Genomic DNA, 115343 nt, shown 5'->3' with positions numbered 1-115343 from the left:
ATAGATTATATGAAGGAAGTATATGTTCAATATAATCTTAAAAAGAGAATCAACCTATATTACATGTCAGAATTTCTGAAGACATATGAACCTTATTGTGGATTCGCTACATTAGGAGGTATTATATCTAATGCAGATGAAAGAGGTATTGTTATTAAAAAAGGATGTAATACTGCAATAACACTTATTCATGAATTTGGCCATTTCTTTAGTCTGCTTCATACTTTTGATAAAGACAATGGCATAGAAAGAGTCAGCAGGAAAAACTGTCTTGAAACAGGGGACCTCGTTTGCGATACACCCGCTGACCCTTATGTTGAAAACGTTCCCGGATATTGCATTGAACAAACCTGCGAATTTATTTACGAAGGCAAAGATCAAGACGGCCAATATTATGACCCAGACCTTTCAAACCCTATGAGTTACTATGGTAGCTGCAGGTGCCCTAAATTTACCAATGGACAGTTGAAAAAAATGGCTGACTTTTATACAAATTATATTGAATTTCATCCAGGTGAATCAGTCGCCTGGTAAGTACACATTTTAAGAACTTTTCAATAATGAGATTTTTATCTTTATTAGTTATCCTAGTCGCAACCGCTAAAATAAGCTTAGCACAGGATATTCACCTGACACAATATTACACCAACAATCAGTTATTGAATCCGGCTTATACCGGAAACTATACCGGAGATTACAGAGCCATAATCAATTACAGAAGCCAGTGGGCACAGGTAAATTCTGCCATCAAAACTTCTGTATTTTCAATTGAAAAAAACCTCACAAAATTTAACAAAGGATTTGCGGCAGGCATAATAGTTAACAAAGACTATGTTTCTTCTTACCACCTTAATACCAACAGATTTTATCTGTCCGGAAGTTACACAACCGAAATCAAAAAGAATATTGTAAGAGTGGGACTTCAAGCTGGTGGACTTTACAGAAGCATCAACTATAGCGACCAGACCTTTCCAGATCAGTGGGACTATAACTCCGGAAATTTTGACAAATCAATAGAATCAGGCGAACCAAACACCAACAATTCAAAAGCATTTGCTGATGTAAATGCTGGTGTTGCTTACATCAGAAAGTTCGGTAACAAAAAAATCAGTGCAGGTTATGGTGCTTTCCATATCAACCGACCTAAGTATGGCTTTATCAATAACGATGAAAAACTTGCCATGCGTCACGTTGGAAATGCAGCGTTAACTTTTTACATGAAAAATGGATACTCATTAGTACCAAATATTCTTTATATGAGATCTGCAAAAGCTACGGATTTTATTGTCGCAACAAATGCTTACAAAAAAATTAACAATGATTTAATATTAATGTTGGGTGCCGGATACAGAGGCTCAACAAACAGTGATGCCTTCCTTGCGATTCTAGGTCTTCAGTACAAGAGGTTTGAGTTTGGTTTCAGCACAGACTTTAATGTTTCTGAGCTGAGTAAAGAAGCTAAAAACAAAAATGCATTCGAATTTTCTCTGACCTATACAACACCGTCAAGATTTGGAAGTAAAGCGACCATTCCTTGCGATAGATATTAATTATTAAAAACTAAGTTACCCTTCAATGGTTGCCTTTAATACTTTCAGACCCGGCATAAGCAAAATATTTTTATCATTTATGCTTTGTGCATTTTTTCACCTTTCCATTTTCGCTCAGGTGGATAAGGACCTCAGTCAGAAAAAGAAAAAAGACCGTGCAAAATATGCAATGGAAACAGGTGATGTTTATACAGCACTGTTTTACTACGAAGATATCACTAAACAGGACCCTAAAGATATTGAATCCAGATTTAAGCTGGCTGAAGCTTACAGACTTGCAAGAAACTACAAGATGGCAGCCGAATCTTATGCCATGGTTTGCGACCAAGCCGGAACTTCCTACCCGACAGCTCTCTATTACAAAGGCCTGATGCTTAAAATGCAGGGAAAATATGAAGATGCAAAAAAATGCTTGGTTGAATTCAGAAAGGTTTTAAAAGATCTTAATGATAAAAATCTAAGTAAGCTCATAAACAAAGAAATTGCAGGTTGTGATAGTGGGATGGTATATCGTGACTTCCCTGAAAATACAGATCTCCAAAATGCTGGTAAATCTGTCAATCAACCTCATACAGAATTCTCTCCTTTCCTTCTCGATAGCATGAACATGCTATTCGGATCATTAAGAGAAGACTCTCTTAGATATTATGATGTTGAATCTGAACATCCTGATAAGCAACCAATGCGTCAGATTCATAAAGCAGAAAAAGTTAACGGACAATGGAAAGACAAGGGATTATTTGATATTCTTAATGACCCTAATGTAGATATGGGGAATTTTGTGTACTCTCCATACACTGACAAATATTATTTTTCAAAGTGCTTTAAAGACGAGAAAGGTAAAGTAACATGCAAACTATATCTTAAAGAAAGAGAAAAAGCTAAAGGCCCATGGAAAGATGCAGTAGAGCTTCCTTCTCCTGTAAACATGGATGGATATACTTCGACACAGCCAACTGTCATGTATGATACTTTAACTAAAAGAGAATTACTATACTTCGTATCAGACAGAGCAGAAGGAAAAGGAGGATTGGACATTTGGTATACTTCGTATAACGCAAAGAAACAGGAGTGGACAGATCCTAAAAACGGTGGTATAATGAATACTACAGAGACTGAATGTACTCCGTTTTATCATATCCCAACTCAAACATTTTACTTCAGTTCGGACGGACATGGATCTGCAGGTGGACTTGACGTTTACAAAACTTTTAGAGATAAAGAAGGTCGCTATGTGAAGCCTCAAAACTTATCTTTCCCGATTAATTCACCTCAGGACGACCTTCATTTTATGCTTGAGAAATCCGGTAAGAATGGAGTTGTAGTCTCTAACAGACCAGGAGGAACACCTTTCTTCCATGAAACTTGTTGCGACGACATTTTCACATTTCATATTAATGAAGCAAAACCATTTAACTGTACTCTTGAATTAGCAATTGCAGATCCTGACACTGCTCGCAATAAATCAAGGCTTTTAAGAGTCACTTCAATTGATATGAAGACAAAACAAGAGAAGAAAGACACTATCAGACTTAAGGATAATAAATTTGTTCTTCCGCTAACGAAGAATCATCAATATACATTCAAAATAGATCAGAATGGATACCAAAAAGATAGTCTTGTGGTTGAAACGAGAGATATGGCATCCTCTGATATTATCAAAAGAGAACTTTCACTCAGACCTGTCGAGGTTGAAATCATCGCAGAAAAGCCTATTGAGGACAAGCCTTTTGTTTTAAAGGATGTTACATATGGTTCTGATGAATTCACTCTTAATGAAGATGCAAAAGCAGCTCTTGACTCAATGTTGATTCCGTTTTTAAAACTTCATCCTAAAGATAGAATTAAGATTGGCTCTCATACAGATGATCAAGGCGCTCATAAGTATAACATTAATCTTTCTCAGAAAAGAGCGGACAATGTGGTTAAATACTTAATTTCAAAAGGTATTGAAGCATCTAGAATTTCCGCCAAAGGTTATGGAGAAACAAAACCAATTGCTCCTAATCAAAACAATGATGGAACAGACAATGCTATTGGTCGTGCGATCAATAGAAGAACAGAATTCCTTCTGGAAAAAGCTAAGTAAGAATTTCCTATTAGACATAATAAAATAGCCTGGTTGTAAACCAGGCTATTTTATTGGTCAAGTAAATGAGAACATTAAACTCAATAGTCCTCTCATTTAATAGCAAAGAGGAACCTTTGAACTGCTTCTTTAAAAGATTAAAATTAAAAAGGGGGATAGGACTAAATCCTATCCCCCTTTCATTTTTATCGCAAAGAAATATAATTTACTCTATTACCAGCTTGCTATCAAAATCAATATTTGTACGCTTGTCAAAATGAAATTCAAGGTATTTTGCATCATCTGTTTTACCATCTACAGCAAGCTTTACCCTTCCCATCTCCTCCCCTTTAACATCAAATGCCTTTGCCATAAGATCACCTTTATATTCCTTATCGAAGATCACATAGACTACCAGTAAATTATCGGTGCCTGCACTATCATTGGAAACCGTTTTCTTACCAAACTTTAGACCTTTTGACTTTAGGGATTCTGAAAGTTCTACATTAGGTTCAAAGGTCTTTACTACACCGGAAGAAACTCCTGTAGTAAACTCTCCAATTGCCTGACCTGTAACATCTCCAGTTTTGTTAATACCTTTCTTAATTCCTTCTTTTACATCAGTTGTAGAACATGAGGATAATGATACTGCAATTAAAAAATATCCCGCACAATAAAAATTTTTCATTCTTAACATGGTGATTATATTATGATTCTATAGATAGTGTTCTTTTTAACAACGTTTTTAATCTTCATCATTGTATTTTTCGGTAACTTTTAAAATCTCATCAAGGTTGCTGGTTTTAAACTTCCTTAACATATTCAACCTGTGAGTCTCTATGGTTCGAACACTCAACCCAAAGGCCTCTGCAATCTCCTTATTTGTCTTTCCTATGCGGATCATATTAAGAATCTCAAGCTCCCTTTTTGAAAGACTGGGAAGACTAAACGACTGATGAACGTCCGGTATTCCCTTTTCCTGTTTTAGTTCTCTGTACTTTTTTACAAGAATATCAGACACTTCTCCTGTAAAAAAAAATTGGCCATTTGCCACAGCTCTTATGCCGTTCAAGAATATCTTGTTGCTTGTATCCTTTAAGATATAACCGTGTGCACCCATTTCAAGGGCAGAGATAACATAATCTTCCCTATCATAAAGACTAAAGAAAATGATATTCACATTACTCCCTGACTTAATTATATTCTGACTTGTTTCAAGTCCATTTAGTCCAGGCATTCTGATATCCATAATCACCACATCAGGTTTCGCTTCCTGTATTGCAGCTATCGCCTCTTCTCCATCTGAGGCAGTACCTGTAACCTCCATATCAGATTCATTGGTAATTAGCTGTTTTACACCATCACGAAAAATTTCATGATCATCGACCAGAAAAACTTTTATCTTTTTCCCCATTGTTTTTAAAATATTCAGGATAAGTCTGATTTAAAGTGGTATTTCCAACTGCACGATTGTTCCCTTTCCCGGCTCCGAAGTTACGTTAAAATTTCCACCCAGCAATTCTGCCCTTTCTTTCATATTACGTAGACCATTAGACTTGGTGACAAACTCTCTGCTTAAAATCCTCCTCTCATCAAAATAAAAACCTTTCCCATCATCCTGAACCATCAAATGAACACAATGAACGTCACTACTTACATGGACAAATATTTTAGATCCTGAAGAGTGTTTAATGGCGTTATTCAATGCTTCCTGCAAAATTCTGAATACACCAATTTCCACTTCACGTGGCAATTTGCTTTTCTCCAACCGATCTTCAATCTCAAACTCCATATTGGAAGAACTTTCACAAAGCTTTTGAAGCTCCCTGACAGCAGCACTTAATCCGAAATCGTCAAGGACGCTTGGCAACAAATCAGAACAGATTTTCTTTGTTTCATTAATAATAGATTGCAGCAAATGATTGATTTGGGGAAGATCTTCGGATAAGCCTTCATTCTTATGTTCAATCATTTCAAGTTTCATCCGCATACTTGTCATCATCTGACCTATTCCATCATGGATTTCAGCTGCAATGCGTTTCCTTTCCTTCTCCTGACCATTTAGGATGGAATATGAAATGATCTTCTGCTCAACATCCTGTCTTCTTATTTTTTCCTCAGTAAGAAGGATAAGCTCTCGCTCTGTATTCTTGCGCTTAGTTATATCAGTACAAATAACAAGATATTGGTAAAGGCTCCCTTTGTAGTCTACAATAGGCATAAGCGTTACATCCAGCCAAAAGCCTGTGCCATCCGAAGCATGATCAAAAATTTCTCCCTGCCACACCTCCTTCCTTCTTATTGGGTTTCTCACATGCTCATAGATAATACTTTCTTTCCCTCCCATGTTATTATAAAACAAAGGCTTCCCAAGCAGCTCTCCCATTGTATATTTAGTTACATGACAATACTTATCATTGGCATATATAATACGCCCATCTTGATCTGTCTTCACCAGATAGGTTGCCTTTTCCAAAGCAAAATTCACTTCTCGTAAGTCCTTATGAGATTGCTCAAGTGTATCATTGGTTTCCTTGAGCTGACTTGCCAGATTTTTAGCGTTTGTTTCTGAATCTACAAGATCTCTAATGTTCTGGCGCACACGTAAAGCCAGAGGATAAAAAATAAATACGGCCTCAAGAACAAGACTTAGTAAAACTATAAATAAAAGTATATATTCAATCTCTTTCAATTTATTAACGCCATTTCTCGAAAACCTGTCATAGTCAAAAACAATAAGCTCCATCCCTATCAGATAAATTTTCTCATTCTCAAAAATGGTTGTTATGTATGGTTTTAAGTTAAGAGAATCCAAAGGTTTAGCGCTATACAGTTCTTTAATCATTCCATTTGAAGCAGTTAAAATCTCTTCATATGGTGCCTCAATGATTTTAAACATCTGCCCTAATTCCTCTCTGTCATTTGCAGGCAGGTTTAAAAAATCACTTCCCGACTGCAATGCTTCATGAGATCTTTGCCACTGTCGCAAAGTATTTACAAAAGCTTTACGATTGGTTTCTATATCTCGACCAGACTCAATGAGCAAGGCGTTTTTACTCAGCGTCTGACTATAAGTTCTTTGTCTTGCCGCGATATTAATAATGTGAGAGTCATGCATTTGGCTACTTAAGTATTGCTGAATTAAAACCTGGCTTAAAACAGAAATGACCGCAATTAAGGAAAGTGCAATAGCATACATGACAGCTGAATATTTAAACAGCCTCTGTTCCTGACCTAAAGTATTGATTTTGTTCCTGAAAAGACCCATTGAAAGCTCTTAAATGTGGAGAAGAAATTTAATTTAAAATAATTAAAAGAAACCAGAACATGGCAACAATTCATATAATTTTTAGTATTATTACTTAAGTAATTCTCAAAGTTTTTACGAACACGGATATGATTAAGGACATGACCAGATCGGCGATAGAAATATCCAACATAGATAATAAATCCATTTTGACAGGTTCAAAGATCTTTCGTCCTTTAAAGATTTTTTCACTTCAAAAAGGCCGATCCTGCCAGATAGTATTTTCAAACTATGGAGGCGGATTTGTTGAAGGAGATCAAATATATCTGGATATTCTTTGTAAAGCTGGCACCACCACTGCCTTTTCAACTCAGGCCAATACAAGAATATACAGATCAGAGCATGACAAATCAAGTTTGCAGGAAACTATTGGAAAGGTAGATAAAGATGGGCTGGCAGTATTTATGGGGGATCCAATAGTACCACATCAGAATAGCATCTTTGAACAAAAGATCAGATGGGATCTGGCGGAAGGCTCCACATTGTTATTTCTAGACTGGTTTGAAGCAGGCAGGATCCTTAACGGAGAACGGTTTGCCTTTAAGTCATTTTTTACTGATCTCAAAATCAATATAGCAGATACTATAGTAATCTGGGACCGCTTTAAAATGGATCCAGAGCAAAACAACATGAACTCGCCTGGAGCTTTTCTCAATCATTCAAGTTATCTCAATATATTTCTTGCCGGAAATGAAAACCTTGAAAAAGTAAAGCTTATTGAAAATCATTTACACTTTATATCCAGAAAATATTTTTTTGATGATAAAGGTCAAGAGGTCAGTAAATGTGAGATACTAGGTAGTGCATGTAAAGTAAATGAGAATGTTTTTATGATCAGATGTTCGGCCAAAAATAATCATGCCTTACAGCCTATTGTCAAAGAGCTTGCACAATTACTCTCTGATAAGGAACTGCTGGGATTCAATCCAATGGAAGGAAGAGTATAGTATATGAAATCTCATACATTTGATAGCAAAAACTGAAATTCAAATAATGATTAGGATGAACAGCTTTCAATCTTACCTTCCTGGTAAAATATCCATAAACAGACAGACCTCATCTAATTAAATAGAGGAGGCCTGTCTGCTATTACATTATTATCAAATGCTTAATTATTTAGTACTAATTTTTTAATAACTGATTTAGTGCCAGAAGTGTATTTGCAGAAATAAACACCGTTTGGCAGCCCCTCCGCGTTCCAGCTAAATTCAATATTTTCACCTTCAACTGTTGTACCTTCGAAGACCTTCGAAACCAATGTTCCGTCAACTCTATAGATTTCAGCAGTAGCATTTCCATTTGCATTGCTTACTAAACTAAAATTAAATTGCTCATCAGAAGGGTTTGGAAATGCGTTAAATTCAACATTAACATTTTCAGATAATGCAGCTCTGAGAGTAGCCGATGAAGGATTATATATAAACAACTTCATAGGCTTTGCAGGACAGCCCAAACATGGATAATCATTATAAGTCGTAAAGAACAATTTCCCATTTACCTCAGTCAGATTATTAGAACCAATGTATGATGGACCGAAGATACTTTGCAATGTTGCCGTATTGCTTGCAAGCAGTCCACTTTGGAATATCTGAAAATAATTAGCGGAATCCTGAGGTAAGCCACCATAAGTTTGTTCAGTGTGATCGACAAAGAAAAGCAAGTCTCCTACAGCAACATACCTCCTGACTTCGTAAGTATTGAATGGATGCAGAAAGTACCTTCCAGATCCGCTGGCATCTGTAACTATTAATGAACCAGGCCAACCCTGACTTTCTCCTGTATAAACCAAACGATTATTCACCTTAAGAAAATCAGACATGCTACCATCTATATTAAGTGTTTCAACGAAGACAGTTCCAGCTTCTGTTCCATTACTAACATATAAATTTTCAAATTTAACTCCGAAATCCAAGAAAAATTTAAAATATAAGGTGCTATTAAAATAAGTAAGTTGTTCGATACCGATATGGAGATCAAGTTCGGCAAACCTTTTTACCAGAGAAGTACCGGCTGTTGTTCCATTGGTTTTCCATAACTCCGCATAAGAGCTATCGGCCACGACATAGTTTCTCGCAAAATATAGAGTGGACCCCACAGCTGTTAAGTCAATATAAGAACCACTAAACGGAAGATCAACAGCCAAGTTAGTAGTTGAAGTTCCATTTGTTTTCCAGATATTGGATCCTGTAGCAGGCTGGAATCCTTTAAAGTAAAGAGCATTATCAAAAATCAATATTTCCTCTCCGAGTCCAGATCCAGGTCCAGGATATACATCTTTAACCAGACTGAAAGAGTTAGCAGATGTAACTCTCCATAGCTCATATCCATGAACACCGTCGTTTAGCCCTAAATACAAAGAACCGTTAAAAGTAATTAATGGATTAATGACATTGGCAGATTTAATCTTGAATGTGTTATTAGCAAAACCGTTACTCTTCCACAAAGCAGTTTTTCCACTAGCCTCCAGAGTCGTAAAATAAAAGAAGCTTCCTACAGTAAGACTGGTAAACTCTAGAATCGGTTCTCCGATACTTTTAACAAAAGTTGTTCCCGAAGCTGTACCATCAGAGCGATAAAGATCTGTTCCGGAGGTGAAATAAAGCTTTCCGTTAGCGCTGATAAAATTAGTACTGTTAGTAGGAACATTCTCAATAAAAATCGGTTGAGAATATCCTCCAAATGGGAACAGGACTAATATAAGAAGCAGTCCTATTAAACTTATTTTTTTCATGTGTTAAAAGGTTTTAAGTTGAAACATCACGGCAAAACCAATTAAGAATCAAAATGTTTTAAAAAAAGCTATTTTGTCAGCACCAATTAATAGGATATAAATAAAGGGACATCGAACTAAAAAAGTTAATGATAAAATAAAAAAAGCCTGCACTCTATGCAGGCCTTAAAAACTAAAGCCGATCAATACCAATGTCAATTTGTTAAATTTTGTTATTTACTCTACCCGAAGAGAGAACTTAGTTGATTTTTCAAGCGCTGCAGCTCTTGCTTTCAGAATGTGTTCGATAATAGTTTCCATGCCAAAACAATCTTTAGCTCTTGCAAACACAAAAGGACCTTCTCCCCTCATCTTCTTTGCATCACGATCCATTACTGACAGATCCGCATTTACCAAAGGTGCAAGATCTATCTTATTAATCACAAGCAAATCAGATTGAGTAATACCAGGTCCTCCCTTTCTTGGAATTTTATCACCACCAGAGACGTCAATTACATAAATTGAAAAATCTACTAACTCTTTGCTGAAATGCGCAGCAAGGTTATCTCCTCCGCTTTCTACAAATAGCAATTCAATATCCGGAAATCTCTTCATGAGCTCTTCAAGAGCATACATATTCTGTGAAACATCTTCACGAATTGCAGCATGAGGACAACCTCCTGTTTCCACACCGATAATTCTGTCAGCCGTAAGGGCTTCATTTCTTGTAAGAAATTCAGCATCTTCTTTCGTAAAAATATCATTGGTAACCACAGCTATATTCATCTTATCTCTTAATGCTTTGCAAAGCTGTAAAGTCCATGCGGTTTTACCTGTACCCACAGGACCACCTATGCCCACTGTAAAAGCGCGCTTCTTGTAATTCCTGCGCTCATTAGTTAGCTCGCGATGATGAAAATGGCCCGGTGAGTCATAATGCCCCATATGTCTGTGCATGTTTAAAATTTTCATAGCTAAAGGATTTTATTAATTCTGAAATAATTTTGAATAAACTTTGTTATGTGAAAGCTGAGCTATCTCCAGCAGATATGCAGACTTATAAGCTTGTTCATGTGAAATAGGAATATAGGAACTAATCTGCTCTGCGAAAGCATCAAGAATATATCTTAATTCTATATGAGCTCTTGAAGGACCGGCTAAGCCAAGTCGTATCAAAGCACTGATCTGATCCCTCAATGCCATATAAAAATAAAGGTATAATGCTCTGTGAAAAGAAACATCTAAAATTTTTATAGTCATACCGAAAACTATCGGAAAGTCATAAGAAAGATTCTTATTATAAAATATTGAATCCAGCTCCTCTAATTTAACTGTATCGGAAAATTGTTTACTGATTCTAATCCAGTTTCGACCTATCACACAACTCGATTTCTTTATCATTGGATTCATCAGCATAGCATCATACCCCCCCAGGATTCTCTTTAAAGAATGTAGAGAATCTTTATCAGGATTCAGACCAAAAGCATCTGAGATAAATGGAAAATCAAATGAAATCAATTGTTGAGAAAATGTGATAAGATACTTTCTCAGATCCTCTTCACTCTTAATAAATCCTTGCTTCGCAGCAGACTCAAGACCATAGGAATAGGCAAAACCGCCAACAGGAAAGGCAGAGTCAGCAAGCTGAAATAAAAGCAAGAGGTCTTGATCTGAGCTCATAAATAACATTCCGATTATATTGATTTCATAATTTCATTAAAAACTTAAAACAGGTTATACAACTGAGCCAAAGGAAGCTTGGTCGCCGGAAGACAAGTTATCCATTCTCCATCAACTGTGACTTTGTATGTTTCAGCATCAACTTTAATATCCGGTAAATAATTATTGAGCTTCATATCTTTTTTCTTCACTGCTCTGCAACCAGTCACTGGTGTTATTGATTTATTTAGCCCATAAGATTTGACGGTTGACAATGACGCGTGAGAAACAAATGCAAGAGATGTTCTGCCGATAGCAGCTCCCCTTGCACCGAACATTGGTCTTGAGAAATACGGTTGAGGAGTCGGAATAGAAGCATTCGGGTCTCCCATCTGCGCCTGCACGATCACTCCACCTTTGACAATTATCTCCGGCCTACTTCCGAAGAACTTAGGATGCCACAAAACAAGATCAGCTAATTTTCCAACCTCCACAGAACCTATTACATGCCCACAGCCATGAGCAATGGCAGGATTAATAGTGTATTTGGCTATATATCGTTTTACCCTGAAATTATCAGAAGCAGAATCTAAATCCTCTTTTAAAGGCCCTCTCTGCTCACGCATCTTGTGCGCTGTCTGCCATGTTCTGCATATCACTTCCCCCACTCTACCCATAGCCTGAGAATCAGAAGAAAGCATGGATAAGGCTCCCATATCATGAAGTATATCTTCCGCTGCAATTGTTTCTCCCCTGATTCTGCTTTCAGCAAAGGCAATGTCTTCCGGAATATTTTTATCAAGATGGTGACAAACCATCAGCATATCAAGATGCTCATCAATTGTATTTACTGTAAATGGTTTGGTAGGATTCGTTGAGGAAGGAAGAACATTCGGATCTCCACAAAGAACTATTATATCAGGAGCATGTCCCCCTCCTGCTCCTTCTGTATGATAGGTGTGAATGGTACGACCCTTGAAAGCCGCACGACTGGACTCTACAAAACCGCTTTCATTAAGGGTATCTGTGTGTATACAAACCTGCACATCATAATTTTCAGCAACAGCAAGACAGTTATCTATTGTGGCTGGCGTTGTACCCCAGTCTTCGTGAAGCTTAAGACCTATCGCTCCAGCTTTTATCTGTTCTTCAATTTCACCTGGATGAGAAGTGTTTCCCTTTCCCAGAAATCCAATATTCATGGGAAAATTGTCTGTGGCCTTTAACATCATCTCCAGATAAAATGCTCCGGGAGTACAAGTCGTTGCTTTAGTACCTGTAGCGGGACCAGTTCCTCCTCCTATGAAAGTAGTTACACCTGAGGCAAGTGCTTCTTCCATCTGTTGCGGACATATATAATGTATATGGTTATCAATGCCCCCTGCGGTTATGATCATTCCTTCTCCGGCTATCACTTCAGTAGTAGCACCGACAATCATATCAGGATCTACACCCTCCATGATATGAGGATTACCTCCCTTACCTATCGCCTTTATATATCCATTTTTAATTCCGATATCGGCTTTATAAATCCCCGTATAATCAATAATCAAGGCATTGGTAATAATCAGATCAAGTACCTCTGAAGATTTATAACCGGAAGCCTGTCCCATACCATCGCGCAGAACCTTACCACCACCAAACTTGCACTCTTCACCATATACAGTAAAGTCTTTCTCTACTCTAATGACAAGGCCGGTATCTCCAAGTGTTAACTTATCTCCTGTGGTAATGCCAAACATATCAGCATAACTCTTTCTTGAAAATTTATAAGCCATAAAAATCTATGATATAAAACCTTTTTCTTTCATTCTTTCCTTTATCAGACCAATACTGCCATTGTCAACATTCCCCTGAATGAGATTATTTCCGCCATAGACGAGCTTTTGTCCAGCAATCTCTACCAGAGGCACAGTCTTCTTTTCACCAGGTTCAAACCGAACTGCAGTGCCAGCAGGAATATCCAATCTATAGCCCAGGGCTTTTATTCTGTCAAACTCCAAAGCACTGTTAGTTTCTGAAAAAATATAATGAGATCCCACCTGTATAGGTCTGTCTCCTTTATTTATTACATCAACATTAATAGTGCTTCTTCCTTTGTTTAGTTCGATATAACCATCAGCGACATCCAATGCTCCCGGCTTTGGGTTTATGATATTGTCTATAATAAGCTTCCTTCCTATTGCTACCAGTCCTGACCCATACAGGGCCAGACCATTGTTTAATCCTTTATTGCATATTGGATAATGGACAGTCACCAATTTCGTTCCATCAGGAAAGGTGCCCTCTATCTGTACTTCATCGACCATCTCTGCAACACCTTCCATCACATCATCTATACCCAGAAGTTGCTTACCTTTGTCCATAAGCTCTGCGACACTATGTCCTTCTCTTATAAACTCAAGTAACTGAGCAGAGATAAGAGCTATTGCCTCAGGATAATTAAGAAGTATGCCTCTCGCATAGCGCTTTTGTGCAAGAAAACCGGCGTTATGCAACATCAGTTTTTCAATATCTTTAGGAGATAACTTCATCGCTTATACAGATAGATGTTTTCTGATTTCCTGGTGTTCTAACTCTTCCTTGCCACCTTCCATCACCATTTTACCTCTGTCCATAAAATAATAATAGTCTGTAAGCTGCTTGGCAAAATCTATTTTCTGCTCAACCAACAGAACAGAAATATCTTTCTCCTTAGCCAGATTTTTCAATACCTGTGCAATTTCCATTGCGATAGATGGTTGAATTCCTTCAGTCGGTTCATCAAGAAGTATAAGAGATGGATTACTGACCATGGCTCTTGCCAGCGCCAACTGCTGCTGCTGCCCGCCGCTCAGATTTCCTCCTAATCTCTTTCTAAAATCTTTAAGAATAGGAAACAAAGCATAAATTTCCTCCTCAGGCAATTTGCCTTTCTTGCTACCTAATGCTTCCATTCCTAGTTTGAGATTTTCATAAACTGTCAATTTTGGAATAATCTCTCTGCCTTGCGGGACATAGCTTATACCCATTCTGGCTTTCTTATGCGGCGGCAGCTCTCCTATTTCTTCGTTCTGAAATTTTATGCTTCCATTAGAAACTTTTACCAACCCCATAATACTTTTCAGCAAAGTAGTTTTCCCTACTCCATTCCTACCCATGATCGTTGTGATCTTCCCTTTAACAGCTTTAAAATTAACTCCCCACAGAATTGTGCTTTGTCCGTATGCTGCCTGCAGGTTGTTAGATTCAAGTATGATCTCCATAATGCTTCCGTTTTGAATTATACTAAGGGTTATTCCAATTGAGTATTTGTTCTTCCGAGATAGCAATCTATCACTCGCTGATCATTCCTCACTTCAGCAAATGACCCTTCCATCAATAATTTACCTCTAACAAGTACACTTACCAGACGATTTGCAATCTGCTCTACAAAGCTCATGTCATGTTCAATTACAATTACGCAATGATGCTTAGCAAGGTCTGTAAGCAATTCCCCTGTTCTGTAAGTTTCTTCGTCAGACATACCGGCAGCCGGTTCGTCAATGAGCAATAACTTTGGATCCTGTAGCATTACAATTGCAATCTCAAGCCATTGCTTTTGCCCATGAGATAAATTACCAGCAAGCTTACTCAAATGAATGTCTAGCCTTACCATTCTCGCCACCTGATAAATTCTGTCTTTGATCTCAGATGACATTTTAAAGAACATAGATTTGAAAATTCCTTTAGGCATTCTGGCTGCGAGAAGCATATTATCGTATACAGTAAGGCTTCCGAATATTGAGGGTTTCTGAAATTTTCTTGCAATACCCAGGTTAGCGATATCTACTTCTTTCTTTCCAAGGATATGATTTCCATCAAAGATAACTTCACCATCATCCGCCTGTGTCTTTCCGCATAGGATGTCCAGGAAGGTTGATTTGCCCGCACCATTGGGACCAATTATAACTCTAAGCTCATTCATATCCACACTAAAATCATGAAGATCAAGAGCCTTTACACCACCAAAGGCTACATTTAGATTTTTTACATTCAGCATTTTATCAGATGTTAGCTTTTAAACTTTCACTTCCTTTGGCTGACGACCATCCAGTCAGCTTTGCCTCTAGCATTTCTATCAATCCCCAGAATCCTTTTTCAAAGAAAAGGACAGTAAGGATAAATAATATTCCAAGGATGTATAACCATGACTCTGGAAACAAGCTGGTACAAACACTGTAAAGATAATTTACCAGCAAAGCTCCGATGATTGCACCCTTCAATCTTCCTCTGCCACCGAGCGCAACCCACATAACCATTTCAACGGAAGCCTTCACATCCATCCTTCCCGGAGTAATGATCCCCGTCTGCGGAGCATACAGCACTCCGCCAATTGCTGCCAGAATTGCAGCAATGACGAATACTGCCACCTTATAATTCACAACATTATAAGCAGTAAAACTTAACCTGGATTCACTGTCTAAAATTCCTACCAGAACTTTCCCAAACTTAGAATTCACAAGCCATCTGCAGAATAAAAATGTACCACAAAGTGTAAGAAAAGCAATAAGGTAAAGACCTAATTTCGTTCCTGGGCTTGACAACTCGAAACCTAGTAAACTTTTAAAGTCTGTTAGACCATTTGTTCCGCCCAGCATTGTTTCATTTCTCAGAAATATCAACCATACAGCTAATGCGAGGGCTTGTGTGATAATAGCGAAATAAACACCTTTGATTCTGCTTCTGAACACAAAGAACCCAAACAAGAAGGCGAAAGTGGCCGGCAAGGCCAATGCCAGCAACAATGAAAGGCCAAATGAATGGAAAGGCTCCCAGAAAAATGGTAACGTATCCACCTGATTCCAAACCATAAAGTCAGGTATAGCCGCGCTATAAACACCTTTGCCACTAGCGCTAAGCAACATGTGCATAGCTATTGAATAGCCGCCAAGACAGAAAAAAAATGCCTGGCACATTGATAAGACTCCCGTATATCCCCAGATCAGATCAATGCCTAGAGCTGCTATGGCAAAGCAGAAATAACGCCCCCAAAGGGAAATTGTGTTGTTAGAAACAAATCCCAGTATATTTCCCAATGGGAGCACTATGAGAAATATTGTTATTAATATGATATAGAATAATGAGTCTGATGTTAAGTATTTCTTCATGCCAGTAAGTTTATTTATGACTAATCTTCACCTATTCTTCCTTTATCAGGAAACAAGCCTTTGGGTTTATACTGAAGGAATAAAATGATCAGTGTCAATATGAGTACCTTCCCATATACAGCCTGAAAGAATGATTCCAGTATCTTAAATAGAAATCCAATTCCGAAGCCAGAAACTATTGAACCGGCAATATTACCAACACCTCCGGTAACTACTACAAGGAAAGAATCTACTATATAAGTCTGCCCCATATCAGGAACTACGTTACCTATTAAAGTCATTGCTGCACCTGCAAGCCCTGCGAGACCTGAGCCGAGAAAGAAAGTCATAGCATCCAGTTTATTGGTTTCGATACCAAGACAAGAGCTCATTCTTCTGTTCTGCGTAACCGCTCTAATCTGCAATCCTAATCTTGACCTGTACAAAACAAGATAAGTTACAGTAATCATAAAGGTACTGAGAAAAATGATGAACAATCTGTTATAAGGAAGTACAAGGTGCTGCACAACCTCCCAACCACCGGAAAGAACAGCAGGCGTTCTCACTGCAGTAAGATCTCCAAACAATGACCTTGCAATCTGAACAAGCACTAAACCGACACCCCAGGTAGCCAGCATACTTTCCAAAGGTCGTGAGTAAAGATGTCTTATAATTAATCTTTCTATTACAAATCCCCAGAAGCCCGCTACTATAAAAGAAAGAGGAAGAGATATCCAGAAAAAAAGATCCGACGCCGGACTCATGATACTTTGTATACAGTAAGTGGTATAGGCACCTATCATAAGGAATTCACCATGCGCCATATTGATCACACCAGCTAGACCATAGACTATTGAAAGTCCCAATGCTATCATGATCAAAATACTTCCGAGGCTCAGCCCACTGAATAAATTCTGAAACATTCTCAATCTTTCATGCTTTGATTGTAACTCTTCAGCCTTTAATACTGCCATGGCTCTTAAGTCACCATTTGTCTGACTTGAAGCGTACTGCTCAAGAATCGATTGAGTATTGGGTCCCCAGTTTAGCGCCAGACTGTCTATCCACATTTTATGAGTAGCCTCAGGAGCTGAGTTTAATTGAATTGAAAAAATTGTTTCCTTTCCAAGCCTTTGTATTTCTTTATTCTTCTCCTGAGCAAGCGCAGAATAAAGCTTTGGAAGAATTGCCTTATCTTTTAAACCCTGAAACTGAGAATAAGCAAGCTTTCTTTTTTCAACTTCAGGACTTAGTAAATTCAGATAGGGAATTATCGGAGCAAGCAATAATCTGGTACTTCTACTAAACTCGATTTCTTTCAATTCTGATAAAGGGAGTAACAAAGTATTTCCATCCGCTGAAAACAGCTCTTTAAACTCAGGATAAACTTGTAATATTTTAAATTTTTCAGGACCCTCATCTGAAGTCTTCTTTTCACCTAACGTTACCAAAATATTATTATGCATAAACAGCTTCTTATCATTGATCGCAGAAAGCAATGGATACACTTCCGTTTTTTCAGATATGATAAGATTATTGATTGCAATAGTCTTCAGTGAATCAGATCCTGAAATGACTGTATTCACTTGCATCTGTGTATTGTTTACTGCACGGTCTGCCAGCAAGCTCAATGGCCATGCAAATACTAACAGAAAATAGAATATATATTTCATCCGGTTAATTATTAAAACAAACACAACCAAAGACCAATCGTATTCGAAATTCAATTTTAAAAAACCGGCTGTACTTGGCCTTTGAGTTCCTCATACAGCCGGCAAATCTACCTTTACAAAGTCATCAGGGTTACTGATGACTATTTACTGAACTAACAATTAATTTTTAAAGGTATATGTACCACCGTGACTTACGTGATCGCAATCCTTATCAGGTGACGTTAGTTTAGACCATGGTTCAGGCTCAACAAGACCTTCTGTTTTCCAGATAATATCAAACTGGCCATCGCTTCTTATTTCACCAATCATTACGGGCTTAGCAAGGTGATGATTCTTCTCGCTCATTTTTACAAGACCACCTGGAGATTTAAATTCTAAGCCATACAATGCAGGACGCATTTTTTCTATTTCAATGGAGCCTGCTTTTTCTACAGCATTTTTCCAAAGATAGATATCAGTATAAGCCCAGCAGATCGGGTCATCAGTTACACGCCCTTTACCTCCTGGCAAGCCTTTCTTCTCACAGAACTTCTTGAAGTTCTCAACAAAAAGTTTGTTCTCAGGTGATTCAACAGACTGGTAATAATTCCATGCGGCCAGGTGCCCTACAAGAAACTCTGTATCCATAGAACGCAACTCATCTTCAGCAACCGAGAATGCCATGATAGGACACATCGCTGCAGTCAAACCTTGATTTGCAAATTCTTTATAGAATGGTACGTTAGAGTCACCGTTTACAGTACTAAGTACACAAGCCTTGCCACCGGCAGCAAACTTCTTCACCTTTGAAACAATAGTTTGATAATCCTGATGATGAAATGGAGTATACTCTTCGATAATGTTTTCTTTAGGAACACCTTTTGAAAGAAGGAAAGCTTTAAGGATTTTATTAGCTGTTCTTGGGAAGACGTAATCTGTTCCTAATAAATAGAACTTCTTATACCCGCCGCCTTTCTCACTCATAAGGTATTCTGCAGCAGGTATCAATTGCTGATTTGGGGTAGCTCCTGAATAGATGACGTTTGCAGAACATTCTTCGCCTTCGTACTGTACAGGGTAAAACAAAAGACTGTTATGCTCTTCAAACACAGGTAACACAGACTTTCTGGAAACTGAAGTCCAGCAGCCGAATACAGCAGCAACTTTTTTATCAAGTATAAGTTCTTTTGATTTCTCCGCAAACAGATCCCAATCAGATGCAGGATCTACAATAACTGGTTCTACTTTTTTACCAAGAACACCGCCGGAAGCATTGATCTCTTCCACTGCCATTTCTATAACATCTTTAAGAGAAACCTCAGAGATAGCCATGGTACCACTCAAAGAGTGCAGTACCCCAATTTTGATTGTTTCTTCTGTACTTGCTTCAGCTGTTTTCTCTTGCTCCGATGCAGAGTCTTTAGAGCCTGAACATGAAGAAAACAAGAGCCCTGCTGCCAGCATGAGCGACAGTAACTTAAACAAAGTCTTTGATTTAAATGGTGTTTTCATACGAGTCGTTGTTAGAGTTAGTATTTTAGTAAAGTTGTTCTGTGATTATTTTGATGCCATATATAAATGAGCATCCAGCAATGAGACATGAAAACCATGTCAGATACTGAGGCTGCAAAAACCTAAGTCTTGTCATTGCAGCAGTGATAATGCCCATCCCTATTATAGTGCCTAATCCGAATAGCAAAAGGAAAAGTATTTGCTCCTGTTGATTTTCAACACTGCCTGCGAGCATGGCAGCAATGGAGCCACTGCCAGCCAGGCCATGAACAACGCCAACATTGAAGAATAAAACCTTATTACCTGATGAGCTCTTTTCTTCATCACGTCTTGTTAGAATGAATAAGCGATAAATACCAATCACTACCATCATCACTCCTACCAATAGCTCAAAAGAAAATCCCTCGGGAAAGACAATAAAATTTTTAACAAATGATAAAGAAAGAGCTCCGATCATAACAGAGCATGTATGACCCAATCCCCATGTTGCACCTAATATTGCTTCTTCCCGGAAGCTTCGTCTGATGCGTACAAGATTTCCAACAGCCACTACATGATCTGTTTCCATTGAATGGCTTAAGCCTATAAGTAAAGGTGTTATCATATGAAAACTAATTGGATTACTTTCTCTTTATTCATTCCTCTGAGGAAATTGTTAACTATCGGGATTTCTAAATTTCTAGAAGATGAAGAACTGAAGTTGGCACCATAACTGTCCGTAAGTCTTGTTGGTGATCTCTCCTGAATCCTGTGGTACACCTTTCGTGAATGTAGTATAGGACAGTCTCACGTTTGTACCGTATCCATTGAAAAAGTAATTGACACCTCCACCGAATACAGTTCCGCCTTGCAATTTGTTAAATGTAGAAGTATTTCCTTCTGCCTGTTCTTTAGTTGCACTTACAGCTTTATTCTCAAATCTGATCCAAGGTTGTACTTTGATATCTTTAAAGTAATAGCCTAGTTCAAGGAATGATACAGTTTGCTGAGGGATCATTTTAGCGAAGCTGTATTTGGTATCTGTTTTGGTACCTCCGGACATATAAGTAAATGCTGAGTTAAGAGTCACAGATCCAGCTTTGGAAACCGGCACATCAACAAACAAGTCAGCTCCTACATTGTAATATGTTGCCTGCGCATCGAAGCCTGCACCAAGGGCTACAGTCTTACCTGATCCAAGTTTGGTTCCTGCATAGTAGTAGTCCTGTTCAGGATCGAGGAAGTTATAAACAACTCTACCAACTGTTCTGAATGGAGCTTTGTCGTCAAATCTTCTTCCAGAAAAAATACCGAAACGATACTCAAGTTTTTTCTTTAAGAAAAAACCTCTTGCATTCAATCCAAGATCACGGCCAAAGTTTCCTTGAAGCGGATCATTTGCAAAGAGATTATATGGATATTGATAATAAGTAAAGTCATTTGCCATCAGAGAAGCAGCCCCCTGAAGTCCGTTTCTATTGTGAGATACAAGCTGCATACCAGCCACAAGCATTATATACTGATTGAAAGCATGCTCATATTGTGCATCAAGGATTATGGGAGACACTTTAACATTTTTGGTACTAGAGTCAAGTCTCACACCAATTGGAGAGGGAATATCTGTTTCAAGAAAAAATGATCCTTTCTTTGATAACTGTCCGCCGACAAGAACCCTGGCTCTGTATAAAGTGATTCCTTTGTTCCAGTCACTTCCGGCTTCACCATAGTTGGTATTCGATCCAAAGCCTGTCTGCTGTGATGATGCAAACATGTGTACAATAGAACCTACGCTGATGGATGGCTTAAATGGTACAGAGTCTGCTTTTGCTTCTTTATCTGTCCCAAAATAATGAGAAGGCATTTCTCTCATTATAAAAGTATTTGCTGGTGCCTTTTGAAAGTTTTGCCTAGACTGACTTCCGGTCTTTTTTCTGAAAGGACCGGAGGCTGTAGAATTTACATCCGTTCCTGATGAATTTTTTTCTTTTTCTTCAGAACCATCTCCTTTTGAAAAAGCGCCGGTGTTTAATCCCAGCGACAGGGCAGCTACGCAAAAAGCTGTCGGTAAAAGTTTAATTGTTTTCATCATTTGTGTCCTTATTTAATTGTTTAACTCTAATACTTACGTATATGAAACAATTATATTAAAGTACTTACGTATTTCAAAATGACTTTAAAAGATTCTATAATAATTCATATTTATACCTATTTTAATAATATTAGTATCAAAATTGATAGACAAATAGATATAAACTGAAATTATAGAAACTTCACATGACCAGATGGATGAAATATAGAATAAAAATTAATCAAACTACTTACGTTTATAAAAAAAGATAAAATTTAATATCAAAAAATAAATATCTAATACAATTATGACAAAATAGCTCAATATTTATATAGTAAAATCAAATAAAGATATTAAAATGCGATTCTTTGCTATAATTATGAGGTTGGTTTAAAAAAATTAATTCGAATTCCTAAAAATATTAACATAGGTATAAACTCAAAAAGAAGAAACGGAACTATCCAAGCTTAATTCAAAAAATGTCATATTAAAATTATGACCCTATTCTTCTTATGAGGATAAGCGGAATAGGATTCTAATTGTAGGCTTAATGAATTGGTTTAGAAATTAAGTATAAAGTGGATAGCATAAAAAACTTTCAACTAGCTCCCCACAAAACATTTACCCATAAAGCCAAAAATTAAAAACCAGGCAATTCCCAAAAACTATTCAACAAGAGACCAAATATTTTCCGAGGTTTCAAAAGCTACAATGCCTTTACTTTTTTGCAGATATATCCTTTTAACCTCTACATTGGAAGAATCATTTTTCCAGAAAGTAGTAACTTCTTTATATTCCTTACCATTCAAAGTTATGGTTTCATAAAACCTGGAATTCCCGCTTCTATCAAACTGATCAAATCCATCACAGATCTCAAAATCGGTCCCATAACAACAATGAGAATAGCTTTGGTAAATAATGGGGCAGTGGGGGAGATAACTCCTAGGATCACTTAAATTAAATAAATCCACTGTCCAATTTGGATCGCACCCACCACCAGTCCCTATTCCTGTGCTTTCTTTCCAGGCATTCCTTTTATCATTTGAATTGACCTGATATTTCAAGGTATCAGGTAGATTGCCTGTTGTATAATAAATATATTGTTTGACTTTTAAATCAGGAATAAAAATATTCCCAGTACTATTAGGATCATACCCTTGACAATCTTCAGTATTCTTGCAAGCATTAAAAACGAGCATAAAGGAGATACACAATAAACATACAGCATTCTTCATAATCCAATTTATCACTTTCATAACTTTATACTTCTTCTAAACTCATCATTGCAAATTTAATTTTTAGTAAACTAAAACTAATTAAACCTCGAACCTTAAATTTCATCAAATTCCATTTTGGTCAATTCACCATCTTTAAATGCATAAAATTCATAACTGGCAGCCTCCCTGAACTTGAATACTTTTTCCAATTTTATATAATCGTATTTTTCAATTAATAAATCATACTCTCTTTTTAAATGGATTGGCAGCTCTTCATACTTAATAGGACGCTCGACTTCAAAACTTCCGTTAAAAGAATATTCCAACACAAACTGAGTATCTCTCCAGCTAACCTCTGTTTCATATTTCCTGCCCTTCTTATTGGAAGTCAAATTTAATTTATCAGTCTGGATGATATCAGTTGATGTTCCTATTAACAGTATAACACCTGACAAGACCATTACACCATACCCTATCTTTCTGAACAGAAATTCACTTATAAAAGGCAGGATATATTTAACTGAAACGGAAGAAACAATGGAGGCTGCTGCAATTGTAAGGCCGAGATATAAGGCTAACTCCGAATACAGGCCTAACAGAATATAAATCACCAATTTCATCATATGAAGAAAAATCTCATTCGCTGCTCTGGTTGCTACTATTTCTTCTTTTGTCAAGCCATACTTTAAATAAAATCTATTGAACAACAAACCTATAGACCCCGTAATTCCTGACACAAAACCAGCAAGAAAACCTACAATAGCCAGAACATACGGAGGATAGGGCTTTTGCTCCTCCTTCATTTTTCCTTTGGAAACAAACAATTGAGGAAGGTTTGCTACTAATAACACAGCCACAATAAGTTGCAGATAAAGAGGATTCGCGAATTTTATAAGATAAGCGCCCAGCCAGACCGACGGAATTGAAAATGGCACAAACCAAATAAAAATCTTCCAGTTAATTTTTTTCCAAAATACAGCTAATCGAGATGCAGAACTTGTGAACGTACCGATTGTAAGTGAAAATGGAACCACAGAAGTAGGTAAAAGCAAGTTTAAAATCGGAATCAGAACGAGACTAGCTCCTCCACCACAAATAGCACTTAACCAGAAGGCAATAATGGTTGCAACAAACAAAAGAGAAATTTTAAGAATCATCGCTTTCAATAATATTGAAATAAAAATAATAATTTAAGTAATGGCTAGCTTCAGAATTTCCAGAATGAAAAAATAAAAAAGGAGGCTGCGAATCACAGTCTCCTTATGACAAAGATTACTTCTTGATTATTTAATTACAGCACAGCGCGCTGTTCCTGTTCTTGTTTTGCCAACTATCTTAACTAGATACTGACCCGAAGTAACATTGCTTAAATCCACATTCAGTATGTTTTTGCCAGAAGTCAGATAAACAAAAGATGGCTGTACAACACTACCATACATATTCACCAGCTCTATCTCAGCCATACCAGGAGTATCATTTTCGATTTCAATTGTGAGTTGATCTGTGGATGGCACAGGATAAGCCAACAGCTTTTGAAAAGGCGTCCCTGAAGCTTTAACACTTGCAAGAATATTACCAAGAGCAACTACATCTCCGTCAGGTAACGCTGCAAATAAACCAAATGCTGGGCCATCATTGTTTTGCGATGGATCCAGAAAGCCACTAGCGAATATCAGAATACCCTGTCCTGCATAACCTGTAAGATCTGCAGTAAAGGCTCCTAATGTATCCTCTTTATTGAAGGAGTTTGTTATATAAAGGTTGTGGATGGCAGGAGTCAACGCATCATAATTTGCAAAAAGATTATATCCAATATTTTTCACTAAAGTATCCTCAGTATCTGCTACTACATTCAATACAGGCGCATCCGTGGCGCCGTGCCAGAAGTTCACTTCAACCGTTGATGGATCATTGGCGACATCTTTGGCGGCATCAAAAGTTTTTAGATTAAATGCAATGTCTTCCCCTTCAGGATTTGGCGCAAAACCGGTTCCTACTACTCCAGTAGCCATAATAATATTTTTGGTTCCACCTGCCAGCGTAACAGTTGTTGTATAAAACGCATCAGCGGAACTTGTGCTTGATGCAGGCGCTACATCAATTTTAGTGGCTATATCGGCCGGTACAGTCTCAAATTCGCTTGCCTGCCTAAACTGAACATTGTCAGCCCAGAGTATATCATTAACATAAACATCAACTGTAAGAAGCTCAGGATCCGCAGCATTGTGAATTACTTGAACCAATGCCGTAGACAATTGAGCAAACACACTCCCTCCAGAAATCAGAAGGGCCGCAAATGCAAAAATCACTTTTTTAAACGGAGTAAAATTCATTCTCATAGCTTAAATTATTAAAGATTAAAATTTGATTAAGCAAAAGTAACTGGTGAAATTGGCTTATGTTTTGAGGCCTAAAAATGATGATGCGACTATAAATGAAAAATCCCCAGGGAAATCTGGGGATTGTAAGAATAAATATTTTAACAGAAAACTATTTGGCTGCCACTAAGTCAAACTCAATGTCCACCTCATCATAAATAGCCTTATCCCCAAGGTTTTCAAAAAATTTGCCTGAACCGTAACGAATATCCCATTTAGTTCTGTCAATTACGGCAGTTCCTTTTGCCTTTAACTCATTTTCATGATGCGTAATTTTAACAGGCACACTGATTTCATCTGTCTTCCCTTTTAAAGTAAGCTTTCCCGTAAGAATCTCTTCTTTCTCAGCTTTACCGGCATCTAATCTAACTATTTCAAAAGTAGCTGTCGGGTGCTTTTCCACATCAAAGAAATCTGGAGATTTCAAATGTCCGATCAGTTTCTGATTGCTTTCTTTATCAGTCAAATCCTCATTCACTATTGATTTCATATCAATTGTGATGGTTCCACCTGTCACAACATTATTCACGACCTTTAATTCACCACTTTGAATTTTGATAGAACCATTATGCTTTCCTGTAACTTTTTTACCTGTCCATTTTATAGTACTCTGTGCAGTATCAACTTTATAAACAGCTTCACCTTCTGTAGCAGCATGTTCTCCGGACGCAGTCCCGGCAGTAGTATCGGTCGTTCCAGCTTCTTGTTTCTTATTTTCGCAGGCAAAGAGCAATACAAGAGAAAAGATAAAAAGTAGTTTTAAATGTGCTTGTTTCATCATTTGTGTCATTTTTTTGTTGAACAACACAACTACCAAGTGCTGAAAATGTTTGAATGAAAACCGAAATCGTACCTATATTTTTTTAATCATCATTCGTCCGATAGTACTACCAATCCAGCAAAGGTTAAAAGAAACCAACACCATAAACAACAAATATTGTGTTGTTAAGGCTCCCGCGAAAACTAGTAGACAAATCAAAAATATCAAAGTAGTAAAAGAAATTCCTATAGACGAAAGCCTAGAAATGTCTCTTGAAAAACCATAAAGCCAGGTTGCCATTAACCCAGTGGTTAAGGGCACCAAACCAAAGACCGCGATTCCGAAAAGGTGACCAAAATAAATCAATAGGACATATAATCCACAATTAACAAGCAATGTAGATGCAATGGATAGCCACCACCTTTTTGTTTCAGATAACAGCGAAATTCTTTCCAGGATATTCATTTATTCATATGGTGGTATCTTCATTTAATACCACTAGCTATTACCGAAGATACTATATAAATTTTATATCACGAGTAAATAGGAGTAAAAATGCAGATGTTCCTCGATTGCATTTTCAAAGAATAGATAATAAAATTTGAGTAATCTGCTTTTGTTAAATTGGACGTATCTCCATGATCAAAATTTTATAAAAAAGTTAACAAACTGATTCTGATCATGAAAATTAGTCTTTTATCTGCCCTCAAACGCCTTCTTAAGCAAACTTATATCATACTTCTTCATCTGCAGATAAGCTTTCATAACTCTTTCTCTTTTATTTATATCAGGATCTAAAAGCATTTCCTCCAAAATCAGAGGTATAACCTGCCAAGAGAAGCCGAACTTATCCTTTAGCCAGCCACAAGGCCCTTCTTCTCCACCTTGAGTCAGCTTTTCCCAATAATAATCTATTTCAGCCTGGTTGTCGCACATCACCTGTAATGAAACAGCTTCTGAAAATTTAAACTGAGGTCCACCATTTAAGGCATTATATTGTTGCCCTTCAATTTCAAAGGTTACAACCATAACAGTACCGGACTTTTTCTTATGAAACTCATAGCCTTCTTCACCATAATACGAGGTTTTGGTAATTCTAGAATTTTTAAATATTGAAGTATAAAACTTAGCAGCCTCTTCAGCCTGGTCATCAAACCAGAGACACGGAATGATTCTATTAACTACACTCATTTCTATTAATTATTTAGTTTGGAAAATATTTATTCAAACACATTTAAAAAATCATATCTACTATAAAGAAGAAATCAGACAACTTGTTTTCATTCGTCAACTTCTTCTGACAACTATTATTAGGAAACAAAATTAAAGATTCCAACACCAGTCTAATACCCTGAAAATGCGACTATTTTGGGGGTAGATTGCGACAATCAAATCGTTTACTTTTATACAATGAAAAAGATTTCTATTCTGGTACCAATAGGCGCAGTTTTAGGCAGCATCGAGGGTCCACGTCAGGTGTTCTCTGAAGTAAATAAACACCTTATACGTCTTGGGAAAGAGCCCATGTTTGAAATAAAACTTACTGGCCTTACAAAAGAAGTCTCTATTACAAATGATTTGTACAAAATTCATCCTGACAAACTGATTAGCGAGATAAGCAAAACAGATCTTATCATTATTCCCGCAATTGATGGAGATATAAAATCAATAATTGAATTGAACAGGGATTATTATGACTGGGTAACAGAGCATTATCATAAAGGTGCAGAAGTCGCAAGCCTTTGTGTCGGCGCATTTTTGCTGGCTTCGACAGGACTTTTAAAAGGTAAAAGTTGTGCCACTCATTGGCTTTCAGCAAATGAATTCAAAAAGATGTTTCCTGATGTACGTCTTGTAGAAGATAAAATTATTACTGATGAAAATGGTATATATTCAAGTGGCGGTGCCTTTTCATATTTAAACCTCATACTTTATCTAGTTGAAAAATATGCAGGAAGAGACATTGCGCTGTTCATGGCAAGAGCATTTCAGATAGATATTGAACGTCGCAGCCAGTCGCCATTTATAATATTTAATGGTCAAAAAGATCATGAAGATTTAATTGTTAAAAAAGCTCAGGAACTGATAGAAAGCAATCCAGGAGAGAAGTATTCAGTGGATCAGATTGCGTTAAAATTTGCTATAGGCAGAAGAAACCTTGAACGTAGATTTAAAAAAGCAACATCCAATACTATCATAGAATATGTACAACGAGTAAGAATAGAAGCCGCCAAACAAAACCTCGAAACAACTGCAAATAATGTTAATGAGGTTATGTATGGCGTAGGTTATTCAGATCCTAAAGCATTCAGAATGACATTTAAAAAGTATACAGGTATGTCACCTATACAGTATAGAGCCAAATACAATAAAGAATATTCTATGAATCTTAATGAATTAAATTAATGACGAACAATTATTTTCCTGACAATTGAAGACTCGACTGTTTCTAATTTCAAATAATAAAGGCCTTCTTCAAGGCTATTAACTGAAATTACTTCTTGATCACTGTTAATTCTTCCGTTAAAGACCGCTGAGCCATAACAATCGATAAGCTCATAATCCGCACCTTTAGCATATTCAATATTAATATACTCTGAAGCTGGATTAGGCAATATCCCTACTTTAGACTCAATCATTGCTGGTTTAGTATCAAGAATAATAGCTAGCCACTCTTCACAATTTCCAAAAGTTTTATCTCCCTTCGTATAACAGACTGTTGTCATTTTATATTCATTCGGCCCGCCACCCCAATTTACATCGTAATATGAAATAAGTCCAATGCCCGGAGAATACACATGGTAAAAAGCGCTCTCAAAATTTATAATGGATTGAACTTTCAGTGAGTCATGCTCAATATAAGTTATAAAATTATCATTTCGCTTCGCATCAAGCCCCACATTATAAGTAAGGCGGTCTAATATTTCAGAATTATAATCATATGTCTCCCTCCTGTATTGTTCTAAAGATAAAGTATCAACAGAAACTTCTTTGTAGTAATTACTTATGACCCTTCGGATTTTAAAATCATACGACGAAGTCCCTTCGATTAACTCCTTGCTGATAACTTCATAATAAATCTTATTCCTTGGAAAGAATAATGGCCTAGGGTATAATGCAGATTCTTCCAACTGCCCCCATTTATCTCCAACTTCGAAATTGTATATATTTTCAAGGGTGACAAAATAAGAACCCAATTTCAATTCTTTTATAGCATCCAATTTGTATGAAGTGAAATTAACGCATGCATCTTCATATATATGATCTGGCAATATATATTCAAACGAGGTGTTTGTACTAACAAGACCTAAGGACTTTGATATCTTTATTTCCTTTCCGTTACTTAGCCCAATAGTAACTATAGAGTCCATAACCCCAAGTATACTTTCATAAGTTTTGGAAAGGACAGTTGCTTGAAGATTTCTCTTTTTGGAAAAAAACCAGGAAGTATTTATTGGCGAAGTCGTCATCAACAACAAGGTATCACTAGATGTGATGAATGAATAAACGCCCTTAGGAGATTTAATTATTCTTTTCCCAACTATATTGGTAGTTTTATTTTCCCATTGCAATGGTCCATTAATACTACTATTAATTCCAAAATACTTCTTATCCAACTCGAATATAGAATCTGAGCCAAGAGCATAAACTGAATCAACTCTAAGAGTGATAAGTGTATCACGATTTGCTGTTGCGTATTGATAGGTTAAACCTTTTCGCAAAGGGGTATAATCCTGTGCAACAAGTTTAATTGATGAAAGGCAAATGAATAAGCAGAGTGTTGTAAAAAATTTCATATAACAATTAGTAAAAAATATTTTAACAAAAAAATAAAAAAGGATAGATGGCAACAAATCTTATCAGTCTATCCTCTAAAATATTAAATTTAACCTACTATTTAATTATGGAAATCTTTTGAAAGGTATTGCCTATTACGACAAAATAAATCCCATTTTCAAAATCGGTTGTTTTAAAAAGATTTTTTCCTGCATCCAATTGCCCCTTCTTTTGAACAACACCTTGAAGATTAACTATTAAAAACTCTGTACCATCAAGTCCATTAAAATCGATTGTAATGAAGTCAGAAGCTGGAATCGGATAAATGGTACTGACAACAGATGAATTTTTTATAGATGTCTCAATAGCGCCTGTTAATGTAGAGACATATCCATCCATGAATTGGAGTCGGGTATTGATCCAGGATTTCATAAAAGTAGAATCGTTTATTGAAAACTTATACTCCTTCCATACAATCCCTTCTCTTTCGTAAATATTATTGCCTTTCAATAAGTTATAACTCCTATCAAGTCCCTCTGCTAATGAAACATTGCTGAATTTAGACAGACGAAGTTCAGTCCATCTTGAAATTAATTTTTCAATAAATTGATTTGGATTGAGCTTGAACAACCTTTCGTACAATCCATTTGTTAGTTCAAATGTTGCTGTATATTGTCTGGAGCCATCCCACAATGTACCATAAGTACCATCAAGGTCCCAGGGAGTATAAAAATAAGGTTCACCGGATTTATATTTACAGATAAAAATATTCTTTCCTGTGTTATCAGAGGCCCCTAATAAATTTATAAAAATGAAATAGTCTATGGCATTATCAATAGCAAACCTCTTGAAAATAGAGCTTTTGAATTCCTCATCCCTACTGTTTACAACAAAATCAACGAATGCATGAATATTCTCCCAGTTTATAAATTCATCAGGATATTTCATTTCAAAACCATCCCAGGTTTGAGAATTATTATCAAAAGGATTGGCCTTAATGAAAGTAACAGCATCACCCCAGTTATCTCCTTTAATTAACTCTCCTTCCACCTTGGCACCAATGGTTTTCTTTAAATCCAATTGCTTTCTGTCAATCTGTTCAGACAACATGTATAAACCATGATATTTACCATTTAGAAATAATTCTGCATATGAAACATCAGCTCCTGATTTAGCCTTGGGGGCTTTACCTGCATAATAAAGCGTATGAATATCCAACCAAAGTTTATGTGCAGTATAACTATTAATTCTCAGAGGCTCATTATATAATGCATCAAGAACCCAGTCATCATCACTTCGCAGATTTCCGAATTTTGCGTCTATCGTTTCTTTACCAGTCTCATCTGCCCAAAATTCAAGATCATATGTCTTTTTTGGGAAAGTCTGGGACCAGTTACCTCTTATTTCAATTCCAATATCTGATTTAAGCAAAATCCCGGTAGAATCTGAGTAAGTCAGATAGCCCCCAACCTTTGGGTCGTCGACTACTTCACCCTTCGTATTAATAGTGAAGACAGGCAGCTGAGTGAAGAACAATTTAAATTGGCTACGCCCCTCATCTGTAATCTCCAAATCATATGATTCAGAATAAGAGAAAAAATCTGGAGAACCTTTAATTTTATAATTCTTATCAAATACTATATTAATTTCTTCTGCCTCATCTATGTTACCTAGAGATGAAATCTTTTCAGTACATAGGATAATTTTATTATAATTATCAATAAAGTATTTACCCTCTGGAACTATTATATTTTTTATTTGAGAATAACTATTCAGATTACAAATCAGAATCAAAACTATTGAATTTAATAATTTAAAAATGGTGCGGTAATTCATACTAATAACTTTAAATCGAAATAAAGAAATGAATTTACAAAAAAATTATTGCTTTGAAAAATCAAACATAATGGAAAGCCTGCGCCATCACTGACTTGTAGAAAATTTCCACAATAACTTCCTGATTAAGTACAGTTCACAAAAAAATGCAGACAATTGAACTTCTTTCAATTGCAAAATTAGCTCAACCATACAAATCAGTAGAATTACTTAATTCAATATTTCAATTTCACAGGAGCTTTTAATTGAATTTTAATAAGTCATATCGGTTAACTTTCATTCAGAAGCAATGGTACACCCTACTTTTTGTACTCTAAATAAAAAATAAAAGCCCACTTTTTACAAGCGGGCTTTTTAATTAAACATTCACAAACAAAATCCTAATTACCTTTATAGTTTAAAACAACTTTTAAATCTCCGATCATTAAATCAAAAGCTCCTGGCTCTGTGCGCCATTTCATATCTGTACCGACAAAAGCAAGGTCCTCTCTGGAAATTTCAAAGTCAACAGTCTTCAATTCCCCTGTCTGTAACTCAACCTTTTTAAAGCCTCGCAAACGTTTTACAGAAGGCGTAACTGATGCAAATTGATCTCTGGAATATAACTCCACCACTTCCTGACCACTACGCTGACCAGTGTTCTTAACATCTACAGAAACCTTGATTTTAGAATCTCCAGTAAGTTGATTACTACTTAACTTTAAATTACTTAAAGTAAAGCTTGTGTAACTCAATCCGTAACCAAAAGGATATTGAGGTTCAAATTCATAAAAATACTTGTACTCAGGTTCTACGATCTCTACTGCTTCATCCAGCCATTTATGGTCATAGGTCATAAGCTCTCCTGAATAACGGGGATATGTAAAAGGCAGTTTCCCACTTGGATTATAATCTCCATACAATACATCTGCTATTGCATTGCCTCCTTCTGAGCCTGGCCAATAAGCCAGCAATACTCCTTTTGCCAAAGGTTCTACTTCCCTGATAAGCCTGGGCCTTCCTTCAGTAAGGATATATATCAATGGAATGTTGGGATACATTTTTACAAGATTTCTGATTCCTTCGAGATCCTCAGAAGGAAGTTCCAGTGTCTTTGTATTTCCTGGTGTTTCTGCGTACGCATCTTCACCTAGAGTGACAATGATGTAATCAGGCTTAACATCTGAAGTTATTTCCTTAAAATCCTTCTTGTAAGTTACATTCGCATCTCCAGTTTTCTTTTTCATAGCTTCCAGCAATGTAAACTCTGTCTTTGGGAAATACTCAGCTTTACGACCCTGCCAAGTATATGACCATGCACCATTTAAAGCTGTAAGAGAATTTGCATTTGGACCTACGATAAGAACTTTTTTATCTTTTTTCAACGGCAGTACTTGATCAGAATTCTTTAACAGAGTTATTGACTCTCTTGCAGCAGTCAAAGCTGTTTGCTTGTATTCTGGCAAAGCAAAATTTTTGGCAGCTTCTTTTTCTACATAAGGCCTTTCAAAAATTCCCAGATCAAATTTAAGGTCAAGGATTCTCTTTACAGATTCATTAATACGCTCTTCCTTTATCCGACCTTCTTTTACCAATGCTATCAAATCATTATAAAAGCTGAAGTCAAACGGAACAATACACATATCAATACCTGCATTTACTGACAGATAAACAGCCTCTTTGTGATTTTCTGCTACCCTGTGGCGTTCGTTGAGTTTTTTTATATCCTCCCAATCACTGATTACAATACCTTTGTAGTTCAATTCATTTCTAAGAACATCAGTAAGTAAAAATTTGCTTGCATGAACAGGAGTTCCATTCACTTCACCGGAGTTTACCATAAGCGTATGAGCACCTGCGTCAACAGCAGCTTTGAAAGGGGGAAGAAAATATTCTCTTAGATTAATCTCCGGAATATATGCTGCTGCCCTGTCTTTACCATTGGCCGGAACTGAATATCCCACGAAGTGCTTCATGCAAGAGGCAACACTTGTAAAGTCATTCAGGCTCTTGCCTTCATAGCCTTTTACTGAAGCCACACCCATAGTCTTGGTAAGAAGAACATCTTCTCCAAATGTTTCCGGGAAACGAGGCCATAAGGGTTGTCTTCCCACATCAAGTACAGGTGAGAAATTATACCTGATACCTGAAGCTCTGACTTCCTTTGCAGTGATCTCCGCACATAACTTCACAAGCTCAGGATTCCTAGTCGCTGCAAGTCCCAGATTGTGTGGAAATAAAGTTGAATTGAGGGTAAAGTTTGTCCCATGAACAGCATCAATACAATATAGAAAAGGGATCTTAAGTCTGGTTTCAGTTAAAGAGACCTTTTGAATTTCATTGATCAATTTGTGCCACTCTTCGATGCCGTATGCATGCTTCACTACATTTTGTATAGAACCGATATTATGCTTTACAATAACCTCTCTAAGTTTAACTGGATCAACCTTAAGGGGATCGTCAGAAGGCTCGGTAATGGCTGAAAGCGTAAGATTTGTCATCTGACCTACCTTTTCTTCCAATGTCATTTTTGACATGAGCTCTGAAACAATTTTATTCTTATCTCCTTTCTGTCCAAAGGAAGTAAAAGGGATAACTAAAGAAAAGAATAGGCAACATAGTTGCCTATTAAAGTTTTTGCTTGAAAACATAAAAGTCTTTTTATAAAAGGTTGTTTTAACTTACCAATATATAAACTATTGAGACCAGGAAGTTGGTACTCTGTCCCATCGGTGTGGCTTAAGCTTTTCCAGAAGCTCTTTTGACAAGCCTTTCCCATCACTTGCTGCTAGGTTACTTTTGGCATGGTGAAGCTTTCTCATACCAGGTATTGTAGTAGCAACATCTTTATTGCTTAGAATAAATCTTAGCGCCATCTCCGGCATGGTCATATCGGATGGTACCAGAGGCTTTAATTTATCTGCATGCTCTACACTTGAGATAAGATTTTCAGGAACAAAATAAGTTGCTCTCCAATCTCCATCTGGAAACTTGGTTTCCTTCGTAAGCAATCCTGTAAGTGTACCTTCATCAAATGGTACGCGGGCAATAACACCTACATTGTATTCCTTACATACAGGGAATAATTCATCTTCAGGGTTCTGATCAAAAATATTATAGATTACCTGTATACCATCTATAAAGCCAGTCTTGATTGTGTTAATGCAATTTCCAGGTTCCCATCTGTTGACACTTATACCCATTGCTTCAATTTTACCCTGAGCTTTCAATTGCTCAACAGCTTTCTGCCATTCTTCATTCTGAGCCCAGGAGTCTTCCCAAACATGGAACTGCTGAAGATCTATTCTTTCGACCCCAAGGTTTTTCAAACTCATTTCAGTGTATTTAATGATATGCTCCGCAGGGAAACATTCTTCTAATTTGTAATGACTTTTAGAAGGCCATTTAAAATTTTTTGGTGGAATTTTTGTGGCCACATAAAGTTTCTTCGAAGAATTCCTCTTCAACAAATCTCCGAGAATTCTTTCACTTGCTCCCTCTCCGTACCCCCAGGCAGTGTCAAAAAAATTGCATCCTGCTTCAACGGCATAGTCAAGCGAACTGAAAGTTTCCTTGTCATCATTGCCAGTCCAGCCGGCAAGGCCCCACATACCATATCCAATTTCACTGATCTTCCAGCCAGTACGTCCAAATGTTCTGTATTGCATCGTTATGCTTTTAATGGTTTATTATAATATTATAAAAGATCTTTATTTATTCTGGAGCTTATAGCTAACAAAAGCAAACTTTTTACTATCCGGAGACCATGAAGGGACATTGATAGTACCTTGACCACCAAACAGCTCCGCCAGCACTTCAGGCTTTCCTCCCGAGAGAGGCATTAATCTCAAACGAACATTCTTATTGGCAGGGTGGCCATCTACATCTTTATCATAAGATACAAAGACCATCCATTTGCCGTCAGGTGAAGGGTGAGGGAACCAATCGTTATATTCATCGAATGTCATTTGACTTTGTTCACTGCCATCTGGTTTCATTCTCCATATCTTCATTTTGCCTGTTCTCACGGAATTGAAATAGATGTATTTACCATCGTATGAGTAATCTGGACCATCATCCAGACCAGCAGCATTTGTAAGGCGTGTTTCTTTTCCACCGCTTACAGGAATAGAATAAATATCAAACTCTCCATTTCTCTCAGCACAATATGCTAAAGTCTTCCCATCCGGAGACCATCCATGCCAATAGGATGGACCGATAGGAGTTACCGCTACAGGGAGCCCTCCAGTCAAAGGACAAGTATAAATGATAGACTTGCCTGTTTTACTTTCGTGATGACTAATTACCAAATGAGAATTATCTGGAGAGATACCGTGATCATTGTTACATTTAGTAGCAAAGCCTGTATTAATCAATTCAGGTTTACCACCGAAACTAAATTTGTAAATTTTACCATTGCTGTTATATACTAAAAACTTCCCATCTCTTGACCAATTGGGAGCTTCAAAGTGTTCATCAGTCTTATAAACTACACTTCTTTGCTTTGTTTCCAGATCATAAACTTCAAGAGTACTTTCAACTTTTTCTTCCTGAAACTTCAGAATAAATGCAGAGGTCATAAGCAGAATACCACAACCTATCAGAAAAATTTTCTTCTTCATTAAACTCATAATTTTGATCCTACAAAAGGAGCATTACTTGTTTCATTTATAACTTAAAACTTATCACTTACAACTTATTTCGCGAAGTCATCGAAGCTCCGCTCGCTTACTTTAATAATATTTCTACCGATGAATTCAGCTCCTTCTCTTGCACCGTCTATTTGGTTTTTAAGACAACATTCCCACTCAAGAACTGCCCATCCTGGGAAATCATATTGAGCGAGCTTGCTGAATATTGCTTTGAAATTTACTTGCCCATCTCCCAGTGATCTGAATCGGCCAGGCCTGTCTATCCATTCTTGATAACCGCCGTAAACACCAGATCGGCCTGTAGGATTAAACTCTGCATCTTTCACATGGAACATTTTGATATGCTCATGATAAATATCTATATAGTCAAGATAATTGATTTGCTGTAACAGCAAGTGACTCGGGTCGTACAAGATATTTGCCCTTTTATGGTTTCCTGTAGCTTTCAGAAATTTCTCGAAAGTAATACCATCATGCAAATCCTCGCCTGGATGTATTTCATAACAAAGATCCACACCAGCTTCTTCAAAAACATCCAATATAGGAGTCCATCTTCTTGCAAGTTCCTTGAATGTATCTTCGACCTGACCTGCCTTTCTTTGAGGCCATGGATAAACATTATGCCACATAAGAGCTCCTGAAAATGTAGCATGAGCGTTCAATCCTAAATTCTGACTAGCCTTTGAAGCATACTTTAATTGTTGAATCGCCCACTCAGTTCTGGCTTGGTAGTTACCTCTTAGTTCTACCGGAGCAAAACCATCAAACTGATCACTAAGAGCTGGATTAACAGCAACTAGCTGGCCCTGAAGATGGGTTGATAACTCTGTTATTTCTAAACCAGCAGCTTTAACTATGCCCATTAATTCATCAGCATATGTTTTGCTTTCAGCTGCCAGTTTGAGGTCCATACATCTTCCATCCCATGTTGGAATTTGGACACCCTTAAAGCCCAAGGAGGCGGCCCATCTGCAACAATTCTCTAGTGAATTAAAGGGAGCATTGTCATCCATAAACTGAGCAAGAAAGATCCCCGGTCCCTTAATAGTTTTCATCTGTATTCTATAGTTTTACCCACTGAGCATTTTTACTTCCAGATTCAATAACTGCTTCGATAAAGCGCATTCCTCTGACACCATCTTCTATATCCGGAAAATCAAACTCATCACGTCTTTCATCTTGTTGAATCGTTCTCGCAAACCCTTTATAGATATTTGCAAGTGATTCAATGTATCCTTCTGGGTGTCCACCAGGTAAGCGGGTTCCGCTTAATGCAGCTTTTGAAAGATAGCCATTATCCACTCCTGTTCTGTATATCTGAACAGGCTCACCACTCATCTTAACCAAGAGACTATTAGGTTCAGATTGAAGCCACTCCAAACTACCCTTCTCTCCATAAATTCTGATCTTCAATTCATTTTCTTCACCAATTGCTATCTGACTTGAAAATAAAACTCCTTTTGCACCATTATCAAACCTCAGTAAAACGCTCGCATCATCATCAAGTTTTCTGCCTTTCACAAAAGTGGACACATCAGCGCTTAACTCAGAGATCTTTAATCCGGTAATATATTCTGCAAGATTTTCAGCATGAGTCCCAATATCTCCCACACAGCAACTCACTCCTGCTTTATCAGGGTCAGTCCTCCAGTCAGCTTGCTTCTGACCTGACTCTTCAATCCTTGCCGCAAGCCACCCTTGTACATATTCAGCTATTACCTTTCTGATTGGTCCGAGCTTTCCGCTATTGACGATTGCTTTGGCTTCCTTTACCATTGGATAACCAGTATAATTATGCATCAGACCAAAAGAACGTCCGGACTGCTTCACTTTATCACGAAGAGTCAATGCTTCTGAATAAGAGAATGCAAGAGGTTTCTCACACAAAACATGAAAGCCATTTTCAAGAGCGAGCATAGCAGGCTTTGCATGGAGATAATTAGGCGTCACAATAGAAACGAAATCCATTCGAATATTTTCCGGCAAGGCTCTCTCTTTGATAATCATGTCTTCAAAAGAAGCATATGCTCTGTCAGGGGATAAATAAAGAGCTACACCGGAAGCCTTTGATTTGCTTTCACTACTGCTAAATGCACCGCACACCAATTCAATCTCTCCATCAAGAGCTGCAGCCATACGATGGACTGCTCCGATAAACGCATCTTGTCCACCACCAACCATGCCCATTCTAATTTTTCTTTTCATCACTAAATGACTTTACACTTATAATCCAAAAGAACCTCATCCCTAACTTCTCCTAATGGAAAAAGGAACAGTCTGCGATAATTATATCTATGGTCTCCTTTTACTTTATGCTTTAAGCTTTCAGCTTTTACCTTAATTAAGTTCTGCTCTTACTTTCTCCAACAACTTCTTTGTAGCTCTTATACCGGAATATTCATCCAGCTTTTCTCCTTCGTATTCAATACCTATGTAACCCTTATAGCCAGATGCTTTTACAAGTTCAAGCATCCTTTTATAATCTATATCCGGTTCATTACCTTTAGAATCAAAATTGAAGGCCTTCGCACTGACGCCTTTTGCATATGGCAACATTTCTTTGACTCCTTTATATCTGTCATACCAATCTACACATGGAGATTCCCAGAGATCTCCCTTTTCTCTTCTCATACAAAAATTCCCAAAGTCAGGAAGCGTTCCACAAAAAGGATTATTGATCTGTTTTATTACTTCAGCTAACAAAGCTCCATTGGAAGAATGCTGTCCATGATTTTCAACTATGACATTCATCTTATGATTTGCTCCATATTCAGCAAGTCTGCCTAACCCATCAACAGATGCAGCCTTCCATTCTTCATCAGATCCGGCTCCATGCAAGTTTACACGAATAGAATGACATCCCAGAAATTTTGCTGCATCAATCCATTTATAATGATTTTCAACTGCCGTCTTCCTTTCCGAGGCTATAGTTGAAGACAATGAACCTTCATTGTCTATCATTATGAGTAAGCTTTTTACACCATTGTCTTCCGCCCTTTGTTTCAAACTCTTGAGGTATTCCTGATCTTTTGCTTTATCAGCAAAGAATTGATTTACATATTCGACCCCATCCAGTCCAAACTCCTTTTTTGCAACTGAAGCAAAATCAAGAGTTGTAAGTTGCCCTGAAAACATGGCTTTGTGAAGGGACCACTGAGCTAAGGAGATTTTAAAATCAAATTTATCCGCGGCAAATAAAGCTGAGGGAATGGAGGATAGTAATGTAACACCACCGGCTATAATACCCGCTTCCTTAATGAAAGTACGTCTGTCTTTTGTCATCATTGAATTCTTTAAGCTATACCTTTCTTTCTTAATCCTTTTGGAAGGAATAGGATGATGTCCTTTTTTTCATGAATTGAAAAAGCCACCCAAAAGCGAAGATTAGGAAAAGCGGTAAAAGCGAAATGTATTTTAATGTTGTTGCTCCTGCTGCAAGCCTTGCCTTAGCCAGCATTATAAATTCAGGAGTATCCTTTGAAAACTCCTTTAACTCAGCAAGATTAGCACCATCCGGCAGATTAGCAAGCGTTTGAATATCATAAAATCCACCCATATAAGGCAGAACAAATGCTACAGAAAGCATTCCAGCCCCCCCCATTATAGAAAGACCAAGCTCACCTGTGCGCGGCAAATATTCAGAAACAAATCCTAACATAGTTGGCCAGAAATAACATATACCAGCTGCAAATAGAATGGCAGAAACAAAAAGCATATATCCGGAAGACTGGCTTAACATATATAATCCTGCTGAAGATAGAACAGCAGAAGTCAGCAAAATACCAGCCGGAGAAAGAAGTTTTTCTACTGGGCCTACAAATGCGCGTCCCAATGCCATTAGTCCATTTATTAAAACCAATAAAAGAATTGAAGGTATTCCTGCATTGCCCAATAACTCAGCCACCCATTGATTTGTGCCTAATTCAGTGGAAGCAGTAAGAAACATACAAAAAACCATAAAAATAAACAGAGGAGTTGCACATTCTGCCGCCATTTCTTTCATAGATACACCAGATGATTTCCTCTCAGTTAGAGGAAATTCCTGACTCATGAAGAGTATTCCATAGCTTATTGTCGGGATTAAAATAACTGCAAGTTGGATTTGCCAACCAAGGCCCAATTGCTCAAGGAAGTAAGCACTAAGACCACCAAGAACAATTCCTCCAGGAAACCAGAGATGGAACTGATTCAGTTTTTTTGTTTTTTCTTCTTTATACAGTGTTGCTATAAGAGGATTGCATGCTGCTTCGACAAATCCATTGGCAATACCTATTAGCAGAGTTGATAAAAATAATGAGACAAAACCAGTAGAAAATATGGTAAGTAAAACACCTGAAATGTGGCCAATAAAAGCAAAATAAATCAACCTGCGCATTCCAAGAATATTACAGAGCGGACCTCCGATAAGAATGGATAGTGTGAAACCCCAAAAAGCTGTTCCTACAACTATACCCATGTTTTCCGATGAAATGGCAAACTCTGTCCCAAGTTCTCCTATGAGATTTGCTCGTATGGCAAAAGTCATTGCAGTTGCAACTAAGGCTATTCTGCTAGCCGTAAATAATCTTTTGTGATTTGGCTGATTCATTTTTCCTCTTCAATCATTTGATATTGGAGACTGAAAGACACATTTAAATGTCCTAACTACTCAAATTTGCTGATATCTAAGTAAAATTGCAAGACAAAACACTATATATCAGAAAGTTAAATAAGTGCCTTTGGCGCATAAGACTCATAAAGGTAAAAATTAAAATACCTGCAATACAAAAAGATAGAGGAGAATATACAACTAAGGGAAAAACTAGTGAGGCATGAGAGTCCATCTAAAATTCTTTATAGGAAAACAGTTACACTTATAAATAAAAAATCCCAACAGACGGCTGGGACATTCAATACTGAAGATAAAGCTCAAACAGTAACTTCACCTATATCTTTTCAAAGTATCATTTTATATATGACCATTTTGAAAATAATAGGACAACTGTTCGGTATTGTATTTAAATATCAAACAGGAAAACCTTTAAGATGTACCCTAAGTGGAAGGAAGCAATGGTGACAGTAAGAGGGAGGAATTAAGATTAAAAACAGCCTAACAAATGACCGTTTCTTTCATTTAACCAATTTACGACAGAAGTAAATACTGCCCCGATGAATTTAAATCAATATTGTAGAATTTGTATACTCTTCAAATTCAAACATCATACATTCATCTCCCACATTACCTTATAGAAAGTACTTTCAGCGTTAGATATAGGGAAAACACTGATGATATTAATTTGAGATTTATCAATTTTTCTACCATTAAAGATTTCATGTTTAGAAATAAAATTTTTCAGAGATAGCTCAAAGTCCAATTGATTGATGCTATTGCCCAGGTTAGTAATAAATGATGTCTTTATCATGACTGTCTGTGTTTTTCTTATTAAACTATGCCGAGCAACAGAAGGTTTTTACACCATTTAAAGGTCCTTTTTCAAAACAGCTATTTGAATACATCTATCACCAAGCCAAATCTTACTTTAATTGTCATATGAAAGGTTAATATTAAGGTACTTTAACAACTTTTATACTATTAAATACAGATAATGAGCTATAAAGCTAAGTTGTGATTTACATAAAAAAATATTTTTATCGATACCTGTTAATTTCAAATCCAATAGTAAAACAAAACACCTACTAAAACTCTTCATACCCTCCAAGGTAAGTTGCAATAAAATATTTCAGATACTTTTTATCATTCTGCAAAACAAACATCTGCTGAACAAGAGCATCATTCCTTTCACTCAGATCACTAGTCACTTTTCTCAAAAACCTTTCTTTATTGGAATTCTTCATACACATTCCTTTATATACAATTTCATTTTTTGACTTCAACAAATAGAGCCTGTTTTCAAGATCTTTCTTTTGTTCTAGGAGTACCTCATTGTATATTTTTAACTTATCATCGGCAATTTCTTTTATTCTGGCCTTATCAGAAATCAGAAGGCTCGTTTCAAATTCAAGCAAAGCAAGGAGATCATTCTTCTTATATGCTTCGGTGATTTCTTTACTTATCTCTTCCTTTTCTATCTTTGCAGCTTCATCCAATTCTTTATCCGGGTGAAATACCTTTATTAGGCCTCTGTAAATCTCCTTGATTGATCGTTTGCGTACCTCTTCTTTAGCAGCTTGTTTGGCAGCTTTCTTCTTTTGGCCTGAATTATGAGGGCCTCTGTCACCTTCAAATCCTTTTTCCTCATCCTTCCCTAAATAATCATCAAAAAATTTATTAAATGCTTCATCAAAAGCAGCTTCTTCTTTGCGGAGGTCCTCAATTGAGCCAGCGCCTAATTGTGTTTCAAACTCCTCAAGCCACTTCTGTACTTCGTCATCAGCACCACCATATATAGTCAAGCTTTGACATTCAGCGATCAGAACTTCAAGCAGATCCTTTTTCAAAGCCTTTGACAACTTTTCATTCCAATAATAATCTGATAAAATACGGAGACGTTCTTTAGTGAGGCCAAAGAAGTCATTCTGCAATGGAATTACCTTCTTCTGATATTCTCTTTGAGCAACATCTAGCGCCGCAGAAAGCTCTTCAAGTTCCTTCTTTAGGCTTTTAATTTCTTTAACCTTCTTGTTAAAGGCATTTTGCTCTTTAGAGAGAGACTCGCCGCCTTCAAGACCCCCATCTATTTTTAATATATCTCCCATAATTTATTTGCTTAAATAAAAATCTTTTGAGACAATTTCCTTGCCATTGATAACCAACGAAAGCTTATGTTCTCCGGCGTAATGCTTCCTTGTGGTAAGGTCACGAAACGATTGCTTACGTTTAAAAGGATACTTTACATTTGAAGCGTAAACATTTTCAGTAATCTTAAATATCTTCTTATTCTGCTTTCCATTTGCTTTCATATAGTAAATACAATACTCTATGCGGAGCTTAAGCGGTTCTTTTTCTTTATGAATTAAATCAAAAGAGAAACATAGGTCATCGTTAAAAGCAATATCACAATTATCTACAGCAAAATTCTTTATTGCAATACTCTTAACAGCTGTCAGACCGAAGAATGATAAGGCATCCGGATTAGCCTTTTTTAACAAAGTTCGGCAACCATGTTTGATTACCCAGTCAGTCTCATCACACTTACCCTGCCATTGCAAAGCAATTTCCAATACTTTGTCAGGATGGTCTTTCGCTATATCGTTCAGGTTATTTGCAACGCTTCTCCTGACATATTCCGAAGCATCTTTTTTCAAATTTTCAAGAACAGGGAATATAGGAGAAGGATTTTTCTTCAATGCAGGAATAGCCATTGCCCAAGGCAATCTAGGCCTGCAGCCTTCACTTGCAAGCCTCCGCACATGATGGCTTTCATGTTTTGACCATATAAGCATAGTCTTCATCATCTCCTTAGGATACTTTATTATGAAAGGCCTGATTGCAAATTCGCAGCTGATAATCTGTGTAATGAACTCCATACCTTTAACAGAAACCTCAAGATAGTCAATGCCATATTGCTCAATGATTTCAGGAAAAAACATCAGTTCTACACTTGTTTGTCTTATATTCTTCTTCTTTAACTCAGCGATAAGTTTACATGCAGTTGAAATACATTTATCATAATTAGCAGGAAGAAAATCTCTCAACACAGAAGCTATATGCTTCATTCGTTGCTTGAGTTCTCGTTGCTCCCATTCCTTATCATAGATCCTTTTGAGAAAAACTTTTCTGTCAAAATCTTTAATTACTGTGCTTGTAATATCACAGAACTGGTCAAAGAATTCTTTATTATAAATATTTTTAAGTAAGTCAGCCATTAGTAATGTAATAAGTGATTCAAGAAATTCTATTATAAAAAAAGGGATAAGTATTTCTGCTTATCCCTTTTTCACTTTAGAAATATATTCTAATTAATTCTCAACAGGCTTATGACCTTTGAATCCGAAGAATGAGATATATACATAGCAAACTATCGGAATAATCATTGCCATCTTTAGGTCTCCTGTTATATCTGCTACCTTTCCGAATAATAAAGGAAGTATCGCACCACCAACAATTGCAGTACAAAGTAATCCAGACGCCTGTTCTGTGAACTTCCCTACACCTTTGATTGCAAGAGTAAATATTGTAGGGAACATTAAAGAATTACAAAATCCAACAAGCAATAGAGTCCACATAGAAATTGAACCATGTGTAGCAATTGATATAAGAATAAGAGAAATCGCACCTACCGCATAAATTCCTAAAACTTTACCGGGATTAAATTTTGAAAGAATCACCGTTCCAATAAATCTACCAACCATTGCCCCTCCCCAATAATAAGGTAAAAAATAACCTGCCTCATCAGCAGATATACCCATAACATCTTTCATTTCTAAGTAATTAATAATATGGCTTCCAATAGCAACCTCTGCTCCCACATAAGCGAAAATACCAATGATTCCTAGTATCAAGTGGCGATAACCCCAAATGCTGCTTTTTTCTGATAATCCTTCTGTGCTAACTTCTCCTTCTCCATGACCTATCGCAGGCAATTTCATGATAAACAAAGCTCCACCAATAATTAAAAGAACAGCTGCAATGCTTAAATATGTACCTTGAAGGTAAATTAACTTTGTTTGCTCCAGAATTGAATTCAACATGGCATTTAGATTCTCAGGTAAATCTGAATACGATTTCAATCCATTTAATTCTTTCGGCATTTTTGGAAGATTCGAAAGAATGATTCTTGTCCCTATAATGGGAGCTATAGTTGTACCTAATGAATTTAAAGCCTGAGTAAGTGTAAGTCTTGCAGATGAAGTAGATGGAGGTCCTAATACAGCTACATATGGGTTACCAGCAACTTGCAAAAGCGTAACTCCTGTTGCCAGAATAAATAATGCCCCTAAGAACAATCCATAAATTCTTAACTCAGCAGCAGGAAAAAACAAAATACATCCAATTGCGGCAATCACGAATCCTGTAATCATCATCGCCTTGTACCCATACTTTTCTACTAGTTTTCCCCCTGGAATAGACATAACGAAATATGCGCCAAAAAAACAAAAGTTTATCAAGTTAACCTGAGTATAATTAAGCTTAAATATCACCTTCAGATATGGAATCAATATATCATTAAAACAGGTAATGAAACCCATCATGAAGAACAGAACCATGAGGGAGCTAAGGGCAGTACCATATTTCTGGTTACTGTCAAGATTGGCGGAAGATATCTTCCCCGACGGTGCGCTAATTGCCATTTGGTATGTTGTGTTAGTTTTTGCTAAATAAAGACCTTAAATATAAGACTTTTTACTGTCTTATTATAATTTTCATATTCAAAAAAGCTTTCCACACAATAGAGGCAGAGACTTGACATACAATGCTTTAATCATATTTAGGTATTAAAGTCCCATACTCTTCCCAGGCCTGGTTAATAAGTCCTATAATTTCTAAACTTATAAAAAAAACAGGCTACTCCTTTCAGAGACAGCCTGTTCAGAAAAAGCAAAATCGATTAATTCCTTCAAACAAAGTCGAATCACTACAAAGCAAAAAATGATTTTATTAAAGTTAAAATTCTTACTATACCGTATACTTATGATGCAAAGCTAAAGCTTCAATATTAACGACCGGTTTAAGGAGTGTTAAGTTAAAATAAAGAACTCGTGAATCGATTGAAATGAGTTGGAGCTCAACGAACTTATCTAACAAATTTTTTTTTAATTATTATATCAATTTATTTTCTACCACATATTCCCCAATTTCCATTCCCCAAACTTCATAAGATAGCTTAGAAGGATGAACACCATCACAGAATAAGTCATTCTTAGTAAGTCCCGGACTAATCCTGTGAGACCAGTTTTTATAATTGATTTCCTTATTCATAAAATAAACCTGATCATTATTTCTACACACCTCTTTCAGAGTTTTGGAGTAAAGGAACACCAGTCCACCGAATATGGTTTTAAACAAAATTGAAAAAGCCGGGCAATACCTGAGGGGTGGCATTGCTGTTATTACTATAGGACAGTTGATATTTCTATTTCTTAAAGAGATAATTATATCTGTAATTCCCTTCTTCCACTGTAATGGACTTTTAATTTCAAAGGCATCGTTTGCACCAAGTCCAATGATAATAAGATCAATAGGTTTAGATGGCAAAAGAGGAATCAGTTTCTTATTTACCGCCTCAGCTGAATACCCTGAATTGGCAATCACCTCCCAGGAAATTTTTTTACCAGTAAACTCATGGATTGCTTTTGCAATATTCCCCGTGAGACCTTGTTTATGATCATCCACTCCAACTCCTGCTACTGTTGATTCTCCTATTGTAACAAGACTAAAGGTATCACCATTGCCAAAAGTACCCGTCCGGTTTTTCTCAGCTTCTGGCAAAACAGGTATTCTTCTCTTTAAGATCTTTCCCTGAATAATTATTATAGGAAGCAATGGAATTCCCAATAAACATCCAATAAGATATATTCCTTGATACATTTGATTTTTTTTTATTTCTATCAAAACTTATTATGATATTAAAACTGAATAAATCACTGTAAGGAGCATTTCAGTCATAAAACTTGAAAACATAACAACATAAGAAAACTTGCAGTCTGATGCTACGATAATTCAAAGTGGATAAACCGCAGTATCAGCAACCACAGCACCTCCTTTAACCTTTTCTGTGACTGATTTCCAAATTCCACAGACACCAGTAATTGCTTGCAATTCCTACCTTGTCTCTTCAATTACTTCCGGAACTAATGGTTTATAGATTTCATTCAAAACCTCATTTGAAAGACGCAAGAAATCTGTTGATTTTTCTTCTACTTCAAAAACAGACTTCTTCGCCCGGCTCTACTCCCGTTCCTTTTATTGAAACAAGTTTTTTAGTAAATCAAACCCAAAAGGAGCTCCAAGGGAAAGGGCTATGACTGTCCAATAAATAAATGAATACAAGACCGATAACTACATCTAACACAATAGATTTAAACATTTGGTTGAAATTTAAAAAAGTTAAAAATCATATTAAGACTGTTAAAAATAGTATAAGAACTTTATTATTCTAATACTCTAAAAATCAAGCTAAAAATAAAGAAAAACATTAAATAATTACAAAAATGATTAATAAAAATAATTACTTATTCTTCCCAAAATATTTGACAATTCTGAATAGCTAGTTTAATTCAGTCTTGCAATAACTTTTCTTATATAGAACATATTTGCCCAGAAAATTCCCAAAGCAAGCAAAAAGCCGGACACCGCCGTTGTTGTAGAAGCACTCAACAGCAAGGATGTTATAGGCGAAATGAGTAGCATATCCCCGATAAGCACTACAGGAATAAGAAAGAATATCCAATTGGACTTGTTCATAAAATGATCTATTTAAAACTTATTCAGTGAAAGCACTTGGATACCGTACAATTCCAGCTGCATCAATCAAGGCATCTTCATTTAACTCCAGGGCCATAAACACTTCATCAGGAACATCACCTGGAAATTGAACATTCCATATTGAAGCTTTTATAAAACCGAACCTCTGATAATATTCCGGATGGCCCAAAACTATAACGGACTCAAAACCCAATTCTTTTGCTCTTTCCAGACCATATTTCATAAGCCTGGATCCGATTCCCTGACGCTGAGCGCTTGGGAGCACCGAAAGGGGCGCCAATGCAAGTGATTCTTTAGTTTTACTCCCTTCAATATTCACTTTGGTAAAGAGGATATGACCCACTATTTGATTATCCGATTCTGCGACAAGAGACAATTTAGGAATAAAACCCTCTGTAGCTCTAAGTTTTTGAACAAGTAAGTGTTCTTTATGATTAGAAAATTCAGCATTATGGAAAGCTTCCTGAATAAGCTTTTCTGTAATACCATAGTCTTCTTGATTTTCTTGTCTGATATTTATAATCACAGTGGCAGTGAATTTCAGCAAACAAGCTACAAAAAAAACACGAAAACCTTCGTGTCGTCTTTTTAAAATGAAAATGTCCTCAGGATTATTTTACAGCCTCAATATACATCAGGTCATTTTGAGTGTCGCAAATCACTATTGCTTCCATACAACTGTTGGATATGATCTGATAATAACCATCAGAGTGAAAAACATTATAATCTTTTCCAGAACCAAATTCAATGGCTTTAGTGCGTATGTCTTCATTGAGACTCCTTTCAGGATTGAAAATTACAGGCCTTCCATCAAGAAATTTACTTTTCTCAATTTTAGTAAGTTGCTTTAAAGACGATCTGCTAATGGGTAAACTGTTCTGAAGTTTGTATCCATTGCTAGGCATTTTTACAATAGCTATCAGGTGACTGACTTTTTCTGTAGTCTTATATTCTTGATAGAATTGATAAACGACATCATACTTCTCATTAAAATTGAACGCCTGTAATATTTTGTTATCAGGCCTTTTTAACTTTGTAATGTTCTCATTTTTAAATGAACAACCACAGAGAAGTAATAGAGATAAATAACAACCTGCAAAAATCGACTTCATATTAAAACTCCATAACAAAACCCATACTAAAAATGGCCGATGATTTTTTGATACACAGGAAACCAGTGCACACTATAATACATAAGCCAGTTAATGCTGATTAAAATTTAATTCTGACACACAGAGCAAATTTAAACGGCATATATAAGACGAGGTTTCACTTATAGTTGCAAAATACAGATTAAAGCACCCCAACAATCTGACTATAAATATATTTAAGTGATCACCATTTACTTCAATTTTAGAAGTTCTTGATAGAGGCTATTGGCCAATTCATTTTGTCGGGAGTAAAACTCTGAAATTTCCAGTTTGCAAAAGGATTCCACATTTTGAACATAAATATCTGTAACAGCATCACGTTCATTGTCACTAAAGTTCATGAGCTCAAATATTGCTATAGGAAGGTCAGTATAAAAGTATCCCGAGGTAAGGCCGGCCTCTTGTAATCCAGCAATCAGTTTATTTGCTCTTAAATCTGCTTTTATTAAAAACAAAATCAGACCTCTTGAATCAGAAACCAATTTTTCCATAGCTATTGTAAAAATTATTGATACAAATATAAAAATATATTTGAGACAACAAAGCTTATCGGATAATTTTCAACGAATTAAATTCCTTTTTCAACTGTGAGCCATAATATCATGAGTAAAAGATTGAAATGAGCGCACATTTACTCATAAATCTTCCTTTCATAAAAACTTAAATTTTTCAATCAGAATATTACCTGAACACAAGTCGATTACCTTTAAGGATAAGCAAGACACAACCAACTCCATTAATTTCACTAGCTCCACATTCATTTTTTTGTATATTAGCAAGAACAAAAATTAATAATCTATGAAATATATCTACACATTTATTATTCTATTAGCATCTACCAGTTTATTTGCTCAGCAACAATTTTCAAACAGTGATTTTGAGAATTGGACGAATCATCCTGCCTCTGCTCCATTTACTCCTTATGATCAGGTTGATGACTGGGCTTCAGGAAACGACCTTTTGCAGCTTGCCACAGGTGTCCAACCTCCAACTGAAAAAACAACTGACGCCCAGCACGGCACTTACGCGGTGAAATTAACTTCGAGAAAGGCTTTTGGTCAGCTGGCATCCGGCAATTTATTCCTAGGGACCTTCAAGTTAAACCTGGTTGAATTTGTCAAAAGCGCTAAATTTGGCATTCCCTATACTGACAAGCCTTCCGCGTTCAACGTATATTATAAGTATACCCCTGTAAGCGGAGATTCTTGTTCAATAGCAATCTACCTTTTCAAATGGAACACTGTAAGTAAAAGCAGAGATACTGTTGGAGTAGGTTATTTCCAAACAAACCAAACAGTGAGCAGCTATACTTTATTGACAGTTCCGGTAGAATATAAGTCAGAAGCAACACCTGACTCTGCTACAATGACATTTGCTTCAAGTGCTGGAGGAAAAGATCTTAAAGGACAGGAAGGAAGCACGTTATTCATTGACAACCTTTCACTTGATTTTACAACTCTTTCAACAACTAGTCCTTTAGCAAATATAGGAACAGCTCTATTTCCAAATCCAGCAAAAGATGAGGTAAAGATAAACAATGCTCCTTTTGCATCAGGTACTTTGTACTTCTATAATAATCAGGGAGTACTAGTTTCTACTAAGACTTGGAATGATACATCATCACCATCATTCAATGTGTCAGATCTTGCACCAGGTTATTATACATGCAAAATCGTAAGCGAGGAGCAAAAATCATTTTCAACAAAGCTTATAATCAATCAGTAATTTATAATAATGAAATTCATTGTTTCCTCTTTCATATTTCTAGTCATCTGGAATTCTGGATTTTCTCAGGAAAAACCATTTAACATCTATGCCAAAGCTGGAATTCAGGCAGGAGGACCAATATATCATAGTGAAACAATAGTGAGCAAATCAGGAGCTCCCGGTTTTAACCCCTTGGGTGGACTGGGAGTTTCATATAACCTTTCAAAGGAACTTTCTGTTTCTCTTGAGGCCTTTTATAGCAGGAGAAAGGTAACTTATCAGTCAACTGTTAAAGATCAGTGGTACAGAGATAACGTCACTGTATTTATAAATAACCAGCCGTATGTATATGAAGTTGAAACAATTTTTACCGGAAAAAGCAAAGGTGAATTTGATATTCAATATATAGAGATCCCCTTAAATCTGCATTATAAAATAGCTTCCAAATGGAGCCTACAAACTGGCGCATATTATGCAAGAGCTTTATCCAGAAAAAATAAAGGCACTGCAACCGGAATCGTCGGCAGAACAGATATTCCGGAGCCTAACACCGTTGATCACAAAGAATACGATTACAGCAGTCATGTCAATAAGTACTTTTATGGAGTAACAATAGGAGCTCAATACTCCATTTCACCGAGAGTCAGTGCCGACTTAAGGAGTACATTTTCTTTTAAAAGTCTCTATAATGAGACGTGGGATGGCCTTACCTACAGACTCAGAGATTTGTATCTGCAATTATCTGTAAACTATTATTTCCATAAAAGAGATATATAATCGTCTTCTTCTTTTGATAGGTACTTATTTAAACAAAAAACTCCGGCAAGCCGGAGTTTTTTGTTTATCACATATAATAGCACTAATAACTATTTCTTTAAATCTTCAGCTTTTACACCAATATGTAACTCATTTAACTGAGCATCACTAATAGGAGAAGGAGAATCAATCATCACATCTCTTCCTGCATTGTTTTTGGGGAATGCAATGAAGTCTCTGATAGAATCCACACCACCAAACAATGAACACAATCTGTCAAAGCCAAAAGCGATACCACCATGAGGAGGAGCACCGTACTCAAATGCATCCATTAAGAAACCAAACTGAGCTTTTGCTTCTTCTGCGGAGAATCCTAGTATTTCAAACATCTTCGCCTGAAGATCTTTGTTATAAATTCTTATGGACCCGCCGCCAACTTCAACTCCGTTAATTACCATATCATAAGCATTCGCACGTACTTTACCCAGATCAGATTCAAGTAATGCGATATCTTCCGGTTTTGGAGATGTGAATGGATGGTGCATTGCAAACCATCTTTTCTCTTCTTCGCCAAACTCAAGCAATGGGAAGTCAACCACCCAATGGCATGAATACGTATTTTTATCTCTCAATCCAAGTCTTTTGCCCATTTCAAGTCTAAGCTCGCTCAATGCAGATCTGGTTTGCTTAGCATCTCCAGATAATATCAATAGAAGGTCACCTTTCTGAGCGTTTAATTTCTCAGCCCAAACTTTAAGATCTGCCTCACCATAAAATTTATCTACTGAAGATTTTATAGTTCCGTCCTGGTTAAGTTTCACATAAACCAGCCCTTTAGAACCGATCTGAGGTCTTTTTACAAATTCTGTAATTTCATCCAGCTCTTTTCTGGTATATTCTGAACAACCTTTTGCTGCAATTCCCACAACTAGTTCCGCCTGATCAAAAACATTGAAGCCTTTGCCTTTAGCAACATCCGTTAGTTCTGCAAACTTCATTTCGAAACGGGTATCTGGTTTGTCATTTCCATAATACTTCATGGCATCAGCATAAGTCATTCTTGGAAATGGAGGTAGATCAATACCTTTAACTGTCTTAAATAGATGTCTGATCATTCCTTCAAATGTATTCAGAATATCTTCCTGAGTAATGAAAGACATTTCACAATCGATCTGAGTAAATTCAGGCTGACGGTCAGCTCTTAAATCTTCATCTCTGAAACATTTCACAATCTGATAATATCTGTCAAAGCCAGAAACCATCAGTAACTGTTTGAAAGTTTGAGGAGACTGAGGCAGAGCATAAAACTCACCTGCATGCACTCTTGAAGGTACTACAAAATCTCTTGCTCCTTCCGGAGTAGACTTGATAAGTACTGGAGTTTCAACTTCAAGAAAATTCAGGCTATCCAGATATTTTCTTGCTTCAATAGCAATTCTGTGTCTCAGCTCAAGGTTTTTTCTGACGATATTTCTCCTAAGATCGAGATAACGGTATTTCATTCTAAGATCTTCACCACCGTCGGTTTCATCCTCAATAAGAAAAGGAGGTAATTTGGCGGGGTTTAAGATCTTAAGGTCAGAAACTTTAATTTCAATATCACCAGTAGGAATTTTGTCATTTTTAGCAACGCGCTCAACAATTGTACCTTTAGCTTCCAGAACGAACTCACGGCCCAAACCTCTTGCAGCTTCCACAACACTTTTATCCGATTTACCTTCTTCGAGTATCAGCTGAGTAATTCCATAACGATCCCTAAGATCAATCCAGATCATTCCACCCTTGTCTCTGATTTTTGCCACCCAACCGGTAAGGGTAACCTCTTTTCCCACATCCGATATTCTTAACTCTCCGCAAGTATGAGTTCTAAGCATAAGAAATAATATTTTTTTTATTAAGGTGCGAATTTAAAAATTAGTTTGTTCCTTTTTACAAGGAATCGGTCATTATTTTCAGGAAAGCACTTAAAAACCAATTAATCATAGTGAGTGAAAAATCCTTCCATCCAATTACGCAATGACTGTCTAAGAATTAGAATATTTTGATTTTCATTGGAATGCCTTTCAATACATAATCCCTGTTAAAATAAACCTTCTTACCATTTTTTTCACAGAAAACCATTTAATGCTAAAATCAATATCACTGAGAAAAATAAACTAATAAGGCAAAAATTACCGTTAATTTTTAACTTGCACCAAGTTTTGTATACCCATATGAAAATCTTCTCATTTCTATTAATTGCTCTATTTGCCGGATTTACCGGAAAGGAACCGAAATTGGTTCAGACCAAATTGGTTGATGGTATTTCCATTGGCCTTCCTAAGGATTTTTATGTAATGGCAGACGATGATATTGCTTCAAAATATCCTTCAACCAAAAAACCACTCGCGATGTACACAAACATAGACAGAATGGTAGATTTTGGCCTCAACGTAACCAAGTCAAGAATTCCGGGAACTGACCTTTCCGTTATTAAGGATTTTTACAAAGCAACAATCCTTCAGTCCTATGATAAGGTTAGCTTTATTCAGGACACAATACTTCCTGTAAATGGAAAACGATTGATTGCATTTGAATTTGTATCAACTTCCGAAGGGACAAAGAAATATTCTTTCATTCAATATGCACTGGTAAATGGATTTATCTATATATTCAACTATACTGCTCCAGAAAACCTTAAAGCACAATGGCAGCCGGTAGCAAGAGCATCTATGAATACCATTCACATAGAGCCTAAAAAGCTATATGATGTAGAGCCTGCAAACCCTAAAGAACCAGTTTTAAGAGGAAAGGATGCCAAAGAAGTACTTAAGGATCAAAACGCAAGAAAGAAAAAAACAAAATAGTGGAGCTATCAGTTTATAGTGACGCCCATTTTATGAAAGAAGCCTATAAGGAGGCTTTACTTGCTTTTGAAGATAACGAAGTGCCAGTGGGCGCAGTGGTAGTCTGCAAAAATAAAATCATTGCTCGTGCGCATAACCAGACAGAAAGACTCAGTGATGTAACCGCACATGCAGAAATGATTGCGATTACATCGGCACAAAATTTTCTTGGGAGCAAATATTTGAACGAATGCGAGCTTTATGTAACTCTAGAGCCATGTGTAATGTGTGCAGGTGCACTCTATTGGAGTCAGATGAAAAAAGTTATTATTGGCGCATCAGATCCCAAACAAGGCTTTTTAAAAACCGGTGTAAACTTACTACATCCTAAAACTGAGGTTGTAAAAGGTATTATGGAAAAGGAATGTAGCGAACTGCTTGTCAAATTTTTCAATAAGCTCAGAAATTAAATTAAATTTGAATTAACTAAACCAATTAAAATAACCTTAATAAATTAATTAATATGGCATTTGAACTTCCGGCTTTACCATATGCACCAGATGCATTGGAGCCACATATTGACAAAGCTACTATGGAAATCCACCATGGAAAGCATCATCAGGCTTATGTTACAAACCTTAATAAAGCTATTGAGGGTACAGAGCTGGCAAGTAAATCTTTGGAAGAAATTCTGAAAAATATCAGCAAAGCAACTCCAGCTGTTAGAAACAACGGTGGAGGACACTACAATCACTCTTTGTTCTGGAAACTTCTTTCTCCAAAAAGTGCCGGAAAGCCTTCGGGAGAACTAGCAGCTGCAATTGACAAAAAATTCGGTTCTTTTGATAAATTCAAAGAAGATTTCAACAATGCAGGAGCTACAAGATTCGGATCAGGCTGGGCTTGGCTTATAGTTACAGATGGTGGTGAATTAAAAGTAACTTCTACTCCAAATCAAGATAATCCATTAATGGATGTAGCTGAAGTAAAAGGATTTCCTTTATTAGGACTTGACGTTTGGGAACATGCATATTACTTAAAATACCAAAACAGGAGGCCTGATTATATCGGCGCTTTCTGGAATCTGGTAAACTGGGATGAAGTTGCTAAAAGATTCAGTGAAGTTTCTAAGCAGGTAGCTGTAAAATAATTATCAAATATTCTAATAAAAAAACAGAGGCATTTAGCCTCTGTTTTTTTTGATAAATAACCCTGATCTTTTAATTCCTCTCATTCCAAACTCTTCATCTCAATCAACTCAGAATTATTTACCTCATCTAAATTGTCAAACTGCCCGTCATAATAAACTTTAGCCTCTCCATCTTTCTTCTTTTTCACTTCCATGGCTTCAGTTTCCGTTTCATAGAAATAATCAAATTTGCTGTTATCATTCTTCCTTTCGTAGTTATACCCTTCTAAATCATCAGCAAATTTGACTTTTTTCTCATCTTTCCCAGACTCTTCAGATTTGAACCTTAAATTGTCATCCTTATATCTAAGCTTTTTGCTATCCTTGTAAGTTTCAGACTCGTATTCCAGCTTTCCACCTTCCCACTTGACTGGCTCATCTTCTGACTCTTTAAAGCTATAAGCTTCTTCATCACCAAGATAATCCGGGTCCACTATCAATGATGACTCATTTTGAAGATACTCTTTGTTTTTCAACGAATCTTCGAAAACACATTCATTAAGCGAAGAAACTACTGTAGTATCGCCACCATAGACATAAGCATACGTCTCAGCATAGGGATCGACATCACTTTCAGTTCTTACCTGATCAATCGCTCTTGTATAAGAATGATCGTCCTCAAGGTAATCCGTTTCACCTTTTTGGCGAAATTTACCACTGGAATTTTCAACACCTTCTATATCGGCCCTTTTTACCATTCCTTCCGGACATTCCTGAGCGTAAGAAATTGACAGAAATCCTAAGGAAACTGCACATACCAACAATCTTTTCATCGTTTCTATCTTTTGTCTCTATCTACTTAAAGAAACTAAGCGAAGTCAATTATGGTTCAATATTGCTTATTATATTACATTTAAATACTATTTAAATTACTCAATTTTAAGGGTTTTTAAAACATTTAGGAGCAATTTATAGACTATGTCCGAATTAATATTACATAAAAAAATCATCCTTGGGCTAAATGAAAATTAGTGACCTGGAACAAAATTGATAGCCAAAGGTTCTAGATGCATCTGCTTTAATTCATTTATTTTACAGTTTCAAATTTGCCGGGAAGTTTTAGGGATCTTCCCGGCTTTTATTTTTTCTTCCCAATGTTAAGTTTTTGTTAAGAAATTCTGAAGAGTGTCAGTTTTCGGATCATTTTCAATCGAACCAGTGGATAACTTTCATTGAAAAAACTCCATCAACGCAAAATGTGGACAAATAAGTGGAAAAGCCATCTCAAAAAGCATGTAACAAGTGGTAGGCACTTTTAATCATTTTGTAGATCAAAATCCTCTATTTTTAAGAAAATTTATGCTGCTTTATGGAATTAAAAGCTACCCTTAAAGAATTGATGGATACTGCCGGAAGCAAGGCTTCTGTTGATGTGATCCTGAAGAACGGCAATATATTACTCAGAAACTTTCACATTGTGGAAGTTGACGAAATCAGAAGTTTATTAAAAGGGATAACGATGCAGGAGCAGTATTCTTCGTTAAAGGAAAGAAGAAATCCTGTTTATTGTTTTTTCCGAATTGATGAAATTAAAGAAATTGAAATTGCAGAATTGGTAAGAGTTTAATACTTATTGAATCTTTCCATAACCGTATTACCATCTCCGTCTATTATTAAAAACTGGTATGTACCTTTGGGCAAGCCAGTAATATTCATTGAAATAGAATTATAACCGCCTTTCAATTCTTTCCAGAAAGAGGACCTGACTTCTCCAATAATACTTACAATTCTAAAGTTTACCATGCGGACTTCAGAGACTTGTAATTCTATTTCAATTTGGTGATTCCTAAAATTTCTTTTACTCACTACCAACTCTGATCCTTTTACTTCCATAGTAAGATATTTTATGAAAGTAAATATGCTCAGAATTCATTAACTCATGGTTAGATTAATATTAAGATTGAATAATTTCTATTCAGAATAAAAAACACGCTTAACTCTCTGACCAACACTGGTTAAAATTTCATAAGGAATTGTTCCTATTGCTTGAGATAGATCCCTTAGAGAGGGCTTTTTACCAAATACTACCACTTCATCTCCTTCCCTGGCATTGGTGTCAGTAATATCTATCATACACATGTCCATACACACATTTCCAATTACTGGGCATAATTTGTCTTGTATAAGCACCTTCCCTTTTCCATTACTAAAGCGTCTATCATACCCATCAGCATAACCAATTGCTATTGTACCTATCCGAAGATCCCTTTCGGCAATGCCCTTTCGCCCATAACCAACAGTTTCACCTTTTTTAATTTCTTTAATCTGGGAAATGATGGTTTTTAATGTCCCAACTGGCTGTACCTGATCCTGCAACAAGCCTCCTGCCTCTATGCCATAAAGTCCTATACCCAGTCTTACCATATCCAATTGCGCATCAGGAAAGCGTATAATACCTGCACTGTTCAGAGCATGTCTCAAAAAACCATAACCCAATTCGTTTTTCAAATGCTCAGTGAAAATTTTGAATTTTTCAATTTGAGAATGGGTAAACTCATCATGGACTCCTTCATCTGCTCCTGCCAGATGAGTAAAAACACTTGCCACCCTGATATTTGCCGAATTTTTCACTAATCCGACAAGTTCCTTAAGGTCCTTTTCCTCAAACCCCAGCCTACGCATTCCTGTATCCAATTTCAAATGTATTTTGGATGCAATGTCATTAGCTTTGATAAACTCCAGATATTCTTTTAGAATCTTAAAACTGTATATTTCAGGCTCCAGATTATATTGAAATAATTTGTCAAAAGTGCTCAATGAAGGATTCATTACCATTACAGGTAAACTAACTCCGTGCTCCCTCAATGCGACCCCCTCATCGGCATAGGCAACTGCCAGGTAATCAACCCTGTGGAATTGCAATAGATTGGCAACTTCATAACTGCCACTTCCATATGCAAAGGCTTTAACCATCACCATAATCTTGGTGCCATGCCCCAGTCTTGATCTATAGAAATTCAAATTGGAACTCAAACTATCCAGATTGACTTCAAACACAGTACCGTGCACCTTTTGCTGAAGCTTTTTAACAATCTCTTCAAACTTAAAAATCCTTGCACCTTTCACAAGAACAATCTCTTCGTTGAAATCACCTGTCTTCATATCAGAAATGAAGCTCGCTGTATCAGGATAAAAGGTGGATTTCACTTTTATGAGATCTGCGTTCCTGGTGACAGTAGGACCAACACCGATCAGCTTCTTAACCCCCTTACTTAATAACAAATCTCCAATTGCTGCATAAAGATGTCTTTCATCTCGACCTGTCTCAAGCAAATCGGAAAGAATTACAGTCTTTTCTTCTTTTTGCTTTTGCTGATCAAGAAAATTTAAAGCAATGGTTAATCCTGCAAGGTCATTATTGTAAGTGTCGTCGATCACATAACAGCCATTGATTCCCTCCTTTAGCTCTAAGCGCATCTCGACTTTCTGAAGAGCATTCAGCCTTGATTGAATCTCATCCGGTTTCACATCCAGATAAAGTAACACAAGAATACAATGCATTAAATTTTCCAATGAGGCTTCATCGGAAAACGGAAGAGCAAGATTTAAAAATAGCTTATTGTAAACAGCCTGGATTCTGATAATATTACCTTCTGAGACCAGATCTTTTATTACAAGGTCACCGGTTCGCTTATATGACCAGGTAATATTTTTAACATCAGGCAATTCTGTTTTTATGATGTTAGTAATTTCTTTATGATCTGCGCAAGAGAATATTACTTTAGAATGCTTAAAAAGGATAAGCTTCTCCTTAATCTTTTCCTCTCTTGATGCAAATCCCTCGTCGTGTGCTGGACCGATATTTGTAAAAATCCCCAGATCTGGTTTAATTATTGGCTCAAGACGCTCCATTTCTCCTGGCCTAGAGATCCCAGCCTCAAATATCCCAAACTGGTGCTGATCATTTATTTCCCAAACAGACAAAGGTACACCTATCTGTGAATTATAACTTTTAGGACTTTTTATAACATTGAAATCCTTACTAAGAAGTTGGGTAAGCCATTCTTTAACAATTGTTTTTCCATTACTTCCAGTAATTCCTAAAACCGGCAATGTAAACTCATTTCTGTGAAATTCAACAATTTTTTGCAAAGCAGAAACTGCATTATCCACAAGTATAATGTTGCAATTTTGAAACAGATTTAAGTCTTGCGGAACTTTCTCAAGGAGAAAATTTCTGATTCCCTTATGGTATAATTCACCGATAAACCTATGTCCATCATGATGAACTCCCTGAATGGCAAAAAATAAAGAAGATGATGGAATACTTACCTTTCTGCTGTCCAGCAGAAGGTATTCAATAATAGTATTTTCAGAGTGGCAAACCAGCGAGCCGGCCACAATATCTAAAATTTGATTGATTTGGAGCATATCTTAATGAGACAAAGTCCCAACTTCGGAAATTCGTTCCGTCAATCGCAAAATTCTTTTATATAGGAAAATTAAAACAATGCCAGCGATTAATGTAAACAAACCTAAAATCAGATAAGCATACACCACATTAGACCCTTTTGAGAAAAATGGGAATATAAAGGCGATTATAAAAATCATTCTGAACACCGTGTTGATTACATTGAACATGCTGTTCACCCTACCTGTCAATTCATTTGGAATTAAATTGAATAAATAGGAGACCCTGAATATTCTTGAACCAGCATTGGTAAATCCAGTAATCATAGAAATTCCCAAAAAGACAATCACATTTTGAGTAAAGGAACACACGAAAAAGGCTAAGGCTGTCAGGAAGGTCAAGATTACAATAGACCTTGGTATAGGCATTCTGCTTAATAAAGTATTAATAATAATACCGGAAACGAGAGAACCGGAGGCATATAAAAGTTCCGAAAGTCCGAGAATATCGCCACCTTCCTGCAAATGATGACTTATATAAAGCGGTCTTAAACTGAATATTTCAACAAGGGTAACAATAAATATAGAATAAGAACAAATACCGAATAAAGAAACCAGCTTATTATTAACTAAATAATCATACCCAGATTTCAATTTCTCTTTCAAATCCCCCTCTTCCAAATGAGTAATATCTCTGGAAGGTTTATGGGTGATAAAAAGAATCATAATAAATGAAATGATATAAGTAAGTCCATCCATTAAGAAAATTTCGTGGAGCTCCCACCTTTCGATATGGATAGGTATTTCAAGATTCAGAAAAGGAATTGTCTGAACTGTATCAACCCCCTCAAGAAGTAAGGCACCCAAAGCAGCTGCACCAATGGAAGTTGACTGTCCAACAATTTCAATGTAAGAGGTAACTTTAGTGTAATCCTTGGGATCGGTTATTTCCTGAGCAAATGCATATAAATTAGGATAATGTATATGATACCCGAAAAACGTAATGGTAAACACAAGCATTATGAGCGCTCCAGGCAAAACACCTTCTTTAAAGCCTAAAGAGGCAACGGAAAGGATAATTAATCCCTCAATAAAGTTGGTTCCAAGAAAAACGTCTTTTCTGTTAAATCCATCAACTAAAGCTCCGGCATATAATCCCCAAAATAATGATCCAAGTGTAACAGCACCAAAAAATGCGATAAACAAAGATGACTGATTTTGCTGTGTAAAATACCAGGGAATAGAGAGCATGGAAATACCCTGTGCGAACCCTGAGATTCCATTGGAAATAAAGAGTAGGGTTAAAGCTTTCTTATTTTTCAATTTTTTAACTTAATTCGTAAAATTAGAAAAATGGGTATCACAAAAAAAGAAAAAGAGTTCGGTCTTAACGAAATATTTCAGAAAGTTTCTTCTTTTTGTGCTTACCGGGAAAGATCCAGACAGGAAGTTCTTGACAAATTATACGGGTTGGGGGTTTCTCCGGATATAGCGGACGTAATAATTTTAAGATTAATCGAAGAAAACTTCCTCAGCGAAGAAAGATTTGTCAGAAGTTATACTGGTGGAAAATTTCGACTAAAAAACTGGGGAAGGAATAAAATTAAATTTACCCTTTCAGGTAAAGGCATTTCTGATACAGAAATTCAAAAGGCCTTAGATGAACAAATTGATGAAGAAACTTATAGAAAAACCTTAAAAAAACTGCTGGAAAGAAAATTTATGTCAACAAATGAACCAGATTCTTTCAAAAAACAACAAAAAGTAGCCCGATATGGCGTTTCTAAAGGTTACGAAGGAGAATTGGTTTGGGAAATCGTTCAGGAAATCTTTTCTGAATAATTAGAATCAATTTATTCCCGAGCCATCTAAACTCAAATTTTCGAAGGCTCAGGAACAAATAATTAAAATCCCAGCATTTTTATTGCTGTTATTGCAGCTTCATCACCCTTATTTCCATGTTTCCCTCCTGCCCTGTCCAAAGCCTGTTGCTGATTGTTTGTCGTCAGGACTCCAAATATTGCAGGCTTATTGTATTTCAAACCTACTTCTGTTATACCATAAGCGACAGCATCGCAGATAAAATCAAAATGCCTGGTATCACCCTGAATTACGCAGCCTAGAACAATCACTGCATCAATTTCATCATGTTGAGCCATCCACTGGGCACCAAGGCTAAGTTCAAATGATCCTGGAACAATTTTTTTAATTATATTCTCCCTTTTTGCACCATGCTTCAACAAAGTATCAAGAACACCGGCATAGAGTGATTCTGTAATTTCAGAATTCCATTCAGCCACTACTACCCCAAATTTTTTACCTGAAATATCTGTAATATTCTTCCCTGTATGACTGCTAAGATTTTTAAGTGATGTTGCCATTTTTGATGAGTTTTTAAATTAAAAAGGGATAAGACAAATGTCCTATCCCTTTAATATTTTTGTTATTGAATTAATTATTTTGCGCGTTCCAGATCTTGCTCAAGATACTTCTTTGCATCCATTACCTCAGAAGATTTAGGAAAATCATTAATAATTTTCTCGTACTGCTTAGCTGCATCTTGGAAGTTTTTTGAAACCTCATAAGCTAGAGCTAATTTCATAAGATAAGAAGGAGTATATTGCTCATTCGGCTTGTAATCAGCAGCTTTTTTATAATAAGATATCGCATTTTCGAAATCTTTAAGCTCCATATAAGCATCACCGATAAGGCTATAAGCCCTTGCTTGAACCAACAAGTCATTAGCATTGAATTCTTTCAGATGAGAAATCGCGTCTTCATACTTACCTTTTTTCATATAGGCAACTCCAACATAGAAATTAGCAAGATCGCCTGCATTGGTTCCGCTGAATTCATCAGCTACATCGATAAGACCCGCATTTCTTCCGTCTCCTTTAAGAGCTCTATCAAGAGAATCTTCTTCAAAAGCTATAACAGATGCAAACATTGCATTCTGAGCTTCTTTGTTTTGATTGCTTTTCTGATAATTGTAAAAGAAATATGCGGCACCGGCAATCACAGCTGCACCAACTATTCCAAATAACACATTTTTGTATTTATTTAGAAAATCTTCTGCCTGACCAAATTTATTTGATACCAATTCCGGATTTTCTGCTACCGGCTCACCTTTGCTTTCCTTTAACTTTGCCATTATTTATATATTAGGCTGCAAATTTACTGTAAAATATTTGTAATGAGGAAGTTTTTTGACCCTTTTCTTAAATTATTCAATAATGAATGGATAGTTAGGCTCAACGTAAACATCCTTAAACGCCTCGTCCTCAGCAGGGAACGGAGACTCTTCTGCAAATTTCACGCTTTCTTCAACAATTTCTTTGATCTTCTTGTCAATCGCTTCAAGCTCTTGTTCTGTAGCGTACTTGTTTTCGAGAATTGTAGCTCTTACAAGCTCAATCGGATCTTTAGCTTTATATTCTTCCAGCTCCTCTTTGGTTCTGTATTTAGCCGGATCTGACATAGAGTGACCTTTATAACGGTAAGTTCTGAACTCAAGCAAAGTTGGACCTTCTCCGTTTCTTGCTCTTTCTGCAGCTCTCTCCACAGCAAGGTGTACTTCTTCCACACTCATAGCATCTACCGGCTCAGATGGAATATCGTAAGACTCACCAAGTTTATATAGTTCAGTTACATTACTGGTTCTTTTTACAGAAGTACCCATTGCATAACCATTGTTTTCGATAACAAAGATTACAGGGATTTTCCAAGTCATTGCCATGTTTAAAGTTTCATGGAATGCACCTTGTCTAACAGCACCATCACCCATATAGCACATACAAAGGTTTTTTGTTCCTTTATACATTTCTGCAAATGCAAGACCTGCTCCAAGTGGAATCTGACCTCCTACAATACCATGACCACCTGCAAAGTTTCTTTCTTTATCAAAAATGTGCATAGAACCGCCTTTTCCTTTAGAACAGCCAGTTGCTTTTCCATACAACTCTGCCATTACTGCATTCGGAGAAGTACCAAGTGCTAATGGAATACCGTGATCACGGTATGCTGTAATCCAATGGTCATCTTTAGTAAGGGCAGAAACCGCACCAAGCGCACAAGCTTCCTGACCTATATATAAGTGGCAAAATCCTTTTATCTTTTGCTGTCCATATAACTGACCTGATTTTTCTTCAAATTTTCTTAGAAGAACCATCTTCTCATACCAGAACAGGTACGTTTCCTTTGAAAATTTTGAAGAGGCGTTTACTTTTGCTTTTGACTGTTCTTTAACACTTGCCATAAATCGTTATAGTTCTAAACGTTCGGATATGCGAAATTAATAAAAACATTCAATTTTCAATAAATAAAATTTACACTTGATTATCAAAATTCTACAATTGCAATTCACAAATAACAGTCTAAATACCAGTTTTTTTAACCCACATTGTTCGGACAAAAAAGGAATAACGAAAGTTTCATGAGGATTAAAAATTTAAACTTGCTGAATTTCAAGAATTACGAAGAGGAATCTTTGGAATTCTCTGAAGGCGTAAACATTCTCACTGGAAGTAATGGGTCAGGAAAAACCAATTTACTTGATGCTATTCATTTTCTTAGCATGAGTAAAAGTGCCTTTCATACCTCAGATAATCAGTCGCTAAAAAGAGGTGAAAGTTTTTTTTCAATATCCGGAACTTTTAATAAAAATAACACTGACTTCCTTATTTCAACTCTATTTCAAGCAGGAAAGAAAATATTTCAGGCTGATAAAAAAAGTTATGAAAAAATTACTGACCACATAGGCCGTTTCCCCTTGATACTTGTAACTCCCTACGACACAGATCTTATAAGAGAAGGTAGTGAGGAAAGAAGAAAATTCTTTGATAGCCTGTTTTCTCAAATTGATAAAAATTACCTTATTTCTTTAATCAGGTACAATCACTTTCTTAAGCAAAGAAACAGCCTGCTAAAGCAATTTGCCGAAAAAAGATACACAGATTTTGACCTTCTGGAATCTTATGATGGACCGATTCTGGAAGAAGGATTTAAAATTTTCGCATGGAGAAAAAATTTCACCGAAGAGTTTCTTCCTATGTTCAATAATGCATACGACCTCCTTGCACACCGAAAAGAAACAGTTTCGCTCACACATCAATCAGATGTAGCTGATCCTGCGTTCAAAACGATGTACAAAAATGCTGTTCAAAAAGATCTGATTCTTGAAAGAACGACAAAGGGTATACATAAAGATGATTATCAGTTCCTAATTGAAGGACAGTCAGTGAAAGCAAGCGGGTCTCAGGGACAACAGAAATCTTACGTATTAGCTTTAAAACTAGCTTCTTTTCACCTGCTGGCAAAATACTCCCAAACCAAGCCTATTCTTTTGCTAGACGATATCTTTGATAAACTGGATGAAGAAAGGATTATCAGTTTGCTAAAAATGATAGATAGAGAGGACTTTGGTCAAATTTTAATTACTGAAGCAAAACTGGAAAGAAGTTTGGAATACTTTAAAAACATAAAGAAACAAATCCGTATATTTAACATCTCCAAAGGGAAAATTCTTTCTGTTCAGAATGTATAAGAAGCCTGAAAAAATAAAAACTCCTACGTCAAGAAATTCGGATGTTGCATCTTTAAAAGACTGCATCGATGATCTTATTAATGTATATAAGCTTCGTGGCAGATTAAGTGAAGCAGAGATTACGGGGAATTGGGAAAAAATCATGGGCAAAACCATTTCCAGCCGAACTGAAGAAATTTACTTTAAAGACAAAAAACTATTCATTAAAATCAATAGCGCCCCACTGAAAAACGAACTTTCCTTTTCTAAAAATAAAATTATAGAAAAGATCAATGAGGCTGTAAAATCAGATGCCGTATCTGAAATAATATTTTTATAAAACTATTTAAATAGCAGCTACCACTTCCAGCAATTTTTCCTCTGTAAGTGGTTTAGTCAAAAAACCGCTAATACCCAGTTCTTTCAATCTTGCTTCTTCTTTTGGATTTGCTGTTGCAGTAAGAACAACCACTTTCATTCGATCATTTGTACTGATATTCATAGCCTTGAGAGATTCCAGGAATTCAATTCCGGTCATTTCAGGCATGTTATTGTCCAGCAATATTAGTTCCGGGAAGTAGATATCGTCGAAAGTACAACAGTGCTTAGCGAGGTAAAGAAGTGCCTCTTCCCCATTGGTAGATTTCTTGACTTTAGTCGAAAATTCAAGCTTTTTAATCACCCTTTCGGACAAGTAGTTAGAGATTTCATCATCGTCCACCAATAAAACACAATTCACCTTTTCCATGTAAATTCCCGATTTCTAATAAAATTAAATTTACTTCAGAACATACCCCATTTAAGATTGGTTTGCTATTGCATCAAATTCTACATCGGACGTAGAAAATGTTTGTATAAGCTTATAAAGGATCTGAAAATCAGTAAAATGATTAAAATAGTTTTATTAAAAATTAATTCAACTTATTGTTCTTACCAGCATTTGGGTCAAAACGGACGAATAGATATAAATACAGCACTCTGGCATATCTGAAAACCAATGGCCATAATAGAATAAGAATTAATGTATTGACCACCAGAAATGAGTATGCAGGAAGCTTTAGTATAAATTCGGTAAGTATAAAATTAAACCCACAAACAGCCACACATAAACCATAACTCACGTACATAGCACCATAATAAAATCCTGGTTCCGGCTCTGCTGGCTGACCACAAACCGAACAAGTTTTATTCATTTCTGCCATTTTTTTTAATTTATAAGGGTTAGGATCTACGAAGAGGTCTCCCTTATGGCACTTGGGACATTTACATTTAATAATTGACAATAAAACTGACATAGACTCAAATTTTGTGCAATAATATAAAATGAAATGGCCCTTAAAAAGTCGAAGAAATAAATTGCACTAAAATGAAGGATTTGTTATTAGAGTATAAATTAAAAAACTAATCCTGCCGGAACCTTCCGACAAGATTAGTTATCTATCTCGCAATTAAATCTTTCTTAAGAATTTTGAGCAATTTCTCTTCTGTAAATGGCTTTATCATAATATCTTCAAATCCGAGTCGTGAAATTGAAGACTCCTGACCGGGACTAATGACGCTGGTTAGTAAAACTACTTTAATATTCTTTTCCAAAACCATTTTCTTAAAATTCTTAAGAAAATCGATCCCATTCATTTCGGGCATATTCACATCCAGGATTATTAATTCCGGACAGCGGTTAATCTGCTCCGTCAAAAAAGTCAGAGCTTCTTCTCCATTCCGTACAGTTTTAATTTCCCGGGCGATATTGGATCGTCTTAGAGTTCTTTCTGTTATAAAGTTGTTGACAAAATCATCATCAACAAGCAGAATTGTGTTAAAGTAGGGCATCTTAGTTCTAGGTCAATTTCTAAAAAATTAACCTAGTTTGTACTAAAAAGTTTTAACACATTCATTAATTTTTCTTCGGTTAAAGGCTTGATGATAAAATCATTAAAGCCAATATTTTTTAATACTTCAAGGTCTTTAGGGCTGAATGAAGATGTATAAATTATTATTCTTGTTTTCTTCTTATCGAGATTTAGTCTTTGAAACGTTTCAATAAATTCGAAACCGTCCATTACCGGCATATTTATATCAAGAAAAATGACTTCAGGGAAATCATCACCTGCGGATTTCAAATATTTAAGGGCCTCATCTCCATTTCTGCAAAATGTAAGATTTTCACAAAGGTCAAGCTTTGTAAGAAGATGATCTGCAATAAAATTGCTTACATAATCATCATCTACCAATAAAACATTTTTGAATTTTACCATTGAATCAGTTAATGAATCCATTTTACTTTCCTGAAAGATCCTTTACTACTGCAATATATTTTTGCTTGGCCTCATCCATACTCATACCCTTTAGATCGCTCCAGGTATTGTATTTGGCAATGCCTGCCAAATCAAAAAAATTGGTGGGCTTTTCAACATTTACATCTCCTTCAGTAGCCTGCTTGAACAACCCATAAAGCTTTAAGAGGTTTTCATTAGACTGTGCAGGCAGCAATCGTGATTGCTTAACTGCTTCTTCAAATTCTGCTTTTATATCCATGACTTAAAAAATTTTTCAATTATTACTCTTTCAAAAATCATTCTCAAATTTCTCCCCAATAATTCTGCATTAACTGATTTATCCCTTAATAGTTATTGATTAAGAAAAAAAATATCAAAATCTTTACAAATAGGTTTTCCGAATTGTGATCTCAAATTTTTCAAACAGTACTAACTTGTATAAATTTCTTATTTAAAATCCCTCCAATTAAAATTATTCCCTCTATTTTTGAATAAAAAATTAAGTGAAAGGGACTGAAAATATTTTCCAACAGGATTCTACCATTCTTGTAACATGCCCCAAAAGAATAGGTAAATATCTGGCAGAGGAAATCACTGCGGCAGGACATACGATTGAAAGTGAGATGCAAACAGGTATTTCAACAAGAGGTACTCTTATTGATTGTATACGCTTAAACCTTGTTCTAAGAACTGCACATAAAGTGCTGTTCCATTTAAAAACTTTTCGTTGTACTCATCCTGATCAGTTATATTCTTCTACAAAAGACTTTGCCTGGGAAAAGTATTTTTCTACAGAAAGCTACTTTACCATAGTTGCAAATGTTGAGAATGAGACAATCACTGATTCTCGTTTCGGTTCTTATAAGGTTAAAGATGCCATTGCAGACAGATTTACTTCCTTGTTTAAAAAACGTCCGGATTCTGGACCAGAAAAAAATAAAGTAGTAATATACCTGCACTGGAAAAATGATGAGGCCTCTCTTTACATTGATACAAGCGGAGAAACTATTGCCAAACATGGATATAGAAAAAAGCCTTTTAAAGCTCCGGTCCAGGAAAGCCTTGCCTCTGCTCTGATTTATGCCAGCAGATGGGATAGAAAGTCTACATTTATCAATCCAATGTGTGGAAGTGGTACGCTGGCGATACAAGCCTGCCTGACTGCATTAAACAGATATCCTGGTCTTTTCAGAAGCAATTATTGTTTTATGCATCTGAATGATTTTGAAATGTCTTATTATGACAAAGCGAAGGAAGAGATAAAAACTGCAATACTTAGAAAAATGCCTGCTCGCGTAATAGCGACGGATCTGGACCCTCTTGCTATAGATGCCGCAAAAAATAATGCTGCTACCGCTGGAGTTGACCACCTCATTGAATTCCGTGTGTGTGATTTCAGAGATACAAAAGTACCCGAAGGTGAAGGTGTGGTGATGATAAATCCGGAATATGGAGAAAGATTGGGAGTAGATAAAGATCTGGAAGAAATCTATGCAGCAATCGGTGACTTTTTTAAGAAAAAATGCACTGGCTACCTTGGATATGTGTTTACAGGAAACCTTGAACTTGCAAAAAGTATAGGTCTTAAAACGAAACGCCGGATAGAGTTTTACAATGGCACTATTGATGCCAGACTACTTGAATATGAACTCTATAGCGGCAGCAAAAGAATTGCCCCGCAACAATCCGACGCTCCGGTAAGTTAATTTTTTAATTCAGTACTTGAAGGGTTGATAGCTTCGGGATAGCCGCTTTTTTCTATTTAATTATTAAAGGTTATTCCTGCTAAACCATTCTTGATAGCTGAAAAGGAGAACTGCGTATGGAGCATAGCAACTTGCTGTTTGTGATCAATCCTCATGCTGGAGGTAAAAATAAGTTTGAAATAACTACAGAAATAAAACAATGCTGTACTGGCAGGTCATTATTTCCTCATGTGTATGAAACAACAGGAAATAATGACAAGGATGAAATTCTGAAACTTATGGATCAACTAAAGCCAGAAGCTATCATTGCAGTGGGAGGAGATGGAACAGTGAATCTGGTTGGAAACTTGCTGCTAAATTCTGAGACTGCGCTAGGTATTATTCCTGCTGGCTCTGCTAATGGATTAGCCAAAGACTTGAATATCCCCATTAATTTTGAGGAAGCACTGGATATTGTTCAAAATTTTCACACCAAAAAAATTGACACTTTAAAGATCAATGGGAAAAACTGTTTTCACCTGAGTGATCTTGGATTTAATGCCAGAGTGGTGCATAGGTTTGCAGAAAGCAGTTTCAGGGGAAAAATCAGTTATTTTTGGTATGCATTGAAGGAGTTTTTTTCATACAAATTCTTTGCCTATAAAATCAGTTCTCCAGAGCTGAGAAAAAAGGGAAAAGCATTTATGATGGTGCTTTCAAATGCCAATAAATTCGGAACAAATATTACAATAAACCCAATTGGTGTTATTAATGATGGCTACTTCGAAATCAGTATTATCAAGCCCTTCCCTAAAATCTTCGCCCCTGTGATTTTGTTTCGGTTGATCAGTAACACAATATCCAAATCAAAATATTTTAAGATACTAAGATTAAAGAAGGCAACGATCAGCAATTCATGGAAAGAATTTTTTCACATAGATGGCGAACCTGTAGCAGAAAGAACCAAAAAACTGGAAGTAGAAATTTTACCTAAAAGTCTCAAAGTAATACTTCCCAAGTCTAGTGGTTAATTTGCATCAAAACATTTTTTTTCTGAATGCCAAAAGACCGCTTTCCATTTTTTTATGAGGCTCAAAAACCTCCAGCCATGTCTCATTCTCATAAAATGAAAGTTTAAAAAAACCTTTGTGAGCATGGGTAAAGATAGCACTAGAGGTCTTCTGAACATACTTCAACTTGCTTCCAGCGCCGCTTACGATAAAGTGTTGATTATTTTTATAAATATACTGCAGATTGTGATCATGTCCTGCTGCATAAATAAGGTTATCGTATTTCTTAAAGATATCAATCAACCTTCTCCGTAAACGTTTATATAGAGGATGTGACATATCCTCTTTAGAACCAATATATCTTCGGTAAATAGGATATAATGATCCTGCAATGGGCAATGGTACGTACAATTTTTTATTTGCATCTGTAAGGGGAAAAAGATGCTGTTTCATAGTGAAACGGCCTCCGTGAACTGCAAAGCTATAAAGTGGATGATGCCCTAATATCACAATCCTTTTCGAACTGTTCTTAATAAGAAGCTCTTCCAGTAGAAGAAAAAACTCATGTTCATTATCAACCACACAACCTTCACTTTTCCCAAGAGGTTTATGCCCTCCATGAACCCACCATTGAGTATTAAGTACAATAAAAGTTAGCTTCTCATTGATTGATATTTCATAAGGACCGGGACATCCATTTCGAGGCAGATAAACTTCTTTACTTTTAAGAAAATCTTCAATGTATTCCTGTTGTCTCATCATGGTTTGAAATCCCCCTTTTTTACCTTTCTTCCAGTCATGATTCCCTGAAATGAATACTTTTAGTCCATTGTGATGCTCAACAACATGCAATTGAGCCAGTAATCTTTTTTCTGCAAGCGTAAAGCCTTTGTCACTACTCTCAGGTAAGCCGGTGGGGTATATATTATCTCCCAGAAAAAACACACCAGAGGCATCACCTGCTTCTTCCAACTTTCTTTTCAATAAAGTTAAAGTTGGATCAGGATGTAAAACCGATGGAGCGCCAGCATCACCAATCAGAAACAATGAATAAAAAGGAGGCTTTATACTTTCAGGAAAATTTTTCTTCCAACCATGATGCTTCAATTGGATATATGGCCGCTTTCTATATTCTATTGTAAGTATATAAACAAAAACGGAGGAAAAAATCAAAAGGCTTATAATAACAATTATCCAGGTCATGTCGAATTATTAAAACCATAATTAAGTATCAGGGAATGGTATACAAAAAGCTTTGCACCGATTCCCTGACTTACCCCACCACATTATTTCTTGTTTTCAGAAACCGGTATGATTTCCTTTTTCTCCAAAGGATCAACTGCCGGGCCATATACCACTGAGCCATCTATAGAAAATCTACTTCCATGACAAGGGCAATCCCAGGTTTGCTCGGCATTATTGTAATGGACATTGCATTTCAAATGAGTGCATACAGGTGAAACTGCATGAATTTCTCCATGTGCATCCTTAGCTACGGCAACCTTCTCCCCATTCAGATTCAGAACTTTGCCCTCTCCCGGCTCAAGCTGATCGGGAGTTTCTTCAGAAACATTACCAAACTTATCAGCAACAAATGAACGAGCGTTATCAATATTCTCTTTAAAGAAATCAGCCATAGAAGCAGCAATGGTGATTCTTGTAGAATCATAAGCATCATAATTCTTATTTGTTTTGCCCTGAATCAAATCATTTATTATAAGAGCTGCCAATGGACCATAGACCAAGCCATCTCCTGCAAATCCGGTTGCTACATATAGATTTTTTGAAAATGGACTTTCTCCAATAAAAGGTAGTCCGTCAGCAGATTCATAAAATTCTGCAGACCATCTGAAATCTACTGATTTGACATTAAACTTTTTACGAGCATAAGATTCAAGCTCTTCAAACCTTTTTAATGTTTCCTCCTCATGACCAACTTTATGATCTGCTCCTCCGACTATAAGATATTTTTTACCATTGAATTCAGTGCTTCTGATATAATGATATGGTTCATCCATATCCCAGTATAAATTTTCAGGAGTATCACCTTCTATTGTAGCAGCTATAACATAACTTATATAAGGAAATGCAAGTGTCTGCAATACATTAAAGAATAACGGGATATGAGTTGCCATCACAACTTTTAAAGCCCTTATACTTGATCCATTAGCTGTCACAGTAAATATTCCTCTATCTTCTCTGATATCTGTAACCCTTGTATTTTCAAAGATTTTGCATTTACTGTTTACAAGATCTTCCGCCAGACCATTAATAAATGCCTGTGCATTAAAAACTGCCTGATTATCGAATTTCAGCGCTTTACTAATCGGAAAAGGTAAATCTAAGTTTTCAGTAAGCTCTACAGGCAGATCTATGTAACCAGCATATCTGTACTCGGCCTCCAGATCAGCAATTTGTTCGGATTTGTCTGCATATTGATACCCAACCACCCTTTTGAAGTCACAATCGATATTCTTCCTAGTTATAAGTTGCTCAATAAAATCTATCCCTTCGACCCGACTTCTTGCAACCATTGCTGCTATTTCTTCTCCAAAATCTGAGTATACCTTGCTGTATTGAGTATCGATTTGAGTAGTCAGGTGGCAACTGGACAACCCGGTGGTCCCGTTCCCAATATGACTTGCCTCAGCAAGTACTGAATGTATTCCGGCATCGTTAAGGAGCGTAGCTAGTGTAAGCCCTGTTATTCCACCTCCAATGATCAGCACTTCTGTCTCTATATCCTTCGCAAGGGGAGGGAAAACCGGACATTGACCACTTTCTTCTTTCCAGATTGAGTCTGTATTCATATAATCCCGTCTTTACTATTCCAATATACTTTTAAACCAATCTTTAACACCAATTAGTTTATATTATGAAATACCATGCTGTCGATATGAAACTTAATCAGATAAAAGAGACGTGTCTTTATGTAAATGACCTGGAAAAATCAAAAGCATTTTATAATGGTTTACTGGGGCTTCCAATAATTGGATACCACAAAGACAGGCACCTTTTCTTGCGTGCAGGGAACTCTGTACTTCTGTGTTTTCTTCCTGAAATTACAAAGCAGGAAAAAGAGTTGCCTCCGCATTATGCTTATGGCAAAATCCATGTCGCTTTTGAAGTGCCTGAAGGAGAGTATGAACTATGGAAAGAAATGATGTATGAAAAAGGCATACATATTATATATGAAAAAGAGTGGAATCAACAACTAAAGTCTTTCTATTTTGAAGACCCCGATGGAAATGTGCTTGAAATTATACCTCCGGGATTATGGCATTAGAAAATCAATATTCTATCTGTTTTAAACAAAAAAAACACTTGCTGGTTGAAAATATTATACAAGCATAATTATAATCAATGAAAGCAATCTGGAATGGAAAAATCATCGCCAAATCTGATGATGTAGAAGAACTGGATGGAACATATTATTTTCCTATTGACTCTATTAAGAAATGTTATTTTATTGAAAGTGGTAAAAGAAGTGTTTGCCCTTATAAAGGCAAAGCCCATTACTTTCATATTTATGTGGATGGAAAGATCAATGAAGATGCTGCCTGGCATTATCCGGAGCCTAATGAATTCTCTTACATGCTGAAAAATAAGATTGCATTCTGGAAAGGAGTGGAAATTAAAGAGTCTGATCGGAAGATCAGTTTAGAGCTCCTTAATGTACTTAATAGCTTCTTCTAATGTCATAACACTGAATATCAGCCTTATTTAATGGTACTTTTGCAAGTTTTTTTCATTTAATTCACTTTTTACTTAGGATAAAATTTTATTAATGGCCTCTAATGGATAATTTAGCGATAGTTTATCCTTATTCATTAGACATGAGAGTAATTGCAGAGATACCGCACCATGATTTCAGAATTACCATTTTCGGATGGAATAATAAATATCTCATCAAATTTGAAAAGGGGTCTTATGAACAAACCTATAAAGTAAGTGAGATGGATGTTGCCGGAGATGAAGAGATTAAAAAGCTTTTGAAAGACAAGGAATTTGTGGATAGTGTTATTTCCAGATTTCTTGAAATGAATAAATCCCTTAATGCCGCACTAAACAGGCTCGATGGGCAGCATTGATTTTCAACTTAACTTATAGTAATCTTTAGCTCAAAAATGCTGTTACAAATACTGATAGCTGCTTTGGGAAAACATAATTGATTCTTTTGATAAAAACGGAAGAATCAATTTTCATTTATATAGGCCCGGCAATATGCTGGCTTTTTAAAATTTTTATTACAATATATAAGATTGACCTTTTCCTGGAATTTCAACTTTGTATCCTTCACTGCTAAGCTTTCTATCAAATGCTTCCATATTTCCCTGATCGCCGTGGACGAGAAATACATTTTTCAACTTATCTTTTTGCTGAGACTTTACAAAGCCTAATAAATCATCTGCATCGGCATGCCCGCTAAAGATATCTGTTCTTGCGATTTTAGCATGTACAGGAATTTCTTTCTTATTCATTCTGATACTTTTGGCTCCATTAATCAGCTTATGACCTATAGTTCCTTCAGCACAGTAACCTATAAAGAGAATGGTGCTATAGGCATTTCTAAGATTGCTACGTACATGGCTTTTAATTCTGCCACCTGTGATCATCCCTGAAGAAGCAATGATAATACATGGCTCCATAAAATTTGCCAATGACTTACTTTCCTTTTCTGTTTCAATCTGTATTAGATTGTCAAAATCGAAAAGTGATTTATTCACCTTATAAAAGTCTTTTGCTTCATCATTAAGCTGATCCAGATAATCATCATAAACTTTGGTACTTCTTTTAGCCATTGGGCTATCAGCAAAAACTTTTAGCGTAGGGAGTTTTCCTTCTTTGCTTAATTTATTTAACAAGTATAGAAAAGTCTGAGTCCTTCCTATACTGAAAGCCGGGACTATCAGTCTTCCACGCTTTTCAACACAACATTCATAAATTATTTTTTCAAGAAGAGATTCAGGCATATCTTTCCCTTCGTGAACCCTGCCCCCGTAAGTGCTTTCGCAAACCAGATAATCAACCTGAGGTAAAGGTAAAGGATCATTCAAAAGAGGTGAACTTTTTCTACCCAAATCACCAGAAAAGGCAATGCGTTTAATGGTCCCTGCTTCCTTAATTTCAAAAACTGCAGAAGCAGCTCCAAGTAGATGCCCTGCAGGAACCAGAGTTACTGATAAACTCTCGCTGATTGCAAATTTTGAATTGAAGCTTATAGAGATAAAACGATCCAGGCTTTTCTCTACTTCGCCTTTTGAATAACCGGATTCATTTTGCCTATCTATCTTATGTCTAAAAGCAGCTTTACCAAAGCTTTTCTTCTTTTGAGCTTTGTTATCAAAAATATTTGCAGAGTCTTTCAAGACAAGTTCCGCAAGTGCAATCGTAGGTGCAGAACATAAAATCTGTCCTTTATACCCACTTTTGAATAATAGCGGGATATTTCCACAATGGTCATAATGGGCATGAGTCAATAATACCAGATCCAGGTCAGACGGATCAAAATCAAAGATTTCTGCATCATGGTTTTCTAAATCCTTTCCACAATCAATCAAAATTTTATAATTGTCTTCCAACTCCAGAAGATACATGCTCCCTGTAACCTGTTTTGCCCCGCCGTAAAATGTAATAGATGCCATCCCGCTTATGAAATATCTTTAAATAGGTCTTAGTAAACCTTGCCCCTCTTTGGGCGGTTGAAATTGAATAAATAATTTTAAAAGAAAAAATTAAAATGAGTGAACACCGACTGTTCATTGCGCTGCCTTTGCCTGATCCGATAAAAGATCTATTAAGTGAATTTCAGGCAAATATACAAACGGATATCAAATGGATTCCTAGAGATAATCTCCATATCACGCTTGCATTTATCGGAGCAACACCTACTGAACGCATTTCCGGAATCAATAGTGTTTTGCAAAAAATCAGTGAATCAACAACAAACTTCAGTCTGGAAACTCAAACTATAAAAGTCGTCAAGAGTGCTTCTGGAATGATTTGGGTGACTTTTCAAGCAAACAATTCCTTTAACGATCTTGCGCTAGCTATCAGGGAAAAGCTGAATTTAAGCGAAAAAAGAAAACCGCTTCCCCATATTAACCTTGCAAGATTGAAACATGGTTACCTGGAAAATCCGCTGGGAGAAACGAAATTTGAGGTGGTTACAATCCCTTTTGCAAAAATGGAACTTTGGGAAAGTGAACTAACTCATTCAGGTCCTCAATACAAGGTTATTTCCTCATTTTTCCTTAACTGAAAAGGAAAAATATTCCCTCAGGAACACTCTTTTTCTCTACGCTGTTTTAATGATAATAGAATGGAACCTAAAGGGAAGAAACATATGAAAAAGGTATTTGTGTTAGTTCTGTTTGCTGTTTTTGGTACTTACGTTGTAAATGCACAGGATGACTCAGAACAGGAGATGAAAAAAGAGAAAACTGAAGTTAAGTCTGATGGTACTGTCAATGATGACGATGGAGTGGTAACAGCTAAAAATGAAAATGAGCATAAGGCTTATGAAGATCGGACTCGTGCCGGCCAGACTGTTGATAATGTAGGTCATGGGACTGTTCAGGGTATTCGCGGTGCAGGCAAAGGTGTAGGCAATGCTGCTAGCTGGACTTGGGAGAATACAAAACATAATAAAGTAACCAAGAAGATATTCGACCAACCTGAGAATGCTGAGGAAAGGCAATTAAAGGTCAATAAAAAGGCCATGAAAAAAGAACAGAAAAGGACTGAAAAAGAAGGCCTAAATGAATCTAAAACATATCAGGACGACCAGAACACTGGTGAAGAAGCTAAGAGAGATGTACAAAAAGGTGCCGAAGAAACTAAGGAAGGGGTGCAAAAAGGTGCTGAAGAAACCGGAGATGCTGCAAGTACTGCCTGGGATAAAACCAAGCATAATAAAGCTACAAAAGAAGTTTTTGACCAGCCTGGTGATGTAGATCAAAAGGATAAAGACAAAAAAGATAAAGATAAAAGAGGTGCTTCTTCAAAAACCACTCAAACAGAAGTAAAAACCAAAGATGGTAAAACAACCACCAAACAAAAGAAAACAAAAGTGGATGACGAAGGAAATGCAACAGTAAAAAAGAAAAAAGAGACAAGTAGTAGTAATTAATTAGAGACCATTACAATTGGCTAATATAAAAACCCTGTAAATGTAACACAGGGTTTTTTTTACATAAGAACTAAGGGAAAATTTGTACTAAAAAAGGAGTCATATTTTAAAACCCAATGATAATCACACTCTTAAAATTTTTTCTTATTATGTGGATATATTCCTTATATTAATTGTCTTTTTCATATAAAAAATGGTATATTTACCTCAAATCTCTATAGATCCAAATAGTCTTAAAAGATCTGAAAAGCAACAAATTCAGTTTTTCCTTTTTTTAACATTTTCCTGTTAAAATTATTATTAAAGTACCTTAGCTTAAAGCTTTAACTAAGGCTAATTACTTCAGCTTAAAAAACCAAAAATACATTTTTACTACCACCTTAGTGAAAATCAAGTACTGCACAGGTTCCTGTCTTCGGATGGGAGCCTGACGCAGTACCCATTTTAGAAAAATTTCCAAGGCAGATTTTACGATGTCCTAAAGATTTAATTTTCTCATCAATAAGCAGCTGCATCACTATATCACGCCCGGTATCCATCCCATAAGAGCAACATTCTCCCTGGTATGTTATCTCGCATCGTTTTCTTTCATGGCCCATCTTCCCAGATTTAGCTTGTTCCTTTGCAAGACATAAAGCCTCTTTATACATGTCCTCATCAGCATACACAGGCGGCAAAGGATCCATTTTCCTTAAATCTTTCAGAAGTGATTTAACATATGGAGAATTTTTCAGATAGTCACCGTACTTTGCCGGAGGGGTATAATGTTCCACTTCATAGTCTGCAAATTTTGCGGGATATAGTCGGGCCAGATTCAGGGAAAGAAATATATCCTTTTCCACCTGGGTTAAATAACTTACGTCTTTCGCCGTGTTCGCCATTGCCAATTCCTCATCTGTCCACCCAGAGTTTCTAAAGGAAAAAAGACTAAACACAATAAATAAAAACCAAACAGATAACTTTTTCATTTTCTTAGATAAACAGAGCCACTATAACCAGCTTTCTCAAGGTTAGATAATATTTCGCGATTACCGTTTTTTGTCATCTCAGACCTAAAAATTGCAACCTTTTCAAGGTCTCCCATTTTGATGTAATACTCAATAATCTCAGCATTCTTTGGCTTCATTACTTCAGATGCAATAAGGAAATTATACTTAAAATCTAACCTATGCTTTCTTTCTCTTGACTCCAACGTATCATACTGATCAAAAAGTTGAAATTCTGATCCATTTTTTTTGACAGAATAATAATAAAGAGCATCACCCACTACTTTGCTTCCGGGAGGAATATTGTCCCGAACAAAAGAATCGGCTAATTGGGGATCTCTTACCTTTCGGCTTGCTAATACCTGATCTGCTTTAACAACAGAATATGTCAGATTAAAAATTAAAAGAAACAAAACAGGTAATGAATAAAGCACTTTCAAACCTTTTATACTTGGAATTAATGACCAGCTATAAAAAATAAGGATATAATAAAAAGGAATGATAAAAGAGGAATAAGGCCCCCAATCCAGCACTATCAGATAAAACGAAATAATAACAATGAGACTAATTATAACAAGCGGATTAAAATATGCCTTGCCTTGTTTTGTGAGACCATAAATCAGAGCCGCAAGACCCACAAAAATAAGACAGTACTCATGTTGTGGAATATATAAGTTGGGCCCGATGTATTGACCATTGGCAGAATTTGTAACTCCATTTATTGTTAAGTAATAATTGACAAAACCTCCAAAACCTCCAAATCCAACATATATCCATACAGGATATATCAATAGAAATGGCAAAGCCCAAAGAAAAGCCTTTTTAAATTGTTTGTTTTTATAAATATCTATCAAGAGAAATATAAATAAGGGCCAAAGGACAACAATGGCTCTTGGAGTTGTAAGCAGTGACAATACACCAGCAATGCCACTGACAAGAACATTATTATTCCCTCCTTTCAGAAAATAAAATATTGCAACAAGACAAAAGCATAGTGCTGTAAGGTCCATTCTACCCTGATGAAATGCGAGACTGAAAAAAGGATCAGTAAGAATAGAGATAATCAAAATCTTATATTTCCATGATTCGGCAGGAACCTGGCTTTTAACAATTGAATAAGTAAGTCTTACACAAAGCAACCCAGACAATAAAGCAATAATCCTGAATTGCCCAATACCAAAACCAAAAAGCTTCATCGATAATCCTGTAAGAAAAAAGTAAACAGGTCCGTAAGTTAGAGCTGGACGCCCGTTCCTGGCATATGAGGCTATTTCAGGAACAAAACTGCCATTGCTTATGAAGTTATCCGCAATACTTGCAAAATAAACTTCATCAAACCATGGCAACGGTTGTATTTCCAGAGTAAAAAGATGATAGGCTATTATCAATAGTAAAAAGCCAAAAAACAGGTAATTGCTTAGGCGATTCATTTCTTATAAAGAAATATCTTCACTGCTATCCTTGTACCAACCTGCATACTTTACATAGTTGTTTGCAATCCGATTGATTATACCTTCCACATGTTCGCTTCCGGCATCTTTTACCTTTTTTGCCGGAACTCCTGCATAGATACTACCAGATTCTATTCTTGTATTTTCCAGAACTACTGCGCCTGCTGCGATAATAGAGTTCTTTTCAACATATGCATGATCCATAATAATTGCCCCCATACCCACAAGTACATTATCTTCGAGTGTACAGCCATGAACTATTGCATGATGACCAATAGAAACATTGTTTCCAATTGTTGTTGCGGCCTTTTGGTAAGTACAATGAACGCAGGCACCATCCTGGATATTCACTTTGTTACCTATCCTGATTGCATTTACGTCTCCACGAATAACTGCGTTAAACCAAACAGTGCAATCATCACCCATCTTTACATCTCCAACGATAGTAGCATTTTCAGCTATATAGATATTTTCCCCGAACTCAGGTTTCTGACCATTTAAAGCTTTTATAATTGGCATCTTGATTTTTGATTTACGATAAATATATAAAATATAGAGCATAAAAAAACCTTCGGCTAACACCGAAGGTTTTTCATATTACAAGCTTATTTAGCTTTAGTATATTAAAGGCTATTAACGTTAAGCATTGAAACATCTTTAGCTTCAAGCTTAGATTCTCCCATAAGGAAAGTATCTACATTTCTTGCAGCTTCTCTACCTTCAGAGATCGCCCAAACTACTAGCGACTGACCTCTTCTCATATCTCCTGCGGAGAATACTTTCGGCACAGATGTCTGATATTTCTCATTACACTTAACATTCCCTCTTTCATCATATTCCACACCAAGCTCATTCAGCATACCTGAATGTTGCGGGTGAAGGAATCCGATTGCTAGAAGTGCCAATTCGCAAGGAATGATTTTTTCAGTACCAGGTACTTCCTGATATTTTGGCATTTTGCCATCTTCAGGGGTACTCCAGCCCATTTCAGCGATTTTGATACCTGTAAGCTTGCCATCGCTATCACCAACGAATTCTTTGGTAAATATCGCCCAGTTTCTGTTACATCCTTCCTCGTGAGAAGTAGATGTTCTCAGAATCATAGGCCAGTTTGGCCAAGGCATAGTGGCATCTCTTTCTGCAGGAGGCTTAGGTAATAATTCAACCTGAGTGATTGATTTTGCTTTATGTCTGTTAGAAGTACCAACGCAGTCAGAACCTGTATCCCCACCACCAATTACTACAACATTTTTACCTGTAGCCCATATCTCTTCTTCCGGTTTGAAAGTTTTTCCGCTCACACGGCCATTTTGTTGAGTAAGGAACTCCATTGCAAAGTGTACGCCTTTAAGGTTTCTTCCAGGGATAGGTACATCTCTTGGTATTGTTGAACCTCCGGTAAGAACGATGGCATCAAATTCCTTCAACACATCTTTTACCTTCACATTGTCGCCAACGTTAGAGTTTGTTTTGAAGACAACTCCTTCGTCTTCCATCAACTTCACTCTTCTTTCAACTACCCACTTCTCTAATTTGAAGTCAGGAATACCGTAACGAAGAAGACCTCCAATCTGATCAGCTCTTTCAAAAACAGTAACTGAATGTCCAGCTTTGTTCAACTGAGCAGCAGTTGCAAGACCAGCAGGACCGGAACCGATTACTGCTACCTTTTTACCTGTTCTTTCTTTAGGGGCTTTAGCTTTGATATAACCTTTAGCGAAAGCAACCTCAACTATATTTTTTTCGATCTCTTCGATCGTCACGGGAGGTTTGTTGATACCTAATACACAGGCAGCCTCACAAGGAGCTGGGCAAATTCTTCCTGTAAATTCAGGGAAGTTATTTGTAGAAAGAAGGATTTCAGCCGCTTCCTCCCAGTTCTTTTCATAAACTGCATCATTGAATTCAGGTATGATGTTGCCAAGAGGACAACCGCTGTGGCAGAAAGGTACGCCACAGTTCATACATCTGGAGGCCTGAGTTTCTACCTTCTCAGTTCCGAATTCCAAATACAATTCTTTGTAATCACCGATCCTGTCTTTAGGATCTCTTTTCTTTGGCAGTTCTCTGCCGAATTCCATGAATCCCGTTGGCTTACCCATGTTGTACCAAGACCTCCTTGTCTGTAGTTCCCTTATTTAATTGTTTTCTTTTTAGTAGGACAGCTTTGTAATCTGTAGGCATTACTTTTACAAAGTCAGCAAGTGCACTGTCCCAGTTATTTAATATATTCTCAGCTACATCACTTCCTGTGAAAGTGTGATGATTTTTGATCAGTTCTTTTAGAGATGCTGCATCTTCGTCAGATATCTTGTCAAACTCAACCATTTCCATGTTGCATCTCGCAGGGAATTTCTTTTGCGGATCGTAAACATAAGCGATACCACCGCTCATACCTGCTGCAAAATTTCTTCCTGTTTCTCCGAGAATGACAGCGATACCACCAGTCATGTATTCACAACCATGATCTCCAACTCCTTCTACAACTGCTTTAGCTCCTGAGTTACGCACGCAGAAACGCTCACCTGCTTGTCCTCTGATATAAGCATCTCCAGAAGTTGCTCCATAGAAGCAAACGTTTCCAACGATGATGTTATCGCTTGGATTGAATTTCGAAGATTTATCCGGGTAAAGAATTAAGCGACCTCCTGATAGTCCTTTACCGAAGTAGTCATTTGATTCCCCTTCAAGTTCGAACTTGATACCAGGTGCTCCAAATGCTCCGAAGCTTTGACCAGCAGAACCTTTGAATTTATAGTGAACAGTTCCGGCAGATAATCCTTGTCCTTTGTATCTCGTAGAGATTTCGTAAGAAAGCATTGTTCCTGCAGAACGATCAATATTGGTAATATTGAATTCTCCTGTAACTGGTTTTTGAGCATCCAATGCAGGTTTTGCCTGTTTGATCATCTCAAGATCAAGTATCGCATCGATACCGTGATCCTGCTCCATCTGCTTGTAGATACCTACTTCAGGACCAGCAGGTGCCTTAAATAGAATTGCAGAAAGGTCAATGTTCTTATGCTTCCAGTGAGTAATATTGTCGCGCACTTCAAGCTTATCTACCTGACCGATCATTTCATTGATCGTTCTGAAGCCAAGTTCTGCCATGATTTCTCTTAGCTCAGTTGCCATGAAAGTGAAAAGATTCACTACATGCTCAGGTTTTCCTGTAAACAATGCTCTAAGTTCTTTATCCTGGGTTGCCACACCAACCGGGCAAGTATTCAGATGGCATTTACGCATGATGATACAACCTGTAGAAACAAGGGCTGCAGTTGCAACACCCCACTCTTCAGCACCAAGAAGCGCTGCGATTGCAAGGTCTCTTCCGGTTTTCATCTGTCCGTCTGCCTGAACAGTGATACGGCTTCTTAAATTATTTCTTACAAGAGTCTGGTGCGCTTCAGCAAGACCAAGCTCCCATGGCAGACCCGCGTGTTTAATTGAGCTAATTGGAGAAGCTCCTGTTCCACCGTCGTGACCAGCGATAAGAACTACGTCTGAGTGCGCTTTTGCTACACCGGCAGCGATTGTTCCAACTCCCGCTTCAGAAACAAGTTTCACGTTGATTCTTGCTTTCGGATTCGAGTTTTTAAGGTCGAAGATCAGCTGAGCAAGGTCTTCAATAGAATAGATATCATGGTGAGGAGGAGGAGAAATAAGACCTACTCCAGGAGTAGAGTGTCTTACACGACCTATCCAGTCATCCACTTTATGACCAGGAAGCTGACCACCTTCACCAGGTTTAGCACCCTGCGCCATTTTAATTTGTAATTCATCCGCATTAGCAAGATAGTAGCTGGTAACACCAAATCTTCCTGATGCAACTTGTTTTATAGCAGATCTTTCCCAGTCTCCGTTTGCCTTTTTCTCAAATCTGATTTCATCTTCTCCACCTTCCCCGCAATTGCTCTTTCCGCCGATTCTGTTCATTGCGATAGCAAGAGTTGAGTGAGCTTCGTGAGAAATGGAACCGAAAGACATGGCACCAGTAGCAAAGCGTTTGAAAATACTTTCCATTGGTTCCACTTCACTTAAAGGAATTGGATCGTTGCTCGACTTGAATTTTAATAAACTTCTTAATGTAGCAGCTTTATCACTTTGGTCATTGATCAGTTTTGCATATTTCTTGTAAACCTGATAATCACCTGTTTTTGTAGCCTGCTGTAATAAGTGAATTGTCTGAGGATTGAATAAGTGGAATTCACCTCTACGCTTCCATTGATAAATACCACCAACTTCAAGTTTCGGATTGTAAACCGGAGTTTCTGGGAATGCAGTTTCATGCTTTAATAAAGCCTCTTTTGCAATTCCGTCTAAAGTAAGACCACCGATTCTTGAAACTGTATTCGTGAAATATTTGTCAATTACCTCCTTGTGAATGCCAAGCGCTTCGAAAATCTGAGCACCTTGATAAGACTGAAGTGTTGAAATACCCATTTTAGAGAATACTTTCAACAAGCCTTCATTAATAGCTTTGATGTAATTATAGAATAACTTCTCTTCAGGAAGATCAACTTTAAGAATGTTCTTATTCTTAAGGTCAATAATACTTTCGAATGCCAGATAAGGGTTAACAGCAGAAGCCCCAAAGCTGATAAGAGTAGCAAAGTGGTGAACTTCCCAAGCGTCTCCAGCTTCTACCACGATACCTACTTTTCCTCTAAGGCCTTTTCTCATCAAATGATGGTGAACTGCAGCTGTAGCAAGAAGAGAAGGAATTGCAGCATGACTTGTATCAACACTTCTGTCAGAAAGAAGGATAATTGAGAAACCATCTTCTACAGCATCCGCAGCATACTGACAGATTCTGTTAAGCGCTTTTTCAAGGGTCCCAGGTTTATCTTCCGCTTTGAAGAAAGTATTGATTGTTTTTGTCTGGAAATAAGCTTGATCCAGGTATCTTAATTTCTCAAGATCTTTGTTTGTAAGAATTGGCTGACTTAGCTCAACTTGTCTGCAGTGAAGAGGAGACTCTTCAAGAAGGTTAAGCGAACCACCAACATAAGACACCAATGACATAACCATCTTTTCACGGATAGGGTCAATTGGAGGGTTGGTCACCTGAGCAAACAATTGTTTGAAGTAGTGAGATAAGTGCTGGCTCTGATCAGAAAGGATAGCAAGAGGAGCATCGGTACCCATAGATCCGATAGGTTCTTTTCCCGTTGCAGCCATTTCTGCGATGATTGTTTTAAGATCTTCCTTGCTGTAACCGAAAGCCTGTTGTCTTTTTAACAAAGTACTTTCGTCAGGCTGATGGAATGTTCCTAGAGGCTCCGGAAGGTCTTTAATCTTAATTTTATTTTTAAGCCACTCTTTGTATGGCTTGCTTGTACAGATTTCTTTCTTCAGGTCTTCGTCGCTGATGATTTTACCTTGCTCGAGATCAACCACGAACATTTTACCAGGCTGAAGTCTCCCCTTTTTAACGATTTTTGCTGGATCTACATCAACAACACCAGCCTCAGATGCCATAATTACAATGTCATCTTCAGTTACACACCATCTGGATGGTCTTAATCCGTTTCTATCTAGTGTAGCTCCAACGATTTTCCCGTCGGTAAAAGAAATAGAAGCAGGACCATCCCAAGGCTCCATAAGAGCTGCATGATATTCATAGAATGCCTTTTTCTCTTCTGTCATGTCTTTGTTGCCATCCCAAGCTTCAGGAACAAGCATCATCATTACATGAGGAAGAGATCTTCCGCTAAGAACAAGAAGTTCGATAGCATTATCCAGGTTAGCAGAGTCAGAAGCTGTGGAGTCACAGATAGGCAGGATCATGTCCAGCTCTTCTCTGGTAAAATATTTGGATTCAAAACCAGCTTCCTGAGCTCTCATCCAGTTCACGTTTCCTTTTACAGTATTGATCTCACCATTGTGGGCGATGTATCTGAAAGGTTGTGCAAGTCTGAATGATGGGAATGTGTTGGTAGAGAATCTTGAGTGCACTACCGCGATTGCAGAAATAACTCTTTTATTCTGAAGGTCAGGGAAGAAAGATCTTACCTGGGCTGTCATCAACTGACCTTTGTAAACAATTGTTTTGTAAGACAATGACACAATATGGAAAGCGTCATTGATATTAGGAAGCTGGAAAGTTTCCCTTACGATTCTGGTAGTATAATTTCTCAGGATAAACAGCTTTCTCTCAAAATCGTCGCTGGTTTTGATGCTGTCAGGCTTTTGAACAAATACCTGTTCCATAGTCGGCTCCACCGCGATTGCGCTAGGACCGATGTCTGAATTGTTTGTAGGAAGTTTTCTGTATCCAAGCAAAGTCAATCCTAATTTTTCAATATTTCTATTGAGGATAGCCCTGCAATCTTCACGAAGCTTCTCATCCTTTGGGAAGAAAACAGTTCCCACACCGTATTGTCCGAATGGCGGAAGCTTAATTCCGATCTTGACACACTCGTCTACGAAAAACTCGTGCGGAACCTGGATAAGAATACCCGCTCCATCACCCGTGTTGTTTTCGCAACCACACGCCCCTCTATGCTCCATTCTTGCAAGCATTTTGAGAGCATTATCAACGATCTCATGGGATTTCCTTCCCTTCACGTTGGCGACAAATCCGATACCGCATGAGTCACGCTCAAAGCTGGAATCGTACAATCCAGAAGTTTCTTGTTCTGCCATTAACCTGAAATTATTTTCCAATAATCTGTATTATGATATTTCTAATTTTAGCGGGGATCTTCTTAACGAAAACGTGTTAATCTTTACCTGAATAATCTAAAATTGGTTCCAAATCCCATTTCAGGGTGCTGAAAATGGGTCTTATTATCAAAGTTACCTCAAATTATCCAAGAAAAGACTTACAAATCCCCCCGATTTCTTACATCTATCTTTTGATATCTTTTATCGACCCGATCAACCATTTTTAAGGCAGTTTTTTTCAAAGACGACTGATTAAATATAAAAAAAAAATGTTAAAAAAACCAGCAATTTTGGATTATTAAAGCCAGGAAATTTAATATTTCCAAAAAAATCAATCTTATATTGGACTATTCTAATATTTTTTTTAATTATTGTGACAACAAAACAGAGGCGATTAGTCTATTGATTTTGTAGAATATATGTTTAAAAAAAGCACTTTTGTAGTGACAAATAAGATTGGACATCTATCAACAAGAAGGTAAAAAATCAATAGAAATCTTTAAATTATTATAAATATTCCCTTACTACTTACAATTAAAAATCTTGAAGCTTAAAAAAATTAGCTTAATGAAAATCACATAGTTAACAATTTATGAAAGTGATTATAAGATTTTATGGTTTCCTCACATTGCATCAAATAAAATTCAAGCACTCCTGTGACAGGGGCAGATTTAACTTCAGAAACCTTATCAAAAGAGAATTGATTATCATCATCTACAGAAATGACAATAAGTTCTGAAGATGGCTTTATAGGCACCTTTTGAGCAGCTTTCCCGGAAATTTTCCTAACAGTATTAAATTTCATATCCAATAGATAAACATCATTTTCAGATATTCTTAGAGATGGATTTGAAAATTTAAGAGTTGAAAGATATATCTGCTCCTCTTCTTTTAGCCTTTTTCTGGCGATATTCCATGCTCCTGTCTGGTTAATAGATAATTGATAATTGATAGATGTCTCCTCTGTTTTCAGAGCCTTGTTGACTTTGCCCTTTTCAACAACTATATACTCCTCACGGTTTTGCAACAGTTCTTCTCTAAAAGGAGTAATCAACGTTTTAAAGCTTCTTCCTTCATTGTTAGATAAAACAAGCTGGTACACTTTACTCTTTTTATCAATAAGTTTAAGCTGGGTTTTGGTCCACAATATCTTAAATGCCCAAGAATTCTTTCTTGGATCAATTTTATCGTTGTCACCGATATATGCCCATTTAAGATCTTTAAATTCCTTTAACTCAGGATAGTCATTTTGGTCAATTTCAAGATCAAAAAGAAACAAATCCTCCTTACGTAATCTAACTTTAGATAGGTATTTTTGATTTCCAACCTCAAATGCTGGTAGTTTTTCCGCTGAATAATCATCTGAATATTGCCAAACAAGATTCAGAGTATCAAAATGGTAAACTCCATAATCAGAAGTCAAAGGTGCAGGGGCTGTATATTTCAAATCAATTTTACTTCCTGAAGACAGAAATACTGGTTGATTTCTTACGAATGCTTTAATTTCAATCACCTCAGCAGTTTCAAGAAGTCTTTCTCCCGTAGAATCATAATTCATTGGAAGACCACTTAAGAAGATATCCGCGGCATTATCCAATTGTCTGTATTTTATCAGAACTCTCTCATTTATCAATTCTCCGCTTTTATCAACAAAAGCTTTTGCAGGAATCACAATTTTTGTCCCCCTTTGAGAAATAAATTCTCCACCTTCTTCTCCAACTATCTCGAACGTTTCATAAGGCACGTTCACTTTTTCAAATGGTGCTATTACCACCGGTGTTTCTTTCTTTATCAAGTAATAAAAAACCCCGGCCCAACCTAAAAAGGCAAGCAATAATAATAGATACCAATTTCTGACTACTTTTTTCATCTTTTAATCTGGTAGCAATACAAATAACCATCATAGCTGCTTATAAGCAGCTCTTTTTTATTATCTCCGTCGACATCGACAAACAATGGAGAACACTCTGAACCCCGAGAAAAGGAAAATACTTTCTGAATACTTCCATCTATACCTAAAAAAGCAAGTTTACCAGATTCCATAGGAACTATGACCTGACTGGCACCCTTTTCAAGAGCATCTTCTACAATTGGGGTGGCAGTAATTTTTCCCTCTATAGCAGAATATTTTATGTCTCCTGTATCAAAATTCAATACGCTTATTCCATTTTCATGGCAAACGATCAGCTTATTCTCCGGAAGCATCACTGGAAGCGCATCGGAGATCCAATGTGAAAATGCAAACTCTAATTGCTTTTTGCCAGCCTTATCCAACAAAAGGATAGATTTACCTGATGTAATCCCAAAGTAATTCTTTCCTCTATATTTGATGCTGACCGGAGATTGAGTAGTGCCAAAGAAAAAAGTATTGTATTTCCAAAGTTCCTCACCATTAGATCCGTCTATAGCATAAACAATACCATCTTTAGACGTTACTAACACATCCAAAATATCATCGTTATCGATATCAAAAGTAAGTGGCTTGCACATAAAGCCTGAGCCATTTTTAAAATGAGCAGCAATACGAAACACAAACCTGTTTTGAGTTTGCTCCCAGCCATTAAAGCCTTCCTGTTTGAAACTCCAGAGTTTCTTGCCATTTACCCCATTATAGGCTGCAATCTCTCCTGTTTCTGTAGCAAATACAGGATCCTTAACATTATCGTTATTAATATTGATTAAAGCAGGAGCCGATTCGATATCACCCGATGCAGGCATACTCCATAATAGTTTTCCGGCTGTTGAGTAGCAGAAAATTTCATCATTATCATTTCCAAAAAAAACTCTGCCATTATGAATACCAAGTCCATTAACATCTTCGTCACCGAAACCCTCCTTTTCTATATGCTTTAAAACGCCTCCAGTTTTCGCATTCAAAAAATAAACTCCGTTATTCTTATCTGTTACAGAATAATCTGCGAAATGCATTCCGTTAGAACCAACTATAATATTGCTATTACAATAAGAAATATTTGTTCGGTAAGACGTCCCCCCTATAAATCTCTTCCATTTTAAAGAAAAAAAATCATTTAGATCCTCAAGCCTATTAAAAGAAGTTTCATTACTGCTTATCTGAGTAAATACGAAAAATAATAAAACCGTAACAATGAGATTCTTTCTCATACGAGGATTTAAAAAGCCTAATATACTAATTATAAGATAATTATAAAAACTCCCTGTATTTAACCTATTCCTTTTACGCTAAAAAAAATTTCCGGTTATGAAAACCATCAGTATTTACACTGGCATAACTATTTCCTCTTGGAAAAAATCAATTCCACAATTCCGGAGTTTAAATATAATAAATTGCGACCTCTTCTCATCGTTTCAACATACAGGACTTTTCAAGAACTTATCCATTAGAAATCCACAATTCAATACTCTGAATACTCATTCAAAGAAAAAAGTCACTGTTGAATTTATAATCACAAGAAAATCAGGCAAAAAGAGCCGCGAATAGCTGCTTCAGACACTTTTCTACTAGACCTATAACTGGGAAAGATGGAAAATGTTTATTCGTCAACTTCAGAGTCCTGAATTTCGGTTCTGTAATGATGCTTTACAAAATTGCACCAATAACATTCTTCTTTATTACAACCTTGGGTAAACTCAAGATTCATAATTTTATCGTAAGTCGTTTTAATCTGCCCCTTAACTATTTCAATGTCCTCAGGCAGAACAAAAACCTTCTCCTTGATAAACTCCTTTTTACTATCTTTCTGAAGGAAATCTATTTCACCCGAAAGCATTTCATAATTTTTGGACTTATCACTGTCAAGAAGAATCCTGTAAAAAACAATCTGTCTCCAATAATCTCCTCCATTAGGATCCTTTTCTGAAGGCCTGTTCAATTTCTTTTTTCCATTTTCAGGGTTTCCAGTCTTATAGTCTACGACATTCACCTTCTTACCGTCAAACTCAATCTTATCCAGCGCTCCAGTAATTGGTACGCCTTCAACTTCTGTATTATTAATCCTATGCTCTACAGTTACAATTTTATTCCACTGACCAACATATTTGGCGTAGTAATCATATAAGAGTTCCTTTCCAAATTCTAATCTCCGTTCGTACTCCTTGTCTGTAAAATGAGACCGGTGATTATACATTCCAACGGAGAAGAAAGAATAAAATTCGTCTGCAGTTGGAAATTCGTTATTCTCTGATTTACTCATTCTCGAAAACAACATATAAAGGGCGCTGTGCATGGCATTTCCAAAACCCATACTCTCACTTCTTGCGGATGGCACTCTCAAGACATTCTCAAAATAAAAAGAAAGAGGGCATGACAAGAACTTATTTAAATGAGTAACACTCATCTTGTAGTTCTTCAAAGAGTCTTTCATGAATTCAACATCAGTAAAACTGAGTGCAGCAGGCCTTTCGCTTGCTAGAAGTGCGAACTGATAGTCTGATATCTCCTTTTCATTAAGCTCAGGATGTTTCACCTTAATAACTTCGGACTCCAATACCTCAGCAACAAACCTGGACATCTCCAGTTCCTTGCCAGCATTATCTCGAGCTGCATAAGAAATATGAAGATATTCCTTTGCTCTTGTCATTGCTACATAAAAAAGTCTTCTCTCTTCTTCTGTTTTATCTTCTGTATCCGCCTCTGTAAGTGTGTCGGGAATTTTGTATGTCTGAGACCTTGCTCTTTGTTTCTCCCAATTAGAAGAGGTACATGAAATAAGAAATACATGCCTGAACTCCAACCCCTTCGAAGAATGAGCAGTTACAAAGTTTATTCCCTTTTCAGCTTGTATTACTTTGTTGACTGTAAGTGAAATTCCGTTTTCCTTCATTTCTTTCAAAAGACTTAAAAAGGCCGGTAAGTCAAGAGAAGGATCCTTGGCAGTTTCGTCTTTTATGAAATCAAAAAATGTATTAACAACCTGCATCAACCAAATCTTATCGGGACTGTTCATGATATAACTCATGATACCTCCTTTGATAATAATCTTTTCAAAGAGCGTCTGTAATGTAATATTTGGAATTTCTTTAATCCAGTAAGATAAATTTTCTTCAAGAGCACTGATATGTCTCGCAGACTCAAGGTTCAGAAGAAAAAGCTTTTCTCTGCTGCTGATCACCTCTCTCCATGACTCTTTGCTTTCGTAGCATTTGCGGGCAATGCGGGCAATATCTCTTGTATTGATAGAGAAAAAGTTGTAGTGCATGATCTCATACAAAAGGAATTCTGCGGAATGAGGTCTGGCATATTCTTCTGACAAATATGTCAGAAGAGAAACGAGGGATTCTACAAATGGAAGATTCAGAATATTAGTCTGTTGTCTAACATTCAAAGGTATATTCCTTGTCTCTAGCATACGGACAAGGTTATCTACAATTTTGTGACTGCGGTAAATTACTGCAACCTCACTTAGATCTTCCCCACTTTCATAAAGCTTTATCAACTGATTCAGAATAATTGCCTCTTCATGAATCACATTGTAATATTCAAGAACATTAACTTCTACTTCTGATTCTGCAAAAGATCCTTTGGCATAAAGATCCTTACTCAGTCCATTAATCTTACGTACAAGCCTTTCTTCATTGAAGTTGATAAGACCAGCGGAGGAGTTGAGAATATTCTGAGAAGATCTATAGTTCTCAGTAAGAACGATCGTTTTGACATCTTCTTTGAAACGATCATAAAAATCTATGATATTCTTGACACTTGCTCCCTGAAATCTATATATTGATTGATCATCATCTCCTACGGCAAATATGTTGGGTTTGTCCCAATATCCGGTCAAGATATTAAGGATTTCATTCTGAGCCCCGTTGGTGTCCTGATATTCGTCCACAAGAAAATACAGATATTGCTCCTGATAACGGCGAAGTATTTCTTCATTGTTTCTGAAAGCCTCCAAAACCCAAAGAATCATATCGTTATAATCATATCGACGCTTTTTACGCATCATGCTCTCAAACCTTGGAAATTCCTGACAAGCAGCCCTTAATAATTCTAGTTTTGCTTCTTCTTCACTGATCTTATCTTTCTTTATATCACCTGCTTTGATCCCTTGCTTTGCATTAGCACGCTTGTATATAAAATCTTCTCTGAATGGAAGGCTCTCCAGATATTCTTTGATTTTCTCCTCGATAAGTTCAGGCGTCCAGTTTTCCTTCTTCATCAGGTTAAACAAAACCTGAAGCCTTCTCACTTCATAATAAACATCGCCTGTGTACCTTTTTAATGGATTTTTGGGTCCAAGATCATCAATCAATTCTTTGAATAAAAGAATAGACTCAAGCTCTGTTATAGGTTGTAATTCTCTAAAACCAAAATAATCCAGGTTTTCCTGAATAACCTGATTACAGAAAGAATGAAATGTGTGAATATGTACTTTATAGGCCTCTGGACCAATGAATTTCAGGAGCCTTTTTCGCATGGCAATTGTACCTGCGTCAGTATAAGTAAGACAGAGGATATTATGTGGACGAGCCTGAGTATCAGCGGAACTGAGGATGTATCCGATTCTTGCCGAAAGGATCTGGGTCTTGCCTGTACCAGGTCCGGCAATAACCAAAACAGGGCCTTCGAGGTGCTCTACAGCACTTTTCTGAGCCTCATTTAATTTAGAAAGTTCATCCTGAAAAGATTGATCGAAATGACTGGCCATATACAAATCTAAGTCATAACCATATTTAAACCGGGATTAATTACTAAAAAATTTGTAACTATAACTCAAAATATTGGGATAATAGATAATTAATTGTCGTTAATGATCTACTAGAGTTCTCAACGGCCTATGAATATTCTGGTCGAAAACATACAAAAAAGGAAAGGTTACAGCCTTTCCTTTTCAGAGTTGATAAAAGAGTCTTTTGGAGGTTCTTTTAATATATCCCCCCTTCGTCAGTCGAAATATTTGTTTCTACATGAACATCTTCAGGGTTAATTTCTTCATCAGGGTTTCCAAATTTATAATCCCCTTCAGTGGTGGTTTCCATGTCCGGGCAATAACATTGTGCCTTTTCAAAATCATAAGGTTCCCCGAAAGATTTGCCGTCTGATCTTTCCAGTTGGTTACATACTTCAGCATTTACTGTATTTTCGCCTCGCTCCTGATCCCCTATCTGTGAAATCTTATCATTAGATTTATCTTCATAATTCTCAGGGCTATTATACACTTCTGCCTCTTCCTTCTTATTAGCCTCACATTGAGGAGTACCTTCCAATTCAAGGGGTTCTATTTGATATGATTCCTCGGAAATTTTTTCTTCCTGCTCCGGAGATTCAATCACGTTTTCTTCCATTGAATAAATATCTCCCTCAGGAGTAACGCCTTGTTGAAATGTTTCATCAAAGGCAGGATCGTAGTCAGAATAACAACTTATTGAATTTTCATCCACCTGATAACAGATGAAAGAATCCTCATCGTCTTTATTATCCTGAGGCGTCTGAGCATGGGAATTAAACCCCCAACTCAATGCAATAATCAATCCCAACAGATATTTCATCAGCATCACATTTAGTTATCTCAATCCTAACCTGCCAGAAATTTTATAAGTTCCTCGCTTAGGATTCAAGCTCCGCTCGTTCCTTATCATACATCAACTGATCTTCTTCAGCCAGTTGTTTGATTTTACTTGTTTCACCCACATAAGGAAAATATTTAGCGCTATAACCAAACACACCAAGAAAAGCTGCAATCCCTGCTCCCTTCCAGACACTCTTACTGGAACCGTATTTGGATATCAACGATTTATTACTTGATTTGCCTTGATTTCCCATAAAACAATCATTTTGATTATACTTTAAAACAAAATAGCAAGGTTGTGAATTCCCTATATGTAAGGGATGATACCGAAAGCTTAACTGAATTATTTTCCTGGAAATTATGTTGCTTCAGTTGCCTATAAATCGTTACTTTTAATCCCTTATAATACCATCATATTAAACCATTTAGAGCAAAGAAATGAAAGACATTAAAGTAGAAATAAGTCTATTTACACAGGCTTATGAAATGATTTTTAAGAAACTGCTGGCTTGGTTTCAAACCTTTGCATTGATGATTCCAAACTTTATCTCTGCAATACTTATATTCATGACCTTTAGTATTCTGGCTAGGTTTGCTAAAAGGATGTCCCATAAAATTCTCTTGAAGACAAGCATTTCGGAAGACATCATTTTAATTCTTACAAGAATATTATCAATAGTCATTATTCTTGTAGGAGTCTTCTTCTGCCTGGGGATTCTTCATCTTGAGAAAACAGTTACCTCACTTCTTGCCGGTGCAGGTATCATTGGCCTTGCCCTCAGCTTTGCCTTTCAGGATCTTGCAACCAACCTTATCTCAGGTTTTATGCTTGCTGTTAAAAAACCATTTAAAGTAGGAGACCATGTAGAAACAAACAGCTACTCCGGCATTATCTCAGAAATAGATATACGTGCCATACACATAAAAACTTTTGAAGGACAGGAAGTGATTATTCCTTCTAAAGAAGTCTTTCAGAAGCCTATTAAAAATTTTACGACGTTCGGTGAGAGAAGGATTGAATTTGTTGTCGGTGTTTCCTATACCGATGACCTGGAAAAGGTTGCCAACCTAGCAAAAGTCGCTCTTGAAAGTGTTCCGGGAAGAGATACAAGCAAAAACGTTGAAGTATATTTTGACAATTTTGGTGAGACTTCTGTTAATCTTATTCTTCGTCTTTGGGTAAACCTGACACTTACAAAGAATGTATCATTGGTAAAGCATAATGCTATTATTAATATTCAAAAGCTCTTCAGAGCAAATTCAATAGTCATTCCTTTCCCTGCAAGGTTACAAGAAGACACATCAACAGAACCTCAACATCCTTCAATATTAAAACTTGAAGATTCCAACTTATAATACTTTTTAAAATGAAACATAAATTTGATTTTGAAGGCCACAGAGGCTGCAGAGGGCTGATGCCAGAGAATTCTATTCCTGGTTTCTTAAAAGCAATAGATCTTGGTGTGACTACACTGGAAATGGATGTTGTGATCAGCAAAGATAAGAAGGTTGTTGTATCACATGATCCTTTTTTCTCTCACGAGTTTTGCCTTAAGCCTGATGGATCTGAAATCAAAGAAGAGGAAGAAAGAAATTATAAGTTATTCGAAATGACTTATGAAGAAATAAAAACTTATGACTGCGGAAGTAAAGTACATCCAAGATTTCCCAAACAGAAAAAAATGCTCGTTTACAAGCCACTTCTGGAGGATGTTATAGATTCCGCAGAAGCACATGCTTCATCATTGAATCACCCGAAATTATTTTATAACATAGAGATCAAATCAACTATAGAAGGCGACAATATTTTTCATCCGCCATATGAAGAGTTTACAGATCTTCTGATAGAAGTTCTTCAGAAGAAAGGTATTCTTGACAGAACAATTGTGCAGTGCTTTGATTTACGCCCTCTTCAATATCTTCATAAAACCCGCCCTGATATAACTTTATCCTTTCTTGTTGAAAACACATCAAGCTTTCGGGAGAATCTTTCAATGCTAGGATTTATTCCTGCTATTTACAGCCCTGAGTATATACTTGTTGATAAGGAATTGATGAAGTTTGCAAAAGATAATAATATGAAAATTATTCCCTGGACAGTGAATGAAGTTGCAGAGATGAAGAAGCTGATAGAGATGGGAGTGGATGGGTTGATTTCGGATTATGTGGATAGGTATAAAGACATAAATAGTTAATGTGCCAGAAATCATCATTGATTTTAACCATTTAAATTATAGGGTTGTCAAACTTCAAGACAACCCTACAAAAAATGATCTCAATAATCTTGTCTAAGAACAAAGAACACAATATTCGTTTTGAAATATATAGTTATTGAATCACTACTTTTTTCCCATACTGTTCATTTCCATTCTTGATATTCAAATAGTATAGTCCTTTTGGAAAACCTCCCATACTAACTTCAAGCATATTGCCATTGAACATACCTGGTGTAATTGTCATTACAGCCTCTCCTTGACTATTGCTTATTGTACCAATTACATTTTCAGATAGCTCAAAATTACATTGTACAGAAAAATTCCCTGAAGTAGGATTTGGAGAAAGTACCAAGCTACTAGTCAACGCCACATCAAATGATTCCTCAGCCATTCGATATGTTGAAGAGCAATTGGGTATTTGCGCTGCAGCACAGCTCTGAATTGATGCATCAAAAATACTACCGTTCTGAGCTTCGAAACCTGGTTCCATATCAATTGAAACACCCGCTTTAAAAGTAACACTGGTAGAAGTATTGACAATCACAGAACCAGAGGTCTTTATTATCTCATAATTTTGAGTCATACTAGGAAGACCTCCTCCACTACCCGAATTAACTCCACTATAAGTCTTTAAGCCAAGACATGATGGAATAGAAAATGGTGCAGAATATTTTAAACCATCTATCTGATCTACCAGCGTATAAACATTTCCATCTGCATCATAAGAGATTGGGTTGCTTACATTAATAGTTTTTACAATCGAAGGGCTAGCCGCACTAGGATCAAAACCTTTTAATTGAGTTCCATTAGAGGCATAAATGTAACCATCATAAGCAAGTTCAAGCTGAGAAGTACCCAGACCAAAGGATCCTTGCACTTCAGTACTGGCGTGACTATTCAAATCAATTTTGTAAATTTTATTTGTAATATATTCAGCTGCAAATATACTTTTGCCATCCTTTGAAAATTCGACCCCTGCAATTCTTCCCCAATTCGAAAATGGAAAATACGTCTCATAAGTATTGTTGTCAAGGTTATACACATATATATATGGTACATCACTCGCCTGAGTGCCAAAAGCTAAATACCTTTGATCGTGAGAAAGCTCCAGCTCATATCCTTTGAAAAAACCTGAAGTATTTGATAGCTGCACACCCATATCAATTCCACTGCTTGTAACTTTATATCTTGTTATGGTGTGTTCCGAACCATCCAAAATGTATAAATAAGAAGCGAAACTTGATCCATCTTCAAAAGGGATGGACGAAGCATAAGTCGCATCAGATGGGTCATCTATTGGAATATATCCTCCAGAAGTTGAAGTCCAAGTACCATTGGAATTAACTGAAACCTTCGAATAAACTAAATAATAGGAAGTAACAGCTATCCCATTTTTTATACCATTTACCGTAGTATACCCCAAGACATAATAACTGTTACACTCTCCTGGAACCGGAATAATCAACTCTTCCTTACCCAATTGATCAATGTAAAGATCTCCTGTTTGCCCGGTACGACCTTGAGCATCACTACCAGCAACATAGAAACTAAGATTACCGGAAGTATTATGTATTCCATTGGCAATACTAGCTTTAGTGAGAGCACCAGTACCAATCGATGAAACCGTTGGAGTTGCTGTGGTAAAATCTATCCTATACGGTGGAAAATACCAATAAGGATTCTGAACCTGCGCAAATGAGACAATGCTCTTCAGCATCAGTACAGTAACCAGCAGATAATAGGGTTTATTAAATATATATCTATTTTTCATAGCGCTTTTCCTTAATAATCATGATTTTTTTAAAATGCATCTGTCAAAAATCTCTTTTTGAAAGCACTATTTCTTCAACAGTTCAAGCTCCTTTTTCATTTCTGTATTCTCTTTCTTAAGCTCAATCATATAAAGAGTCAGTTCTTCAATTTTCTTTAAAAGAATTGCATCCATCTCAGCAACGTCAATTCCTTCTGATTCAACTTTCTTTGCTGAAGGAACTTCTGGAAGATGTTTATTTTCCTTAATAAATTGTTCAACTTCTGAAAGTGGCCTTAACTTATAAGAAGATTCAAATACATAATCAGCCCATCCTGAGGTTGACAGGTCACATTTAAATCTCTCTGCTCTCACTCCTCCGCCTTTTACATAAAGGCCAAAATCATTTAATGTAGCATAATTTGATACGCTGGCAGGATCTCCAATGAAGACTTTACCATTAGGGTTTATTGACATCCTTATAGCTGCAGCAACCTGAGCAGTAGATGCCCAAGATTCTGAAGCTCCACCGCTATATGCTCCGGATTTAAAAGTTACAAAATTAAGGCCTCCATCAATTGTCCCAAAAATTAGCGAACCTCCATTTTTAGTCCCATCAGTCAAAAGGTGAAACCCATTATCACTCTGACGAGCTGTATTAAAACCGATATATCCAATTCCACCAGAATATGCGGCAACTGTTCTGTCTATTGTTGTACCATCACTTAATGTATTAAGTCCCATTGTTCCCATGGTAACTCTGTTATAGGTTTTATCAAGTTGAAATGAAGCTCTTAATTCCCAAGAAGAATTAAATGCTCCTATTCCAAAACCACCTTCTCTGGTTAATGTAGCTAGGCCCTTCCAACCTGGAGATGATGTAGTCCCAGTTTCCTTTGTAAAGTTAATTGCTCTCCAATATGTTGTGGAACCTGCTAACAAATTAAGCGCGCCTGGTTGATCTGAATTACTATTCCCAACAAATTCGATTGTTGGACCGTCAGCACTTGAGGTATTTCCACATACCCTGTAAGCATCTGTAGTTCTTCCCGCTTTGATATCTTGCCCTGGTGTATAAGTTGGATTCTGAGCAAATAAGCTCCCTGAGCATAAGCATAATGCTGCTGCTAAAAATTTGATCTTTTTCATTGTTTTTTTTGGTTTGGTTTAAAAATTATAATTGATAGAAAATAAAATATGTTGAATTAACTGTCAGAAAATATTTTATATCTGAAAATTTAAACAAATAGACTAAAAAGATATATTTATCGACTATAGCGCGCAATTTTCACATTAAAAATTTTATTTTCAATACTTGTAAAATCATTTCATACAAATTTTTGTTTCTTTAAGTCCCATTTTATATCTAGGACTTACTTTTTCCTGGATAGTAACAAAATCAAAAATTCTTACCTGTCTTGATATATGCAATGTTAAATTTATTCATCGAAATTTATTTGCGTTGATAAAAAATTTCAGAGCTCAAAAAATCATAATTATTTACAAGATACTCAAAGAGGTATTTTATAAGTTTAAAGAAAAATTTATGCTCATCCTTCAATGCTATATGACATAGTTGAAAAGATTAATCATTTTAAAAAATAGTTTTTCCTCAGCAAATACTGATTAACGAGCAGTATCTATGTATTTTCTTTTTAAAGACAGCTCAGAAAAAAAACGTTGCACCTGTCTTAGATCAAGACTGATGCAACGTTTTTTTTATTTTTATAATAACTTAGTACTTAATCAACTTCTCTGTAAACTCTTCATTACCTTGCTTTACCTTTAGATAATAAAATCCTTTGGATAAAGATGTCAGATCAAGCTGCAGTAACCTTCCACTTTGAGCCAGAACAGTTCTTCCAAGGCCATCTGTAACCGTAACTTCAGACAAGGCTTCTGAAGTAAAGTTATAAATACCTTCTGAAGGATTAGGATATACATTATATACTTTATCGTGCTTGTTATCAACGCCAGTTATAACAAAGGAGATATTTGAAGATTCAAATTTTGTTCCATCTATATCTTCCAACTCTACGTTATAATCACCGCTTTGCACAGGAGTAAAGATTCTTTGATTCGCACCTTCAATAACATGTCCACTTCTTTTCCATTTATAGGATCTTGCTTCAGAAGCCTTTAGTGATGAGCCTTCCTGTTCAATATAAGTGCCAAGCATAAAGTCCTTCAGATAAATTGTCCCATTAAAGATTTCTGTATCGTAAATACTACCAGCTCCAGGGTTGGCCTGAAATATAATATTCTTCACTTTAGTCCAATCAAATGCAACGGGACAAAGACAGTTAGCCCAATCAATGGCAATACCTCCTGTAAGATCAATATCGACAGCCTTTTCAGTATTTGCAGGAATTAAAGTCTCTGCAGTAACAGTTTTCCATAACTCCCACTCTCCATCAGGTTTTAAGACATTAACTGTAACTCCATTTATATCTGTAAGCTGAACCCAAAAATCCAGATCTATATCTGTTGTATTTTCTACAATTAAATGGATATTCGCATTATTGGTAAGGTCTAATGTTGAATCAGTACTTTCGCTTGCCCATTGAAGACCAAATGAACTCCAATTTGGATCTCCATTTGTAACATCAACTTTTAATTTACCATCACCATTTCTTGTCAATTGATATACGGAAGAAGCCCACCAGGTCATAGGATATCCGGATGCCACGTTTGTATAGGGTTCTACTGTGCCAAAATCATCACGAACAAATGTTTTATTAACTCCATTTAACATAGAAATTGCGGCAAACTCAGAATTAGAAAAGTTAGGACATACATCCTGAGAAATATTAACTTTATATTCTCCGGATATTGTAATAGTATATTCCTTACTGTTTGCTCCTTCAATGGGCTCACTGTATCTATACCATTGATAGTAGGATGCATCCGATGATGTTAACAAATAACCATTCTTTCCGATAACTGGTGCATCGCCCACTGAATCTACGACTACAGATATTTTAGAAGATTCTGCTGTTCCGCAGGAGTTTGTCAATTCCACATAAACATCTCCTGAAGAATTAGCAAATTTAATATTGGCAGAATTTCCTTCCGTCTTTATTATTGACGCTCCATCAGGAATATGCCACAAATAACCAGTTACAGAATTATCCGCCACTACTGAATAGGTCCTTTCAGTATTGCCACAAACAGTAATAGGCCCATTTAGGGATGTATTGGAAAATATTTTAATCAATTCAACTTTCTTTGATCTTACTGGACCATCACAACCTTCCATTGAAGGCTTCACAGATACTACTCCTCCTTTAGAGCCAAAGTTTACTACAATCGCATTAGAGCCTTGACCTGAAACTATTGTAGCATCATCAGGCACAGTCCAGGTGTAATTGGTTGCATCTATAACCAATGGCACAGAATATTGAACTCCATTAGTGTTTTGACAAATGGTATCCACTCCGACAATAGATTGGGGCATTTCCATACATGTAGGTACACCAAGTTTAAACTGACGGAAATAAACATTTTGATTAAATACAGAAAACGATCCTCCATTAAAGGTGAGAATAACTCCGACGACTTTCTCCCAATTAAAGTCTGTTCTTACACTTGGGCAATCCCAAGCATCAGTACAGTTCCAATTCTTAACTGCATAGCCTTCGCTCAAATCTTTCTGTATCTGCTTTACTGAATTTGGTTCTACTGTAGCAGAAAAAACTCTCTTCGGATTTGACCAGGTGCCATTTCCAGTGTCCTTTTCAACGCTTAACAGAGTATTATTAATATCCACCAGACTGAAGTTGATTGACAGCTCAGCAGCACCAGCATTCTCTACATTAAAATCTAAAACTGCATTAGAGCTTAGATCTATCGGCCTTTGAAAACTGATTCCAAAAGAATTAAAATATGGATCTGCGGAAGATACGTGTATGGCTAATTTCCCATCTCCATTCCTTTCCAGTGAATAGATTGGCACATTGCTGTACCATGCAGTACTGTCATAAGAAGTAGCGGTGCTAAAGTCATCATAAAAATTATAAGGATGAAGTCCGGGGGACTGCCCTTTTGCTATTATTGCCATGAGCAATAAGTTGAAAACAAAAAGTAATGTTTTTTTCATCTGGCTTTAAGTTTGGGTTAAGAATAAAAGTTGCGGAATAATCTATATTAATATTCCTTAAACTATAGACTCCTGATGATAGATTCGTTCCCAAATAATTAACAAAAATAAATTCTGAAAAATAAGAGAATTGACTTCAGGGAATAGAGGAACTTCGCCTTGTAATTACCTGAAAAATAGATGGCTTTACTAAAAATTATATAAATCAGAGCACAAAAACAGAAATTTTGGATTTGTGCTCTGCAAATATTTTAATTGCCAACTAAAGTATACGCCACCAGTTTATTTCCGAAAAAGGTCGGAACTAATACCAACTTTTGCTGAGGAATATACCAGATGTCAGCGGAATTAATTTTTTGCTCTTTAGTATCAAGCAATTTGCTGACTGTATTCCCTTTAATATAATTAACCTCACCATTCCAGTTTGAAATCAGATAAACTCCTTTGCCAATTTCAACTATACCATCACCTGAAGGAATGTTTTCCGCTATAACCTCGCTGTTTTTCTTATCATAGGAAACATTATAAAACTTACCCCCTTTCATATCTATCACTCTTAAGCCATCTTTAAGGGCAAGCAAACCATTGGGCTTCTCAAATGAATTATTTTCAAGCCATAAGCTTGCAATACCATCTTTCAGTAAATAAATCTTTTTATTTGAAGAATCAGAAATATAAACATTGCCAGAAGCATCTGTGGTAATATCATTCAAAAAAACAGCTCCTTCGATCTTATATGAGTTTTCAATCTTACCAGATAGAATATCAATGACAACAACTTTATCTATATCTGTTACATACAATTTATTTCCAACGATACCCATACCTTTAGGAGCATCTAACCCTTTGACCCATTCAAGTTCTGTGATCTTCCCGTCTGTAGCAAGTTTCGTTATAAAGCCATTGTTATCATGAGCTGATCCATCGCCATTGATATTGGCAACGTACAACACATTTCTCTTTTCATCATAGATCACCGATTCGGGAGTTTTCAGCGTGGCTTCCGTCTCCCATTTCTTTTGAAGACCTGGCTCGCCGGATTTAAAATTCAATGTAAATGACGCTGCAACAAACAGCACAAAAGGAAGGAATAATTGTCTAAGATTGAGCATATTGGTTTATATTATACATTTACGCCAATCTAAAATATATTTTATCACAAAGTATTAACTCCTCCCAATCATGTCCATATATATTTTTTTCATACAGATAATAAAATATTAAAAAAGTTAAATTCACAGATCTTCTATAAGATCACTTTCGTCGCATAATCCCATAAAACAATTCCCATGGTCACAGATACATTAAAACTATGCTTGGTTCCAAACTGAGGAATTTCTAGGCAAATATCTGTCAAAGCAATTACATCTTCTTCTACTCCAAATACTTCGTTGCCAAACACAAAGGCATACTTTTTATTCTTATCAGGAGTAAAATCCTGAAGCATCTGACTGCCCTGAGCTTGTTCTATAGAGGCAATAACATAGCCTTCTTCTTTCAATCTTATCACTGCATCAGAGGTTTTCGGAAAATATTCCCAAGCAACGGAATCTTCTGCTCCCAAAGCGCTTTTATGAATTTCTCTATGAGGAGGTTTGGCCGTAACGCCGCACAAATACACCTTTTCAACTTTAAAGGCGTCACCTGTTCTGAATGCAGCACCCACGTTGTGCATACTTCTGATATTATCAAGCACCAGAACAACAGGGTGTTTATGAGCACTTTTATATTCTTCCACGGTCAGGCGGTTCAACTCATCAAGTTTCAGCTTTTTCATATAAGGTTATTTATGAGGGTACAAAAATAAATCGGGATTAAGCATTAAAAAAATTTAATCCCCTATCAACTTATAAGAAGTTACATTCAAGTGATTGATTATATTGATTAACAGGATTTTTAGTGGCCAATTATTACTTTAGGATAAAAAGTTATTCACAATCAATGGAGAAAAAAGGAGGTAAACAGCAAAAACCGTAAATTTAAGATTGGAACAGAAAGACTTTTAACGTTTAATCCGTTCTCCAGCATCGTTTTAAAATAATTTATTATGAGTGAGACCAAATCGTTTTCAGAGACACCTCTGATGAAGCAATATAACGCCATAAAGGCAAAACACCCGGGAGCTTTATTACTTTTCAGGGTGGGTGACTTTTATGAAACATTTGGAGAAGATGCAATTAAGGCTAGTAAAATCCTCGAGATTACGCTGACAAAAAGAGGTAATGGTACTGCTTCCGAAGTTGCGCTCGCTGGATTTCCTCATCATTCCCTGGATACGTATCTTCCAAGATTAGTAAGAGCCGGACAACGTGTAGCTATATGCGACCAGCTTGAAGACCCTAAGACAGTCAAAGGTATTGTGAAGAGAGGTGTAACAGAACTGGTAACACCAGGTGTATCTTTCAACGACCATGTACTTGAAGTTAAAAGGAACAACTATCTGGCTTCTGTACAGATTGGCAAGGACTATACTGGCATATCATTCCTTGATATTTCCACAGGAGAGTTCCTCACAGCCCAGGGAGATAATTCTTATATAGAAAAACTTCTTATCAATTTTAATCCTTCGGAAATAATTTATTCAAAGGCGAAGAAACAATTATTCGAACAACATTTCGGAGATAAGTATAACACTTATTGTCTCGACGAATGGGTTTATTCCTATGATTATGGCTATGACCTTCTGACAAAACACTTTGGCACCTCATCATTAAAAGGATTTGGTGTTGAGAATCTTCCGGAAGGTATAGTTGCAGCCGGGGCTGTATTTTATTATCTCGCAGAGACAGAGCATAAAGAAGTAAAGCACATCGTGAACCTTTCGAGAATAGAAGAGGAAAAATACATGTGGCTTGATCGCTTTACAGCAAGGAATCTTGAACTTGTATACCCTCAAAATACAGAAGCAATACCTTTAATTCAAATCCTTGATAAGACACTTACTCCAATGGGAGGAAGGATGCTTAAGAAGTGGATGCTTCTTCCTTTGAAAGAAAAAAAACCGATTGAGGAAAGATTAAATGTAGTTGATGCTATAGTTCAAGATGAAGACCTTTTAAAAGGCCTTACTCAGGAAATGAGGCATATCGGTGATCTTGAAAGACTCATTTCAAAAGTGGCAGTCCGTCGGGTTAACCCTAGAGAAATGCTGCAACTAAAAAGAGCGCTGGAACATATCAAACCGGTAAAAGCTATTCTTGAACAAAGCAGTATTGAAGCTCTGAAGAAGCTTGCAGAACAATTAAACAACTGTGAGTTACTTACAGAAAAAATAAACAAAGAAATTAAGAATGATCCTCCTGTTGTTACAAACCAGGGAAACATCATTCAGGATGGCATTAATCAGGAGCTCGATGAATTAAGAAAAATTGCCTTCAGCGGAAAAGATTATCTTATCCAGATTCAGCAAAGGGAAGTTGAACGCACAGGCATTAGTTCACTCAAAATAGCCTACAACAAAGTATTTGGATATTATCTCGAAGTTACAAACGCTCATAAAGACAAGGTTCCAACCGACTGGATCAGAAAGCAGACACTTGTGAATGCAGAAAGATACATCACTGAAGAACTTAAAAACTACGAAGAAAAGATCCTTAATGCAGAAGATAAGATCTTTCAGATTGAACAGCGTTTATTTAATGAAATGGTAATTTTCGCAGAGGATTATGTATTGCCAGTTCAGCAAAACGCTAGGGCCATTGCTGTGATCGATTGCCTTGCTTCATTCGCTCAAACTGCTGTTTCAAACAACTATGTAAAACCAACGATAAACGAAAGCAAGGGACTTGTAATCAAAGAAGGCCGCCACCCGGTAATTGAACAACAGTTGCCTCCTGGAGAATCATATGTACCTAATGACATATTCCTTGACGACTCAAGTTGCCAGATCATCATCATTACAGGACCAAACATGGCAGGTAAGTCTGCATTGCTAAGACAGACGGCCTTAATTGTCCTTCTTGCGCAGATAGGAAGTTTTGTTCCTGCATCATCAGCAGATATAGGATTGGTTGATAAAATATTTACCCGTGTAGGAGCATCCGACAACTTATCTAAAGGAGAATCTACATTCATGGTGGAGATGACAGAAACAGCAAGCATCCTTAACAACCTTAGCGAGAGAAGTCTTGTACTGATGGATGAAATCGGAAGAGGAACAAGCACCTATGACGGGATATCAATTGCCTGGTCTATTGTAGAATATCTTCACAGTCATCCTAAATATAAAGCCAAAACTTTATTTGCAACGCACTACCACGAGCTTAACCAGCTTGCCAATGACTTCCCGAGAATTAAAAACTTTAATGTATCTGTGAAAGAAGTTGGCAATAAAGTAGTATTTATGCGCAAACTGAAAGAAGGCGGAAGCGAACACAGCTTTGGAATACATGTGGCACAGATGGCAGGTATGCCGAACCCAGTAGTGTTAAGGGCAAATGAAATTATGCATCACCTGGAGAAAGAAAAGGTAAGCAACAATAGTGATGACAAAATCAAAGAAATACCCAAAAACAACTTTCAGCTTCAATTATTTGAGCCTTCTGATCCAGGTTATGAGAAAGCTAGAGAGCTACTTAAAAAGTTAGACATTAATACTATTTCTCCAGTAGAGGCATTGTTAAAGCTTAACGAAATCAAGCTGATGCTGACAGAGAAAGAGTCAAGTTTAAAGTAAGATAATTAGACGTCAATTTAGCGAAAAAATTAATCAGCCATTTCGAAGATTCCGGTAGAGACAGGCGTGCATGTCGTCTCTACGTGTTACTTTAAGCTTTGTGCTTTCAGCTTAAAGCTTTAAAAGCTTCTTCCAGGTTCCTTTAACCATATTATACTTCAGTGTACTTGGCAATGCCATCCAGAAATACTTTGTAATGTCTACTGCGAAAGATGGCTGCATATAACAATTGATTGCACAACCTTCACACTGTTCATAGCGCCCTTCCAACTTCACAAGATTCTGAACTCTCTCTGACGTATAAAGGCCATAGAGATTATCTGCAATATCAAGAGACTCGATGCCCAGGTGGTAACATGGAAGCAAAAGTTTATTCTCAGGTGAAATCACAATGGTAGTACTGGCAGCTTTGCAGACCGGATCATCAATATGATTTCCTCCATGTCTTCTCAAAGCAATAAATGCTTGATTGAGGTAAATTAATTTTTTCGATGCGATCTTTTCAAGCTGTACTAAGGCCTTATCCGAAAGGCCACCATTGGTATTGACACCATTATATTCAAATACAGGATTAAGGATAAGCAAAAGATCATTTGGTAGAGACAACTTTTTATAAACCTCTTCTATCTGTTCAATGTTCTTCTCAAATACTGTAAACAAAATATCAGGCCTCTCTCCGATGTCCTTTGCTATTTTTATTGATTCGACAAAAAAGTCATAACAAGCCACACCTCTTGATTTATCATGCTCTTCTTTATATACAGAGTCTAGCGAGAAATGTAGCATATCGACTTTGCCTTTCAACTTCTCAGCATATTTGGGGTAAAGAAGGGTATTTGTAGTAACGGTAGTAATAAATCCCATGTCTTTGGCAAGGGACAATAGTTGATCAAGCTGTTGGTGCAATAATGGCTCACCACCTGTGAAATCAATTACTTTTACTCCAAGTTTCTTAAGATCTCTGAAGTTGGCTTTTGCTTGATCTAACGTAACATATGGCGAAGGTTTTTCCCAAATATCACAGAAGGAGCAACTTGCATTGCATCTATAAGTGACATAGTAATTACATAAGACAGGATGTGAAATGAGCCTCACTTAAACAAAACTTTTGTATAAATTCTGAAATAAAGGCCAAAAACACAAAAAAAGGTTATCTTTTATTCTTTCCTTTCTTCTTCAATATTGGCCCTACCGCGATTGTTACAGACCTGTTGAATGGCTCAGGGTTATCAGTGTCAGGATGTTGAATATTTAAAAAATAGGTCGAATAATCTGGCGTAAAATAACCGCCGGTGGTTTCAGCACCTACAGGAGCTATCAAAAATCTTTTCAGATCATCCACCACAGGATTTTTAATGCTTAAATCAAGCCACCATATTTCATTCACAACTTTGTCCTTTTTAAGAAATTCTTCCGGCACTCTACCCCTTGTGTTATTAATGATATCTTCATTTATAACAAGATACGTTTTACCTTTTAACTTAGCATAGGTAATTCCGTCTGGATTAGAGAAATGTTTATCGACATTTCTAAGTCCACTGCCACCTGCAATCAAAGGCTTAATTGAATTAGTGGAAGGGTTGAATTCAAGAACCGCCCCATATGGATAATCGTACGCTCCTTTTTCGTTTTTTGTAGTTTGTATATGATTCGCCCAGGTGGAGTTTATCATAACCGATTTATCCAGATTAATTTCATCCTGACCCGTTTCTGATATATAAATTTTACCGTCGACCAGCGTAAGCCATTCCATGCGTACAAAACTTGTTGCTCCTCTCTGTAAGGCAATATTTCTTGATTCAATCAAAGATTTCATATCTGAAGGGAGATGTATCCAGGTCCCTCCGTTTCCATTAGCGTTTTGCTGGTATGCAAACAACTTTCCTTTAGATAAATCACCCGCCTTGTCGGCAATAAACTTATAAAATACAGAAGGAGTAAAGTCATCCGTTAAATAAACTGTAACGCTGTCAGGCATAAGCAGTATACCTTCATGTGAGCACCTTCCCATTGCATACAGTTTTCTTAACGCAATTTTTGAAACAGGATCAATCTCTACCACCCAGCCCATATTCTGATATCTTTTCATTCCATTAAAATCACTTGTATCTCTGGAACCACGGCCATCCATGAACAGCTCTGTATTTGAAGCGGGAGGAAATTCCTCAGCGCTTAAGATAGTTCCCCAAGGAGTCAAAGCCCCACTGCAATTTTTAAAAGTACCTCCCACCTTTGAAAAATCAACCGCATTAAAAACACCTTTATTAATCCATCTTCCATCAATTTTATTTACTTCAAAAACAGTTGCGCCTCCTCCATCTCCCAATGTTACGCTTGTATCATTCGATTCGTGAGAAACAAACAAAAAACCGTCAATGCCAATTTTCCCTTTTGGAATAAAGCAACTATAATCATGTTCTCCTTTTGAAGTAGTCTTAGCTCCTTTAACATTTACCACTATCTCCCCTTCCCTAAACAACTGGTCATACCGAATACCTTTAGGTAAAGTAATACCTGAGCCATCATATTCTTTTGCGAGCTGAAAACGTTGAGGTAAAGCAGGAAAAGAAATTATGATAAAAAGTAAAAGGCTAATGCTTATCGATTTGTAAATGTTTAACATGTTAACGCTACGATTGGACTCATGAAAAGACAAATTATATGGCAAATGTTAACCTTGCATTAACACCATGTTAATTGTAACACTAAAAAATACCAAGTTGTATAACATGGCTTTTAGAAAAATGTTTACAGAATCCGAAAAGCAGAAATAAACAGGCTTCCTGAAAATCATTCAAAAAGCTGTCAATCTTTTTTAAAAAATGGTTAACTAAAAATTCACAGAAAGCATCAACAGCTCTGAGTCACCGGCGTCATTATCTGTTACAGCAATGGCTATTGTCTCTTTGGAAGACTCCTCTTCAAATATTGAAATGGATTCGATCTTGCCTTTATACAGCTGTCCATTGTCATTGATCGGACCAATTTGAAACTCATCCGGGAGGAGATTATTCATGCCTCCTCTTAAATAGTCGAACTCTCCAAGTTCAAAAATACCTACATGACTTCCAGCCACAATACCATCAAGGTAAGCATTGTCTGTATCTTCAGCGCTTGCAGTGAAGTAGAGCCTTTTTCCAAAAACAGATGCTCCCGAAAATCCTGCTGGCACTCCTCCAATCTGAGGCAAATGATAAGTTTTAACAAAGGGGAATGGCACTAGTTGTGATCCTTCACACAAATAAGGAATAAACTCCTCCAGCTTGATCACCATTATCGAATTTCTTCCTTTTCTGTTGGCCCTGTTAAATAAATACAAGTGATGATCATCCGACGCTGCAGCCTCCAGGTTTAGAGACTCGCCGCCTGTGATTTCATAATTACTTTGGAGTAGTTTATAAAATTCAGTGAGATCAAATTGTTGGACAAAGTGGTTCTTATTGTATTTAGTGGGAAGCTTTACGAGAAAAACTTTATTTCTTTTATCAGTAGAGCCCGAACCGAAAATAAGCAAGTGTTTATAGTTGTTGATGGTCACAACAGTCATGCACTCAAGATCCGGCTTTTCACTTTTGGGGATTTTGTATTCTGAATCAGACTTAAACAATTCAATCTTTTCAAGAAGCTCAAGATTGTATTTCAGCTTGAATAGATATTTGCTATCATCTCCAATGATATAAATCATACCATCCACAACCTCCACACCGGAAGCAGAAGGAATATTTTCAAGAACAGCTTTTTTAATGACCTTTGTTTGCATGATCAAACTACTCTTTTGGGTGGCTTGCCCTGAAGTTGGTGATAGCTTCATGAAGAAAATCAAGGAAATTAGTAACACTTGGGTCATAAGCCGTAGGCTCAGCCAACAATTCCTCAGTAAACGGATCAATAAGCACATAGTAAGGCTGAGCATTGTTTTTAAATCTCTTTATCTGCAACTCGGCATTTTTTTGACCTAAAGTCGTTTTCTTTTTGCCATCCAATATAGAAACAAAGACATCAGAAGAATCAAGCTTAGTTCTATCATCCACATACAAAGAAGCAATGATAAAATCATTACTCAATAACTTTAAAACTTCTGCATCCGACCAAACATTTGCCTCCATTTCTCTGCAGCTGACACAACCATGACCTGTAAAGTCAATCATCAACGGCATATTCTTTTTCTTAGCACATTCCCTCGCCTGCTCATATGTATAATAGCCATTCAAGCCATGTGGGAGTTTCTTATTTGAACTTGCATATCGAGGCTCATCACAAATGTACGCTTCGTGAGAGTTGGTATATTCACGAACTATTCCAGGTAAATCAAAGTCATGAGTAGACATTGGAGGAAGATAACCTGATAATGCTTTTAATGGTGCCCCAAATAATCCAGGCATTAAATACAAACCAAAGGAAAAAGCTATTATTGCCAGTAAAAGTCTTGGGACACTTATTTTATGCAAAGCACTATCATGGGGAAGTTGATACTTACCTAAAAGGTATAACCCTAGTAATACAGATAAAACAATCCAAATAGCAATATAAACTTCTCTGTCTAAAATACCCCAATGGTACACCTGATCTGCAATGCTCAGGAATTTAAGGGCAAGTGCTAACTCAATAAAACCTAGAATTACCTTTATAACATTCAACCATCCCCCTGACTTTGGGAGTTTGCTTAACCATGATGGGAATAATGCAAACAATGAAAACGGTATGGCAAACGCAGCAGAATATGCCAGCATTCCTAAAGCAGGCCGAAGTACTTGTCCTTCTGCCCAAGCCATAACTAGAATGTTTCCAACAATTGGTGCCGTACATGAGAAGGATACTAAAACAAGGGTTACAGCCATAAAGAAAACTCCATAATAGCCTCCTTTATCTGCCTGCTCATCCGCTTTGTTTACAATTGATGCAGGTAACGTAATCTCAAACATTCCCAGAAATGAAAGAGCAAAAACAACAAATACTGCTGAAAAAATAACATTAGGTAACCAATGGGTACTCAACAAATTTGCAAGAGCGGGACCAAATGCCAGCCCTATGATAAAATATAATAGGATAATTGACAATCCATATATGACTGCCTTTTTAACCCCTTCCGATCTCTTTTGATTCCCGGCTGTGAAGAAGGTCACAGTCATTGGGATCATTGGGAAAACACATGGAGTGAATAATGCAATAAAACCAGCACCAAATGAAATTATTATGTAAGCAAGCAAAGATACCTGCCCTGGGCCGCTATTTCGTTTTTTTAATTTTCTCTCAAGCTTTTCAAGAGCAGTTGGAGCTGGTGATTTTTCTAGTGTTCTCGTATATAGACTAGAATCCTTTTTGGCCGACCCATCAAGTTGTGACTTCAGCTCCTGAATAATCAGATTATTCAAACTATCTCTTTTGATGAGCTTTTCAATATGCTCACTTGTTTTCTTTAATTCTTCTTTTGATGGAGTGCCTTGTGAAAAAGAAACTACAGGAAGAATAAACAGAAGAGAAAAAAATAATGACTTTATAAACTTCAATTTCCCCATTTTCTCGCAAATGTTTTCAATACTTCAATGGATTCGTCTTTACCATCAGGGGTACGCGTAATCAATTTTGATTTTTGTAATTCCAGCTCTGCTACTGATGAATTTTTATCCAGTGCACCAGTTGGCTTATTAGGAGTAGGCGTTTTAGGATTTGCTGGGGCTGGCGTTTCTTTTACAGTGCCCGCTGTAACTTTTATTTCATCAAAAGTAAACTCCGCGCTCACAGGCACGCATTTACCACTTACATCTGTGCAGGCCTGTGCATTCAAAGAAACTTTTATCACAGGATTATCTTTCAGGATTTTTATTTTCTGTTTAAAAACGCCTGTGCCTTTAAAATATCTGTATTCTCCACCCCAAAGCGAATCATATTTCTTTTTTGAATCTACAGAAATAAGTTTCCCAACTACTTCAAATGAAGGATCTTTTTCAATTTCAATTTCCGTTACATTCGGACCGAGATTCGGATCAAAGTCACTTGAATACAAGTACCATCCGGACTTGATCTGAGCTGTAAATATCAGTTCTACTATTTCACCCGCCTTTACTTCTTTCTTGGAAATAATAGTACTCCATGTAACCGGCTTTTCTATCTGGGCCATCAGACTCCCAGAAATACCCAGCATTAAAAAGAAAATTAAAATCCTGATCTTCATAAAATATTTGGTGCTGTAATTAATCCTATTCTTATTTTCCTTTATTAATCTTACTAAAGTGCTTATAAAATAAAGTGATCGTTTCTATTCCTTTGAAGTAATGATCTACTTTATAACTTTCATTTGGCGAATGAATGGCATCCTCATCCAATCCAAATCCCATCAGTACAGTCTTCAGTCCTAATACCTTTTCAAACAGACTTACAATTGGTATACTTCCTCCATCTCTTGTCGGTAAAGGTTTTTTACCCCATACCTCTTCTATCGCCAGACTTGCTGCTTCATAACCAGGGAAATTCGTTGGTATCAAAGCAGGCTCTCCTCCATGATGAGGCTTTACTTCCACCTTCACTGATTTAGGAGCAATCGCTTTGAAATGCTCACTAAACTGTTTTGTAACTTTCTCAAAATTCTGCCCCGGCACCAATCGCATGGAAATTTTTGCAAAAGCCTTTGAAGGAAGAACGGTTTTAGCTCCTTCCCCAGTATAACCTCCCCAAATTCCGTTTACATCTAAGGTCGGTCTTATACCTGTTCTTTCAATTGTAGTATAGCCCTTTTCGCCTTCAACATCTTCAATGTCAAGCTCTTTTTTATACTCATTCAGATCGAATGGAATTTTATTCAATTCCTCCCAATCTTTTGCTGATAGCTCTTTTACATCATCATAAAATCCCGGAATGGTAATATGATTGTTTCCATCTTTCAATGAAGCAATCATTTTACACAAAGTATTGATAGGGTTTGCCACAGCACCTCCGTAAATGCCCGAATGCAGATCTCTTTTAGCTCCTGTCACTTCCACTTCAAGATAGCATAAACCTCTTAAACCAATGGTAATAGAAGGACAATCTTCGGAAATAATTGAGGTGTCGGAAACTAAAACCACATCAGCTTTTAACTTCTCTTTATTCTCTTTTACAAAAGTATCCAGATTATCTGACCCTATTTCTTCTTCCCCCTCTATAAGGAATTTTATATTGCAATTTAATTCGCTGCTTTTCAAGATGGTTTCAAGTGCTTTGATGTGCATATACATCTGCCCCTTGTCATCACACGAACCACGCGCATAAATCCTGCCATCTTTTATTACAGGCTCAAAAGGTGGGCTGTTCCATAGATTCAAAGGATCAGGAGGCTGTACATCATAATGACCATAAACCAAAACTGTAGGAGCTTTAGGATCAATGAGTTTTTCACCATAAACAATAGGATGCCCCTTCGTCTGACAAATTTCTGCTTTAGCTGCCCCTGCTGCTATTAACTTGTCTTTAATAAATTCTGCTGTCTTGAGAACATCCTGCTTATATTTGCTGTCTGCACTTACAGACGGGATTCGTAACAAGTCAAACAGTTCTGAAAGAAATCTGTCTTTGTTTTTTTCGATGTATGTATTCATAAAATGACACAGGCTCAAAGCCTTTGCTCAAAAAGAGTTTTACTCAAGGATTGTTTTCCACTACAATTATAAAAATTAAACCTGGATTACGCATTAAAAAGTTAAGTGTATGATTAACTCATTTGTGTTTGTAACCCATTGATTGATTAAAATGATTTCCAGGATTTTTTTCACTGAAGATTATACTTTGGTTTAAATTTTTATTCCTTTTTTATGCAAAATAGATTTTTTGAAACACCAAAAATGCTCCATTATATCTCTTATATCCTTGGATATTATGAAAAAGTAAACCCTTTTTCTTCAAAACCTTTAAGGCCCTGAAGTCCACCAGTGTGTACAACCACCAATTCAGTATTCGCAGGAAAAAAATCTTTTCTCAAAAGATCAAGGATTCCCCAAACCATTTTAGCAGTATAGATCGGCTCCAGTGGAACATTAAATTGACTTCTAAACTCCTTAATAAAAGACGCCAGTTCTTCAGTACACTTAGCATAACCGCCAAAATGATATTGATCTATAATTTCCCAGTTTGTAAAAATTTCATCACCAAGGAGATTTTCAATATCTTTTTTCAAAAAACTTCCTCCTTTTAGTGCAGAAAAGCCCAATATTTTTGACTTTCCTTTCATTCCTTTGATTATTCCTGCCAATGTACCTCCAGTGCCAACAGGACTGCATAAAAAATCCGGAGTAAATCCGAGGTTTTCAATCATTTCTGAACATCCTTTTACTGCAAATTCATTACTACCTCCTTCCGGAATTATAAAAAGATTCCCGAATTTTTCCGCTAGCTCACTTAAAAATGAAGCTTCTGTTTTATTTCTATATTGCTCCCTGGAGACCTGATGAATCTTCATTCCGCATTCTGTAGCAAATTTTAACGTTGGACTTAATTCCCGACACTCATCTCCCCGAATAACTCCAATAGTTTCAAAACCAAACTCTTTACCTGCTGCAGCAAACGCATAGATATGATTGGAATGAGCGCCTCCGAAAGTCAGCAAGCATGATTTGCCTAATTCTTTCGCCCTTTCAAGATTGTATTTCAGTTTCCAGAATTTATTGCCCGAAATGAACGGATGATTTAAATCTTCCCTCCAAATAAAAAATCTGACATTTTTTTCCTGACAAAGTGGGTGATTTATTTCCTGAAGAAATGGTTTTGGATTCACTGTTAACCTAACTTTTAAACTGGTTTATTGCTAAATTGCGGCAATTTTAAGAATAAAAAAAGCGGCGAGGTTTTATGACTGAGGAAAT

102 protein-coding genes (2 of these 102 only partly in view) are annotated in these 115343 nt (G+C 36.6%); 25 read left to right on the top strand and 77 right to left on the bottom strand.

Annotated features, from left to right (window positions below; all coding sequences use genetic code 11):
* The 3 genes in view from J7604_RS01710 to J7604_RS01700 are tightly spaced (at most 26 nt apart) and all read left to right on the top strand, a layout consistent with a single transcriptional unit that may run on beyond the window.
* On the top strand, positions 1-534 hold the 3' portion of the coding sequence (locus J7604_RS01710) for a M43 family zinc metalloprotease (protein WP_293890199.1). Its footprint begins 327 nt before the window's first position; 534 of the gene's 861 nt are visible here — the last part of the coding sequence; its start codon lies beyond the left edge, outside the window; its stop codon occupies positions 532-534.
* Positions 535-560: 26 nt separating this feature from the next.
* On the top strand, positions 561-1550 hold the full coding sequence (locus tag J7604_RS01705; RefSeq protein ID WP_293890197.1) for a PorP/SprF family type IX secretion system membrane protein: 990 nt from the start codon (positions 561-563) through the stop codon (positions 1548-1550).
* A 25-nt stretch (positions 1551-1575) separates the two neighbouring features.
* The gene (locus J7604_RS01700) at positions 1576-3639 is read left to right on the top strand and encodes an OmpA family protein (RefSeq protein ID WP_293890195.1); all 2064 of its coding nucleotides are present in this window, start codon (positions 1576-1578) and stop codon (positions 3637-3639) included.
* A gap of 205 nt (positions 3640-3844) precedes the next feature.
* Here J7604_RS01700 and J7604_RS01695 read toward each other — a convergent pair whose 3' ends face one another.
* From J7604_RS01695 to J7604_RS01685, 3 genes are read right to left on the bottom strand one after another with little or no spacing between them, the layout of a single operon-like run.
* On the bottom strand, positions 3845-4306 hold the full coding sequence (locus J7604_RS01695; protein WP_293890193.1) for a hypothetical protein: 462 nt from the start codon (positions 4304-4306) through the stop codon (positions 3845-3847).
* A gap of 57 nt (positions 4307-4363) precedes the next feature.
* Positions 4364-5032, bottom strand: a complete 669-nt coding sequence (locus J7604_RS01690) for a response regulator transcription factor (protein WP_293890191.1) — start codon at positions 5030-5032, stop codon at positions 4364-4366.
* A gap of 30 nt (positions 5033-5062) precedes the next feature.
* Positions 5063-6886 carry an ATP-binding protein gene (locus tag J7604_RS01685; protein WP_293890189.1) on the bottom strand — a complete coding sequence of 608 codons (1824 nt, stop codon included), beginning with the start codon at positions 6884-6886 and terminating at the stop codon, positions 5063-5065.
* Positions 6887-7014: 128 nt separating this feature from the next.
* On the opposite strand from J7604_RS01685, the gene J7604_RS01680 reads away from it, so the two are divergent.
* On the top strand, positions 7015-7872 hold the full coding sequence (locus J7604_RS01680) for an urease accessory protein UreD (protein ID WP_293890188.1): 858 nt from the start codon (positions 7015-7017) through the stop codon (positions 7870-7872).
* A gap of 161 nt (positions 7873-8033) precedes the next feature.
* Here J7604_RS01680 and J7604_RS01675 read toward each other — a convergent pair whose 3' ends face one another.
* The 18 genes from J7604_RS01675 to J7604_RS01590 all read right to left on the bottom strand — a co-directional run bounded on the left by J7604_RS01675 (position 8034) and on the right by J7604_RS01590 (position 27159).
* The gene (locus J7604_RS01675) at positions 8034-9656 is read right to left on the bottom strand and encodes a T9SS type A sorting domain-containing protein (protein WP_293890186.1); all 1623 of its coding nucleotides are present in this window, start codon (positions 9654-9656) and stop codon (positions 8034-8036) included.
* Between the two features lie 216 nt (positions 9657-9872).
* Positions 9873-10607 carry an urease accessory protein UreG gene (gene ureG, locus J7604_RS01670; RefSeq protein WP_293890184.1) on the bottom strand — a complete coding sequence of 245 codons (735 nt, stop codon included), beginning with the start codon at positions 10605-10607 and terminating at the stop codon, positions 9873-9875.
* A gap of 15 nt (positions 10608-10622) precedes the next feature.
* Positions 10623-11315: an urease accessory protein UreF gene (locus J7604_RS01665; RefSeq protein ID WP_293890182.1), complete on the bottom strand. Its 693-nt coding sequence runs from the start codon at positions 11313-11315 to the stop codon at positions 10623-10625.
* A gap of 44 nt (positions 11316-11359) precedes the next feature.
* A complete protein-coding gene (ureC, locus tag J7604_RS01660) occupies positions 11360-13072 on the bottom strand; it encodes an urease subunit alpha (protein ID WP_293890180.1) in 1713 nt (570 codons plus the stop codon).
* 6 nt (positions 13073-13078) lie between these two features.
* The gene (gene ureA, locus J7604_RS01655) at positions 13079-13828 is read right to left on the bottom strand and encodes an urease subunit gamma (protein ID WP_293890178.1); all 750 of its coding nucleotides are present in this window, start codon (positions 13826-13828) and stop codon (positions 13079-13081) included.
* Positions 13829-13831: 3 nt separating this feature from the next.
* Positions 13832-14539, bottom strand: coding sequence for an urea ABC transporter ATP-binding subunit UrtE (urtE, locus tag J7604_RS01650; RefSeq protein WP_293890176.1), 708 nt, complete (start codon positions 14537-14539; stop codon positions 13832-13834).
* A gap of 29 nt (positions 14540-14568) precedes the next feature.
* Positions 14569-15315: an urea ABC transporter ATP-binding protein UrtD gene (urtD, locus tag J7604_RS01645; protein WP_293890174.1), complete on the bottom strand. Its 747-nt coding sequence runs from the start codon at positions 15313-15315 to the stop codon at positions 14569-14571.
* Positions 15316-15319: 4 nt separating this feature from the next.
* Complete coding sequence (gene urtC, locus J7604_RS01640; RefSeq protein ID WP_293890172.1) at positions 15320-16423, bottom strand: urea ABC transporter permease subunit UrtC; 1104 nt, start codon at positions 16421-16423, stop codon at positions 15320-15322.
* A 20-nt stretch (positions 16424-16443) separates the two neighbouring features.
* Positions 16444-18075, bottom strand: coding sequence for an urea ABC transporter permease subunit UrtB (gene urtB, locus J7604_RS01635; RefSeq protein ID WP_293890170.1), 1632 nt, complete (start codon positions 18073-18075; stop codon positions 16444-16446).
* A gap of 159 nt (positions 18076-18234) precedes the next feature.
* A complete protein-coding gene (gene urtA / locus J7604_RS01630; protein ID WP_293890168.1) occupies positions 18235-19566 on the bottom strand; it encodes an urea ABC transporter substrate-binding protein in 1332 nt (443 codons plus the stop codon).
* Between the two features lie 25 nt (positions 19567-19591).
* The gene (locus J7604_RS01625) at positions 19592-20170 is read right to left on the bottom strand and encodes a HupE/UreJ family protein (protein WP_293890166.1); all 579 of its coding nucleotides are present in this window, start codon (positions 20168-20170) and stop codon (positions 19592-19594) included.
* Positions 20171-20245: 75 nt separating this feature from the next.
* The gene (locus tag J7604_RS01620; RefSeq protein WP_293890164.1) at positions 20246-21634 is read right to left on the bottom strand and encodes a hypothetical protein; all 1389 of its coding nucleotides are present in this window, start codon (positions 21632-21634) and stop codon (positions 20246-20248) included.
* 644 nt (positions 21635-22278) lie between these two features.
* Positions 22279-22869, bottom strand: coding sequence for a hypothetical protein (locus tag J7604_RS01615; RefSeq protein ID WP_293890162.1), 591 nt, complete (start codon positions 22867-22869; stop codon positions 22279-22281).
* A gap of 74 nt (positions 22870-22943) precedes the next feature.
* Positions 22944-23987 carry a sulfite exporter TauE/SafE family protein gene (locus J7604_RS01610; protein ID WP_293890160.1) on the bottom strand — a complete coding sequence of 348 codons (1044 nt, stop codon included), beginning with the start codon at positions 23985-23987 and terminating at the stop codon, positions 22944-22946.
* Positions 23988-24113: 126 nt separating this feature from the next.
* Entirely contained in the window at positions 24114-25169 is a 1056-nt protein-coding gene (locus J7604_RS01605; protein ID WP_293890158.1) for a DUF4397 domain-containing protein, read from the bottom strand.
* Between the two features lie 151 nt (positions 25170-25320).
* On the bottom strand, positions 25321-25989 hold the full coding sequence (locus tag J7604_RS01600; RefSeq protein ID WP_293890156.1) for a YceI family protein: 669 nt from the start codon (positions 25987-25989) through the stop codon (positions 25321-25323).
* 72 nt (positions 25990-26061) lie between these two features.
* Complete coding sequence (locus tag J7604_RS01595) at positions 26062-26433, bottom strand: hypothetical protein (protein WP_293890154.1); 372 nt, start codon at positions 26431-26433, stop codon at positions 26062-26064.
* A 231-nt stretch (positions 26434-26664) separates the two neighbouring features.
* Positions 26665-27159, bottom strand: coding sequence for a VOC family protein (locus tag J7604_RS01590; protein ID WP_293890152.1), 495 nt, complete (start codon positions 27157-27159; stop codon positions 26665-26667).
* A gap of 219 nt (positions 27160-27378) precedes the next feature.
* On the opposite strand from J7604_RS01590, the gene J7604_RS01585 reads away from it, so the two are divergent.
* Entirely contained in the window at positions 27379-28374 is a 996-nt protein-coding gene (locus J7604_RS01585) for a GlxA family transcriptional regulator (RefSeq protein ID WP_293890150.1), read from the top strand.
* On the opposite strand, the gene J7604_RS01580 is transcribed toward J7604_RS01585, so the two are convergent.
* From J7604_RS01580 to J7604_RS01495, 18 genes are all read right to left on the bottom strand, one after another.
* Positions 28371-29765, bottom strand: a complete 1395-nt coding sequence (locus tag J7604_RS01580) for a T9SS type A sorting domain-containing protein (protein ID WP_293890148.1) — start codon at positions 29763-29765, stop codon at positions 28371-28373. The two genes, J7604_RS01585 and J7604_RS01580, sit on opposite strands and share 4 nt — an antisense overlap.
* Before the next feature lie 97 nt (positions 29766-29862).
* Positions 29863-31581 (bottom strand): CotH kinase family protein, encoded by a 1719-nt coding sequence (locus J7604_RS01575; RefSeq protein ID WP_293890146.1) that lies wholly within the window; start codon positions 31579-31581, stop codon positions 29863-29865.
* A 380-nt stretch (positions 31582-31961) separates the two neighbouring features.
* Positions 31962-34097 (bottom strand): glycoside hydrolase family 3 N-terminal domain-containing protein, encoded by a 2136-nt coding sequence (locus tag J7604_RS01570; protein WP_293890144.1) that lies wholly within the window; start codon positions 34095-34097, stop codon positions 31962-31964.
* Positions 34098-34256: 159 nt separating this feature from the next.
* Complete coding sequence (locus tag J7604_RS01565; RefSeq protein ID WP_293890142.1) at positions 34257-35228, bottom strand: aldo/keto reductase; 972 nt, start codon at positions 35226-35228, stop codon at positions 34257-34259.
* A 42-nt stretch (positions 35229-35270) separates the two neighbouring features.
* A complete protein-coding gene (locus J7604_RS01560; protein ID WP_293890140.1) occupies positions 35271-36182 on the bottom strand; it encodes a transporter in 912 nt (303 codons plus the stop codon).
* A 74-nt stretch (positions 36183-36256) separates the two neighbouring features.
* Positions 36257-37267 (bottom strand): sugar phosphate isomerase/epimerase, encoded by a 1011-nt coding sequence (locus tag J7604_RS01555; protein ID WP_293890138.1) that lies wholly within the window; start codon positions 37265-37267, stop codon positions 36257-36259.
* A gap of 7 nt (positions 37268-37274) precedes the next feature.
* Entirely contained in the window at positions 37275-38417 is a 1143-nt protein-coding gene (locus tag J7604_RS01550; protein WP_293890136.1) for a Gfo/Idh/MocA family oxidoreductase, read from the bottom strand.
* A gap of 132 nt (positions 38418-38549) precedes the next feature.
* Positions 38550-39497 (bottom strand): sugar phosphate isomerase/epimerase family protein, encoded by a 948-nt coding sequence (locus J7604_RS01545; protein WP_367113541.1) that lies wholly within the window; start codon positions 39495-39497, stop codon positions 38550-38552.
* 28 nt (positions 39498-39525) lie between these two features.
* Positions 39526-40800 (bottom strand): sugar MFS transporter, encoded by a 1275-nt coding sequence (locus J7604_RS01540; protein WP_293890134.1) that lies wholly within the window; start codon positions 40798-40800, stop codon positions 39526-39528.
* A 610-nt stretch (positions 40801-41410) separates the two neighbouring features.
* The gene (locus J7604_RS01535; protein ID WP_293890132.1) at positions 41411-41614 is read right to left on the bottom strand and encodes a hypothetical protein; all 204 of its coding nucleotides are present in this window, start codon (positions 41612-41614) and stop codon (positions 41411-41413) included.
* 274 nt (positions 41615-41888) lie between these two features.
* Positions 41889-42908, bottom strand: a complete 1020-nt coding sequence (locus J7604_RS01530) for a J domain-containing protein (RefSeq protein WP_293890130.1) — start codon at positions 42906-42908, stop codon at positions 41889-41891.
* 3 nt (positions 42909-42911) lie between these two features.
* The gene (locus J7604_RS01525; protein WP_293890128.1) at positions 42912-44018 is read right to left on the bottom strand and encodes a DNA alkylation repair protein; all 1107 of its coding nucleotides are present in this window, start codon (positions 44016-44018) and stop codon (positions 42912-42914) included.
* A gap of 93 nt (positions 44019-44111) precedes the next feature.
* Positions 44112-45443, bottom strand: coding sequence for a sugar MFS transporter (locus tag J7604_RS01520; RefSeq protein ID WP_293890126.1), 1332 nt, complete (start codon positions 45441-45443; stop codon positions 44112-44114).
* Between the two features lie 469 nt (positions 45444-45912).
* On the bottom strand, positions 45913-46680 hold the full coding sequence (locus tag J7604_RS01515) for an SGNH/GDSL hydrolase family protein (protein ID WP_293890124.1): 768 nt from the start codon (positions 46678-46680) through the stop codon (positions 45913-45915).
* 684 nt (positions 46681-47364) lie between these two features.
* Positions 47365-47556 carry a hypothetical protein gene (locus tag J7604_RS01510; RefSeq protein WP_293890122.1) on the bottom strand — a complete coding sequence of 64 codons (192 nt, stop codon included), beginning with the start codon at positions 47554-47556 and terminating at the stop codon, positions 47365-47367.
* A 19-nt stretch (positions 47557-47575) separates the two neighbouring features.
* Positions 47576-48124: a GNAT family N-acetyltransferase gene (locus J7604_RS01505; RefSeq protein ID WP_293890120.1), complete on the bottom strand. Its 549-nt coding sequence runs from the start codon at positions 48122-48124 to the stop codon at positions 47576-47578.
* Between the two features lie 64 nt (positions 48125-48188).
* Positions 48189-48689 carry a hypothetical protein gene (locus J7604_RS01500; RefSeq protein ID WP_293890118.1) on the bottom strand — a complete coding sequence of 167 codons (501 nt, stop codon included), beginning with the start codon at positions 48687-48689 and terminating at the stop codon, positions 48189-48191.
* 230 nt (positions 48690-48919) lie between these two features.
* Positions 48920-49219, bottom strand: coding sequence for a hypothetical protein (locus tag J7604_RS01495; RefSeq protein ID WP_293890116.1), 300 nt, complete (start codon positions 49217-49219; stop codon positions 48920-48922).
* 307 nt (positions 49220-49526) lie between these two features.
* Here J7604_RS01495 and J7604_RS01490 point away from each other — a divergent pair, with 307 nt between their 5' ends.
* Positions 49527-50453 carry a PCMD domain-containing protein gene (locus J7604_RS01490; RefSeq protein WP_293890114.1) on the top strand — a complete coding sequence of 309 codons (927 nt, stop codon included), beginning with the start codon at positions 49527-49529 and terminating at the stop codon, positions 50451-50453.
* Positions 50454-50462: 9 nt separating this feature from the next.
* A complete protein-coding gene (locus J7604_RS01485) occupies positions 50463-51212 on the top strand; it encodes a porin family protein (protein WP_293890112.1) in 750 nt (249 codons plus the stop codon).
* An 89-nt stretch (positions 51213-51301) separates the two neighbouring features.
* On the opposite strand, the gene aspS is transcribed toward J7604_RS01485, so the two are convergent.
* Positions 51302-53065, bottom strand: a complete 1764-nt coding sequence (gene aspS, locus J7604_RS01480) for an aspartate--tRNA ligase (protein ID WP_293890110.1) — start codon at positions 53063-53065, stop codon at positions 51302-51304.
* A 339-nt stretch (positions 53066-53404) separates the two neighbouring features.
* Here aspS and J7604_RS01475 point away from each other — a divergent pair, with 339 nt between their 5' ends.
* The 3 genes from J7604_RS01475 to J7604_RS01465 are packed head-to-tail and all read left to right on the top strand — an operon-like array spanning position 53405 to position 55166.
* Positions 53405-54037: a hypothetical protein gene (locus J7604_RS01475; RefSeq protein WP_293890108.1), complete on the top strand. Its 633-nt coding sequence runs from the start codon at positions 53405-53407 to the stop codon at positions 54035-54037.
* 32 nt (positions 54038-54069) lie between these two features.
* Positions 54070-54486 (top strand): nucleoside deaminase, encoded by a 417-nt coding sequence (locus J7604_RS01470; protein ID WP_293890106.1) that lies wholly within the window; start codon positions 54070-54072, stop codon positions 54484-54486.
* A 53-nt stretch (positions 54487-54539) separates the two neighbouring features.
* A complete protein-coding gene (locus tag J7604_RS01465; protein ID WP_293890104.1) occupies positions 54540-55166 on the top strand; it encodes a superoxide dismutase in 627 nt (208 codons plus the stop codon).
* 80 nt (positions 55167-55246) lie between these two features.
* On the opposite strand, the gene J7604_RS01460 is transcribed toward J7604_RS01465, so the two are convergent.
* Complete coding sequence (locus J7604_RS01460; protein ID WP_293890102.1) at positions 55247-55978, bottom strand: hypothetical protein; 732 nt, start codon at positions 55976-55978, stop codon at positions 55247-55249.
* Positions 55979-56514: 536 nt separating this feature from the next.
* Between J7604_RS01460 and J7604_RS01455 the strand changes: the two genes are divergently transcribed.
* Complete coding sequence (locus J7604_RS01455; protein WP_293890100.1) at positions 56515-56772, top strand: hypothetical protein; 258 nt, start codon at positions 56515-56517, stop codon at positions 56770-56772.
* Here the strand turns inward: J7604_RS01455 and J7604_RS01450 are convergent.
* The 3 genes from J7604_RS01450 to J7604_RS01440 form a co-directional block, all read right to left on the bottom strand.
* On the bottom strand, positions 56769-57038 hold the full coding sequence (locus tag J7604_RS01450) for a hypothetical protein (RefSeq protein ID WP_293890098.1): 270 nt from the start codon (positions 57036-57038) through the stop codon (positions 56769-56771). The two genes, J7604_RS01455 and J7604_RS01450, sit on opposite strands and share 4 nt — an antisense overlap.
* Positions 57039-57116: 78 nt before the next feature.
* Positions 57117-59546 (bottom strand): bifunctional UDP-N-acetylmuramoyl-tripeptide:D-alanyl-D-alanine ligase/alanine racemase, encoded by a 2430-nt coding sequence (locus tag J7604_RS01445; RefSeq protein ID WP_367113540.1) that lies wholly within the window; start codon positions 59544-59546, stop codon positions 57117-57119.
* Between the two features lie 33 nt (positions 59547-59579).
* The gene (locus J7604_RS01440) at positions 59580-60878 is read right to left on the bottom strand and encodes an MFS transporter (protein ID WP_293890094.1); all 1299 of its coding nucleotides are present in this window, start codon (positions 60876-60878) and stop codon (positions 59580-59582) included.
* 30 nt (positions 60879-60908) lie between these two features.
* On the opposite strand from J7604_RS01440, the gene J7604_RS01435 reads away from it, so the two are divergent.
* Positions 60909-61397: a regulatory protein RecX gene (locus J7604_RS01435; protein ID WP_293890092.1), complete on the top strand. Its 489-nt coding sequence runs from the start codon at positions 60909-60911 to the stop codon at positions 61395-61397.
* Between the two features lie 62 nt (positions 61398-61459).
* Here J7604_RS01435 and ribH read toward each other — a convergent pair whose 3' ends face one another.
* The 3 genes from ribH to pdhA form a co-directional block, all read right to left on the bottom strand.
* Positions 61460-61936, bottom strand: a complete 477-nt coding sequence (ribH, locus tag J7604_RS01430; protein ID WP_293890090.1) for a 6,7-dimethyl-8-ribityllumazine synthase — start codon at positions 61934-61936, stop codon at positions 61460-61462.
* Between the two features lie 74 nt (positions 61937-62010).
* Positions 62011-62706, bottom strand: a complete 696-nt coding sequence (locus J7604_RS01425) for a tetratricopeptide repeat protein (RefSeq protein ID WP_293890088.1) — start codon at positions 62704-62706, stop codon at positions 62011-62013.
* 72 nt (positions 62707-62778) lie between these two features.
* On the bottom strand, positions 62779-63810 hold the full coding sequence (pdhA, locus tag J7604_RS01420) for a pyruvate dehydrogenase (acetyl-transferring) E1 component subunit alpha (RefSeq protein ID WP_293890086.1): 1032 nt from the start codon (positions 63808-63810) through the stop codon (positions 62779-62781).
* A gap of 177 nt (positions 63811-63987) precedes the next feature.
* On the opposite strand from pdhA, the gene J7604_RS01415 reads away from it, so the two are divergent.
* Positions 63988-65097 (top strand): DNA replication/repair protein RecF, encoded by a 1110-nt coding sequence (locus tag J7604_RS01415; RefSeq protein WP_293890084.1) that lies wholly within the window; start codon positions 63988-63990, stop codon positions 65095-65097.
* Complete coding sequence (locus tag J7604_RS01410; RefSeq protein ID WP_293890082.1) at positions 65090-65416, top strand: DUF721 domain-containing protein; 327 nt, start codon at positions 65090-65092, stop codon at positions 65414-65416. The genes J7604_RS01415 and J7604_RS01410 overlap by 8 nt, the downstream gene beginning before the upstream one ends.
* Before the next feature lie 6 nt (positions 65417-65422).
* On the opposite strand, the gene J7604_RS01405 is transcribed toward J7604_RS01410, so the two are convergent.
* The 5 genes from J7604_RS01405 to J7604_RS01385 all read right to left on the bottom strand — a co-directional run bounded on the left by J7604_RS01405 (position 65423) and on the right by J7604_RS01385 (position 67611).
* The gene (locus J7604_RS01405; RefSeq protein WP_293890080.1) at positions 65423-65824 is read right to left on the bottom strand and encodes a response regulator; all 402 of its coding nucleotides are present in this window, start codon (positions 65822-65824) and stop codon (positions 65423-65425) included.
* Positions 65825-65987: 163 nt separating this feature from the next.
* Complete coding sequence (locus J7604_RS01400; protein ID WP_293890078.1) at positions 65988-66269, bottom strand: DUF983 domain-containing protein; 282 nt, start codon at positions 66267-66269, stop codon at positions 65988-65990.
* A 244-nt stretch (positions 66270-66513) separates the two neighbouring features.
* On the bottom strand, positions 66514-66906 hold the full coding sequence (locus J7604_RS01395; protein ID WP_028978877.1) for a response regulator: 393 nt from the start codon (positions 66904-66906) through the stop codon (positions 66514-66516).
* A 32-nt stretch (positions 66907-66938) separates the two neighbouring features.
* Positions 66939-67352 (bottom strand): response regulator, encoded by a 414-nt coding sequence (locus tag J7604_RS01390; RefSeq protein WP_293890075.1) that lies wholly within the window; start codon positions 67350-67352, stop codon positions 66939-66941.
* A 1-nt stretch (position 67353) separates the two neighbouring features.
* Positions 67354-67611: an acyl-CoA-binding protein gene (locus tag J7604_RS01385; RefSeq protein WP_293890073.1), complete on the bottom strand. Its 258-nt coding sequence runs from the start codon at positions 67609-67611 to the stop codon at positions 67354-67356.
* Between the two features lie 244 nt (positions 67612-67855).
* On the opposite strand from J7604_RS01385, the gene J7604_RS01380 reads away from it, so the two are divergent.
* Positions 67856-69058, top strand: a complete 1203-nt coding sequence (locus tag J7604_RS01380; RefSeq protein ID WP_293890071.1) for a class I SAM-dependent RNA methyltransferase — start codon at positions 67856-67858, stop codon at positions 69056-69058.
* A 116-nt stretch (positions 69059-69174) separates the two neighbouring features.
* A complete protein-coding gene (locus J7604_RS01375) occupies positions 69175-70068 on the top strand; it encodes a diacylglycerol kinase family protein (RefSeq protein WP_293890069.1) in 894 nt (297 codons plus the stop codon).
* 6 nt (positions 70069-70074) lie between these two features.
* Here J7604_RS01375 and J7604_RS01370 read toward each other — a convergent pair whose 3' ends face one another.
* Together J7604_RS01370 and J7604_RS01365 are read right to left on the bottom strand one after the other, a co-directional pair.
* Positions 70075-71250 (bottom strand): metallophosphoesterase, encoded by a 1176-nt coding sequence (locus tag J7604_RS01370; protein ID WP_293890067.1) that lies wholly within the window; start codon positions 71248-71250, stop codon positions 70075-70077.
* An 83-nt stretch (positions 71251-71333) separates the two neighbouring features.
* Complete coding sequence (locus tag J7604_RS01365) at positions 71334-72857, bottom strand: FAD-dependent oxidoreductase (RefSeq protein ID WP_293890065.1); 1524 nt, start codon at positions 72855-72857, stop codon at positions 71334-71336.
* Between the two features lie 65 nt (positions 72858-72922).
* Between J7604_RS01365 and J7604_RS01360 the strand changes: the two genes are divergently transcribed.
* From J7604_RS01360 to J7604_RS01350, 3 genes are all read left to right on the top strand, one after another.
* Positions 72923-73333 carry a VOC family protein gene (locus J7604_RS01360; RefSeq protein WP_293890063.1) on the top strand — a complete coding sequence of 137 codons (411 nt, stop codon included), beginning with the start codon at positions 72923-72925 and terminating at the stop codon, positions 73331-73333.
* Between the two features lie 77 nt (positions 73334-73410).
* Positions 73411-73743 carry a DUF427 domain-containing protein gene (locus J7604_RS01355; protein WP_293890061.1) on the top strand — a complete coding sequence of 111 codons (333 nt, stop codon included), beginning with the start codon at positions 73411-73413 and terminating at the stop codon, positions 73741-73743.
* Between the two features lie 101 nt (positions 73744-73844).
* Entirely contained in the window at positions 73845-74138 is a 294-nt protein-coding gene (locus tag J7604_RS01350) for a hypothetical protein (protein WP_293890059.1), read from the top strand.
* 156 nt (positions 74139-74294) lie between these two features.
* Here the strand turns inward: J7604_RS01350 and J7604_RS01345 are convergent, their stop codons facing one another.
* Positions 74295-75692, bottom strand: a complete 1398-nt coding sequence (locus tag J7604_RS01345) for an MBL fold metallo-hydrolase (RefSeq protein ID WP_293890057.1) — start codon at positions 75690-75692, stop codon at positions 74295-74297.
* A gap of 95 nt (positions 75693-75787) precedes the next feature.
* On the opposite strand from J7604_RS01345, the gene thpR reads away from it, so the two are divergent.
* Both thpR and J7604_RS01335 read left to right on the top strand, forming a co-directional pair.
* Positions 75788-76309 (top strand): RNA 2',3'-cyclic phosphodiesterase, encoded by a 522-nt coding sequence (gene thpR / locus J7604_RS01340; protein WP_293890056.1) that lies wholly within the window; start codon positions 75788-75790, stop codon positions 76307-76309.
* Between the two features lie 84 nt (positions 76310-76393).
* Complete coding sequence (locus J7604_RS01335) at positions 76394-77179, top strand: hypothetical protein (RefSeq protein WP_293890055.1); 786 nt, start codon at positions 76394-76396, stop codon at positions 77177-77179.
* A gap of 380 nt (positions 77180-77559) precedes the next feature.
* Here J7604_RS01335 and J7604_RS01330 read toward each other — a convergent pair whose 3' ends face one another.
* From J7604_RS01330 to J7604_RS01285, 10 genes are all read right to left on the bottom strand, one after another.
* On the bottom strand, positions 77560-78147 hold the full coding sequence (locus J7604_RS01330) for a CAP domain-containing protein (RefSeq protein ID WP_293890054.1): 588 nt from the start codon (positions 78145-78147) through the stop codon (positions 77560-77562).
* The gene (locus J7604_RS01325; protein WP_293890053.1) at positions 78144-79595 is read right to left on the bottom strand and encodes a glycosyltransferase family 39 protein; all 1452 of its coding nucleotides are present in this window, start codon (positions 79593-79595) and stop codon (positions 78144-78146) included. The genes J7604_RS01330 and J7604_RS01325 overlap by 4 nt, the downstream gene beginning before the upstream one ends.
* Positions 79596-79598: 3 nt before the next feature.
* A complete protein-coding gene (locus J7604_RS01320; RefSeq protein WP_293890047.1) occupies positions 79599-80135 on the bottom strand; it encodes a gamma carbonic anhydrase family protein in 537 nt (178 codons plus the stop codon).
* Between the two features lie 104 nt (positions 80136-80239).
* A complete protein-coding gene (locus J7604_RS01315; protein ID WP_293890046.1) occupies positions 80240-81718 on the bottom strand; it encodes a glutamate synthase subunit beta in 1479 nt (492 codons plus the stop codon).
* On the bottom strand, positions 81711-86264 hold the full coding sequence (gene gltB, locus J7604_RS01310) for a glutamate synthase large subunit (protein WP_293890045.1): 4554 nt from the start codon (positions 86262-86264) through the stop codon (positions 81711-81713). Before gltB ends, J7604_RS01315 begins: the two co-directional genes overlap by 8 nt.
* A gap of 595 nt (positions 86265-86859) precedes the next feature.
* On the bottom strand, positions 86860-88155 hold the full coding sequence (locus J7604_RS01305) for a hypothetical protein (RefSeq protein ID WP_293890044.1): 1296 nt from the start codon (positions 88153-88155) through the stop codon (positions 86860-86862).
* A complete protein-coding gene (locus tag J7604_RS01300) occupies positions 88152-89408 on the bottom strand; it encodes a PQQ-binding-like beta-propeller repeat protein (RefSeq protein WP_293890043.1) in 1257 nt (418 codons plus the stop codon). Before J7604_RS01300 ends, J7604_RS01305 begins: the two co-directional genes overlap by 4 nt.
* Before the next feature lie 389 nt (positions 89409-89797).
* The gene (locus J7604_RS01295; protein ID WP_293890042.1) at positions 89798-92911 is read right to left on the bottom strand and encodes an ATP-dependent DNA helicase; all 3114 of its coding nucleotides are present in this window, start codon (positions 92909-92911) and stop codon (positions 89798-89800) included.
* A gap of 217 nt (positions 92912-93128) precedes the next feature.
* Positions 93129-93752, bottom strand: coding sequence for a hypothetical protein (locus J7604_RS01290; RefSeq protein ID WP_293890041.1), 624 nt, complete (start codon positions 93750-93752; stop codon positions 93129-93131).
* Positions 93753-93810: 58 nt separating this feature from the next.
* Entirely contained in the window at positions 93811-94026 is a 216-nt protein-coding gene (locus J7604_RS01285; RefSeq protein ID WP_293890040.1) for a hypothetical protein, read from the bottom strand.
* Positions 94027-94210: 184 nt separating this feature from the next.
* On the opposite strand from J7604_RS01285, the gene J7604_RS01280 reads away from it, so the two are divergent.
* The gene (locus tag J7604_RS01280; RefSeq protein ID WP_293890039.1) at positions 94211-95128 is read left to right on the top strand and encodes a mechanosensitive ion channel family protein; all 918 of its coding nucleotides are present in this window, start codon (positions 94211-94213) and stop codon (positions 95126-95128) included.
* Positions 95129-95139: 11 nt separating this feature from the next.
* A complete protein-coding gene (locus J7604_RS01275; RefSeq protein ID WP_293890038.1) occupies positions 95140-95967 on the top strand; it encodes a glycerophosphodiester phosphodiesterase family protein in 828 nt (275 codons plus the stop codon).
* A 133-nt stretch (positions 95968-96100) separates the two neighbouring features.
* Here the strand turns inward: J7604_RS01275 and J7604_RS01270 are convergent, their stop codons facing one another.
* The 5 genes from J7604_RS01270 to J7604_RS01250 form a co-directional block, all read right to left on the bottom strand.
* A complete protein-coding gene (locus J7604_RS01270; protein WP_293890037.1) occupies positions 96101-97759 on the bottom strand; it encodes a 3-coathanger stack domain-containing protein in 1659 nt (552 codons plus the stop codon).
* Positions 97760-97825: 66 nt separating this feature from the next.
* Complete coding sequence (locus tag J7604_RS01265) at positions 97826-98887, bottom strand: hypothetical protein (protein ID WP_293890036.1); 1062 nt, start codon at positions 98885-98887, stop codon at positions 97826-97828.
* A gap of 586 nt (positions 98888-99473) precedes the next feature.
* Positions 99474-101837, bottom strand: a complete 2364-nt coding sequence (locus J7604_RS01260) for a T9SS type A sorting domain-containing protein (RefSeq protein ID WP_293890035.1) — start codon at positions 101835-101837, stop codon at positions 99474-99476.
* A gap of 251 nt (positions 101838-102088) precedes the next feature.
* Positions 102089-102949, bottom strand: a complete 861-nt coding sequence (locus J7604_RS01255; RefSeq protein WP_293890034.1) for an ATP/GTP-binding protein — start codon at positions 102947-102949, stop codon at positions 102089-102091.
* A gap of 134 nt (positions 102950-103083) precedes the next feature.
* The gene (locus J7604_RS01250; RefSeq protein WP_293890033.1) at positions 103084-103614 is read right to left on the bottom strand and encodes an RNA methyltransferase; all 531 of its coding nucleotides are present in this window, start codon (positions 103612-103614) and stop codon (positions 103084-103086) included.
* 270 nt (positions 103615-103884) lie between these two features.
* Between J7604_RS01250 and mutS the strand changes: the two genes are divergently transcribed.
* Positions 103885-106512, top strand: a complete 2628-nt coding sequence (gene mutS / locus J7604_RS01245) for a DNA mismatch repair protein MutS (protein ID WP_293890032.1) — start codon at positions 103885-103887, stop codon at positions 106510-106512.
* Between the two features lie 111 nt (positions 106513-106623).
* On the opposite strand, the gene J7604_RS01240 is transcribed toward mutS, so the two are convergent.
* The 7 genes from J7604_RS01240 to J7604_RS01210 all read right to left on the bottom strand — a co-directional run bounded on the left by J7604_RS01240 (position 106624) and on the right by J7604_RS01210 (position 115255).
* Positions 106624-107607, bottom strand: coding sequence for a radical SAM protein (locus J7604_RS01240; protein WP_293890031.1), 984 nt, complete (start codon positions 107605-107607; stop codon positions 106624-106626).
* 55 nt (positions 107608-107662) lie between these two features.
* Positions 107663-109135: an alkaline phosphatase PhoX gene (locus J7604_RS01235; RefSeq protein ID WP_293890030.1), complete on the bottom strand. Its 1473-nt coding sequence runs from the start codon at positions 109133-109135 to the stop codon at positions 107663-107665.
* Between the two features lie 207 nt (positions 109136-109342).
* Positions 109343-110272: a hypothetical protein gene (locus J7604_RS01230; protein WP_293890029.1), complete on the bottom strand. Its 930-nt coding sequence runs from the start codon at positions 110270-110272 to the stop codon at positions 109343-109345.
* A gap of 7 nt (positions 110273-110279) precedes the next feature.
* A complete protein-coding gene (locus tag J7604_RS01225) occupies positions 110280-112028 on the bottom strand; it encodes a cytochrome c biogenesis protein CcdA (RefSeq protein ID WP_293890028.1) in 1749 nt (582 codons plus the stop codon).
* Positions 112016-112684, bottom strand: coding sequence for a protein-disulfide reductase DsbD domain-containing protein (locus J7604_RS01220; protein WP_293890027.1), 669 nt, complete (start codon positions 112682-112684; stop codon positions 112016-112018). Before J7604_RS01220 ends, J7604_RS01225 begins: the two co-directional genes overlap by 13 nt.
* Positions 112685-112715: 31 nt before the next feature.
* Complete coding sequence (locus J7604_RS01215; protein WP_293890026.1) at positions 112716-114083, bottom strand: dipeptidase; 1368 nt, start codon at positions 114081-114083, stop codon at positions 112716-112718.
* 275 nt (positions 114084-114358) lie between these two features.
* Entirely contained in the window at positions 114359-115255 is an 897-nt protein-coding gene (locus J7604_RS01210; RefSeq protein ID WP_293890025.1) for a 1-aminocyclopropane-1-carboxylate deaminase/D-cysteine desulfhydrase, read from the bottom strand.
* Positions 115256-115329: 74 nt separating this feature from the next.
* Here J7604_RS01210 and J7604_RS01205 point away from each other — a divergent pair, with 74 nt between their 5' ends.
* On the top strand, positions 115330-115343 hold the 5' portion of the coding sequence (locus J7604_RS01205) for an RluA family pseudouridine synthase (protein ID WP_293890024.1). The gene runs 1030 nt beyond the window's last position; the window shows 14 of its 1044 coding nt (coding positions 1-14); its start codon is at positions 115330-115332; the stop codon falls past the right edge of the window.

The organism is Sporocytophaga sp. (genome assembly GCF_017745095.1).
Classification (GTDB): domain Bacteria; phylum Bacteroidota; class Bacteroidia; order Cytophagales; family Cytophagaceae; genus Sporocytophaga.
This window is presented reverse-complemented; position numbering and strand designations above follow the sequence as displayed.

Bases quoted from the DNA above. Each gene is read 5' to 3' on its own strand.
- J7604_RS01585 (WP_293890150.1), top strand. From the start codon at position 27,379: ATGAAAAAGATTTCTATTCTGGTACCAATAGGCGCAGTTTTAGGCAGC.
- J7604_RS01305 (WP_293890044.1), bottom strand. From the start codon at position 88,155: ATGAAAAAAGTAGTCAGAAATTGGTATCTATTATTATTGCTTGCCTTT.
- J7604_RS01525 (WP_293890128.1), bottom strand. From the start codon at position 44,018: ATGGCTGACTTACTTAAAAATATTTATAATAAAGAATTCTTTGACCAG.
- J7604_RS01360 (WP_293890063.1), top strand. From the start codon at position 72,923: ATGAAATACCATGCTGTCGATATGAAACTTAATCAGATAAAAGAGACG.
- ureG (WP_293890184.1), bottom strand. From the start codon at position 10,607: ATGAAAATTTTAAACATGCACAGACATATGGGGCATTATGACTCACCG.
- J7604_RS01295 (WP_293890042.1), bottom strand. From the start codon at position 92,911: ATGGCCAGTCATTTCGATCAATCTTTTCAGGATGAACTTTCTAAATTA.
- J7604_RS01495 (WP_293890116.1), bottom strand. From the start codon at position 49,219: ATGGAAAAATTGGTTTCTGATTCAAGAGGTCTGATTTTGTTTTTAATA.
- J7604_RS01510 (WP_293890122.1), bottom strand. From the start codon at position 47,556: ATGAACAAGTCCAATTGGATATTCTTTCTTATTCCTGTAGTGCTTATC.
- J7604_RS01250 (WP_293890033.1), bottom strand. From the start codon at position 103,614: ATGAAAAAGCTGAAACTTGATGAGTTGAACCGCCTGACCGTGGAAGAA.
- J7604_RS01415 (WP_293890084.1), top strand. From the start codon at position 63,988: ATGAGGATTAAAAATTTAAACTTGCTGAATTTCAAGAATTACGAAGAG.
- ribH (WP_293890090.1), bottom strand. From the start codon at position 61,936: ATGGCAACATCACTTAAAAATCTTAGCAGTCATACAGGGAAGAATATT.
- J7604_RS01555 (WP_293890138.1), bottom strand. From the start codon at position 37,267: ATGAAAACTATTAAGGGACCGGGGATCTTTCTTGCTCAGTTTATGGAT.
- J7604_RS01565 (WP_293890142.1), bottom strand. From the start codon at position 35,228: ATGCAATACAGAACATTTGGACGTACTGGCTGGAAGATCAGTGAAATT.
- J7604_RS01450 (WP_293890098.1), bottom strand. From the start codon at position 57,038: ATGGAAGTAAAAGGATCAGAGTTGGTAGTGAGTAAAAGAAATTTTAGG.
- J7604_RS01530 (WP_293890130.1), bottom strand. From the start codon at position 42,908: ATGGGAGATATATTAAAAATAGATGGGGGTCTTGAAGGCGGCGAGTCT.
- J7604_RS01580 (WP_293890148.1), bottom strand. From the start codon at position 29,765: ATGAAATTTTTTACAACACTCTGCTTATTCATTTGCCTTTCATCAATT.
- J7604_RS01280 (WP_293890039.1), top strand. From the start codon at position 94,211: ATGAAAGACATTAAAGTAGAAATAAGTCTATTTACACAGGCTTATGAA.
- J7604_RS01410 (WP_293890082.1), top strand. From the start codon at position 65,090: ATGTATAAGAAGCCTGAAAAAATAAAAACTCCTACGTCAAGAAATTCG.
- J7604_RS01435 (WP_293890092.1), top strand. From the start codon at position 60,909: ATGGGTATCACAAAAAAAGAAAAAGAGTTCGGTCTTAACGAAATATTT.
- pdhA (WP_293890086.1), bottom strand. From the start codon at position 63,810: ATGGCAAGTGTTAAAGAACAGTCAAAAGCAAAAGTAAACGCCTCTTCA.
- J7604_RS01560 (WP_293890140.1), bottom strand. From the start codon at position 36,182: ATGAAGAAGAAAATTTTTCTGATAGGTTGTGGTATTCTGCTTATGACC.
- urtA (WP_293890168.1), bottom strand. From the start codon at position 19,566: ATGAAAACACCATTTAAATCAAAGACTTTGTTTAAGTTACTGTCGCTC.
- J7604_RS01345 (WP_293890057.1), bottom strand. From the start codon at position 75,692: ATGGCATCTATTACATTTTACGGCGGGGCAAAACAGGTTACAGGGAGC.
- J7604_RS01680 (WP_293890188.1), top strand. From the start codon at position 7,015: ATGATTAAGGACATGACCAGATCGGCGATAGAAATATCCAACATAGAT.
- J7604_RS01460 (WP_293890102.1), bottom strand. From the start codon at position 55,978: ATGAAAAGATTGTTGGTATGTGCAGTTTCCTTAGGATTTCTGTCAATT.
- J7604_RS01605 (WP_293890158.1), bottom strand. From the start codon at position 25,169: ATGAGAATGAATTTTACTCCGTTTAAAAAAGTGATTTTTGCATTTGCG.
- ureC (WP_293890180.1), bottom strand. From the start codon at position 13,072: ATGGCTTATAAATTTTCAAGAAAGAGTTATGCTGATATGTTTGGCATT.
- J7604_RS01325 (WP_293890053.1), bottom strand. From the start codon at position 79,595: ATGAATCGCCTAAGCAATTACCTGTTTTTTGGCTTTTTACTATTGATA.
- J7604_RS01285 (WP_293890040.1), bottom strand. From the start codon at position 94,026: ATGGGAAATCAAGGCAAATCAAGTAATAAATCGTTGATATCCAAATAC.
- J7604_RS01610 (WP_293890160.1), bottom strand. From the start codon at position 23,987: ATGATTCTTAAAATTTCTCTTTTGTTTGTTGCAACCATTATTGCCTTC.
- J7604_RS01350 (WP_293890059.1), top strand. From the start codon at position 73,845: ATGGATAATTTAGCGATAGTTTATCCTTATTCATTAGACATGAGAGTA.
- urtE (WP_293890176.1), bottom strand. From the start codon at position 14,539: ATGGAGATCATACTTGAATCTAACAACCTGCAGGCAGCATACGGACAA.
- J7604_RS01265 (WP_293890036.1), bottom strand. From the start codon at position 98,887: ATGAAAAAGATCAAATTTTTAGCAGCAGCATTATGCTTATGCTCAGGG.
- J7604_RS01455 (WP_293890100.1), top strand. From the start codon at position 56,515: ATGGAATTAAAAGCTACCCTTAAAGAATTGATGGATACTGCCGGAAGC.
- mutS (WP_293890032.1), top strand. From the start codon at position 103,885: ATGAGTGAGACCAAATCGTTTTCAGAGACACCTCTGATGAAGCAATAT.
- J7604_RS01225 (WP_293890028.1), bottom strand. From the start codon at position 112,028: ATGGGGAAATTGAAGTTTATAAAGTCATTATTTTTTTCTCTTCTGTTT.
- J7604_RS01270 (WP_293890037.1), bottom strand. From the start codon at position 97,759: ATGAAAAATAGATATATATTTAATAAACCCTATTATCTGCTGGTTACT.
- J7604_RS01335 (WP_293890055.1), top strand. From the start codon at position 76,394: ATGAAAAAGGTATTTGTGTTAGTTCTGTTTGCTGTTTTTGGTACTTAC.
- J7604_RS01700 (WP_293890195.1), top strand. From the start codon at position 1,576: ATGGTTGCCTTTAATACTTTCAGACCCGGCATAAGCAAAATATTTTTA.
- J7604_RS01685 (WP_293890189.1), bottom strand. From the start codon at position 6,886: ATGGGTCTTTTCAGGAACAAAATCAATACTTTAGGTCAGGAACAGAGG.
- J7604_RS01425 (WP_293890088.1), bottom strand. From the start codon at position 62,706: ATGGCAAAGTTAAAGGAAAGCAAAGGTGAGCCGGTAGCAGAAAATCCG.
- J7604_RS01545 (WP_367113541.1), bottom strand. From the start codon at position 39,497: ATGATGACAAAAGACAGACGTACTTTCATTAAGGAAGCGGGTATTATA.
- J7604_RS01520 (WP_293890126.1), bottom strand. From the start codon at position 45,443: ATGGCAATTAGCGCACCGTCGGGGAAGATATCTTCCGCCAATCTTGAC.
- J7604_RS01465 (WP_293890104.1), top strand. From the start codon at position 54,540: ATGGCATTTGAACTTCCGGCTTTACCATATGCACCAGATGCATTGGAG.
- J7604_RS01690 (WP_293890191.1), bottom strand. From the start codon at position 5,032: ATGGGGAAAAAGATAAAAGTTTTTCTGGTCGATGATCATGAAATTTTT.
- J7604_RS01515 (WP_293890124.1), bottom strand. From the start codon at position 46,680: ATGTATCAAGGAATATATCTTATTGGATGTTTATTGGGAATTCCATTG.
- J7604_RS01215 (WP_293890026.1), bottom strand. From the start codon at position 114,083: ATGAATACATACATCGAAAAAAACAAAGACAGATTTCTTTCAGAACTG.
- urtC (WP_293890172.1), bottom strand. From the start codon at position 16,423: ATGAAGAAATACTTAACATCAGACTCATTATTCTATATCATATTAATA.
- J7604_RS01355 (WP_293890061.1), top strand. From the start codon at position 73,411: ATGAAAGCAATCTGGAATGGAAAAATCATCGCCAAATCTGATGATGTA.
- J7604_RS01370 (WP_293890067.1), bottom strand. From the start codon at position 71,250: ATGACCTGGATAATTGTTATTATAAGCCTTTTGATTTTTTCCTCCGTT.
- J7604_RS01405 (WP_293890080.1), bottom strand. From the start codon at position 65,824: ATGGAAAAGGTGAATTGTGTTTTATTGGTGGACGATGATGAAATCTCT.
- J7604_RS01290 (WP_293890041.1), bottom strand. From the start codon at position 93,752: ATGAAATATCTGTTGGGATTGATTATTGCATTGAGTTGGGGGTTTAAT.
- J7604_RS01230 (WP_293890029.1), bottom strand. From the start codon at position 110,272: ATGCAAACAAAGGTCATTAAAAAAGCTGTTCTTGAAAATATTCCTTCT.
- J7604_RS01320 (WP_293890047.1), bottom strand. From the start codon at position 80,135: ATGCCAATTATAAAAGCTTTAAATGGTCAGAAACCTGAGTTCGGGGAA.
- urtD (WP_293890174.1), bottom strand. From the start codon at position 15,315: ATGCTGAATGTAAAAAATCTAAATGTAGCCTTTGGTGGTGTAAAGGCT.
- J7604_RS01255 (WP_293890034.1), bottom strand. From the start codon at position 102,949: ATGCTCAATCTTAGACAATTATTCCTTCCTTTTGTGCTGTTTGTTGCA.
- J7604_RS01595 (WP_293890154.1), bottom strand. From the start codon at position 26,433: ATGAATATCCTGGAAAGAATTTCGCTGTTATCTGAAACAAAAAGGTGG.
- J7604_RS01600 (WP_293890156.1), bottom strand. From the start codon at position 25,989: ATGATGAAACAAGCACATTTAAAACTACTTTTTATCTTTTCTCTTGTA.
- urtB (WP_293890170.1), bottom strand. From the start codon at position 18,075: ATGAAATATATATTCTATTTTCTGTTAGTATTTGCATGGCCATTGAGC.
- J7604_RS01365 (WP_293890065.1), bottom strand. From the start codon at position 72,857: ATGAATACAGACTCAATCTGGAAAGAAGAAAGTGGTCAATGTCCGGTT.
- J7604_RS01540 (WP_293890134.1), bottom strand. From the start codon at position 40,800: ATGAATCAGCCAAATCACAAAAGATTATTTACGGCTAGCAGAATAGCC.
- J7604_RS01275 (WP_293890038.1), top strand. From the start codon at position 95,140: ATGAAACATAAATTTGATTTTGAAGGCCACAGAGGCTGCAGAGGGCTG.
- J7604_RS01470 (WP_293890106.1), top strand. From the start codon at position 54,070: ATGAAAGAAGCCTATAAGGAGGCTTTACTTGCTTTTGAAGATAACGAA.
- J7604_RS01625 (WP_293890166.1), bottom strand. From the start codon at position 20,170: ATGATAACACCTTTACTTATAGGCTTAAGCCATTCAATGGAAACAGAT.
- J7604_RS01575 (WP_293890146.1), bottom strand. From the start codon at position 31,581: ATGAATTACCGCACCATTTTTAAATTATTAAATTCAATAGTTTTGATT.
- J7604_RS01615 (WP_293890162.1), bottom strand. From the start codon at position 22,869: ATGAAAGTGATAAATTGGATTATGAAGAATGCTGTATGTTTATTGTGT.
- J7604_RS01675 (WP_293890186.1), bottom strand. From the start codon at position 9,656: ATGAAAAAAATAAGTTTAATAGGACTGCTTCTTATATTAGTCCTGTTC.
- J7604_RS01705 (WP_293890197.1), top strand. From the start codon at position 561: ATGAGATTTTTATCTTTATTAGTTATCCTAGTCGCAACCGCTAAAATA.
- aspS (WP_293890110.1), bottom strand. From the start codon at position 53,065: ATGCTTAGAACTCATACTTGCGGAGAGTTAAGAATATCGGATGTGGGA.
- J7604_RS01375 (WP_293890069.1), top strand. From the start codon at position 69,175: ATGGAGCATAGCAACTTGCTGTTTGTGATCAATCCTCATGCTGGAGGT.
- J7604_RS01235 (WP_293890030.1), bottom strand. From the start codon at position 109,135: ATGTTAAACATTTACAAATCGATAAGCATTAGCCTTTTACTTTTTATC.
- J7604_RS01665 (WP_293890182.1), bottom strand. From the start codon at position 11,315: ATGAGCTCAGATCAAGACCTCTTGCTTTTATTTCAGCTTGCTGACTCT.
- J7604_RS01535 (WP_293890132.1), bottom strand. From the start codon at position 41,614: ATGATAAAGACATCATTTATTACTAACCTGGGCAATAGCATCAATCAA.
- J7604_RS01590 (WP_293890152.1), bottom strand. From the start codon at position 27,159: ATGAGTGTAGTTAATAGAATCATTCCGTGTCTCTGGTTTGATGACCAG.
- J7604_RS01260 (WP_293890035.1), bottom strand. From the start codon at position 101,837: ATGAAAAAAACATTACTTTTTGTTTTCAACTTATTGCTCATGGCAATA.
- J7604_RS01570 (WP_293890144.1), bottom strand. From the start codon at position 34,097: ATGTCAAAAATGACATTGGAAGAAAAGGTAGGTCAGATGACAAATCTT.
- J7604_RS01390 (WP_293890075.1), bottom strand. From the start codon at position 67,352: ATGGATTCATTAACTGATTCAATGGTAAAATTCAAAAATGTTTTATTG.
- gltB (WP_293890045.1), bottom strand. From the start codon at position 86,264: ATGGCAGAACAAGAAACTTCTGGATTGTACGATTCCAGCTTTGAGCGT.
- J7604_RS01315 (WP_293890046.1), bottom strand. From the start codon at position 81,718: ATGGGTAAGCCAACGGGATTCATGGAATTCGGCAGAGAACTGCCAAAG.
- J7604_RS01695 (WP_293890193.1), bottom strand. From the start codon at position 4,306: ATGAAAAATTTTTATTGTGCGGGATATTTTTTAATTGCAGTATCATTA.
- J7604_RS01220 (WP_293890027.1), bottom strand. From the start codon at position 112,684: ATGAAGATCAGGATTTTAATTTTCTTTTTAATGCTGGGTATTTCTGGG.
- J7604_RS01385 (WP_293890073.1), bottom strand. From the start codon at position 67,611: ATGGATATAAAAGCAGAATTTGAAGAAGCAGTTAAGCAATCACGATTG.
- J7604_RS01395 (WP_028978877.1), bottom strand. From the start codon at position 66,906: ATGCCCTACTTTAACACAATTCTGCTTGTTGATGATGATTTTGTCAAC.
- J7604_RS01400 (WP_293890078.1), bottom strand. From the start codon at position 66,269: ATGAATAAAACTTGTTCGGTTTGTGGTCAGCCAGCAGAGCCGGAACCA.
- J7604_RS01330 (WP_293890054.1), bottom strand. From the start codon at position 78,147: ATGAAAAAGTTATCTGTTTGGTTTTTATTTATTGTGTTTAGTCTTTTT.
- J7604_RS01620 (WP_293890164.1), bottom strand. From the start codon at position 21,634: ATGATGAAAACAATTAAACTTTTACCGACAGCTTTTTGCGTAGCTGCC.
- J7604_RS01485 (WP_293890112.1), top strand. From the start codon at position 50,463: ATGAAATTCATTGTTTCCTCTTTCATATTTCTAGTCATCTGGAATTCT.
- J7604_RS01300 (WP_293890043.1), bottom strand. From the start codon at position 89,408: ATGAGAAAGAATCTCATTGTTACGGTTTTATTATTTTTCGTATTTACT.
- J7604_RS01550 (WP_293890136.1), bottom strand. From the start codon at position 38,417: ATGAAAAGAAAAATTAGAATGGGCATGGTTGGTGGTGGACAAGATGCG.
- J7604_RS01500 (WP_293890118.1), bottom strand. From the start codon at position 48,689: ATGAAGTCGATTTTTGCAGGTTGTTATTTATCTCTATTACTTCTCTGT.
- thpR (WP_293890056.1), top strand. From the start codon at position 75,788: ATGAGTGAACACCGACTGTTCATTGCGCTGCCTTTGCCTGATCCGATA.
- J7604_RS01490 (WP_293890114.1), top strand. From the start codon at position 49,527: ATGAAATATATCTACACATTTATTATTCTATTAGCATCTACCAGTTTA.
- J7604_RS01475 (WP_293890108.1), top strand. From the start codon at position 53,405: ATGAAAATCTTCTCATTTCTATTAATTGCTCTATTTGCCGGATTTACC.
- ureA (WP_293890178.1), bottom strand. From the start codon at position 13,828: ATGAAGTTATCTCCTAAAGATATTGAAAAACTGATGTTGCATAACGCC.